This window comes from Amycolatopsis kentuckyensis (assembly GCF_041679295.1).
Taxonomy (GTDB): domain Bacteria; phylum Actinomycetota; class Actinomycetes; order Mycobacteriales; family Pseudonocardiaceae; genus Amycolatopsis; species Amycolatopsis kentuckyensis_A.
Map to the genome: position 1 here is coordinate 1 of NZ_JBGDMD010000016.1, position 111,906 is coordinate 111,906.

Annotated in this window: 110 protein-coding genes, 1 other RNA gene and 1 pseudogene (1 of these 112 only partly in view); 39 read left to right on the forward strand and 73 right to left on the reverse strand. The window is 71.3% G+C overall.

The features are described from left to right. From ACERZO_RS45150 to ACERZO_RS45190, 9 genes are all read right to left on the reverse strand, one after another. A partial coding sequence (locus ACERZO_RS45150; protein WP_372672153.1) for a hypothetical protein occupies positions 1-235 on the reverse strand: 235 nt, incomplete at its 3' end. Positions 236-238: 3 nt separating this feature from the next. After that, positions 239-721: a hypothetical protein gene (locus ACERZO_RS45155; protein WP_372672154.1), complete on the reverse strand. Its 483-nt coding sequence runs from the start codon at positions 719-721 to the stop codon at positions 239-241. A gap of 9 nt (positions 722-730) precedes the next feature. After that, positions 731-1,000 carry a hypothetical protein gene (locus ACERZO_RS45160; RefSeq protein ID WP_364463711.1) on the reverse strand — a complete coding sequence of 90 codons (270 nt, stop codon included), beginning with the start codon at positions 998-1,000 and terminating at the stop codon, positions 731-733. 450 nt (positions 1,001-1,450) lie between these two features. After that, positions 1,451-2,308: an SCO6745 family protein gene (locus ACERZO_RS45165; protein WP_372672155.1), complete on the reverse strand. Its 858-nt coding sequence runs from the start codon at positions 2,306-2,308 to the stop codon at positions 1,451-1,453. Positions 2,309-2,380: 72 nt separating this feature from the next. Next, positions 2,381-2,778, reverse strand: an RNA gene (rnpB, locus tag ACERZO_RS45170) — RNase P RNA component class A. 96 nt (positions 2,779-2,874) lie between these two features. Further along, positions 2,875-3,003 carry a hypothetical protein gene (locus tag ACERZO_RS45175; RefSeq protein WP_372672156.1) on the reverse strand — a complete coding sequence of 43 codons (129 nt, stop codon included), beginning with the start codon at positions 3,001-3,003 and terminating at the stop codon, positions 2,875-2,877. A gap of 6 nt (positions 3,004-3,009) precedes the next feature. After that, positions 3,010-4,260, reverse strand: a complete 1,251-nt coding sequence (locus tag ACERZO_RS45180; protein ID WP_372672157.1) for an NAD(P)/FAD-dependent oxidoreductase — start codon at positions 4,258-4,260, stop codon at positions 3,010-3,012. Continuing rightward, positions 4,257-5,051 (reverse strand): ferredoxin, encoded by a 795-nt coding sequence (locus tag ACERZO_RS45185; protein WP_372672158.1) that lies wholly within the window; start codon positions 5,049-5,051, stop codon positions 4,257-4,259. The genes ACERZO_RS45180 and ACERZO_RS45185 overlap by 4 nt, the downstream gene beginning before the upstream one ends. Before the next feature lie 8 nt (positions 5,052-5,059). Beyond that, positions 5,060-5,737 carry a DUF4142 domain-containing protein gene (locus ACERZO_RS45190; protein WP_372672159.1) on the reverse strand — a complete coding sequence of 226 codons (678 nt, stop codon included), beginning with the start codon at positions 5,735-5,737 and terminating at the stop codon, positions 5,060-5,062. A 234-nt stretch (positions 5,738-5,971) separates the two neighbouring features. Here ACERZO_RS45190 and ACERZO_RS45195 point away from each other — a divergent pair, with 234 nt between their 5' ends. The 5 genes from ACERZO_RS45195 (at position 5,972) to ACERZO_RS45215 (ending at position 12,513) form a co-directional block, all read left to right on the forward strand. Then, positions 5,972-6,550 (forward strand): sigma-70 family RNA polymerase sigma factor, encoded by a 579-nt coding sequence (locus ACERZO_RS45195; RefSeq protein ID WP_372672160.1) that lies wholly within the window; start codon positions 5,972-5,974, stop codon positions 6,548-6,550. After that, positions 6,547-7,209, forward strand: coding sequence for an anti-sigma factor family protein (locus ACERZO_RS45200; protein ID WP_372672161.1), 663 nt, complete (start codon positions 6,547-6,549; stop codon positions 7,207-7,209). The genes ACERZO_RS45195 and ACERZO_RS45200 overlap by 4 nt, the downstream gene beginning before the upstream one ends. Positions 7,210-7,240: 31 nt before the next feature. Then, positions 7,241-10,012, forward strand: coding sequence for an AAA family ATPase (locus ACERZO_RS45205; protein ID WP_372672162.1), 2,772 nt, complete (start codon positions 7,241-7,243; stop codon positions 10,010-10,012). A gap of 57 nt (positions 10,013-10,069) precedes the next feature. Then, positions 10,070-11,182, forward strand: coding sequence for a dimethylsulfone monooxygenase SfnG (sfnG, locus tag ACERZO_RS45210; protein WP_372672163.1), 1,113 nt, complete (start codon positions 10,070-10,072; stop codon positions 11,180-11,182). 89 nt (positions 11,183-11,271) lie between these two features. Then, the gene (locus tag ACERZO_RS45215) at positions 11,272-12,513 is read left to right on the forward strand and encodes an SLC13 family permease (RefSeq protein ID WP_372672164.1); all 1,242 of its coding nucleotides are present in this window, start codon (positions 11,272-11,274) and stop codon (positions 12,511-12,513) included. Positions 12,514-12,516: 3 nt separating this feature from the next. Here the strand turns inward: ACERZO_RS45215 and ACERZO_RS45220 are convergent, their stop codons facing one another. The 4 genes from ACERZO_RS45220 to ACERZO_RS45235 form a co-directional block, all read right to left on the reverse strand. Beyond that, positions 12,517-14,259 carry a hypothetical protein gene (locus tag ACERZO_RS45220; RefSeq protein ID WP_372672165.1) on the reverse strand — a complete coding sequence of 581 codons (1,743 nt, stop codon included), beginning with the start codon at positions 14,257-14,259 and terminating at the stop codon, positions 12,517-12,519. 184 nt (positions 14,260-14,443) lie between these two features. Next, on the reverse strand, positions 14,444-15,553 hold the full coding sequence (locus ACERZO_RS45225) for a bifunctional RNase H/acid phosphatase (RefSeq protein WP_372672166.1): 1,110 nt from the start codon (positions 15,551-15,553) through the stop codon (positions 14,444-14,446). Further along, entirely contained in the window at positions 15,550-16,287 is a 738-nt protein-coding gene (locus ACERZO_RS45230; RefSeq protein WP_372672167.1) for a zinc ribbon domain-containing protein, read from the reverse strand. The genes ACERZO_RS45225 and ACERZO_RS45230 overlap by 4 nt, the downstream gene beginning before the upstream one ends. Positions 16,288-16,296: 9 nt before the next feature. Further along, entirely contained in the window at positions 16,297-17,118 is an 822-nt protein-coding gene (locus tag ACERZO_RS45235) for a Nif3-like dinuclear metal center hexameric protein (protein WP_372672168.1), read from the reverse strand. A 288-nt stretch (positions 17,119-17,406) separates the two neighbouring features. On the opposite strand from ACERZO_RS45235, the gene ACERZO_RS45240 reads away from it, so the two are divergent. From ACERZO_RS45240 to ACERZO_RS45250, 3 genes are read left to right on the forward strand one after another with little or no spacing between them, the layout of a single operon-like run. Continuing rightward, the gene (locus ACERZO_RS45240) at positions 17,407-17,868 is read left to right on the forward strand and encodes a low molecular weight protein-tyrosine-phosphatase (protein ID WP_372672169.1); all 462 of its coding nucleotides are present in this window, start codon (positions 17,407-17,409) and stop codon (positions 17,866-17,868) included. 60 nt (positions 17,869-17,928) lie between these two features. Further along, the gene (locus ACERZO_RS45245) at positions 17,929-18,756 is read left to right on the forward strand and encodes an SURF1 family cytochrome oxidase biogenesis protein (protein WP_372672170.1); all 828 of its coding nucleotides are present in this window, start codon (positions 17,929-17,931) and stop codon (positions 18,754-18,756) included. Between the two features lie 50 nt (positions 18,757-18,806). Next, complete coding sequence (locus ACERZO_RS45250; RefSeq protein WP_372672171.1) at positions 18,807-19,424, forward strand: FMN-binding negative transcriptional regulator; 618 nt, start codon at positions 18,807-18,809, stop codon at positions 19,422-19,424. Position 19,425: 1 nt separating this feature from the next. On the opposite strand, the gene ACERZO_RS45255 is transcribed toward ACERZO_RS45250, so the two are convergent. Both ACERZO_RS45255 and ACERZO_RS45260 read right to left on the reverse strand, forming a co-directional pair. Continuing rightward, positions 19,426-20,316 carry a cobalamin biosynthesis protein CobD/CbiB gene (locus tag ACERZO_RS45255; RefSeq protein ID WP_372672172.1) on the reverse strand — a complete coding sequence of 297 codons (891 nt, stop codon included), beginning with the start codon at positions 20,314-20,316 and terminating at the stop codon, positions 19,426-19,428. Between the two features lie 73 nt (positions 20,317-20,389). After that, on the reverse strand, positions 20,390-21,073 hold the full coding sequence (locus tag ACERZO_RS45260) for a FadR/GntR family transcriptional regulator (protein ID WP_372672173.1): 684 nt from the start codon (positions 21,071-21,073) through the stop codon (positions 20,390-20,392). Between the two features lie 103 nt (positions 21,074-21,176). Between ACERZO_RS45260 and ACERZO_RS45265 the strand changes: the two genes are divergently transcribed. The 4 genes from ACERZO_RS45265 (at position 21,177) to ACERZO_RS45280 (ending at position 23,953) form a co-directional block, all read left to right on the forward strand. After that, entirely contained in the window at positions 21,177-21,671 is a 495-nt protein-coding gene (locus ACERZO_RS45265) for a gluconokinase (protein WP_372672174.1), read from the forward strand. Next, positions 21,668-23,035: a GntT/GntP/DsdX family permease gene (locus tag ACERZO_RS45270; RefSeq protein ID WP_372672175.1), complete on the forward strand. Its 1,368-nt coding sequence runs from the start codon at positions 21,668-21,670 to the stop codon at positions 23,033-23,035. The genes ACERZO_RS45265 and ACERZO_RS45270 overlap by 4 nt, the downstream gene beginning before the upstream one ends. 91 nt (positions 23,036-23,126) lie before the next feature. Beyond that, positions 23,127-23,450, forward strand: a complete 324-nt coding sequence (locus ACERZO_RS45275; RefSeq protein WP_372672176.1) for an ArsR/SmtB family transcription factor — start codon at positions 23,127-23,129, stop codon at positions 23,448-23,450. Continuing rightward, positions 23,447-23,953 carry an SRPBCC domain-containing protein gene (locus ACERZO_RS45280; protein ID WP_372672177.1) on the forward strand — a complete coding sequence of 169 codons (507 nt, stop codon included), beginning with the start codon at positions 23,447-23,449 and terminating at the stop codon, positions 23,951-23,953. The genes ACERZO_RS45275 and ACERZO_RS45280 overlap by 4 nt, the downstream gene beginning before the upstream one ends. 55 nt (positions 23,954-24,008) lie before the next feature. Here the strand turns inward: ACERZO_RS45280 and ACERZO_RS45285 are convergent, their stop codons facing one another. The 6 genes from ACERZO_RS45285 to ACERZO_RS45310 are packed head-to-tail and all read right to left on the reverse strand — an operon-like array spanning position 24,009 to position 30,681. Beyond that, positions 24,009-24,977 (reverse strand): N-acetylglucosamine kinase, encoded by a 969-nt coding sequence (locus ACERZO_RS45285; protein WP_372672178.1) that lies wholly within the window; start codon positions 24,975-24,977, stop codon positions 24,009-24,011. After that, positions 24,974-26,239 carry a 6-phospho-beta-glucosidase gene (locus ACERZO_RS45290; protein ID WP_372672179.1) on the reverse strand — a complete coding sequence of 422 codons (1,266 nt, stop codon included), beginning with the start codon at positions 26,237-26,239 and terminating at the stop codon, positions 24,974-24,976. The genes ACERZO_RS45285 and ACERZO_RS45290 overlap by 4 nt, the downstream gene beginning before the upstream one ends. Beyond that, positions 26,236-27,126: a carbohydrate ABC transporter permease gene (locus tag ACERZO_RS45295; RefSeq protein WP_372672180.1), complete on the reverse strand. Its 891-nt coding sequence runs from the start codon at positions 27,124-27,126 to the stop codon at positions 26,236-26,238. The genes ACERZO_RS45290 and ACERZO_RS45295 overlap by 4 nt, the downstream gene beginning before the upstream one ends. Beyond that, a complete protein-coding gene (locus tag ACERZO_RS45300) occupies positions 27,123-28,109 on the reverse strand; it encodes a carbohydrate ABC transporter permease (RefSeq protein ID WP_372672181.1) in 987 nt (328 codons plus the stop codon). Before ACERZO_RS45300 ends, ACERZO_RS45295 begins: the two co-directional genes overlap by 4 nt. After that, positions 28,106-29,464: an extracellular solute-binding protein gene (locus ACERZO_RS45305; RefSeq protein WP_372672182.1), complete on the reverse strand. Its 1,359-nt coding sequence runs from the start codon at positions 29,462-29,464 to the stop codon at positions 28,106-28,108. Before ACERZO_RS45305 ends, ACERZO_RS45300 begins: the two co-directional genes overlap by 4 nt. A 23-nt stretch (positions 29,465-29,487) precedes the next feature. Then, positions 29,488-30,681 carry an ROK family transcriptional regulator gene (locus ACERZO_RS45310; protein WP_372672288.1) on the reverse strand — a complete coding sequence of 398 codons (1,194 nt, stop codon included), beginning with the start codon at positions 30,679-30,681 and terminating at the stop codon, positions 29,488-29,490. A 224-nt stretch (positions 30,682-30,905) separates the two neighbouring features. Here ACERZO_RS45310 and ACERZO_RS45315 point away from each other — a divergent pair, with 224 nt between their 5' ends. After that, positions 30,906-31,388 carry a hypothetical protein gene (locus tag ACERZO_RS45315; protein WP_372672183.1) on the forward strand — a complete coding sequence of 161 codons (483 nt, stop codon included), beginning with the start codon at positions 30,906-30,908 and terminating at the stop codon, positions 31,386-31,388. On the opposite strand, the gene nudC is transcribed toward ACERZO_RS45315, so the two are convergent. From nudC to ACERZO_RS45340, 5 genes are read right to left on the reverse strand one after another with little or no spacing between them, the layout of a single operon-like run. Then, on the reverse strand, positions 31,360-32,379 hold the full coding sequence (nudC, locus tag ACERZO_RS45320) for an NAD(+) diphosphatase (RefSeq protein WP_372672184.1): 1,020 nt from the start codon (positions 32,377-32,379) through the stop codon (positions 31,360-31,362). The genes ACERZO_RS45315 and nudC overlap by 29 nt on opposite strands. After that, positions 32,379-33,758 (reverse strand): M16 family metallopeptidase, encoded by a 1,380-nt coding sequence (locus ACERZO_RS45325; RefSeq protein WP_372672185.1) that lies wholly within the window; start codon positions 33,756-33,758, stop codon positions 32,379-32,381. The genes nudC and ACERZO_RS45325 overlap by 1 nt, the downstream gene beginning before the upstream one ends. Continuing rightward, complete coding sequence (locus ACERZO_RS45330) at positions 33,755-35,047, reverse strand: M16 family metallopeptidase (RefSeq protein ID WP_372672186.1); 1,293 nt, start codon at positions 35,045-35,047, stop codon at positions 33,755-33,757. The genes ACERZO_RS45325 and ACERZO_RS45330 overlap by 4 nt, the downstream gene beginning before the upstream one ends. Before the next feature lie 9 nt (positions 35,048-35,056). Then, positions 35,057-36,634 (reverse strand): DUF2207 family protein, encoded by a 1,578-nt coding sequence (locus ACERZO_RS45335; protein WP_372672187.1) that lies wholly within the window; start codon positions 36,632-36,634, stop codon positions 35,057-35,059. 2 nt (positions 36,635-36,636) lie between these two features. Further along, a complete protein-coding gene (locus ACERZO_RS45340; RefSeq protein ID WP_372672188.1) occupies positions 36,637-38,349 on the reverse strand; it encodes a DUF2207 domain-containing protein in 1,713 nt (570 codons plus the stop codon). A 774-nt stretch (positions 38,350-39,123) separates the two neighbouring features. On the opposite strand from ACERZO_RS45340, the gene ACERZO_RS45345 reads away from it, so the two are divergent. Further along, positions 39,124-40,089 (forward strand): neutral zinc metallopeptidase, encoded by a 966-nt coding sequence (locus tag ACERZO_RS45345; protein WP_372672189.1) that lies wholly within the window; start codon positions 39,124-39,126, stop codon positions 40,087-40,089. On the opposite strand, the gene ACERZO_RS45350 is transcribed toward ACERZO_RS45345, so the two are convergent. Next, complete coding sequence (locus ACERZO_RS45350) at positions 40,086-41,132, reverse strand: RDD family protein (protein ID WP_372672190.1); 1,047 nt, start codon at positions 41,130-41,132, stop codon at positions 40,086-40,088. The genes ACERZO_RS45345 and ACERZO_RS45350 overlap by 4 nt on opposite strands. Positions 41,133-41,166: 34 nt before the next feature. On the opposite strand from ACERZO_RS45350, the gene ACERZO_RS45355 reads away from it, so the two are divergent. Then, positions 41,167-42,174: a stage II sporulation protein M gene (locus ACERZO_RS45355; RefSeq protein ID WP_372672191.1), complete on the forward strand. Its 1,008-nt coding sequence runs from the start codon at positions 41,167-41,169 to the stop codon at positions 42,172-42,174. Here the strand turns inward: ACERZO_RS45355 and ACERZO_RS45360 are convergent. From ACERZO_RS45360 to ACERZO_RS45380, 5 genes are read right to left on the reverse strand one after another with little or no spacing between them, the layout of a single operon-like run. Beyond that, the gene (locus ACERZO_RS45360; RefSeq protein ID WP_372672192.1) at positions 42,171-43,463 is read right to left on the reverse strand and encodes a DUF58 domain-containing protein; all 1,293 of its coding nucleotides are present in this window, start codon (positions 43,461-43,463) and stop codon (positions 42,171-42,173) included. The two genes, ACERZO_RS45355 and ACERZO_RS45360, sit on opposite strands and share 4 nt — an antisense overlap. A 1-nt stretch (position 43,464) precedes the next feature. Further along, positions 43,465-44,430, reverse strand: coding sequence for an AAA family ATPase (locus ACERZO_RS45365; protein WP_372672193.1), 966 nt, complete (start codon positions 44,428-44,430; stop codon positions 43,465-43,467). Further along, positions 44,427-45,566, reverse strand: a complete 1,140-nt coding sequence (locus tag ACERZO_RS45370) for a DUF4350 domain-containing protein (RefSeq protein ID WP_372672194.1) — start codon at positions 45,564-45,566, stop codon at positions 44,427-44,429. Before ACERZO_RS45370 ends, ACERZO_RS45365 begins: the two co-directional genes overlap by 4 nt. After that, positions 45,563-46,204 carry a DUF4129 domain-containing protein gene (locus ACERZO_RS45375; protein WP_372672195.1) on the reverse strand — a complete coding sequence of 214 codons (642 nt, stop codon included), beginning with the start codon at positions 46,202-46,204 and terminating at the stop codon, positions 45,563-45,565. Before ACERZO_RS45375 ends, ACERZO_RS45370 begins: the two co-directional genes overlap by 4 nt. Then, positions 46,198-47,406 carry a hypothetical protein gene (locus ACERZO_RS45380; RefSeq protein WP_372672196.1) on the reverse strand — a complete coding sequence of 403 codons (1,209 nt, stop codon included), beginning with the start codon at positions 47,404-47,406 and terminating at the stop codon, positions 46,198-46,200. The genes ACERZO_RS45375 and ACERZO_RS45380 overlap by 7 nt, the downstream gene beginning before the upstream one ends. 250 nt (positions 47,407-47,656) lie before the next feature. Between ACERZO_RS45380 and ACERZO_RS45385 the strand changes: the two genes are divergently transcribed. Continuing rightward, positions 47,657-48,673, forward strand: a complete 1,017-nt coding sequence (locus ACERZO_RS45385; RefSeq protein ID WP_372672197.1) for a neutral zinc metallopeptidase — start codon at positions 47,657-47,659, stop codon at positions 48,671-48,673. Here the strand turns inward: ACERZO_RS45385 and ACERZO_RS45390 are convergent. Together ACERZO_RS45390 and ACERZO_RS45395 are read right to left on the reverse strand one after the other, a co-directional pair. Continuing rightward, complete coding sequence (locus tag ACERZO_RS45390) at positions 48,666-49,085, reverse strand: hypothetical protein (RefSeq protein WP_372672289.1); 420 nt, start codon at positions 49,083-49,085, stop codon at positions 48,666-48,668. The two genes, ACERZO_RS45385 and ACERZO_RS45390, sit on opposite strands and share 8 nt — an antisense overlap. Positions 49,086-49,163: 78 nt before the next feature. Further along, complete coding sequence (locus ACERZO_RS45395) at positions 49,164-50,246, reverse strand: potassium channel family protein (RefSeq protein ID WP_372672198.1); 1,083 nt, start codon at positions 50,244-50,246, stop codon at positions 49,164-49,166. A gap of 91 nt (positions 50,247-50,337) precedes the next feature. Here ACERZO_RS45395 and ACERZO_RS45400 point away from each other — a divergent pair, with 91 nt between their 5' ends. Further along, entirely contained in the window at positions 50,338-50,706 is a 369-nt protein-coding gene (locus tag ACERZO_RS45400) for a DoxX family protein (RefSeq protein WP_372672199.1), read from the forward strand. A gap of 114 nt (positions 50,707-50,820) precedes the next feature. On the opposite strand, the gene ACERZO_RS45405 is transcribed toward ACERZO_RS45400, so the two are convergent. Both ACERZO_RS45405 and ACERZO_RS45410 read right to left on the reverse strand, forming a co-directional pair. Beyond that, positions 50,821-54,060, reverse strand: a complete 3,240-nt coding sequence (locus ACERZO_RS45405) for an ATP-dependent helicase (RefSeq protein WP_372672200.1) — start codon at positions 54,058-54,060, stop codon at positions 50,821-50,823. Positions 54,061-54,190: 130 nt separating this feature from the next. After that, a complete protein-coding gene (locus ACERZO_RS45410; RefSeq protein WP_372672290.1) occupies positions 54,191-57,364 on the reverse strand; it encodes an ATP-dependent helicase in 3,174 nt (1,057 codons plus the stop codon). 171 nt (positions 57,365-57,535) lie between these two features. On the opposite strand from ACERZO_RS45410, the gene ACERZO_RS45415 reads away from it, so the two are divergent. Both ACERZO_RS45415 and ACERZO_RS45420 read left to right on the forward strand, forming a co-directional pair. Then, positions 57,536-57,859, forward strand: coding sequence for an MGMT family protein (locus ACERZO_RS45415; RefSeq protein ID WP_257923117.1), 324 nt, complete (start codon positions 57,536-57,538; stop codon positions 57,857-57,859). Positions 57,860-57,887: 28 nt separating this feature from the next. Continuing rightward, positions 57,888-58,745: a siderophore-interacting protein gene (locus tag ACERZO_RS45420; protein WP_372672201.1), complete on the forward strand. Its 858-nt coding sequence runs from the start codon at positions 57,888-57,890 to the stop codon at positions 58,743-58,745. A 90-nt stretch (positions 58,746-58,835) separates the two neighbouring features. Here the strand turns inward: ACERZO_RS45420 and ACERZO_RS45425 are convergent, their stop codons facing one another. Then, positions 58,836-59,648: a uroporphyrinogen-III synthase gene (locus ACERZO_RS45425; protein WP_372672202.1), complete on the reverse strand. Its 813-nt coding sequence runs from the start codon at positions 59,646-59,648 to the stop codon at positions 58,836-58,838. Further along, positions 59,641-60,609: a helix-turn-helix transcriptional regulator gene (locus tag ACERZO_RS45430; protein WP_372672203.1), complete on the reverse strand. Its 969-nt coding sequence runs from the start codon at positions 60,607-60,609 to the stop codon at positions 59,641-59,643. The genes ACERZO_RS45425 and ACERZO_RS45430 overlap by 8 nt, the downstream gene beginning before the upstream one ends. Before the next feature lie 63 nt (positions 60,610-60,672). Between ACERZO_RS45430 and ACERZO_RS45435 the strand changes: the two genes are divergently transcribed. Together ACERZO_RS45435 and ACERZO_RS45440 are read left to right on the forward strand one after the other, a co-directional pair. Then, the gene (locus ACERZO_RS45435) at positions 60,673-61,068 is read left to right on the forward strand and encodes a DUF3224 domain-containing protein (protein WP_372672204.1); all 396 of its coding nucleotides are present in this window, start codon (positions 60,673-60,675) and stop codon (positions 61,066-61,068) included. 9 nt (positions 61,069-61,077) lie between these two features. Continuing rightward, a complete protein-coding gene (locus ACERZO_RS45440) occupies positions 61,078-62,181 on the forward strand; it encodes a DNA glycosylase AlkZ-like family protein (protein WP_372672205.1) in 1,104 nt (367 codons plus the stop codon). A gap of 4 nt (positions 62,182-62,185) precedes the next feature. Here ACERZO_RS45440 and ACERZO_RS45445 read toward each other — a convergent pair whose 3' ends face one another. The 11 genes from ACERZO_RS45445 to ACERZO_RS45495 form a co-directional block, all read right to left on the reverse strand. Beyond that, positions 62,186-62,851 (reverse strand): DUF4097 family beta strand repeat-containing protein, encoded by a 666-nt coding sequence (locus ACERZO_RS45445; RefSeq protein ID WP_372672206.1) that lies wholly within the window; start codon positions 62,849-62,851, stop codon positions 62,186-62,188. A gap of 99 nt (positions 62,852-62,950) precedes the next feature. Next, entirely contained in the window at positions 62,951-64,054 is a 1,104-nt protein-coding gene (locus tag ACERZO_RS45450) for a uroporphyrinogen-III synthase (RefSeq protein WP_372672207.1), read from the reverse strand. Further along, positions 64,051-64,392: a nitrite reductase small subunit NirD gene (nirD, locus tag ACERZO_RS45455; RefSeq protein ID WP_372672208.1), complete on the reverse strand. Its 342-nt coding sequence runs from the start codon at positions 64,390-64,392 to the stop codon at positions 64,051-64,053. The genes ACERZO_RS45450 and nirD overlap by 4 nt, the downstream gene beginning before the upstream one ends. Beyond that, positions 64,389-66,896: a nitrite reductase large subunit NirB gene (gene nirB / locus ACERZO_RS45460; protein ID WP_372672209.1), complete on the reverse strand. Its 2,508-nt coding sequence runs from the start codon at positions 66,894-66,896 to the stop codon at positions 64,389-64,391. The genes nirD and nirB overlap by 4 nt, the downstream gene beginning before the upstream one ends. Before the next feature lies 1 nt (position 66,897). Beyond that, positions 66,898-68,289: a nitrate/nitrite transporter gene (locus ACERZO_RS45465; RefSeq protein WP_372672210.1), complete on the reverse strand. Its 1,392-nt coding sequence runs from the start codon at positions 68,287-68,289 to the stop codon at positions 66,898-66,900. Then, complete coding sequence (locus ACERZO_RS45470) at positions 68,286-69,713, reverse strand: FAD-dependent oxidoreductase (protein WP_372672211.1); 1,428 nt, start codon at positions 69,711-69,713, stop codon at positions 68,286-68,288. The genes ACERZO_RS45465 and ACERZO_RS45470 overlap by 4 nt, the downstream gene beginning before the upstream one ends. Next, positions 69,710-71,812 carry a molybdopterin oxidoreductase family protein gene (locus ACERZO_RS45475; RefSeq protein ID WP_372672212.1) on the reverse strand — a complete coding sequence of 701 codons (2,103 nt, stop codon included), beginning with the start codon at positions 71,810-71,812 and terminating at the stop codon, positions 69,710-69,712. Before ACERZO_RS45475 ends, ACERZO_RS45470 begins: the two co-directional genes overlap by 4 nt. 131 nt (positions 71,813-71,943) lie before the next feature. Next, entirely contained in the window at positions 71,944-72,741 is a 798-nt protein-coding gene (locus ACERZO_RS45480) for a TIGR02569 family protein (protein ID WP_372672213.1), read from the reverse strand. 144 nt (positions 72,742-72,885) lie between these two features. After that, complete coding sequence (moeZ, locus tag ACERZO_RS45485) at positions 72,886-74,061, reverse strand: adenylyltransferase/sulfurtransferase MoeZ (protein WP_372672214.1); 1,176 nt, start codon at positions 74,059-74,061, stop codon at positions 72,886-72,888. 93 nt (positions 74,062-74,154) lie between these two features. After that, the gene (locus ACERZO_RS45490; protein WP_372672215.1) at positions 74,155-75,318 is read right to left on the reverse strand and encodes a DUF3152 domain-containing protein; all 1,164 of its coding nucleotides are present in this window, start codon (positions 75,316-75,318) and stop codon (positions 74,155-74,157) included. Between the two features lie 80 nt (positions 75,319-75,398). After that, complete coding sequence (locus tag ACERZO_RS45495; protein WP_372672216.1) at positions 75,399-76,412, reverse strand: alpha/beta hydrolase; 1,014 nt, start codon at positions 76,410-76,412, stop codon at positions 75,399-75,401. A 77-nt stretch (positions 76,413-76,489) separates the two neighbouring features. Between ACERZO_RS45495 and ACERZO_RS45500 the strand changes: the two genes are divergently transcribed. Beyond that, entirely contained in the window at positions 76,490-77,116 is a 627-nt protein-coding gene (locus ACERZO_RS45500) for a TetR/AcrR family transcriptional regulator (protein ID WP_160701635.1), read from the forward strand. A gap of 58 nt (positions 77,117-77,174) precedes the next feature. Here ACERZO_RS45500 and ACERZO_RS45505 read toward each other — a convergent pair whose 3' ends face one another. Both ACERZO_RS45505 and ACERZO_RS45510 read right to left on the reverse strand, forming a co-directional pair. Next, positions 77,175-78,086, reverse strand: coding sequence for an alpha/beta fold hydrolase (locus ACERZO_RS45505; RefSeq protein WP_372672217.1), 912 nt, complete (start codon positions 78,084-78,086; stop codon positions 77,175-77,177). After that, positions 78,083-78,991, reverse strand: coding sequence for an AurF N-oxygenase family protein (locus ACERZO_RS45510; RefSeq protein ID WP_372672218.1), 909 nt, complete (start codon positions 78,989-78,991; stop codon positions 78,083-78,085). Before ACERZO_RS45510 ends, ACERZO_RS45505 begins: the two co-directional genes overlap by 4 nt. Positions 78,992-79,046: 55 nt before the next feature. Between ACERZO_RS45510 and ACERZO_RS45515 the strand changes: the two genes are divergently transcribed. Both ACERZO_RS45515 and ACERZO_RS45520 read left to right on the forward strand, forming a co-directional pair. Continuing rightward, positions 79,047-79,817, forward strand: a complete 771-nt coding sequence (locus ACERZO_RS45515; protein WP_372672219.1) for a TetR/AcrR family transcriptional regulator — start codon at positions 79,047-79,049, stop codon at positions 79,815-79,817. Beyond that, a complete protein-coding gene (locus ACERZO_RS45520) occupies positions 79,814-80,131 on the forward strand; it encodes a DUF4873 domain-containing protein (protein WP_372672220.1) in 318 nt (105 codons plus the stop codon). Before ACERZO_RS45515 ends, ACERZO_RS45520 begins: the two co-directional genes overlap by 4 nt. On the opposite strand, the gene ACERZO_RS45525 is transcribed toward ACERZO_RS45520, so the two are convergent. From ACERZO_RS45525 to ACERZO_RS45535, 3 genes are all read right to left on the reverse strand, one after another. Further along, positions 80,128-80,577: a pyridoxamine 5'-phosphate oxidase family protein gene (locus tag ACERZO_RS45525; protein ID WP_372672221.1), complete on the reverse strand. Its 450-nt coding sequence runs from the start codon at positions 80,575-80,577 to the stop codon at positions 80,128-80,130. The two genes, ACERZO_RS45520 and ACERZO_RS45525, sit on opposite strands and share 4 nt — an antisense overlap. 118 nt (positions 80,578-80,695) lie before the next feature. Then, positions 80,696-80,926, reverse strand: coding sequence for a DUF3107 domain-containing protein (locus tag ACERZO_RS45530; protein WP_013223016.1), 231 nt, complete (start codon positions 80,924-80,926; stop codon positions 80,696-80,698). A 119-nt stretch (positions 80,927-81,045) separates the two neighbouring features. After that, positions 81,046-81,699: a ferritin-like fold-containing protein gene (locus ACERZO_RS45535; RefSeq protein WP_372672222.1), complete on the reverse strand. Its 654-nt coding sequence runs from the start codon at positions 81,697-81,699 to the stop codon at positions 81,046-81,048. 554 nt (positions 81,700-82,253) lie between these two features. Between ACERZO_RS45535 and ACERZO_RS45540 the strand changes: the two genes are divergently transcribed. Beyond that, positions 82,254-83,720 carry a DEAD/DEAH box helicase gene (locus tag ACERZO_RS45540; protein ID WP_372672223.1) on the forward strand — a complete coding sequence of 489 codons (1,467 nt, stop codon included), beginning with the start codon at positions 82,254-82,256 and terminating at the stop codon, positions 83,718-83,720. A gap of 24 nt (positions 83,721-83,744) precedes the next feature. Next, positions 83,745-85,082, forward strand: coding sequence for an Rv3212 family protein (locus tag ACERZO_RS45545; RefSeq protein WP_372672224.1), 1,338 nt, complete (start codon positions 83,745-83,747; stop codon positions 85,080-85,082). On the opposite strand, the gene ACERZO_RS45550 is transcribed toward ACERZO_RS45545, so the two are convergent. The 7 genes from ACERZO_RS45550 to ACERZO_RS45580 form a co-directional block, all read right to left on the reverse strand. Next, positions 85,075-85,719 (reverse strand): hypothetical protein, encoded by a 645-nt coding sequence (locus tag ACERZO_RS45550; RefSeq protein ID WP_372672225.1) that lies wholly within the window; start codon positions 85,717-85,719, stop codon positions 85,075-85,077. The genes ACERZO_RS45545 and ACERZO_RS45550 overlap by 8 nt on opposite strands. Before the next feature lie 17 nt (positions 85,720-85,736). Continuing rightward, positions 85,737-86,588 carry a RecB family exonuclease gene (locus ACERZO_RS45555; RefSeq protein WP_372672291.1) on the reverse strand — a complete coding sequence of 284 codons (852 nt, stop codon included), beginning with the start codon at positions 86,586-86,588 and terminating at the stop codon, positions 85,737-85,739. Between the two features lie 67 nt (positions 86,589-86,655). Continuing rightward, positions 86,656-89,118, reverse strand: coding sequence for an alpha-L-rhamnosidase-related protein (locus tag ACERZO_RS45560; protein ID WP_372672226.1), 2,463 nt, complete (start codon positions 89,116-89,118; stop codon positions 86,656-86,658). A gap of 125 nt (positions 89,119-89,243) precedes the next feature. Continuing rightward, complete coding sequence (locus ACERZO_RS45565) at positions 89,244-89,873, reverse strand: MarC family protein (RefSeq protein ID WP_372672227.1); 630 nt, start codon at positions 89,871-89,873, stop codon at positions 89,244-89,246. A 1-nt stretch (position 89,874) separates the two neighbouring features. Then, positions 89,875-90,738, reverse strand: a complete 864-nt coding sequence (locus ACERZO_RS45570; protein ID WP_372672228.1) for a PHP domain-containing protein — start codon at positions 90,736-90,738, stop codon at positions 89,875-89,877. Positions 90,739-90,791: 53 nt separating this feature from the next. Next, positions 90,792-91,352, reverse strand: a complete 561-nt coding sequence (locus ACERZO_RS45575) for a PH domain-containing protein (protein WP_072481681.1) — start codon at positions 91,350-91,352, stop codon at positions 90,792-90,794. A gap of 20 nt (positions 91,353-91,372) precedes the next feature. Then, positions 91,373-91,537, reverse strand: a complete 165-nt coding sequence (locus ACERZO_RS45580) for a hypothetical protein (RefSeq protein WP_167379843.1) — start codon at positions 91,535-91,537, stop codon at positions 91,373-91,375. 195 nt (positions 91,538-91,732) lie between these two features. On the opposite strand from ACERZO_RS45580, the gene ACERZO_RS45585 reads away from it, so the two are divergent. After that, a complete protein-coding gene (locus ACERZO_RS45585) occupies positions 91,733-92,146 on the forward strand; it encodes an NUDIX domain-containing protein (RefSeq protein WP_372672229.1) in 414 nt (137 codons plus the stop codon). On the opposite strand, the gene ACERZO_RS45590 is transcribed toward ACERZO_RS45585, so the two are convergent. Together ACERZO_RS45590 and ACERZO_RS45595 are read right to left on the reverse strand one after the other, a co-directional pair. Continuing rightward, positions 92,147-93,241, reverse strand: a complete 1,095-nt coding sequence (locus ACERZO_RS45590; RefSeq protein ID WP_372672230.1) for a DUF2332 domain-containing protein — start codon at positions 93,239-93,241, stop codon at positions 92,147-92,149. A gap of 7 nt (positions 93,242-93,248) precedes the next feature. Continuing rightward, positions 93,249-93,752 carry a MaoC family dehydratase gene (locus tag ACERZO_RS45595; protein ID WP_372672231.1) on the reverse strand — a complete coding sequence of 168 codons (504 nt, stop codon included), beginning with the start codon at positions 93,750-93,752 and terminating at the stop codon, positions 93,249-93,251. Positions 93,753-94,061: 309 nt separating this feature from the next. Between ACERZO_RS45595 and corA the strand changes: the two genes are divergently transcribed. From corA to ACERZO_RS45610, 3 genes are all read left to right on the forward strand, one after another. Further along, positions 94,062-95,144: a magnesium/cobalt transporter CorA gene (gene corA, locus ACERZO_RS45600; protein ID WP_372672232.1), complete on the forward strand. Its 1,083-nt coding sequence runs from the start codon at positions 94,062-94,064 to the stop codon at positions 95,142-95,144. 172 nt (positions 95,145-95,316) lie between these two features. Next, complete coding sequence (locus ACERZO_RS45605) at positions 95,317-95,967, forward strand: metallophosphoesterase family protein (protein ID WP_372672233.1); 651 nt, start codon at positions 95,317-95,319, stop codon at positions 95,965-95,967. Continuing rightward, positions 95,964-96,803 (forward strand): chromosome partitioning protein ParB, encoded by an 840-nt coding sequence (locus tag ACERZO_RS45610; protein WP_372672234.1) that lies wholly within the window; start codon positions 95,964-95,966, stop codon positions 96,801-96,803. Before ACERZO_RS45605 ends, ACERZO_RS45610 begins: the two co-directional genes overlap by 4 nt. On the opposite strand, the gene ACERZO_RS45615 is transcribed toward ACERZO_RS45610, so the two are convergent. Together ACERZO_RS45615 and ACERZO_RS45620 are read right to left on the reverse strand one after the other, a co-directional pair. Continuing rightward, complete coding sequence (locus tag ACERZO_RS45615; RefSeq protein WP_372672235.1) at positions 96,800-97,597, reverse strand: hypothetical protein; 798 nt, start codon at positions 97,595-97,597, stop codon at positions 96,800-96,802. The two genes, ACERZO_RS45610 and ACERZO_RS45615, sit on opposite strands and share 4 nt — an antisense overlap. A gap of 69 nt (positions 97,598-97,666) precedes the next feature. After that, complete coding sequence (locus ACERZO_RS45620; RefSeq protein WP_372672236.1) at positions 97,667-99,166, reverse strand: MFS transporter; 1,500 nt, start codon at positions 99,164-99,166, stop codon at positions 97,667-97,669. A 119-nt stretch (positions 99,167-99,285) separates the two neighbouring features. Here ACERZO_RS45620 and ACERZO_RS45625 point away from each other — a divergent pair, with 119 nt between their 5' ends. The 4 genes and pseudogenes from ACERZO_RS45625 to ACERZO_RS45640 all read left to right on the forward strand — a co-directional run bounded on the left by ACERZO_RS45625 (position 99,286) and on the right by ACERZO_RS45640 (position 101,068). Further along, positions 99,286-99,951: a TetR/AcrR family transcriptional regulator gene (locus ACERZO_RS45625; protein WP_372672237.1), complete on the forward strand. Its 666-nt coding sequence runs from the start codon at positions 99,286-99,288 to the stop codon at positions 99,949-99,951. 82 nt (positions 99,952-100,033) lie between these two features. After that, positions 100,034-100,612, forward strand: a pseudogene (locus tag ACERZO_RS45630) (Scr1 family TA system antitoxin-like transcriptional regulator); the annotation flags it as partial. Position 100,613: 1 nt separating this feature from the next. Continuing rightward, positions 100,614-100,871: a Scr1 family TA system antitoxin-like transcriptional regulator gene (locus tag ACERZO_RS45635; protein WP_372672238.1), complete on the forward strand. Its 258-nt coding sequence runs from the start codon at positions 100,614-100,616 to the stop codon at positions 100,869-100,871. 8 nt (positions 100,872-100,879) lie between these two features. Next, entirely contained in the window at positions 100,880-101,068 is a 189-nt protein-coding gene (locus tag ACERZO_RS45640) for a DUF397 domain-containing protein (protein ID WP_372672239.1), read from the forward strand. Here ACERZO_RS45640 and ACERZO_RS45645 read toward each other — a convergent pair. Further along, entirely contained in the window at positions 101,052-101,246 is a 195-nt protein-coding gene (locus ACERZO_RS45645) for a PspC domain-containing protein (protein ID WP_372672240.1), read from the reverse strand. The two genes, ACERZO_RS45640 and ACERZO_RS45645, sit on opposite strands and share 17 nt — an antisense overlap. A gap of 285 nt (positions 101,247-101,531) precedes the next feature. Between ACERZO_RS45645 and ACERZO_RS45650 the strand changes: the two genes are divergently transcribed. Next, a complete protein-coding gene (locus ACERZO_RS45650; protein ID WP_372672292.1) occupies positions 101,532-102,383 on the forward strand; it encodes a hypothetical protein in 852 nt (283 codons plus the stop codon). An 82-nt stretch (positions 102,384-102,465) separates the two neighbouring features. Then, positions 102,466-103,035 (forward strand): dihydrofolate reductase family protein, encoded by a 570-nt coding sequence (locus ACERZO_RS45655; protein WP_372672241.1) that lies wholly within the window; start codon positions 102,466-102,468, stop codon positions 103,033-103,035. A gap of 61 nt (positions 103,036-103,096) precedes the next feature. Here the strand turns inward: ACERZO_RS45655 and ACERZO_RS45660 are convergent, their stop codons facing one another. The 6 genes from ACERZO_RS45660 to ACERZO_RS45685 all read right to left on the reverse strand — a co-directional run bounded on the left by ACERZO_RS45660 (position 103,097) and on the right by ACERZO_RS45685 (position 109,579). Continuing rightward, positions 103,097-104,278, reverse strand: a complete 1,182-nt coding sequence (locus ACERZO_RS45660) for an ABC transporter ATP-binding protein (protein WP_372672242.1) — start codon at positions 104,276-104,278, stop codon at positions 103,097-103,099. Between the two features lie 2 nt (positions 104,279-104,280). Continuing rightward, complete coding sequence (locus ACERZO_RS45665) at positions 104,281-105,120, reverse strand: carbohydrate ABC transporter permease (protein WP_372672243.1); 840 nt, start codon at positions 105,118-105,120, stop codon at positions 104,281-104,283. Next, positions 105,120-106,085: a carbohydrate ABC transporter permease gene (locus ACERZO_RS45670; RefSeq protein ID WP_372672244.1), complete on the reverse strand. Its 966-nt coding sequence runs from the start codon at positions 106,083-106,085 to the stop codon at positions 105,120-105,122. The genes ACERZO_RS45665 and ACERZO_RS45670 overlap by 1 nt, the downstream gene beginning before the upstream one ends. Then, positions 106,082-107,404 (reverse strand): ABC transporter substrate-binding protein, encoded by a 1,323-nt coding sequence (locus ACERZO_RS45675; protein WP_372672245.1) that lies wholly within the window; start codon positions 107,402-107,404, stop codon positions 106,082-106,084. Before ACERZO_RS45675 ends, ACERZO_RS45670 begins: the two co-directional genes overlap by 4 nt. 243 nt (positions 107,405-107,647) lie before the next feature. After that, positions 107,648-108,172 (reverse strand): general stress protein, encoded by a 525-nt coding sequence (locus ACERZO_RS45680; RefSeq protein ID WP_372672246.1) that lies wholly within the window; start codon positions 108,170-108,172, stop codon positions 107,648-107,650. Positions 108,173-108,382: 210 nt separating this feature from the next. Continuing rightward, on the reverse strand, positions 108,383-109,579 hold the full coding sequence (locus ACERZO_RS45685) for an acyl-CoA dehydrogenase family protein (protein WP_372672247.1): 1,197 nt from the start codon (positions 109,577-109,579) through the stop codon (positions 108,383-108,385). Positions 109,580-109,711: 132 nt separating this feature from the next. On the opposite strand from ACERZO_RS45685, the gene ACERZO_RS45690 reads away from it, so the two are divergent. After that, a complete protein-coding gene (locus tag ACERZO_RS45690) occupies positions 109,712-110,035 on the forward strand; it encodes a DUF4190 domain-containing protein (protein WP_372672248.1) in 324 nt (107 codons plus the stop codon). Between the two features lie 41 nt (positions 110,036-110,076). Next, positions 110,077-110,631 carry a DUF4190 domain-containing protein gene (locus ACERZO_RS45695; protein WP_372672249.1) on the forward strand — a complete coding sequence of 185 codons (555 nt, stop codon included), beginning with the start codon at positions 110,077-110,079 and terminating at the stop codon, positions 110,629-110,631. Here the strand turns inward: ACERZO_RS45695 and ACERZO_RS45700 are convergent. Continuing rightward, positions 110,628-111,509, reverse strand: a complete 882-nt coding sequence (locus ACERZO_RS45700; protein ID WP_372672250.1) for a slipin family protein — start codon at positions 111,507-111,509, stop codon at positions 110,628-110,630. The two genes, ACERZO_RS45695 and ACERZO_RS45700, sit on opposite strands and share 4 nt — an antisense overlap. A gap of 92 nt (positions 111,510-111,601) precedes the next feature. On the opposite strand from ACERZO_RS45700, the gene ACERZO_RS45705 reads away from it, so the two are divergent. Next, positions 111,602-111,906: the 5' end (the start) of an aminoglycoside phosphotransferase family protein gene (locus ACERZO_RS45705; RefSeq protein ID WP_372672251.1), read on the forward strand. The gene runs 607 nt beyond the window's last position; 305 of the gene's 912 nt are visible here — the first part of the coding sequence; the start codon lies at positions 111,602-111,604; the stop codon falls past the right edge of the window.

Below are 111,906 nucleotides of genomic sequence, written 5' to 3' on the forward strand. Positions count from 1 at the left end.
GCGGCGCCAGCCGGTACCAGGCGTAGACCTCGTACCCCGTGCGGACGAGGTGCCCGTCGATGCTTCGCACCGCGATCGACGGGGTATACGCGGGGATCGCCTGCTCGCCGGTCAGGCGACGGCCCTTGCCGGCCGCCGAACCGTTCCGCGGCGCGCGGACCTGCTCGGGCGGTTGCCATGCGCCCGAGTGCGTCTCCCGACCCCGTTTTCCTCGGCTACCGCCGCGACCGAACAACGACTACCTCCCGGCCCGAGCCGCGTTGCCGCGGCTCCGGCGCGCTCGTGGTGTTCCCTGGGTGAAGGCAGCACCCGGCGGCCCGCCGTGGTGCTGGTACTGCCGCCTCCGTTTGTGCTTCGGCAGCGGGCGCTCGGCCCGTACCCGGACGCGGCTGGCGCTGACCGCGCCACCCGTGCCCGTGGTCACCTCTCTGGGGGTGTTCAGCTCGCGCCCGGCCATCGCGACCACGGTGCCCAGCGGGCGCTCGTGGCTGATCTTGGCGGTGAGCAGCCGCGTGATCACGATGGTGGCGACGAACGCCCAAGCCGTCGAGAAGAACCCGAAGCTCCACCCCGCCCAGCGTTCGATGCCGAGGACGACGAAGAACGCCGGGATGCCGATGAGCCACGCGACGTAGCGGGCTCTCCAGGGAAAAGTCGCTTTCGGCGGGCCGAGCCACACGGCGTCGACCCGGTAGACCTCGTCATCAGTCCTGATCCGCACGCCGCCGCCTCAGCCGGTGAACAGGCCGGCGATCCACTGGCCCACGTTCACGCCCGCGCCGCTGACCGCGAGACCGATGATGGCGAGCGCGATGACCACGCCGGCGAGTCGCCGCATGACACCGGCGTTGTCGCCCTTGCCGCCGCCCAGCCAGAGGAGCAGGAGGGCCACGGCCAGCAGCACCAGGGGGATGATGTTGTCGAGCAGCCACTGGCGCACGTTGCCCGTGCCCAGTTCGCCGCCGGCGGCCAGCGTGTCGAGGGTGGTCAAGGTCATCATCGCGATACTCCCGGTGCGCGGTGGGGCCCGCGCGGCTGTGGCTCAGGCGGTGCTTCGAACATAATGGGGGCTACGAGGGGTAGTGGTCAAAGCGCGCTGCGTAGATGACGGCTGGCTTGTCAACCGGTGTGGCGGGCAGGGCACACGAAAACTCCACGCCCACCATCATCGCGGCAAGGGCCCTCGGGTTAAAGAGAGGGCACCCATCATTCTCAGTGTGCTGACGAACTCACCCCATTGCCCGGGATTTGCTCACTGTGGGTACTGGCACCGTGGCCGTTGTGCGGCCTGAGACAGTGTGACATGACCCGAACGGCCCCGTCGCCCGAGTCCGCTCTGTGACCGTCCTCCGGCCGGTCGGCGGCCATGTCGATCTTGGTGCCCCGAGTTGTCCGTCACACGGCGCTCAAAACCTCACACGCTTTTCACTACATAGCGTGATCTTCGCACTCAGGAGCGGCGCTGGGCGAAAACGCCCTTCGGGAACGCACCGGCCGCGACCACGCGGCGGGTGAGGTCGCGGCCCAGCTCCTCCAGCCGGGCCAGCTTCTCCGCCCCCAGGTGGTCCCACGGCGCCTTCGCGGCGGCCTCGGTGGCTTCTTCGACGCGGTCGCGGAGAGCGACGCCTTCGTCGGTCAGCGCGCCTTCGTCGTCGAGGACCCCGCGGTCGCGCAGGCGCTGCTGGGCGGCCGTCCACTGCTCGTCGCTCCAGCCGCGCGTCAGCTTGGCGGAGTCGACGGTGAACCCGGCGCCGGTGGCCACGTGCGTGACGAGCGCTTCGACGCCGCTCAGGCCGTTGAGGAGGAGGGCGGCGATGTGGCCGTCGCCGCGGTGCTCGCGCAGCAGCGTGATCGCGTGCCAGAGCGCGAGGTGCGGCGGCTCGGGCCAGTCCAGCCCGGCGTGGGCCGCGTAGAGGGGACGGCCTTCGACGGCGCACCCGGCGGTCGCCTCGCGGGCCAGCTCGGCGGCCTCGACGACCTGGTCGCCCTTGATCTCGTCTTCGCCGATGAGCCGGGTCAGGGCCTGGTCGACGCCCTCGAGCCGGGCGGCGAGGACCTGCTCCGGCGTAGCGAGGGTCCAGGCGCGCGGGATCACGCGCGCGACGACCTCGGGGTTGAAGTTGTAGAAGGTGGCGGCGACGACCTCGGGCCCGACGGTGCCCATCGCCGCGGAGCGGCTCGCGAAGTACGGCATCCGGCCGGGCCGCAGCCCGATGCCGGTGAGGGCCTGGTCCACCTCGGGCGCGAAGTACGCCAGAGCGTGAAGTGAGTCGAACGCCGACTTGAACCGCTTCTCGTCACCCGCCATGGGCGCACCCTACTACCGGGTAACCACGCGTGGACAGGCCGAAGGGGACGTTGCGTCCCCTTCGGCCCGGGGCGGACGAGCCGGCATGTAAGCCGGATCCTGTTCCCCGGTCGCTTCACGGCTCGCGGGGCGGCGGCCATCCATCTCGGCCTGCCGTCGCCGGCAGGCTCCAGCGGCCTACCCGCAGGCTCGGACGGGCCGTCCTCGAACGCCTGCGCAGAAGCCCGGGGGCTTCCTCTTGGCCTTGCTCCGGGTGGGGTTTACCCAGCCGTCCCGGTCACCCGGGACGCTGGTGGTCTCTTACACCACCGTTTCACCCTTACCCCGGCCCTCGCGGGCCGCGGCGGTCTGTTTTCTGTGGCACTTTCCCGCGGGTCACCCCGGGTTGCCGTTAGCAACCACCCTGCCCTGCGGAGTCCGGACTTTCCTCGGGCCGGGTGTCCCCGGCCCGCGACCGCCCTGCCTGCTCGTCCGCGGAGAGGATGGTAGCCCAGCGCCGGGATCCGGCTCGGCCGCGGACGCCTTGAATGACTCATTCAGGTCTTGGGAGGTCTTGAATGAGTCGTTCAAGGCGGGCGGGCGCGGCTCGGCGGGGGCGGGTAGGCGCGGGTCGGGGGCGGGGGCGGGTCCGGCTCGGCCGCGGACGTCATGAACGACTCGTTCATCGCGTCCGGCGCACTGAACGAGTCGTTCATGTCGGTTCAGTACCCGGCCGCGGCCCGGCTGTGGTGACTCGGCCGGTCGAGTTCCGGGGGCCGCTGCGGCGGCACCACCGCCGGCGCCGGGTGCTGGCGGGCCAGCTCCGCAGTCCAGTGCAGCACCGCCGCCGGGCTGTCGAGCCCGATCAGCCCGATCAACCGCCCGTCCCGCACGAACCCCGTGATCGGCCGCGTCCCCGGCACCGGGGACTCCAGAAGCACCGTGTCCGTGCCGAGCATCGGCCGGCCGGCGACCTGGATGCGGACGCCGTGCTGCTCCGACCAGTACCGCGGCACCGGTGTGTACGCCGGCGACCCCGTCGGCCCGGCCAGCAGGTTCTCCGCCGCCGCGCGGCTCATCTCCACGGCGTTCAGCCAGTGCTCGTCGCGCCGGGGCGTCGCGTCGTAGCGGAAGTTCGGCCAGCGGGCGACGTCCCCCGCCGCGACGATCGTGTCCGAGCCCAGTACGTGGCACGTCGGCCCGCAGACGACGCCGTCGTCGAGCGGCAGCTTCGCCCCGCGCAGCCACGACACCGCCGGCACGCTCCCGACCGCGACCACCACGCACGCGACGTCGATCGCCCGCCCGTCGGCGAACTCCAGGCCGACCGACGTCGTGCCCGGGCGCCAGCGGCGGATCGTCGTCCCGAGCTCCAGCCGGACGCCGCGGGCGGTGTGCAGCGCGGTGAGCCACTCGCCGATGTCGGGGCCGAGGACGTCGGCCATCAGCGCCCGCGCCCGGCCGATCAGGACCACCTCGCGGTTCATCTCGCGCAGGCTCGACGCGACCTCGCAGCCGATGAAGCCGTCCCCGACGACCGCCACCGGGCCGCCGCTGGTGGCCAGCGCCCGCTGCAGCGCCGTCGTGTCGGACAGGGTCCGGACGACGACGACCCGCGGGTGGCCGTGCGGCGCGCCGGGCATCCGGCGGGGCTCGACGCCGGTGGCGATGATCAGGCCGTCGTAGCGGACCTCCTCGTCGCGCAGGTGCACGACCTGCCGGTTGGGCGACAGCGCGGTGACCGGGCTGTCGAAGTACCACTCCGCGTCGACTTCGAGGGGGTCGGCGAGCAGTGTCTGCGCGCGGCTGACCGCGCCGGTCAGCAGGCTCTTCGACAGCGCCGGGCGGTGGTAGGCGATGTCGGGCTCGGCCCCGAGGACGACGACTTCGCCGTCGAACCCGAGTTCGCGCAGCCGTTCGGCGGCGCGCAGGCCGGCGAGGCCGGCTCCGGCGATGACGATGCGTTCGCTCATCGGGTGGCTCCCAACACGTGGATGGCTCTCGTGGGACAGGCGCGCGCGGCCGCGCGGACGTTCGGTGTTTCCCCGGCACCGGGCCGTTTCTCGTACTCGAGCCGGCCGTCGTGGCCGAGCTGGAAGACCCCCGGCGCCTCGGACTGGCAGACGCCGTAGGAGTGGCAGCGGTCGTCGTCGACGTCGACGCGCAGCGCGGCGACCTCGGGTTCGGGCTCGATGAGCCCGGCCCGGACGAGCACGGCCTCGGGCAGCACCCGCAGGGCCGACAGCAGCACCGGCGGCACGAGCAGGGTGATCCCGGCGAGCCAGACGGCCGCCAGGTGCCCGCTGGAGACGGCGCCGAGCCACGCGTGCACCGCGAGCAGCCCGATGGCGAGGTAGCCGGCCTGGTGGAAGCGCAGCCACCGGCCTTCCCGCGCCCGGCGCAGGCCCGCGGTGACCGACACGGCGACGACCAGCTCGAGGCCCGCGATGCCGAGGGCGTGCCGCGGCGAGCCGTCGTAGAAGGGCAGCAGGAGGTCGGCGACGCCGAAGGGGTCGTCCTCGAGGAAGAGGAACGTCAGCCCGTGCACCGTGCCGGTGGCGAGGGTGAACGCGGCGAGCAGGCCGTGGCCGGTGCGCAGCGCGTCCCGGCCGCTGAACCGGCGGACCCAGCCGGTCGCGGCGAGGACGCCCCAGCACAGCGTGAGGCACATGCAGAGGTAGGTGAGGCGGCCGGACAGCGCGGCGGCCTCGGCGATCCCGGTGTCGTGCGGCGACACCGGGAACAGCGCGGCGGTCGGGGACATGGACGGGCTTACCTCCGGGTGCGCGGCGGGGTCCTGCCGGGGGTTCCGAGCAGGCGGAGCAGGCCGAACGTGGCGACGGCGGCGACGGCCACGAAGCCGGCCCCGAGTGCGATGTCCCCGGCACCGAGGGTGTCGCCGGTGTCGTCTCCGGTGGCGGAGACGAGCAGGGACGTGGTTTCCGCGAGCCCGGTGCTTTCGAGCAGCGTCAGGTGGCCGAGCGCGGTGTCGACGGCGGTCTGGGCGAACGCGCGGACGTCGTCGTCGCGGGTGCCGGCGCGGACCGCGGAGGCGAGGGAGAAGAGGGTGCCGTACTCGGCGCGGAGGCGGTTGACGTAGGCGTGGTCGAACGCGTCGCCGGAGTCCGCGGCCAGTTCGCCCGCCCAGGCGCGTTCCTGCTCGGTCGGCTCGGACGGGAGGGTGAAGGCGAGCCGGTCGGCGACCGCGCGCAGGGCGACGCCGAGGCGGGCCTGGTCGTCGGCGATGCGGACGGCGACCGCGCGGACGCGCCGGTTGGTGGCGCGCTCGGCGGCCTGCCTGCTCGCCGGCGTCGCCCACAGCGCGTGCTGCTTCAGGCGCGTCAGCAGGGTGCGGTCGGTCTGCTGCAGCTCTCCGGCGGAAGCGGGGAGAACGCAGCCGAGCACGAGCGCGGTCGTGGCGGCGAACAAGGCCACGAATCGGAACGGCATCCGTTGTCCCTTCGCGAAGTAGTCCTCACTGGGGGTTACGGAGAAAAGGTGTGACGCGGTTCTCGCCGTCACCTTTTAGTGACTGTGACGTGCGTCACAGGACAGAATTTGAACCAGTCCGGTTATGGCCACCGCTAATGGGGCACGAAAACTAATGCATATGGCCTATTAAGTGTTTGTGCGCTACGCTCCGAAGGCCCCACGGTCCGCCAGTCAGGTGAGGTTGCGAGCTTTATGGAAGCACCGGGCAGAGAAAGTCACGGCCACGTCGGCCTCGCCCCGTCCGCGACCGCGGTCGCAGCGCGCCCCGACGCGGGAGACGACCTCGTCCCGCTGCTCTACAAGGACTTCCGCGCGACCCTGTTCGCGCAGGTACTGGCCCTGACCAACCATGACCGGCAGTGGACCGAGGATGTGGTGCAGGAGACCATGATCCGCGCGTGGCAGCACTCCGGCACGCTCGAACGCGAGCCCGGAATGCTGCGCGGCTGGCTGCTCACGGTGGCGCGCCGGATCGTCATCGACGGCTGGCGAAATCGCCGGGTCCGCCCGCAGGAGGTCGCTCTGGAGATCCCGGAAAACGCCGAACCCACCGACCGTACGGACAGTTCGTTAGCCGCACTAACGATTGGCCGGGCATTGTCGGAACTGGATGAGAAATATCAGGCCGTCATCGTCGAGACGTACCTCGCCGGAAACACGGTTCGGCAGGCGGCGACAATTCTGGGAATTCCCGAGGGAACCGTCAAATCGCGGTTGTACACGGCGATGCGGCAATTGCGGAAAGCGCTCGGGGAAGTGGCGGTCGGATGAGGGCGGAACACCGGACGGCGGCGGCCTACGAACTGGGTGTCCTCGACGACGCGGAAGAGTTCGAAACCCACCTGCGCGGGTGCCCCCGCTGCCGCGAACTCCTGGCGGAGCTCCACCCGGTGACCGAGGCCCTCGATGCGGCGGTCCGGCTCGGGTACCTGCCGAACAGCGGCGGGCCGGCCGGTGGGTTCCCGGCCCCCGGCGAGGTTCCGGCCTCCGGTGCCGGTCTCCCGGCCAGCGGTGGCTCCTCCGCCGGCGAGGTTCCGGCCTCCGGTCCCGGTCTCCCGGCCAGCGGTGGCTCCTCCGCCGGCGAGGTTCCGACCTCCGGTCCCGGTCTCCCGGCCAGCGGTGGCTCCTCCGCCGACAGCGACCCGGCGTCCGGTGGCGCCGTCCCGCAGCCTGACACCGGCTACCCGGCGCCGAGCGGCGGCGCGGCCCGGGGCCGGAAACCGGGTGTGTTCTCGCGCCGGCGGGGGATGGCCGCCGGCGCGCTCCTGCTACTCGCGCTCGGGGCGACCTCGACGGTCGCCCGCGCTGCCCGGCCGGCCACCGCGAGAGCCTGGTTCGCAACCGCTGCGTCCATCGTCTCCCCTGCTCAGGTCGTGGCCGGAACCGGCCGTGACCTGCGGGATCCCCCGTGGCGGGCCGGTTTCCAGTAGTCTGCCCCAACCCAACATGAAAGTCCTTACGGTGGATACCGAAGTAAATCCCGAGCACCCCGTCAGCGGGGCTTCGGTACCGAAGCGCCCCGCCCCGCGGCTCCCCGGCCGCGAGCCCGAGCTCAGCCGTCTGACCAGCCTGTTCCCCGTCGCGCTCGGCGGCACGGCCGCGAGCGCGGTGCTGGTCGGCGAGTTCGGCATGGGCAAGAGCGCCACCCTGCACGCCACCGCCGCGCTGGCCGCGGACGCCGGCTTCACCGTCGCGATCGCCACCGGGTCGCGGCTGGAGAGCCACCTGCCCGGCGGGCTCGCCCGCCAGCTGGCCGACGCGCTGGACCCCGGCTCGGCGCGGCTCCCCGCCGAGTGCGGCCCGGCCGGCGAGAGCGAAGCGCTGGACCGCTTCTTCCGGATCGTCCGCGACGCGACCGAGCGGGGTCCGCTGTTCCTCGGCATCGACAACGTGCACCTCGCCGACGCCTGGTCGATGCGCTGCCTCGCCTACATCCGGCACCGCGTGCTCGACCTGCCGGTGTTGATCATACTCACGTCCTTGATCGGCCACCCGCCGCACCGCGAGGTCGCGCTGCTGGAGATGGCGGGCTGCACGCCGGCGACGATCACCCTCAACGGCCTCGGCGACGCGGGCGCGGCGGAGATCCTCGGCCTCGCCCAGGGCGAGCTCGCGACCGCGTGCCGCGAGGCGACCGGCGGCAACCCGTACCTGCTGCAGGCGCTGCGCCCGCGGCTGCTGCCCGGCGCGGACCCGCAGGACCTCGGGTCGTCGCTGATCGGCCAGGTGCTCCACACGCGGATGGCGGAGTTCCCGCACGCGCCGGCGATCCTGCACGCCGCCGCGATCCTCGGCGAGGACGCCGGCTTCGACCTGCTGGCCCAGCTCGCCGGCGTCGACGAATTCGAAGCGCTGCAGGCGATCGACACCATGGTCCGGCTGCACGTGCTGAACAACAGCAACCGGCCCACGCTGACCTACCCGTTCGTCCGCAACTCCGTCCTCAAGGACATGCCGAAGACCACGCGCGCGGTCAACCACGCGCGGGCGGCGAAGCTGCTGTCGGAAGCCGGCGCGCCGGCCGAGCGCGTGGCCGCGCACCTGCTCGACGCGACGTCGATCCGGATCCCGTGGGGAGTCGACGTGCTGCGGCTGAGCGCGCGCAACGCCGTGTTCTCCGGCCGGTCCGAGCTCGGCGCGCGGTACCTGCGGCGGGCACTCGAAGAGCGGCTGACGTCGGGGCGCCGGGTGGCCGTGCTGCTGCAGCTGGCGCACGCGGAGTTCCAGGTCGACCCGCCCGCCGCGGCGCAGCGCGTGCGGGAGGCCGTCGACACGATCGGCAACCGCGACACGGCCGCGTTCATCGCGTCGGCCATGCTGCTGTCGCTGTGCGGCGGCCAGGACGCGCGGCTCGCGATCAGCGCGGCGGGCCAGATCGCGGCGCGGCTCGACGCGGGCGGGCCGGACGCCGTCTGGCCGCTGCTGTGCATGACCTACCTCGCCGAGGCCGGCAGCCGGCTCGGGCCGCCGCCGGAGTTCCGCGACTTCGAGGAGCAGTGGGCGCCGCTGACCGACCCGGCGGCGCAGCGCAGCCGCTCGGCGCTGCTGGCGCTCGACGCCGTCCGCAGCGGCGAGTCCGCGCAGGACGCCGTCGCGCACTTCGCGGACGCGATGACCGGCGACGACGGCGAACTCTTCGAGCAGCACTACTTCTTCACGCTGGCGACGTCGGTGCTCGCCGACGAGCCCACGCACGTCGACCGGCTGTGCCGCGTCCTCGACGTCGAGCGCGAGCCGTGGGACGTCCATGTCCCGCACGGCGCGCTCCCCACCCTGGCCCGCGGGATCGCGCTGCAGGCCAGCGGCGACCTGCAGCGGGCGAGCGTCCACTTCGAGTCGCTGCTGCGCCGCTTCGACGAGCGCGGCGGGACGACGACGTGCCCGGTCGGCGTGCTGTGCGCGGCGAAGCTCGTCGAATGCTGGGTGGACCTGGGCCGGTTCGAGGCGGCGACGTCGCTGCTGGACCGGATGGACTTCGTCGCGAGCCAGGGCCTGTTCACCCACACCTACCTCCTGTACGCGCGCGGCCGCCTGCGCGTCGCGACCGGGTACACGCGGTTCGGGTTCGAGGACCTGCTCAGCTGCGGGCGCCGGCTCGCGCACCACGGCATGCGGTTCCCGGGGTTCGTGCCGTGGCGCGCGCACGCGGCGCGGGCGGCGTTGGCGCTGGGCCAGGCCGACGACGCGGCCCGGCTGGCCGAAGAGGACATCAACGCCTCGGCGCGTTGGGGCGCGGCGCGTCCACTGGGCACGGCGTTGACGACGATGGGGCTCGTCCGCGAGGACGACGAAGCCGAGCGCGCGCTGACGAAGGCGATCACGACGCTTCGCTCGTCACCCGCCCGGCTGCAGCTGGCGACGGCGCTGACCGAGCTCGGCACGCTGCAGGCGCGGCACGGCCAGTCCGAGAAGGCCATCGAAACCTTGCGGCAGGCCGTCGAGCTGAGCGAACACTGCGGCGCGCGTCCGCTCGCCCGGCGCGCGGCGGAGGAACTGCGGTCGGCCCGGCGGGCGCTGACCCCGGCGAAGGACAACGAGCACGGCCTGACGCGGCAGGAGAACCGCATCGCCGTCATGGCCGCGCAGGGGCTGACCAACCGCGAGATCGCGACGGCGCTGCACCTCACGCGGCGGACGGTGGAGCTGCACCTGTCCGGCGCGTACCGCAAGCTCGGCATCCCCGGGCGCGCGGAACTCGGTGGCGCACTGGCGAAGTCGCAGCGCGGCGGGTGAGTTCCCACCGCGTGGACGCGCGTTGACCGTCTCCGGCGCCGTTGCTCTACTCGGGCCATGTCCCTCGAAGAGCCGTTGAAATTCGCCTACTGGGTCCCGAACGTGAGCGGTGGCCTCGTCACGTCCGACATCGAACAGCGGACGGACTGGGGTTACGAGTACAACAGAGATCTGGCTGTGCTGGCCGAGAACAGCGGGTTCGAGTACGCGCTCTCGCAAGTGCGCTACACGGCCAGCTACGGTGCCGCGTACCAGCACGAGTCGACCGGCTTCAGCCTGGCGCTGCTGCTGGCGACGCAGCGGCTCAAGGTGATCGCGGCCGTCCACCCGGGACTGTGGCACCCCGGGGTACTGGCGAAGTTCATCGCGAGCGCCGACGTGATCTCGGGCGGCCGCGCGGCGGTCAACGTGGTGAGCGGCTGGTTCAAGGGCGAGTTCACCGGCCTGGGCGAACCGTGGCTGGAGCACGACGAGCGTTACCGGCGGTCCGAGGAGTTCATCCGCGTCCTGCGGGAGCTGTGGACGAACGACCACGCCGAGTTCCGCGGCGACTTCTACCGCATCCACGACTTCGACATCAAGCCGAAGCCGGTGGCGGCCCCGCACCCGGAGATCTTCCAGGGCGGCAATTCCACGGCGGCGCGGAAGCTGGCGGGGAGCGTGTCGGACTGGTACTTCAGCAACGGCAAGGACTTCGACGGGTTCAGCGAGCAGGTCTCCGAGGTGCGGGGTTACGCCTCGGAGAATGCGCGAACCGTCCGATTCGGACTGAACGGGTTCGTGATCGCGCGTGAGTCGGAGAGCGAAGCTCGCGCGGTCCTGAAGGAGATCGTCGCGAAGGCGAACGTCGAGGCGGTCGAGGGGTTCCGGTCGGCGGTGGCGCAGGCCGGGAAGTCCACTTCGGACTCGAAGGGCATGTGGGCGGACTCGGAGTTCGAGGACCTCGTGCAGTACAACGACGGGTTCCGGACCAAGCTGATCGGGACGCCGGAGCAGATCGCGGACCGGGCGATCGAGTACAAGAAGCGCGGGGCGAACCTGCTGCTGCTCGGGTTCCTGCACTACCTGGAGGACGTCGAGCACTTCGGGAAAGAGGTGCTGCCGGTGATCCGGGCGAAGGAACAGGACCTCGCCCGCGGCGCGGCCACCCCGGAGCCGCTGGGGGTCTGAACCCTCGCCCGCGGGGGCGCCCCCCGTTTTCCACGCTACCCGAGGGCACCGACAAAACCGGCGGGCTCGGCGTCGATTAGCGTGGGTGCGTGAACTTCTGGGCCGGGGCGGGAAGCCTGGCGCTCCTCGCCGCCGTGCTGGTCTTCGCCATCGTGCGCCCGCGCGGCTGGCCCGAAGCCGTCGCCGCGGTGCCGGCCGCCGGGCTCGCGCTCCTGCTCGGCCTCGTGCGGCCGGAGGCGGCCGGGGACCGCGCCGTCGAGATCCTCCCGACCCTGGGCTTCCTGGCCGCGATCCTGCTTTTGTCCTTTTTGGCCAGTGTGGACGGCGTCTTCACCTGGCTCGGCAACCGCCTGGCGGAGGCGTGCCACGGCAAGCCCCGCCGCCTGCTCGTCCTCACCTTCGCCGCGGCGGCCGGGGTCACCGCGATCCTCAGCCTGGACGCGACCGTCGTCCTGCTGACCCCGGTCGTCCTCGCGACGGCCACGAGCCTCAAGCTGCCGCCCCGCCCGCACGTCTACGCGTGCGCGCACCTGGCCAACTCGGCGTCGACGCTGCTGCCGGTGTCCAACCTGACGAACCTCCTGGCCTTCGCCGCGTCGGGGCTGACGTTCGCCGGCTTCACCGCGGCGATGGCGTTGCCGTGGCTGGTCACGATCGCCATCGAGCTGCTGGTGTTCCTTCGCTTCTTCGCCACCGACCTGCGCCCGCGCGAGACGGCCGACCCGAAGCAGCACCTGGAGACGCCGACGTTCGCGCTGGTCATCCTGGGCCTGACCCTGGTCGGCTTCGGCGTCGGCCAGCTGGGGCACGTGGAGCCGGTCTGGATCGCGACGCTGGCGTCGCTGATCCTCGGCGTCCGGGCGCTGGCGATGGGCAAGATCAAGCCGTGGCAGCTGGTCACCGAGGCGTCGCCGCAGCTGATCTTGTTCGTGCTCGGGTTGGCGGTGGTGGTGGAGGCGGTGTCGGAGCACGTCCTCGGCGGGCTGCTGCGCGACGTCCTGCCGACGTCGACGGGCCTGCTCGACCTCCTGGTGGCGGCGGGGGTGGCGGCCCTGCTGGCCAACCTGGTCAACAACCTCCCGGCGACGCTGATCCTGCTGTCGGTCCTGGGCCCGCACCCGGCGCCGGGCGTGCTGCTGGCGGTCCTGCTGGGGGTGAACATCGGGCCTAACGCGAGCTACTTGGGCTCGTTGGCGACGCTGCTGTGGCGCCGGACGCTGCCGGAGCACCCATCGGCGAAGACGTTCCACGCGTTGGGGGCGATCACAACGCCCCTGTGCCTGGTAGCGGCGACCGGGGCGTTGTGGCTCAGTCTGGGTCTGGTGACGTGACGGTCAGCCGGGCATCGTGATGGTCTGGCCCGGCTTCATCGTCGCGCCGCAGTCGTCCAGGGGGCCGCCGAAGCGGTCCGCCGCCACCGCCGGGATCGTCTTCGCCGCGTACTCCTGGGCCGCCTTCAGCTTCGCCGGGTCGGTCACGGCGTCCTTACGCACCCAGTCGCCGTTGCGCAGGCCCTCGATCGGCGACGAATAGATCAGCACGTAGTCGCGGTCCAGCCGCGGGTCCAGCGCGATGCCGTTGCCGGCCGCCCACGGGCCCCACGAGTGGATGAACGTCGGCTTCACCGTGTCGAACACGTAGTTGCGCAGGCCGGCCAGGTCGTTGTCGTGGACGAGGTCCGCGATCGGCTTGTTGACCAGGCCCGCCATGTCCACCAGCTCGAGCCGGCTCGTCATCGACGACCCGCCCAGGTCCGGCAGCAGCAGCGACGCTTTCTGGATGCCCAGGATGTCCGCGTACGTGTTGAACCCGCGGCCGAAGCGGTCCGCCACCAGGCACGCCGTGATGTTCGGGTTCTTCGCGAACTTGTCCGCCGCGGCCGCGAACCCGACCGCCGTCGGCACGAACGCCCCCACCAGCACGACCACGATCCCGATCCGCAGCAACGCCCGCCGGTGCTTCAGCAGTTCGCCTGCCGAGAGCGTGCCCGCGATGATGGCCAGCGGCCAGATCGGGCTGGCGAACCGGTGCTGGTACATCCAGTCGGCGACCATCACGCCGTACGCGACGATCCCCAGGCCCAGCGGCACCAGCAGCGCGATCAACGACCGCCGCCACGGCGCCTTGACCAGCGCGAACACGATCACCAACGCCAGCAGGACGACGCCCGCCCAGCCCGCGTAGCCCGCCAGCTCGAACGGCCGCTTCAGCGCGTCGATGCCGGGCAGGCCCTGCTGCTTGGCCACCGACGGGTTGGCCAGCAGCCGGCCGAACTCCGCGTGCCGCCAGACGACGTACGCGCCGAACGGCACGGCGAACGCCGCCACCGACAGCAGCGCCAGGCGGAAGCTCTTCCAGAACAGGCCGCCGCGCAGCAGGAACAGCGCCGCCAGCGGGTACGCGCCCGCGTAGATCAGGCCCTCGGGCCGGGTCAGGGCCGCGAACGCGACCATCACGCCCGCCCACAAAGCGACCTTCGGGGTCAGCAACACATCACGCTTCACGGAAACGAACAGCGTCACCGCCAGCGTGACGACGGCGAACGCGAACAGCGAGTTCTCCAGGCCGGACACGACCCAGATGACGAACGACGGGACCGTCGCCAGCGTCAGGCCGGCGATCAGCGTCGCCAGCCACGCGAAGCGCGTGAAGATCTGCTTCGCCGCGATGTAGCAGGCGGTCAGGATGCCGCCGGTGAACAGCAGGCCCAGCGCCTTCGGGAACAGCACGTAGTCGGGGATGCCGAAGATCGCGCCGTGGTCGAAGAGGCCGACGAGCTTGCCGAGGCCGAGCAGCACCATCCACGTCGGGTCGGAGAAGCCCTCGACCGGCGGGGCGCCCGGCTGCAGCACCGGGCCGAGGCCGTCGGCGAAGCTGCGGGCGTAGGAGAAGGTGATGGCGGCGTCGTCGACGATCCAGTGGCCGTAGCGGGTGGCGTGGGCGGCGACCGCCGCGACGCCGGCGAGCACGGCCAGCACCGGCGCCAGCCGCGCGCCCCAGCCGCGCGTGGTCGTCGCGGGTGCCGGGTCCTCGGGGACGTCGCTCGGGGAGGTCTCGGTGAGTGCGCTAGCCGTCATGTCCTCGTCACTGTTCCGCCCGCAGGCTTCTGCCGGTGGGATACGCGCGAGCTGGCGCCCCCTGAAGTGGACCCAGCTGTGGATCCGCCACCGCGGCGACGCGGTCGAGACACTGTAGCCAATACCCCATCCGGGGTCGGCCACGCGTCGGCATTGACCGTGATCCACCCCACATTTCAGCCGGTCAGGCCAGGTGCGAGGTGTCGTTGACCAACCGGACCGAAGCGTTCCCGTCCGGGTAGAACTCGACGATCGACAGCGACGCCAGATCCAGGTGCAGCCGGAACAGCAGCTGCGGCCCCGCGTCGAGGCCCATCCGGAGCAGCGTCTTGATCGGCGTCACGTGGCTGACCAGCACCAACGTCCGGCCGCCGTGCTGGGCGATCAGCTCGTCGCGGGCCTTGCGGACGCGCCGGTGGACAACGTCGAAGCTCTCCCCGCCGGGCGGCGGCACCGAGCTGTCGCCCAGCCACGAGGAGTGCAGTTCGGGGTCGCGGTCGGCGGCTTCGGCGAACGTCAGGCCCTCCCAGTCGCCGAAGTCGGTCTCGATGAGGCCGGGGTGGGTCTCGACGCGGCCGCCGAGCGCGTCGGCGACGGCCTGCGCGGTCTGCTTGGTCCGGGTCAGCGGCGAGGAGACGATCGGGACGGCCTCGCCGTCGACGACCAGGCCGTCCATCGCGGCCAGCCGCTTCGCCGCCGCGGCGGCCTGGGAGCGGCCCAGCTCGGTCAGCGGGACGTCGCCGCGGCCGGAGTAGCGGCGCAGCGCCGACATCTCCGTCTGGCCGTGGCGCAGCAGGAGCAGCCGGGTCGGGGTGCCCTTCGCGCCGGTCCACGCGGTCGTCGCGCGGTCGGGCTTGCGGGTGGGCAGCTTCGGCAGCGTGGGCTTCCCGGCCGCCGCGTCCATGGCCTCGTTGGCGAGCCGGTCGGCGTGGGAGTTCTGGGCCCGCGGGATCCACTCGTACTTGACGCGCGAGAAGCCGGCGGCCAGCTGCTTGGCGCGCTCGGCCAGCGGCTGCATGTCCGGGTGCTTGATCTTCCAGCGTCCGGACATCTGCTCCACCACGAGCTTCGAGTCCATCCGGACGTCCACAGTGGACGCCCCGAGTTCGGCCGCGGCGGTCAGGCCGGCGATGAGCCCGTTGTACTCGGCGACGTTGTTGGTGACGACGCCCAGGCTTTCCTTGCGCTCGGCGAGTACCTCGCCGTCGGTGTCCTTGACGACCGCGCCGTAGCCGGCCGGGCCCGGGTTGCCCCGGGAACCGCCGTCGGCCTCGACGATGACATGCGACGTCACAGACCCGACTCCATGGTCCGGACCAGGATCGCGCCGCAGTTCTCGCACTGGATGACGTCGTCCTCCGGCGCGGCCTTGATCTCGGCGATGGTGTTGCGGTCCAGCTCCAGCTGGCAGGCGCCGCACCGGCGGGCCCGCAGCAGCGCGGCGCCGATGCCCTTGTGCTCGCGGACGCGCTCGTACAGCTTGAGCAGCGGCTCCGGGAAGCGCGGCAGCAGCTTCGCGCGGTCTTCGTCGCGACGCGCGCGGGTGGTGTCCAGGTCCTTGAACGCCTCGTCGCGGCGGGCGACCGCGGCGGCGACCGCGGCCTCGGCCTTGTCGACCTCGGCGCCGGTGCGCTGCGCGTCCAGGCCGAGGGCCTCGCGCTGCTCCATCAGCTCCAGCAGGTCGTCCTCGAGCGCGCTCTGGCGGCGCTGCAGGGTCTGCAGCTCGTGCTCGATGTCGGTCATCTGCTTCGAGTTGACCGACCCGGACGCCAGGAGCTTGCGGTCGCGGTCCTCGCGGGCGCGCACCGACTCGATCTCCTTCTCCTGCCGGGCGATCTCGCGGTCGAGGTCGGAGGCGGCGGTCTCCACGGACACGAGCGCGTCGCGGCGTTCGCGGGCGGTCTTCTCCCCCGCGTCGATCTCGGCCAGCTCGGGCAGGGTGCGGCGGCGGTGCGCGGTGCGCGAGAGCTCGGCGTCCACCTTGGCGAGCTCGAGCAACTGGCGTTGCACGGCGGGTTCGGCCTTCACGGTGCTCCTCTAAATCGATGTGCGCTCGGCGCGGACGTTCCACGGGTCGGTGTTCCGCGTGGAGACGTAGCTGTCGACGTTACCCGCAAACGCTCGCGCCACGACCGCCGAGGCTTGCCCGCACCAGGGCCATTCGCTGGCCCAGTGGGTCAGCCCGACCAGCGCGGGCACGGCGCCGGGGTTCGCCAGGTGCTCGCCGGCGGGGTGATGCCGCAGGTCGGCGGTGACGTAGGCGTCGACACCGGCCGCGGTGGCCTGCTTCAGGTAGGAGTCTCCGGCGCCGCCGGAGACGGCGACGGTGCGGATCGCGCGGTCGGCGTCGCCGGCACCGAGGACGCCGGGCACGGTCGCCGGCAGGGCGTCGGCGACGCGCTGGACGAACCGCGCGAACGGCTCGGCCTCGGGCAGTTCGCCGACGCGGCCGATGCCGGAGACGCCGTCCTGGTTGGGTTCGAGCGGGCCGGTGACGCGCAACCCGATCGCTTCGGCGAGGGCGTCGGACACGCCGGGGTCGGCCGAGTCGGCGTTGGTGTGCGCGCAGTAGAGGGCGATGCCGTCGCGGATCATCCGGTGGACGAGCGCGCCCTTGGCGGTGTCGGCCGGGACGCCGTGCACCCCGCGCAGCAGCAGCGGGTGGTGGGCGACGATCAGCTGCGCACCGAGCGCGGCGGCCTCGTCGACGGTTTCGGCGACGGGGTCGACGCAGAAGAGCACGCGAGTGACGGGCTCGGCGGGATCGCCGCAGACGAGACCGACGGCATCCCACGACTCGGCGAGCGCGGGCGGGTAGGCCTGCTCCAGGACGGTGATGATTTCGGAAAGCGCGGGCACCGAGGGATCTTCGCACGTACGGTCGCGGGCCACGCGGGTACTGGGCGTGGCTCTTGGGGGGCGCCCCGGCGGCGGGTCCACGCCGCCGCCGCGAGCGCCGCGCGCAGCGTCAGTTGCAGTTGCCGCAGCAGCCGCATCCCTGTCCGGTGCACTTCGAGCAGCATCCGTGCATGATCGCTCTCCTTCCGGTTCGCGTCCTCGCTTGATCGACGCTAAGTGACCCCTCGGGGCGGCGGGTACCGCCGAGCGAGCGGGTGACCGGGTGAACCGCCCGGTTACGCTCGCGACGTGACGCACCTCGTCTTCGTCTGCTCCGGCAACATCTGCCGCTCCCCCATGGCCGAGCTCGTCTTCCGGGCGAAGCTCGACGACGCCGGCCTCGCCGAAGCCGTCCGAGTGACCAGCGCGGGCGTCGGCCCCTGGCACGCCGGCGAGCCCGCCGACAAGCGCGCCCGGGCGACGCTCGAAGCCCATGGCTACCCCACCGCGCACGTCGCCTCCGAGGTGTCGGACGAAGACCTCCGAGCCGACCTCCTGCTCGCCGCCGACGAGGGGCACGCCGAGTTCCTCCGGGCCCGCGTCGACGATCCGGCGAAAGTGCGGCTGCTGCGGTCCTTCGACCCGTCGGCCCCCGAAGGCGCCGAGGTCCCGGACCCCTACTACGGCGGTGACGACGGCTTCGAGGACGTCCTCGGCATGATCGAACGCGCGGTGCCCGGTTTGCTGGATTGGGTCCGTTCGCGCGGGTAGCGGTCACAACCGGCGGAGGTCGGCGGGCGGGCGCACCGGGGCACGGCCTACCGTGGTGGGGTGCGGTTGCGGTTCCTGCTCAAGCCCGGGTGGCTGGCTCTGACGGTGGTGGTGTTCGCCTTCGCCATCTGCTGCTTCACGCTGCTCTCGCCGTGGCAGTTCAGCCGCAACGCCGAACGCGAGCAGCAGAACTCCGCGCTCGAGGCGTCGTTCACCGCCGCGCCCCTGCCGCTGGCGCAGCTGCTGCCGCCCGGCAGCGTGCCCGACCAGCGCACCGAGTGGCACCTCGTCTCGATCAGCGGCCAGTACCTGGCGGACAAGGAAGTCGTCGCGCGGCTGCGGACGGTCCAGGGCGAGGGCGCCTTCGAGGTGCTGACGCCGCTGCGGACCACCGATGGCACGGTCGTCCTGATCGACCGCGGGTACGTCCGGCTCGACAGCAAGTCCGGCGTGCTGCCGTACGCGCCGCCGCCGCCCGGGATCGTGCAGGTCACCGCGCGGGTGCGGGCCGACGAGACCGACCCGAAGAACCGGGACGCCTTCGCCGACGCGTCGACCGGCGGGCAGCTCCAGAGCTACGTCGTCGACTCGCGGGTGGTCGCGCGGGCCGGGAAGCTCGACATCCGGCCGGGGTACTTCCAGCTCGACACCGGCCAGCCCGGCGTGCTGGGCGCGTTGCCGCTGCCGCAGACGGACTCCGGGCCGTTCTTCTCTTATGCGCTGCAGTGGATCGCGTTCGGCGCGATGGCGCTGCTCGGCTGGCTGTACTTCACCGTCCGTGAGCTGAAGCCGGGCGGGGCGCTGGATGCGACCCCCACGCAGCGCCGGAAGTCCGTCGCGGAGATCCTGGCCGAAGACGAGCTCGCCGAAAGTGGCCATCAGAAGTAGCTCCGAAATGGCCCTTCTTCCGGGCCACTTGCGGCGGTGACACTGGGGTCATGCTGATCCACCCCTGGGACGCCGCCGCGGACGCGGAGTGGCGCGAGTGGCTGTCCACGCACGACTTCGGCCAGCTGATCGCCGGCGGCGCGGGCCGCGACCTGCCGGTGGTGACCCCGGCGCACTTCGCGTTCGACGGCGCCGACACGATCATCACGCACCTGGCGCGCCCCAACCCGATCTGGCCGCTGCTGGCGGAGCACCCGCGGGCGCTGCTGACGGTCGTCGACGACTACACCTACATCCGCGCGGACTGGAACACGGCCGGCGACCCGGCGGTCGGCGTGCCGACGTCGTACTACGCGACGGTGCAGCTGGAGGGTGACGTCCGGCTGGTCGACGACCCGGAGGCGAAGGCGGCGCTGCTGGACAAGCAGCTGCGCCACTTCGAGCCGGACGGCGCGCGGGCGCCGGTGAGCGCCGCGCCGGAGTCTTCGGACCGGCGGTTGCTGCCGGGGATCCGCGGGATCGAGTTCACGATCACGGGGGTGCGGGCGAAGTTCAAGTTCGGCGGCAACAAGACGGCCGAGGACCGGGAGCGGATCGCCGGCAAGCTGACCGGACGCGACGCGCGGCTCGACGCGGAGGCGTTGGCCCAGTTGCGCCGCCGCGGCTGAGTCAGCGCGACCGGCGCCAGAGCCCCGCGACCACCGCGAGCACCACCGAGGTGACCCCCGCCAGCCAGCCGACGACCCGGGACAGCTCCACCGCCCGCGTCACGTGTCCGGCGTCCGGATTCCGCCCGACCCCCAGCACCGGCAGCTCCGCCACCCCGTGCGGGTAAACCGTCCGCCCGCCGACGCGGACCTCCAGCGCCCCCGCGAACGCCGCCTCGACGCGGCCCGCGTTCGGGCTCGGGTGCGCGATCGTGTCGCGGCGCCACGCCCGCCACGCGCCGCCCGCCGAGCCGCCGACCACCGGGGCCGCCAGCACGGTCAGCCCCGCCGCCACGCGGGTCGGGACCAGGTGGACCAGCTCGTCGAGCCGGTCGATTGCCCAATGCCCCTGCCGGCCCATGCGCGCGCGGCGCAGCAGGCTCACCGTGCGCGCTCCGAGCAGGCCGGGGACGCCCGCCACCGCGCCCCAGACCAGCGGCGCCACCACCGCGTCCGAGGTGTTCTCCGCGACCGTCTCCACCGATGCGCGGGACAGCCCCACCAGGTCCAGGCCGTCGGCCACGCGGGGGTCCAGTTCGGACAGTGTCGCGCGGGCCGGGTCGAAGCGGGACTCCTCGAGGTCGCGGGCCAGCTCGGTGCCCTGCAGGGCCAGGCCGGCCGCGCCGAGGACCGCCCACGTCGTCACCGCCGTCGCCGAGGCCTGCACCAGCGGGCGGCCGCGGCCGGCGCGTTCGAGCAGGAGGCCGCCGGCCACCGCGACGCCCGCGACCACCGCGCCCGCGCGCTGCGGAAGGCGGCGGAACGCCGTCACCGGGAGCCGCCGGCGAGGGTCGCCCAGGGCGCCGTCGGCCGCCACGCCCAACACCAGTCCGATCGCGCGCGCCGCGCTCACCCGTGCCCCCCGGCAGAAGAAAACTCCAGTACCCGAGGAGGCTACTCGCCCCGGCAACGCCGTCCGGAAAGCCCTACTCGACCAGCGCCGCGATCTCGTCACGCGCCTGGACGACGATGTCCCGCATCGCCCGCTCCGCGCGGTCCGCCTCCCCCGCCGCCACCGCCGCCGCCACCTCGAGGTGCCACGCGATGGCCTCGGGCTGCGGTTCCGGCGGCATCAGCCCGTGGCCGGTCCGGCCGGTCAGCACCTCCGCGACGACCTCGGACAGCTGCGCGAACATCGGGTTCCCGGACGCAGTGAGCAGCAGGTCGTGGAACGCGATGTCGAACTCCAGGAACGTCGTGAGGTCCCCGGCCCGGCCGGTGCGCGCCAGCCGCTCCCCCAGCGCGCCGAGCCGGCCGCGCTCCTCGGGGGTCGCGCGCAGGGCCGCGTACCGCGCCGCGCACGGCTCGATCGCCGAGCGCAGCTCGTTCAGCGTCGCGAGGGCCGCCGGGCGCGCGGGGCCGTCGAGCTGCCAGCGGATCAGCCGCGGGTCGTAGTGGTTCCACTCCGTCTGGTCCCGCACGATCACGCCGACCCGGCGCTTGCTGCTGGTCAGCCGCATCGTCTCGAGCACCCGGACGACTTCGCGCGCCACCGTCCGCGAAGCACCGAAGCGCTCCTGAAGCTCTTCGGAGCGCAACACGGTGCCCGGCGCCAGGGACCCGTTCGCAATCGCCGCGCCCAGCGCGTCCAGTACCTGCTCGTGCCTCACCAGGCCCAACCTAGCCGTCTGACTCGATTAAGTAGTACTTCATCTTGAATAAGTAGTACTTTTGAGTTTCACTCACCTGGGCACAACGAAGTGGGAGGTGCGGATGACCGTCATCGTGGTGATGGGGGTGTCAGGCTCCGGCAAGACGACGATCGGCACGGCGCTCGCGAACGCGCTGGACGTCGAGTACGCCGAGGCCGACACGTTCCATCCGCAGGCCAACATCGACAAGATGACCGCGGGCCACCCACTGACCGACGAGGATCGCGCCCCCTGGCTCGAGGCCATCGCCGGCTGGATCCGCGACCACCAGGACTCCGGCGGCGTCGTGACGTCGTCCGCTCTCAAGCGCCGGTACCGCGACGTACTGCGGACCGGCGGCGACGTCTGGTTCGCCCACCTGCACGGCGACCGCGAGATCCTCGCCGAACGCATGAAGTCGCGTTCGGGCCACTTCATGCCGGTGTCCCTCCTGGACTCCCAGCTCGCCGACCTGGAACCCCTCGAAGCGGACGAGCCCGGCGCGATCTTCGACATCCGGGAAACGCCGGCCGAGATCACCGAAGCCGCACTGACCGCCTTCCGGGAGCACGCGTGAACACCGTCCTCGCCGCCGGCTGGACCGGCCACGACACCCGCCTGATCGTCGCGACCGTCGTCGCGATCGCCGTCATCGTCGTGCTGATCACGAAGGTGAAGCTGCACCCGTTCCTGTCGCTGGTGCTCGGCTCGCTCGTGCTCGGCCTGACCGCCGGGATGCCGGTCGACAAGCTGCTGAAGAGTTTCACGACGGGCGTCGGCAGTACGGTCGCGTCGGTCGGCATCCTGATCGCCCTCGGCGCGATGCTCGGCAAGCTGCTGGCCGACTCCGGCGGTGCCGACCAGATCGTCGACACCGTCCTCGGCAAGGCCCGCGGCGGCGCGCTGCCCTGGGCGATGGCGCTGGTGGCGGCGCTGATCGGGCTGCCGATGTTCTTCGAGATCGGGCTCGTCATGCTGATCCCGGTCGTGCTGCTCGCAGCCAAGCGCACCGGGAAACCGCTGATGCTGCTGGGAATTCCGGCGGTCGCCGGGCTTTCCGTGCTGCACGGACTGGTGCCGCCGCACCCGGGCCCGCTCGCCGCCGCGGGCGCACTGAACGCGAACGTCGGCGTGACGCTGGCGTTCGGCCTGCTGGTCGGCATCCCGACGCTCGTCGTCGCGGGACCGTTGTTCGGCAAGGTCGCCGCCCGGCTCGTCCCGGACGCGACGCCGCCGGAGCGCCTGATCCCGGAGCACGCCGACACGGACAAGCCGCGCCCGAGTTTCGCCGCGACGCTCACGACGGTGCTCCTGCCGGTCGTGCTCATGCTGGCGAAAGCGCTCTCGGACATCTTGCTCGGCAAGGAAAACCAGGCGCGCCGCATTCTGGACTTCGTCGGTGACCCGCTGATCGCGCTGCTGGCGGCGGTGCTGGTCGGCATGGTGCTGCTCGGCCGCCCGGCCGGCCTCGACCGCGCGCGGCTGTCCACTGTGGTCGGTGAGTCGCTGGGCCCGATCGCGGGGATCATCCTGATCGTCGGCGCGGGCGGCGGCTTCAAGCAGACGCTGGTGGACGCGGGCGTCGGCGACGTCATCACGGGCTTGGCGAAGGACGCGCACCTGTCACCGCTGCTGCTCGGCTGGCTGGTCGCGGTGGCGATCCGCCTGGCAACGGGCTCGGCCACGGTGGCAACGGTCTCGGCGGCGGGCATCGTCGCCCCGCTGGCGGCGGGGATGGACCCGTCGCACAGCGCACTGCTGGTGCTCGCGATCGGCGCGGGGTCGCTGTTCTTCTCGCACGTCAACGACGCCGGGTTCTGGCTGGTGAAGGAGTACTTCGGGCTGTCGGTCGGGCAGACGCTGAAGAGCTGGTCGGTGATGGAGACGCTGATTTCGGTGGTGGCGATCGCGCTGATCCTGCCGCTGTCCCTGGTCGTTTAGGACCCGCGCGAACGAAGGCCGTCACCCACCGCGGGTGGCGGCCTTCTTCACCCGTTGACATGTGACCTTTTGGTCACCTATCCTCGCTGACGTGCCCGACGACGACCTGGTGTTCAAGGCGCTGGCGGATCCGACCCGCCGGTTCCTGCTCGACCTGCTCTTCGAGCGCGACGGCCGCACGCTCACCGAGCTGGAAACCCAGGTCGACATGACCCGCTTCGGCGTCATGAAGCACCTGAAGCTCCTCGAAGAGGCCGGGCTCGTCGTCGCGCGGAAGGAAGGCCGGGAAAAGCTGCACTTCCTCAACCCCGTGCCCATCCGGCAGATCCACGACCGGTGGATCGACAAGTACACCGAACGCCACGTCACCGCGCTGCTCGACCTCAAGAACGAACTGGAAGGCGAAGAACCATGACGACCACCGTGCAGGTCCACCGCGTCTACATCAAGGCCACCCCGGAGCGCATCTGGGAAGCCATCACCAAGCCCGAGTGGACGCGGAAGTACGGCTACACCGGCCTCGCCGACTTCGACCTCAAGGTCGGCGGCAAGCACCGGACCCGCCCGACGCAGGAGTTCATCGACGCCGGGTTCACCGGGGACCTCGTCGACGGCGAAGTCCTCGAAGTCGATCCGCCGCGCAAGCTCGTCATCACCTGGAAACTGCTGATGGGCCCCGAAGAGATGGGCGCCGAGCCCTACACCACGCTCACCTACGACATCGAAGAAACCAAGACCGCCGGCACCAGACTGACCGTCACCCACGACGTCACCGGCGCGCCGCTCACCGCCGACATGGTCGCCGGGGTGCACGAGGACATCAACGCCGGGCCGGGCGAGAACGCCGGGGGCGGCTGGGCCTGGGTGCTCTCCGACCTCAAGTCCCTGCTGGAGACCGGCGAGATCCTCGTTCCTTGAGGGGGTCTGGCGGGGCCTGTCTCGCGCCGCTTCGAGGCAGGCCCCGCCAGGGTCTTCAGACGCGCTGGGTCGCCGCCTTCAAGGCCGCCTTCGCAGCCTCCGACGCGCCCAGCGTGTCGAGTCCGAACAACGCCGCCCCCACCACGGGGTTCACGTCGACGACGCGGACCACCGCGCGCGGCGCCACCTTCAGGCACCGCTTCTCGATCTCCGCGATCACCGGTGCGCCGATGCCGGTCAGGACGCCGCCGCCGAGGACGATCTCGGGCGCGTCCTCGGTCAGGTCCAGCTCGCGCAGGATCACCGCCGCGAACACGCTGACCTCCTCGACGAACCGCGTCACGATCTCCTGCGCGACCTCGTCGCCCGCCGCGGCCACCTCGAACAGGAGCGGGCACAGGCCGTGGATCGACGCCGGGTCGATCTCCTCGAAGTGCAGGCCCTGCACCACGTCCAGCAGCGTCGGCTTGCCGAAGTACGCCGCCACGGCCGGCATCAGCGCGGTCCGCGGACCGCGGCCGTCCTCGGCGCGCACGGCCCACCACAGGGCCTCCTCGCCGAGCCGGTAGCCGCCGCCCCAGTCGCCGGAAATCTTGCCCAGCGCGGGAAAGCGGTGGACACGGCCGTCCGGGCCGACGCCGGCGCCGTTGATCCCGGCGCCGCACACGACCGCGACACCCACCCCCGCGCTGCCCGCCCGGAGCAGCGCGAGGGTGTCGTTGCCGACCGTAAGGGTGTCGCTCCACCCGCGCGCGGACAGCGCCGCGTGCAGCGCCTCCTCTTCACGCGGGAAGTCCAGACCGGCCAGGTACGCCGAAGTGTGCACGGCGAACGGCTTCTCCCCGAAGTCCGGGTACGCCTCCAGCACCAGGCCCTCCAGCGCCGTGACGCAGGCCGCTACGCCGATGTTCTGCGGCGACGCGCCGGGGCCGCGGGACTTCCCCAGCACCACGCCGTCTTCCGAGATCACCAGGACCTCGGTCTTGCTGTTGCCGCCGTCGATCGCGATAATCGCAGGCCTCATCCGCGTGCCCAGGGCAGGTACTCGCGGTTGATCTGCACCAGCGAATCGGCGAGCGTGTCGGCCTTCGAATACTGGCCGACCAGCGGGTGCGCCAGCAGCGCGTCGGCCACGCGGTCACGGCCACCCTTGACCGCCGCCTCCAAAGCCAGGAATTCATACGCCGTGGTCGCCGAGATCAGGCCCGAGAACTGCGGTTCCACCGGCGGCTGCGGGATCGCCACCGCACCCTTCGAGTCCACAATGGATCGCGCCTCGATGACGGCGTCGTCCGGCAGGAACGGGAAAGTCCCGTCGTTGCGGACGTTCACCACGTGCTCCTCAGCTGGCCCGCCCGCGGTCAGCGCGTGCACCAGCTGCACGGCGGCCTCGGAGTAGTACGCGCCGCCACGCTTCTCCAGCGACTCCGGCTTCGTGTTCTGCTCCGGGTCGAGGTAGATCTTCAGCAGTTCTTCCTCGACGTCGGACACGACGTCCGCGCGCGGCCGCTCGGTGCGCTGCTTGGTGACCTGCTCGTCGTGCGCGTAGAAGTACTTCAGGTAGTACGACGGCACGACGTTCATGCGCCGCAACCACTTCTCCGGCACACTGACCTCATTGGACAGGTAGTCCAGGTGCTCCTCGAGCAGCTCCGGCAGCCGGTCGACGCCGTCGACGAGCGCGCCGCGCTCCCAGCTCAGGTGGTTCAGTCCGGTGTGGACGAGCTTGACGTCGTCCGCGCCGACGCCGAGCAGCTTGCCGAACTGGCGCTGCAGGTTGATCGCGACGTTGCACAGCCCCACCGCGCGGTGGCCCTCGTTGAGCAACGCGCGGGTGACGATGCCGACCGGGTTGGTGAAGTTGACGATCCACGTGTCGTCGCCGGCGATCTTGCGGACGCGGTCGGCGATGTCGAGCACCACCGGGACCGTGCGCAACGCCTTCGCCAGGCCGCCCGCGCCGGTCGTCTCCTGCCCGACGCAGCCGCAGGCGTGCGGGAACGTCTCGTCCGAGCGCCGCGCCCGCTGGCCGCCGACGCGCAGCTGGATCAGCACGGCGGAAGCGCCGTCGACGCCCTCCTCCAGCGACTGCGTGGTCCGCACCCGCGCCGGGTGCCCGGCGTGCGACAGCAGGCGTTGGCTGAACCCGCCGACGGCCTCGACGCGGTAGGCGTCCGGGTCGACCAGCACGATCTCGTCGACGTCCAAAGTGGACCGGCGCCCGGCGATCCCGTCGATCAGCTCCGGCGTGTAGGTGGACCCGCCACCGACGACTGCCAGCTTCATCCCTTGACTCCCGTGAATGTGATGCCCTTGACGAACGACTTCTGCGCGAACACGAACAGCACGATCACCGGCGCCATGATCAGCGCGGTCGCCGCCATCGTCATGTTCCACTCGACGTGGTGCATGCCGCGGAAGGACGCGATCGCCAGCGAAAGCGGCCAGTGGTCCTGGTTCTCGCCGGTGTAGAGCAGCGGCCCGAAGTAGTCGTTCCAGGTGAACAGGAAGCAGAACATCGCGGTGGCCGCGATTCCCGGCTTGGCCATCGGGATCAGCACCCGGACCATCGCCTGGAACTCGTTGCAGCCGTCGATCTTCGCCGCTTCGATGTAGTCCTTCGGAATGGTGAGGAAGAACTGGCGGAGCAGGAAGATCGAGAACGCGTCGAAGAAGAAGTACGGCACGATCAGCGGAACCAGCGTGCCGGTGAGCCCCATCCGGACCCAGAGGTCGTACAGCGGCACGACGGTGACCTGCGGCGGCAGCAGCATCGCGGCCACGGTCAGCATGAAGAACAGGTTCTGCCCGCGCCACCGCAGTTTGGCCAAACCGTAGGCGGCCGGGATCGCCGAGAGCAACGCACCCGCCGTCGCCAATGCCGAGTACAGCAGGCTGTTGCCGAAGTACTCCAGCAACGGCGCCTTCTTGAACACCGTCACGAAGTTCTCGAAGTGCCATTCGGACGGCCACAGGCTCGCCGTCATCGCCTGGTCGCTCTTCATCACCGCGGTGAGGAACACGAACAGCAGCGGCAGCATGAAGATCACGCCGAGGGCGATCCCGATCGCGTGCGTCGCGATGTAGGACAGCCGCTTGTCCCAGCTGCGCTTGAACCGCACCTTCGGCGGTACCCCCGCGTCGCGCTGCGGCGCTTCGGCCACGGCGGTCATGCGCCCTCCTCCTGGTGCTGGGACTTCCGCAGCTGCCGCACGAGAATCCACGTGAAACCAGCGGAAACGATGAACAGCAGGACGGCCATCGCCGCCGCGTAGCCCATGTTGAAGTAGCGGAAACCCTGGACGTACAGCCAGATCGGGTACGTCAGCGTCGAGTTCTGCGGTGCCCCGATGAGCTTCGAGTTGCCGGCGACGTCCGCGGTGCCCGCCGACGCGGACGCGGCGACGATGGCCTGGGTGAAGAACTGCAGCGCGTAGATGATCGAGTTGACCACGCCGAACAGCAGCACCGGCGAGATCGACGGGAGCGTGACGTGCCAGAACCGGCGGACCGGGCCGGCACCGTCGAGCTCGGCGGCCTCGTACTGCTCGGTCGGGACGTCCAGCAGCGCGGCCAGGATGATGATCATCAGCTCGCCGGAGCCCCAGAGCGCCAGCAGCGTCAGCGCGGGCTTCGACATCGCCGGGCTGTTGAACCAGAGCCCGCCGTCGATGCCGACGAGCCGCAGGAACCGGTTGACCGGGCCGAACTCCGGGTTGAACACGAAGACGAACGCCAGCGTCGCGGCCGCGGGCGGGGCGAGCGTCGGCAGGTAGCACAGGGTCCGGACGAGGCCGACCCCCGACTTGAGCCGGGAGATCACCGACGCGATGCCGAGGGAGAACACCACGCGGCAGACCGTCAGGACGACCACCAGCCACAGCGTGTTGTACGCGGCCGTGCCGACCAGCGGCTCGGTGGTGAACATCCGGACGTAGTTGTCGAAGCCGATGAACACCGGCGGGTTGATCAGGTCGTACCGCGTGAAGGAGTAGTAGACCGTCGCGATCAGCGGGTAACCGAAGAAGATCAGGAACCCGAGGAACGCCGGGGCCATGAAGAGGAAGACGGTCCGGCGGCGCTTGGCCCGGCGGGCCCCCGCCCGCACCTTGGCAGGTGCGGGCGGGGAAGCCTTTTCCGCAAGGGTGGACGTCATCCGCCCGCGCCCTTCTGCTTCAGCTCGTCGTTGATCTGCGCGTCGACCTTCTGCAGGCCCGCGGTCAGGTCCGGCACGGCGCCGGCCTGCCACTTCTCGGCGAAGTCGTTGACCGCCTTGAGGTGCGCGTCACCGATCGGCGTGGTCTGGTTCGACACGAGCTTGCCGCTGTCGTACATGTCGAGGAACGTCTTGAACTGCGGCTGCAGGTCGAGGCGCGGCGACGTCAGCGAGGCCTTCGTGCTGGGCACGTTCTTCAGGCCGTTGGCCATGTCCACCAGGGTGTCGGTGTCCAGGGTGACCTGCTTGATCAGCTCCCACGCGGCGCCGGGGTTCTTGGCGCCCTTGGGGATGGCGATGATCGTGCCGGTGGTGAAGGCACTTCCGTACTTGTCCGCCATGGTGGTGAGCACCGGGGCGGGCGCGGTGGCGTAGTTCAGGGTCGGCGCCTGGTCCTTGATGAACGCGGTGCGGAACTCACCGTCGTAGATCATGGCCAGCTTGCCCTTCTGGAAGCCGTTGTCGGCGGAGTACTCGTCACCGAGACCGGCCTTGAACTTCTCGACCTTGTCGTGGCCGCCGAGCGCGTCGATCAGCTTCTTCTGGAACTCGAACATCGCCTTCCAGCCGGGGTTGGTGGCGAGGTCCGACTTGCCGTCCGGGCCCAGGAACGGCGCGCCGAAGTTCGGCGCCCAGTACTGGGCCTGGTTGGCGTAGAACGGCATCGACGGCAGGAAGCCGGCGACCTTGATCGAGCCGTCCGCGTTGTACTCGGTCAGCTTCTTGGCGTCCTCGAGCAGCTCGTCCGTGGTCTTCGGCGGCGAGGTGACGCCCTTCGCCGCGAACATGTCCTTGTTGTAGTAGAAGCCGTAGACGTCGGCGAGCATCGGCATGGCGCACCGCTTGCCCTGGTACTCGGTGTAGTTGCGGACCGCGTCCGGGATCTGCGTGAGGTCGATCTTGTCGCGGTCGATGTAGGGCTTCAGGTCCTGGAAGCTGCCGGTGGAGCACCAGGCACCGAGGTTGTCGGTGTAGAAGGAGATCGCGACGTCGGGTGGGTTGCCGCCGCGGATCGACTGGGTGAGCTTGTCGTCGTCCTGGTTGCCCTCGTGCTTGATCTCGATGTTCGGGAACTTCGCCTTGAGCTTGTTGAGGCCCGCGGTGACCACGCCGTACTCGCGGTCGGTGAACTTGGAGTACACGGTGATCGTGATCTTGTCGTCCTTGCCGGGCGCGGCCGCCGCGTCACCCCCGCTCGGGGCGGCGGCGCCGGAACAGGCGCTGGTCAGCAGGACGGACGCCGCGGCGGCGGCCACCAGCAGGGCGCCGCGGCGGGTCCGGGTGGTAGGGGGCATGGCCCTCCTCCTCATCGGTCGGTCTACTCGGTCGGGGACGGGTGCTTCCGGCCTCGGGCCTGCGACCCGAGGAGCGTGGGGGTGACGACGCCGAAGACGTCCTCACGGGCGGTGGCCAGCGCGGACTGCAGCGCGCCGGCGCGAACGGCGTTGCCCTGCACGGAAGCGCAGCCGACGGGCGTGCGCGGCAGGACCAGTTCGTGCAGCTTTTCCTGCACCAGCGCGGCGAACTGCTCGCCGCCGGCGCGGCTGGTGTCCCCGCAGAGGAGCACGAGCTGCGGGTCGGCGACGGCGACGAGGTTGGCGACGCCGCCGGCGACCCTTCTCGCCAGATCGTCGAGGAACGGGCTTTTCCCGGCCTTTTCGACCGCTTCCCAGGCGGTGTCGGCCTGGATTCCGTGGGCGGCGGCGAGCCGGCAGATGGCGGGCGAGTCGACCAGGTTGCCGAACCGGGCGCCGGCTTCGGGCCAGACGTCCCCGGTGTCCACAGTGGCCGGATCAGGCACGCGCATCCAGTCGATCTCGCCGCCCCCGCCGGTGGCCCCGCGCAGCAGCCGCCGTCCGATGACGACGGCGCCGCCGACGCCTTCGGACAGCCAGACCATGACGAAGTCGTCGACGTCCTGGGCCTGCCCGACGCTCATCTCCTCGACGGCGACGAGGTTGACGTCGTTCTCGATGAGGACGTCGACGCCGAGCTCGTCGGAGAGCTTCTGCGGGACGTCGAAGCCGAGCCAGCCGGGGATGTGCGGGGCGGAGGAGAGCAGGCCGGTCCGCGGATCGAACGCCCCCTGCGCGCCGATCACGACGTGGGCCAGGTCCTCCCGTTGGATCCCGGCCTGTTCGGCGACTTTCTGGAGGGCTTCGCCGAAGGTCCCGACGACATCGGCCCCGGCGTGCACGGGCAGCGGCGTCCGGTATTCGGCGAGCACGACCCCGGCGACATCGGCGACGACGAAGTCCGCGACGTGCGGCGTGAGATCGACGGCGGCGACGAAGGCGAGGCTGCCGTTGGCGGCCCAGAGCTGGGCCCGGGGCCCCCGGCCACCGCCCCGGACGCCGGCTTTGACGACGAGGTTGTCCAGCTCGAGCCGGGTGATGAGCTGCGCGGTGGCGGGTTTGGACAGCCCGATGGCGAGTTCGAGTTCGGCGCGGGTCAGCGGGCCTTCCCGAAGGAGGACCTCGATGGCGGCGCGATCGTTGATCTCGCGCAGCATCCGCGGGCTACCGGCTCGCACTCGTTGCTCCCGACTTAATTAGGATACTTTACAGACGGTTTCGCAGGACTGTAGTGAGCCGGAGCACAGCCGTCAACGGTCTGGTGAAACGAGCAGGTAACGCCTCGAGGGGCGTTGGGCCACGTGGCGGAAACACCGGTGAACGAGTGGCGCCGGTTCCCCGGAGCCCGGTATCTGGTTGCGCACCCTGGGATGCTGAAGGCGTGGAGACGACCGGGCCGCCCGAGGACGTGCTCGGCTGCCCGGTGCCGATCGCGCGGTTCGTCGCGCGGACCGGCCTCGCCGTGGTCGCGCTGCAGCACGTCGTCGCCTACCCCGGCGGTTGCAGCTTCGTCGTCCACCTGACCGTGCGGCGGGGCTCGCTCGACGCCGTGACCTGGGGAAACATCGCCGACAGCCACGCGGGCGGCTACCCGGGCCCGACGGACGAGGGCTTGCAGTTCCGGGTGAGCGAGGGGTCAGTGGTGGAGATCGGCGGCGGCGCGAGCTACGACGACCACCGCTACCGCGGCGACCGGCAACTGTGGCTGAGCGCGCTGCCGGCCGAGCCGGTCGAGTTCAGCGTCGAGTGGCGCAAGGTCGGCCTCGCCCGCACCGCCACCACCATCGACGGCCGAGCCATCGCGGCGGCCGCGGCGCGGGCCGAGCCGTACTGGCCTACTCCTCCGCGTCCGCCCAGGCCTTGAGCATCACGCGGGCGATGGACGAATTCCCCGGCAGGATGATCTCCGCCGCCCCATCGGCGATCGGCGTCGGCTTGGAACCCTCGCCTCGCACCGAACTGTTCGCGAACGCCTCGCGCACCTCGGCCCGCGAGACCCACAGCGCCTCTTCGATCTCCCCATCAGCCGGCACCAACGGCAACGAGCGATCCGCCCGCGCCGTGAAGCCCAGCATGATCGACCGCGGGAACGGCCACGGCTGGCTCCCGAGGTACCGGACGTCGGACACCGACGCCCCCACCTCTTCGCGGATCTCCCGGACCACGCACGCCTCGAGCGACTCCCCCGCCTCGACGAATCCCGCCAAGACCGAATACCGCCCCGCCGGCCAGATCGGCTGACGCGCGAGCAGCACGTGCGAGCCGTTCACACCCTCCGAAGAATGGACCAGGCAGATCACCGCCGGGTCCGTGCGCGGGTACTCCTCACGTCCATCATGAGTGCACTTGCTCGCCCAGCCGAACTGGATCAGCTCCGTGGGATGGCCGCAGCGCGTGCAGAACTTCGCCTGGCGACGCCAAAAGCGCAACGCCTGCGCTGTCGTGAACAGCCCCGCCGACGTGTCGTCCAGCAGGTCTCCGTACCCGCGCAGCTCGACCCAGACCTCGCCGTCCGCGCGCGGGACCTCCTCGACGAAACCCCAGCTGCCCGCCATCTTCACGGTGTCGGCCGAGCCCGACGGGCCGCCCGGCAGCGACCAGTAGTCGACGTCCTGCCACTCGCCGAGGAACACCGCGTCCGCCGGGGGCGACGCGCCGAAGTCGATCGCCTTGCGGAACGCCAGCACCGACGATCCCTCGACGACCGGGGTGCGCCCGGTGTCGTCCAGCAGGACGACCCGGGCGTCGGCCCAGCGCGACAGCAGCCGCGATGGGTTGGTGCGCAAGCCTTCCTGCCGGTCCACAGTGGACCGGGACAGGGTGGGCAGATCCCCCAGCGAGAACGGGACGGACATCAGGCCGGCTCGCCCACGACGACGTCGCCCAGGGACAGCAGCTTCCGCTCCAACACGCCCGCGTCGCCGACCACCACGCCCGTGAACCGCTTGGGGGCGAAGTACTTCAGCGCCGCTTCGGCCACCTCGTCGGCCGTCACCGCCGCCACCCGCGCCGGGTGCTCGTTCAGCCACTCCAGGCCCAGCCCGGTCGACGCCAGCGCCAGGACCTGGCCGGCCAGTCCGGACTGCGACGACGTCGACGTCAGCAGCGAGCCGATCGCGTACTGCCGCACCGATTCCAGCTCGTCGCCCGACGGTGGGACCTGGCCGAGGCGGCCCAGCTCGTAGCGGGTCTCCAGCAGCGCCGGCGCGGTCGCCTCGGTGGCCGTGTCCGCGTCGACGTTGACCACCGCGGTGCCGTCGGTGAACTCGAACCCGGAGTGCGCCGAGTACGTGTACCCCTTGTTCTCGCGGATGTTCTCCACCAGCCGCGACGAGAAGTACCCGCCGTAGGCCAGGTTCGCCAGCTGCAGCGCCGCGTAGCCCGGGTCGGTGCGCGGCACGGTCTGCGCCGACAGCCGGATCTGCGACTGCACGGCCCCGGCGCGCGGCACCAGCAGCACGTTCGGCCCGGTCAGCTCCGGCAGCGGCGGCAGCCGGACGGCGGAGCGGTCGGACGCCCAGCCGCCGAGCACCTTCTCCAGCTCGCCGACGACGGCCTGCGGGTCGATGTCGCCGACCAGCACCAAGACCGCGCCGCGCGGCAGCACGGACGCCTGGTGCAGCGCCCGGACCTGCTCCGGCGTCACGACCGCGACGTCCTCCGCACGGGGAACCTCGCGGGTGGCCGGGTGGTCGCCGTAGCGGTGCTTCTGCAGCGCTTCGCGGGCGATCGTGCGCGGCTGGGTCCGCGAGACGGCGATCCGCTCGACGAGCCGCTCCTTCTCGCGCGCGATCTCCTCGTCCGCGTACGTCGCCGCGGTGAGGACGTCGCCGAGGACGTCGAGGAACGTCGGCAGCTTGTCGGCGAGCGCGGATCCGGTCAGCACCAGGCGTTCCGGGTCCACGCCGGCGCCGATGTCGCCGCCGATCAGCGCCAGCTCGGCGTCGATCTCGATGCGGTTGCGGCGCGCGGTACCGGTCAGGATCGTCTCGGCGAGCACCTCGGCCGTGGCCGGGTGCAGCGCGTCGTCACCCGCGAACGGGATCCACAGCCGGGCCTCGACCAGCGGCACGGTCGCCTTGCGCACGGCCAGCACGCGCAGGCCGTTGGAAAGCTCGGTGTCCACATGGGACAGATCGGCGGCGGCGCGCTGCTCGCCCAGCGGCGGCAGCGGACGCGGGCCCCGCGTGGTGCGGCCGATCTCGTCCGCACTGCGGTGCGTTGCTGAAGTCACTGCTCGTTGGTCCCTTCCGAAGCGGGCTTGACCACCAGGACGGCGCGCGCGTCGGGGCGCAGCGCCTTGGCCGCCGCCGAAACGGCTTCCGAGGTGACGGCGGACATCCGGTCCGCGAGCTTGTACACCAGCGACGCGTCGCCGTAGAGCAGCTCGAACGAACCGAGGGCCAGCGTCCGGGACACCAGCCGGTCGTGCTCGGAGTGCAGGCTCGCCGTCCAGCGGGCGGTGACCTTGCGCAGCTCCTCCTCGCTCGGCGGGGTCTCGGCGAGCTTCTCCAGCTCGTCGTCCAGCGCGGCGAGCACGCGCTCGCGCGGCACCTCGTGCGGGTGGATCAGGGTGATGGTGAACGTGTCGGGATCGCGCGCCTCGAACGGGCCGAACAGCCCGGCACCGGCGCCGATGTCGACCACCAGGGGCTCGCGGTGCACCAGCCGCTGCTGCAGGCGGGAGCCGTCGCCGTCGGTGAGGACGCCGGCGAGCACCAGGTAGGCGAGGTAGCCGTCGACGTCGTTGATCGGGTCCGGCATCCGGTAGCCGATGCCGAGCGCGGGCAGCGGGGCGTGCGGGTCTTCGACCTCGCCGCGCAGCTCGGTGGTCGGCAGCGGCTCGGCGAACGACGGCCGCTGCGGCGCGGGCCGGTGCGGGACGTCGCCGAAGTGCGTCTCGATCAGCTTCTTGGCGTTGTCGACCTCGAAGTCACCGGCCACGGTGAGCACGGCGTTCGCAGGCGCGTAGTAGGTGTCGAAGAACGCCGCGCAGTCGTCGACCGTCGCGCTCTCGAGGTCTTCGAAACCGCCGTAACCGTTGTGCGCGTTGGGGAACGTCGAGTACAGCACCGGCGGCAGGGTGATCCAGGGGAACCCGCCGTAGGGCCGGTTCAGCACGTTGAGCCGGATCTCCTCCTTGACGACGTCGATCTGGTTCGCCAGGTTCTCGGCGGTCAGCTTCGGCGCGCGCATCCGGTCGGCCTCGAGGAACAGCGCGCGCTCGAGCGCGGCGCTCGGCAGCACCTCGAAGTAGTCCGTGTAGTCCGGGTGGGTCGACCCGTTGAAGGTGCCGCCGCTGGACTGGACGTGCCGGAAGTGGGCGAGCTTCTCGAGGCTCTCCGAGCCCTGGAACATCAAGTGCTCGAAGAGGTGCGCGAAACCGGTGCGCCCCTCGGGCTCGGAACGGAAGCCCACGTCGTAGTGGACACTGACGCCGACCACCGGCGCGGTCGCGTCGGGTGCGAGGACCACGCGCAGACCGTTGTCGAGGGTGTATCGGACGAGCTCGGGATCGGCCATGGCCCCACCCTACGACGACCCACCGGTTCCCCGCGTGCCACCTCGTGAGTGAGAAACGGTGTTCTGACCCTGTTTCCCGCTCACGAGGTCCTGGAGGCGGCCGCGGTGGGCGCCCGCGAAGGTGCCCGCGAGCGCGACGGCGAAGGATCCGGCCTGGTCAGGGGCGATGTCACCGTCGTGCCAGTACACCGGCGGCGCGTGCTCGAGACCGGCGAACGCGGCCACCCACGGGCTTAGTTCGCCCAGAGCGAGCGCGTACGGGAGCCCGCGCGAGAACACCAGCTCGCGTTGGGATTTGTCGAAGTCCTTCGCCCGGGTGGTGGCCAGTTCTTCGGCGACGCCGCGGAGCCGCCGCGCGACCTCGGCGCCCGCGTGCCGTCGTGCGGGCAGCGCCGCCGAGACGGCGACGGCGGCGACCCCGGCCAGGGCGAGGATGACGCCGAGCTGGGCGTACCCGACGGTCAGGGCCAGCAGGACGGTGAGGAACACGCCGTAGAACACGACCCGGATCCCCGCGCGCCGGAGCCGTCCGGTCGCGAGCCACCCGCGGGCGGCGAGGTCCGCAGTCAGTTCCGCGCGGGGAATCTCGACGTGCTGCTGGCGCAGTTCGGCGAGGGTCACCGACTCCTCCGGCAGGACCGCTTCGAACACGGCACGTTCGAAGGTCGTGAGGTGGGCGTCGGGTGGGTTGCGGCGAGTCAGCCGGGAGCCGTCGCTCACCCAGAGGTAGTTGCGGACGGCGAGGTCGAGCACGGTCGCGGCGAGGTCGACGGGCCCGGCGCGGCCGTGCAGGAGGACGCCGGCGTGCCCGGGCAGCACTCCTTCCGGGGACGCGAACTCGCCGTTCTTCGCGATCAGGCCGGCCTTCGGCGGGGCGCCGGTGTCCCGGCGGCGGGCGAACAGGACCCAGGCGGCCGCGGCCAGCAGGAGCGCGCCGAAGCCCGCCCAGGTCCACGCGACCGGGGCGGTGAGCACGAACGCGCCGGCGATCGTCTTGGCGGGGACGAGGACTTCGTTCCCGGGGACCGTGCCCGGGGGCAGCTGGACCGTCGCCGTCATGCGGTCGCCCGCCGCGAGGTTCTGCTGGCTGAACCGGGTCAGCCCGGCGTGGTCGATCTGCGCCGCGGCGCACGGGACGGCACCGACCTGGCAGTCGACGGCGGTGGGGATCCGGGGCGCCGCGAAGGAGGCCCGGATGAACTTCAGCTCGGCGCTCCAGCCACCGGCCAGTTCCCAGGTGACCCGGTCGCCGGCGACGGCACCGTCCACTGTGTACCGGACGATCGACGTGCCGGACGTCAGGTGGACGGTCAGCGCGTCACCGTCCACCCGCGCGTTCCCGCTGCCTTCGAGGACGACGTCGCGGACGCCGTAGACGCGGTCGCGGTGGTGCGGAGCGGCGACCCGCAGCGGGACCCGGCGGTCCATCGTGACGCCGTCGGGCACCGAGATCGCCTCGGCGACCGAGAGCGAGCCGTCCCGCTCGACCTTGAGCTGGATTTCGGCGCTCTGCGGCACCGTCGGCAAGGGCGGCTGGTCCACCGGCGCCGCCGCCAGGACCAGCGCCAGCACCGCCCCGGCGAGCACGGTCAGCGGGCGGTGCGGCCGGCCGCGGTGAGCAGCCCGTCGAGCGCGGTCAGGAAGGACGGGAAGTGCGCGCCGAACCGGCGCAGGTCGTGGTCGGCCTCCATGCCGCCGTACCAGTAGAGACCGGCCGAGCCGTCCGACGCGGGGTTCAGCGCGGCGAAGGCGCCGAGCCAGCGTTCGGTGTCGCCCAGCACGACCGCGTACGGCAGCGAGCGCGAGAACACCATTTCGCGGTCGGCGGGCGGGATGTCCTCGGCCTTGGCGGTGTGCAGGTAGTCGAGCAGGCCGCGGACCTGGCCGACGAGCGCCCGGCCGCGGGCGGTGCGCGACGGCAGCAGCGCGGCCGCCGCGGCGACGGCGAGACCCGCGAAGGCGACCGCGACGCCGAGCAGCGCTTCACCGACCGTGAAGGTGAGGACGGCGGTGGCGGCCGCGCCGAGCGCGAAGATGCCGGCGCCGAGCCAGGTGAGCCGGCCGCGGGCGGTGTCGGGGCGGCGGGAGAACCAGCGCTTGGTGACGACGTCGGCGTACATCGCGTCGCTGATCTTGCGCAGGTCGAGCGTGCCGCGGGCGCGCAGTTGCGAGACGAGCACGGCGTCGGTGCCCGCCGGCAGCAGCGTCTCGTAGACGGCGCGCTCGAAGTCGTGGAGGTGCTCGTCGGGTGGGTTGCGGCGGGCGAGCTGCCAGTCCTCCCCGGGTACTTCGGCCAGCCACAGGTAGTTGCGGACGGCGAGGTCGACGACGGTGGCGCTGATGTCGACGACGTCGACGGTCTCGTCGACGACCGTGCCGACCTGGCCGGGCAGCACGCCGTCCGGGCTGGCGAAGAAGACGCGGTCGCCGTCGCGCAGGAGGACCTCGACCGGACCGGTGGCGGCGGTGAGGGCGCCCGCGTCCTCCTTGCGGCGGCGGAGGACGTGGATGCCGCCGGCGACCAGGAAAACGAGCAGGAGCGCGAAGGCGATACCGGTCAGCGGCGTGAAGGCGAAGGCGGTGGCGAAGAGGCCGACGTCGGCGAACTTCGCGGTGGCCGGCACGGTGTTCGCGGGCAGGCCGACGAGGAGGTCGACGCGGTCGCCGGGGGCGACGTCGTTCTGTTCGAGGCGGACGACGCCGGTGTGGTCGAGCTCGGCGAGGGTGCAGCGCTGACTCGAGCCGATGGGGCCGGCGAAGCAGTCCACAGGGGACAGTCGCGGCGACGGCGCGAGGAAGGAGGCGGTGAGCTTGGCGAGCGGGGTGTCGAAGCCGCTGGCGACCTGCCAGCGGGCCTGCTGGCGGCCGCTCTGGTCGGCGACGGCGCCGTCGACGGAGTAGGTGACGGTCGACGTCCCGCCGGTGAAGGTGAGGACGAGCTGGTCGCCGGTCAGCCGGCTGGTGGCGGCGCCTTCGGTCTTGATGTTCTTGACGGCGAAGACGCGGTCCTGGTCGTCGCTCGCGGAGACCTTGAGGGGGACGCGCGAGGTGAGCTGCCTGCCGCCGGGGACGGTGACGTGCTCGGTGACTTCGAGGGAGCCGTCGCGCAGGACTTTGAGGGCGACGTCGGCGGTGGCGCCTTCGGGCGGCTGGACGTCCTGGCCGCTCAGCTGCTGGGGTTTCTTGACCTGGTCGGAGGGTGCGTTCGGCAGCACGGGCCCGGCGGACGGCCCCTGCGCGGCGGCGGGCCCGGCGGTGACCAGGACCATGACGGCGGCGGTGACCGCCACCCCCCATTTCATCGACACAGCACCACACCCTAGAGCACCCGATCTATGCTGACGCCCGGAACGGCGAGATCACCGCAGGTACGCCGGTTCCGACGGGGAAATCGCACGGGGGGTTCCGCTTTCATGACGCACGGCCCGCAGGGTCCAGGTTTCGGCGCTGGTCCACACGACCCGCGACGGCCGGTCCCGCCACCGGGGGCGCGGCCGTTGCCGCCGCCCGGGGTGCGGCCGCTACCGCCGGGGCGGCCGGGCGGGCAACCTGGGCCGCCTGCGCAAGGCCCCGGTGAGCAGCAAGGACAAGGGCCCGGCGCGTATCCCGGGCAGACACCCGGCGGTACTTCCCCGCAAGGCCCCGGCGGGCGGCCGGCCCAACCCGGCCAAGCGCCCGGCGGCGCTCCGCAGCAAGGCCCCGGCGGCCCGGGGCAAGCACCGCACACTCAGCCCTACCGAGCGCCGGGCGGCGCTCCGCAGCAAGGCCATGGTCCCGGCGGCACGCCGGGACCATGGCAGGGCGGCGCCCCGGGTCAAGGTCCGCAGGGTCCCGCCGGCGCCCCCGGCCAGCCGCCGTTCCCGGGTCAGCCGCCGCAGGGCTTCCCCGCGTCCGGCCCCTACCCGCGCCCCGGCTTCCCCGCCCGCGCACCGCTCCCCCCACCGGCCGCGGCCGCGCCGCCCGTCTTCACCCCCGCCTACGCCGGCCCACCCCCGGGCTCTCCGTTCGGCCCGCGGTTCGCGCCCGGCTACCGGCCTTACGTCGCCAAGAAGTCGAACACCGGGGTCATCGTCGCCGTGGCGATCATCGGGATCGTCGCCGTGGTCGGGGGGCTCGTCGCGGCCGTCGCGCTCATCGGCGGCAACACCCGGCACGTCGCCGATGCCGGGTACTCGAGCACCTACCCGTCGGACACCTACGAAACCACCTCCGCCGACGAAACCACCGAAACCACGTCGTCCACCGAAGAGACGACCACCAGCCGGACCACCGAGCGCACGACCCGCACGTCCGAACAACCGAGTGGCCCGCGTTCGGTCGTCGCGACCGGGAACAACCCGATGTTCGGCAGTCCCGACTACGGCTTGCAGAACGTCCCCTGCTCGCTGAGCCGCTGGGCGACCGACCAGGGCAGCGCCACCCGCTTCTTCCAGTCCGGGATCGCCTGCCTGGACGCGATGTGGTCGCGCATGCTCGGCGCCGTGGACCTGCCGTTCCGGTCGCCGAAGCTGTCGGTGCCGCGATCGCTGTCGGAATCGTCGACGCCGTGCGGCAGCGGCGGCACGACGACCGGTGTCACGCCGTTCTACTGCCCGTCGAACGACACGATCTACATGCCGATGGACCGCATCGAGATCGACGTGTGGGGCAACCACCCCGGCCCGTACCTGTCGATCCTGGCCCACGAATACGGCCACCACGTGCAGAACCTGGCCGGCATCTCCGAGGCGTACGGCAACCAGCGCTACGACGCGGGCGCCGACTCGGCGATCGGCCTGGAGCTGTCGCGCCGGATGGAGCTCGAGGCGCAGTGCTTCTCGGGCATGTTCCTCGGCTCGGCGTCGGTGTCCGGCGGCTCGGTCGACAAGAACATCTACAACGAGGCGTGGAACGCCCAGGACCGCGGCGACGACTACGCCCGCAACGGCAAGCGCGACCACGGCAGCGCCAAGCACAACATCGCCTGGTGGCAACACGGCGCGACGAAGAACCGCAACCAGCAGTGCAACACGTGGCTCTCGGCCTCGGGAGACGTGTCCTAACTCGGTGGCGCGAACGGGTTTTCGGCGGCCGGCGCCGGAGTGCCGGACGGCGGAGTAGGCGGCTCCGCCTCGGCTGCAACGGCGGACGCCGACGGTCCGGCGGGATCCGGCGCGGCCCCGGCGGCCGACCACGGTGAGGGCGCGGCCGGCTGCCCGCCCGTCACCACCGCTCCGAGCTGGGCGTTCGCCGCGTAGCCCGCCTGCATGAATCCCGGCGCCGGTCCACCGCCGTTCCCGGTCGGAACGTGCCCCCGCGCCGCCTCCACCTGCGCCGCGTACGCCTGCATCGCGCGCGCGTGGTCGCGGTTGCGCCGCTCCGCCAGCACCGCCGCCAAGAACGCCCACGGCGGCACCCCCGGCGGCACCGGCGTCCCCAGCGCGTTGCCCACCTGCTGCGCCAAACTCCACCCCAGCGCGTGCGCCGCGTCCGCCGCCAGCTGGCTGAACCGCGCCAGGAACTGGCGGCTCGCCAGCGCGAGGTCGTCCGGCAGCCGGGTCAGGTCGAGCTGGGCCGCCCAGCCCTCCAAGCCCGGGGGCATGCCGATCGCCGGGTAGCCCGCGCTCTCCGGGACGCGGTCGCGGATCACCAGCGTGCCCGCCAGGAAGTCGCCCACCCGGCGGCCGTCGGACGAGCACAGCGACACGATCACCGCCACCGCCCCGAAGATCCCGAGCGCCCAGAAGTCGATGACGAACCCCGCCAGCCCGCGGGTCAGCGCGTGCCGGAAGCGGATCGGGCCGCCGTCGACGCGCACCACGCGCAGCCCGACCGCCATCTTGCCCAGCGACCGGCCGCGCGAGAGCGTCTCGAACAGGACCGGGTAGCCGACCAGGATCAGCACCAGGAACACCAGGATCAGGGTCAGCGCGAGCGATTCGTCCTCGCCCGGCACCGTGAGCGTCAGGACGAAGAACGTGCCGAGCAGCAGCGCGAACTGCACGAGGACGTCCAGCAGCATCGCCAGCGCGCGGCTGGCGAGCTTCGCGACGCGCAGGTCCAGGACGACGGCTTCGCCGGTGACCAGCTCGGATTCCTCGTGCACCGGCCCAGCCTAGCGACCGGATAGGGTGACCGGTGTGGATGTGGACGTCTTCGTCGCGACGCACACGGCGGAGTGGAACCGGCTCGGCGAGCTGACCCACCGCGGCGGCAAGCTGACCGGTGCCGAGGCCGACGAACTGGTGACGCTCTACCAGCGGACCGCGACGCACCTGTCGATCGTCCGCTCGGTCGCGCCCGATCCGGCGCTCGTCAGCCGGCTGTCCGGGCTGGTCGCCCGCGGCCGGAGCGCCATTTCCGGGTCGCACAACTCCGCGTGGCGCGAAGTCGCGTTGTTCTTCACGCGCCGCTTCCCCGCCGCCGTCTACCTCTCGCGACGCTGGTGGATCCCGGCCGCGCTGGTGTCGATCGCGGTGATGGCGGTGATCGCCGTCTGGGTCGCCGGCGACCCGCACGTCCGCGCGTCGCTCGGGAGCGCCGACGAGCTGAACCAGCTGACGAAGCCCGGCGGCGACGCCGAGGCCTACTACTCGACCGGCCCGGCGACGTCGTTCGCCGCGCGCGTGTGGACGAACAACGCCTGGGTGGCGGCGACGTGCTTGTTCCTCGGCGTCGCGCTGGGCCTGCCGGTGATCGGCGCGCTGTGGATGAACGCGCTGAACGCGGGCGTGATCATCGGTGCGATGAGCGCGGCCGGCCGCGGCGACGTGATGATCGGCCTCCTGCTCCCCCACGGCCTGCTGGAGCTGACGGCGGTGTTCGTCGCGGCGGGCACCGGGCTGAAGCTCGGCTGGACGGTCGTCGACCCCGGCCGCCGGTCCCGCACGACGGCACTGGCCGAGCAGGGCCGCTCGGTCGTCGTGATGGCGCTCGGGCTGGCGTGCGTGCTGTTCGTGACGGGGATCATCGAAGCGTTCGTGACGCCGTCGGGCTGGCCGACGTGGCTCCGTGTGGGCATCGGCGTGCTGGTCGAGGTGCTGTTCCTGGTCTACGTGTTCACGTTGGGCAGGCGCGCGGCGAAGGAAGGCGAGGTCGGCGACCTCGACGCGCGCGACGCCGGGGACGCCCTACCCGAAGCGGCCTAGAGCCGCCCCGCGGCCTTCAGCGCCAGGTACCGGTCCGCCAACGCCGGCGGCAGTTCCTCCGGCACCGCGTCCACCACGCTGACCCCGTGCCGCCCCAGGCGTTCCGTCACGCGCTGCCGTTCCGCCACCGTCCGCGATGCCGCCGCCGCGTCGTACACCGCTTCCGCGTCGTCGCGCCCGGCCAGCATCTCCGCCACCCGCGGGTCCGCCACCGACGCCACGATCAGCTCGTGCCGCGCGGTCAGCGAACTCAGCACCGGGAACAGCCCTTCCTCCAACGGCGCCGCGTCGAGCCCGGTCAGCAGGACGACCAGCGCCCGGCGCCGCGTGCGCTGGAGCACCTCGGCGACCATCCCCCGCGAGTCCGTCTCCACCAGAGAAGGTTCCAGAGGCGCCATCGCGTTCACCAGCGACGTCAGCAGCGAAGCCCCCGACGAACCCTGCACCGCCGCGCGCAGCCGACGGTCGTACGCCAGCAGGTCGACGCGGTCGCCGGCCCGGGAAGCCAACGCTGCCAACAGCAACGCCGCGTCCATCGCCGCGTCCAGGCGCGGGGCGTCGCCGACCCGGCCCGCCGACACGCGGCCCGTGTCGAGCACCAGCACCACGTGCCGGTCGCGCTCGGGACGCCACGTGCGGACCATGACGTCCGCCGCCCGCGCCGTCGCGCGCCAGTCGATCGAACGGACGTCGTCGCCGATCACGTACTCGCGCAGCGAGTCGAATTCCGTGCCCTGACCCCGGATCAGCACCGCGTTGCGGCCGTCGAGCTGCTGCAGCCGCGCCAGCCGCGACGGCAGGTGCTTGCGGCTGTGGAACGGCGGCAGCACGCGCACGGTCCACGGCACCTCGTGCGAACCCTGCCGCGCGGCCACCCCCAACGGCCCCACCGACCGGACCGTCACGCGCGCCGCCATCCGGTCGCCGCGCCGCGACGGCCGCAACGCGGTCACCAACGCCCGGCGCTCCCCCGGCGGAACGCGCAGCGCGTGCCGGTCGTCAGCACCGGCGCTGGGCGGCCACGCGTCCCGCAGCAAACCCCGCACCGCACGCCGGCCGGGGTTGGCGACGACCAGCGTCACCTCGCACGGCTCGCCGAGCCGCACCGACGTGTCGCCCGACCGCCGGAACACCAGCGGCCGCACGCTTCCCGCCAGCACGAGGTCGACGACCACGAGCAGCAGGAGCACCCCGCCGACCGCCAGGATCCCGAGATCCGACGGCGCGAGCAGCCCGACCACCAGCGCGCCGAACAGCGCGAGCAGCCCGAGCCTTCCGGTGACGGCCATGTCAGCGCGGCACGGGCACGGACGCGAGCACGCGGTCGAGGACGCCGTCCGCGGTGACGCCTTCCAGCTCGGCCTCCGGCCGGACGTCCAAGCGATGCCGCAGCGCGGGCCTGGCCAGCGCCTTGACGTCGTCGGGCGTCGCGTAGTCGCGCCCGGCGAGCCACGCCCAGGCGCGGGTCACCGCGAGCAACGCCGTGGCTCCACGGGGAGAAACGCCGATCCGCACCGACGGCAGCTGCCGCGTCGCCCGGCACAGGTCGACGACGTACCCGATCACCTCGGGCCCGATCGTCACGCGCGCCACGGCTTCGCGCGCCGCCGCGAGTTCGGTGGCCCCGGCGACCGCCTTGAGCCCCGCCGCGGCGAGGTTGCGCGGGTCGAAACCCTGCGCGTGCCGCCAAAGAATGCCGATCTCGTCCTCGCGCGACGGCGCCGGCATCGTCAGCTTCAGCAGGAACCGGTCCAGCTGCGCCTCCGGCAGCGGGTAGGTGCCCTCGTACTCCACCGGGTTCTGCGTGGCGATCACGATGAACGGGTCGGGCAGCGGCCGCGACTTGCCGTCGAGCGAGACCTGCCGCTCCTCCATCGCCTCCAGCAGCGACGACTGCGTCTTCGGCGGCGTCCGGTTGATCTCGTCGGCGAGCAGCAGGTTCGTGAACACCGGCCCCTCGCGGAAGGAGAACTCGCCGCTGTGGGCGTCGTAGACGATGGAGCCGGTGACGTCGCCGGGCATCAGGTCCGGCGTGAACTGCACGCGCGTGGTCTCCAGGTCCAGCGCCGCGGCCAGTGCCCGCACCAGCAGCGTCTTCGCCACCCCCGGGACGCCTTCGAGCAGCACGTGCCCGCGGCACAGCAGCGCCAGGATCAGCCCGGTGACGGCGGCGTCGTTGCCGACGACGGCCTTGCCGACCTCGGCGCGCAGCGCGATCAGCGCGTCCCGGGCCCCCGTCGCGTTCTCGCTGGTCAAGTTCGCCCCACCTCTCGTTCCACCCCGTCCAGTTCGCCGGCCAGCCGAACCAGCGCCGGGTCGTCCGGCACCGGCGGGCCGTAGAGCACCGCGCCGATCTCGTTCGCCGGCCGGCCGGTCCGTTCGCTCACCGACTGCACCAGCGCGGCCGCGTCGGCGTCGCGCGGCAGGCCGAGCACGGTCCGCAGCCGGGTCCGCGACGCCTCCCGCAGCGTCTCGCCCGCGTGGTCCGCGGCCTTCGCCCGCCGGTACAGCCGGGCGCGGCCTTCCGCCGTCTCGGCCGCGCGGACGACGATCGGCAGCGGCTCGGTGACCACCGGGCCGAGCCGGCGCGCCCGCCACAGCGCCAGCAGCGCGACGGCGATGATGGCCTGCCCGGCACCGTAGTACCAGCCGTCCGGGATCAGGTCGAAGATCGACTTGCGGGTGTCGTCGAGCCCGGGGTCGGCCGTCGACGGCAGGTACCAGACCAGCGTCGGGTGCTGCCCGAGCAGGCGCAGGCTCAGCGCCGCGTTGCCGTCGTCGGCGAGCCGGGCGTTCGTCAAGGGCGCCGACGAGCCGAGCAGCGTCGTCGTGCCGCCGGAGTCGGCGAGCTGCAGCAGCGTGCCGCCGCCGTCTTCGCCGGGGTAGCACGACCGCGCGCCGGGCGAGGCGTAGCCGATCCCGCCGAGGGTGACGTCGCCGGCCGCGACCGCCGCGGCGACCGTGCACTCCGGGCGCAGCGTGCCGACGTCGCTCTGGCCGACCGGCTGCACCAGCGGCAGCGAATCCTGCAGCGTCGGCGCTCCCGGCGTCACGAGGACGACGTCGGCGGCGTGCTGCCGCAGCGCGTCGAGCCGCTTGGCCGGGACCAGGTCCGGCTGGGTGACCAGCAGCGTCGCGTCTTCGCGGACGGCCGCGTCCGCTTCGGCCATCGAGTGCGCTACGCGGACGTCGACGCCTTGATCGTCCAGGAGTTTCGCGAGCGCGTGCGCGCCGCCGGGTTCGTAGGAGCCGGGCTCGAGCGCGCCGTGGGTCTGCTCGCCGCGGCCGAGCAGCAGCAGGGCACCGGCGGCGAACACGAGCAGCACCAAGCCCAGGGGGATCCGCGCGCCGCGCCAGATCCGGCGCACGTCCGGCGATATAGAGGTGCTCACGAGGCCGCCATGGCGATCGGACGTTCACGGCGGCAACGCTCGTCCAGCTCGGTCAGCGTGCGGTAGGCGGTTTCGGTGCCTGCGCGGCCGCCGTAGTGGACGTCGTCGAAGAGCCGCGCGCCCTGCCGCAGGTCCGCGGCTACGTTCGGCAGCAGCACCCCGGCCTCGGCAGCGGCTTCGTCGGCCGTCCGGCCGGAACGGGCGTCGAGCAGCGCGCGTTCCTCCAGGGCCCGCACGACGGCGCGGAAACGGTCGCGGACGGCGTCGTCGTATCGGCCGGCCGCCGCGGCTTCGGCGGCCGCGCGACGGTAGTCGTCCGCGCTCTGCCGCTTCCCGCCGAAGACGACCCGGTCGGCCCGGGACGAGCGGGCGATCTTGCCGGTGCGCAGCCGGACCACCACGACGAGCACGATCAGCACGACGAGGACCAGCAATACCCCGAAGATCCCGCCCGGGACGACGTTCGACACGCCGTTCAGCAGCTTCTGGACCTGCTCGCCGAGCCACTGCCCGAACTCCTGCAACGGACCCGGCCGGGCGGCCTGGTACTTCGGGTCGGACAGCTCCTCCGCGGCGGCGCGGCGGGCTGAGTCCCGGTCGATGTCGACCGGGACGTCGGTGAGCAGCAGCGTCACCATGCCTGCGGCGGCTGGACGCCGGCCGCCCGCGCCAGCTCGATGTCCATGCCCTCGCGGCGCATCCGCTGGTCCAGGTAGACGATCACGGTCACCAGCGCGACGAACGGCGTGGCGATGGTGCCGGAGATGATCTGGCCCACCGACTGCAGCAGCAGGTCGCCGGTGCCGGGCACGACCACCTGCGCCGACGGGTTGAAGAGCCCGCTGAACAGGCCGCTGCCGAGGCTGAACGGCAGCTGGATGATGTTGTTGACCAGGTACTCGATCACCCCGGCCAGCAGCAGGATGCCGAACACCCGCCAGAACGAGCCGCTGACCAGCCTCACCGACCGCGAGAACGCCTGCCGGAACGTGCCGCGCTCCAGGACGAGCGCCGGGCTGGCGAGCGCCCAGAACACGTAGGCGACGACGCCGGGGACGATGCACAGCATCACGCCGATCGTGGTGGCGATCGAGTAGACGAACCCGACGCCCAGCAACGGCAGCAGCCGCGGCTGCACCTCGCGCCACGCGACGCCGAAGGTGACTTCCCGGCCCAGCGCCGCGCGGCCCATCACCGCGGCCAGCAAGCCGTTCGCCACCGTCGTCAGCAACGTCGTGAGCAGTGCCGTCGGCAGCACGGCGATCAGCACGTCCCCGAACGCGCCGAACACGGCGTTGCGCAGCTCCTCCTCCGTCGCACCCGGGCCGAGCTCGGCGGTCGTGGCCAGGTTCTGCAGGTCGGCGAAGACGAATTTCTGCACGACGAAGCTGAGAGCGGCGGTGATCACCGCGACCACCGCGCCGATGCCGAGGACCACCAGCGGGTAGCGGCGGATCGTGGTGATCGCGCCGTCGAGGATGTCGCCGATGTTGAGCGGCCGCAGCGCGATCACGCCGGGCTTGCCGAGCCCGTGCGGGCTCCAGGGCCGTTGCTGCTGGTACGGCGGGACCTGCTGGTACTGCGGCTGGGGACCCCACTGCGGTTGGCCGCCGTGCGGGGGCGGCGGAGCCGGGCGTTCCCAGCCCGGCGGCGTCGCCGGTCCGGGGCTCGCCGGGGCGTCCGGCGGCTGCCACCCGCGCGGCGGCGTCGCCGGTGACGCGGAGTGGTCTTCGGCGGGCTTCGGATCACCCGTTCCGGGGGCGGGAATCTGGGGGACGCCCTGGCTGGGTGTCGGCGTGTCGTCGCCCTGGCCGCCGGGCGCGCCACCGGTGTCTGTCATCGAAGCCCCTCGCCTGCAGTGCCTGCTTGCCCACACTCTTTCAGAGCCCGTTGCACCCGGCCAGACCTGGGGTGACGTCCGCGCGCGGTGACACCGTGCGCACGGACGGGTGCGAGAGGCCCCGTTCCCCCGATATGCTGAATGGCGGGATCGGGTACCCCCGGTCCGTACCGAGACCCTTCGGGACTGCCTAGTGACGCAACCGCCCCACGGCCGGGTACCGCCTCGCGGGACCGTCCAGCCGCCGCCGGTGCCGGATGCGCAACCGGATCTTCCCTGGCTGGGCCGTCCTCACACCGTCTCCGCGCCGCGACGCCGCTCCCCGGCGGCCGTGATCGGCGTGTGCCTCGGGGCCGTGGCCGTGCTGGTGCTCGGGCTGGTCGCGATCGTGGCCCTCAACCGCGGCGAGACGCCGCCGGCCAACGCGAACTTCCGCGACACGCCGACGTCCCAGGACCTCCCCTCGCAGCTGCCCGGGGGCGCGGGCGCGCCCGCGTCGGCGTCGCCTCCGACGTCCGAGCTGTCGACGCCCAGCCCGACCGGCCCGCAGAAGATTCTCAAGCTGGCCGACCACCCGATCCTGCAGGACCCGAACGCCGGCCTGCAGAACCGCGTCTGCAACCTCCCCGCCTGGCAGAGCACGCAGGACGGCGCGGAAGCGTTCTTCACCGCCGCGAGCAAGTGCCTCGACGCGGCGTGGGGCCCGTTCCTCGAGGCCTACCACCTGCCGTTCACCCCGCCGGCGCTGCACTTCCCGACGGGCGCGAGCTTCGAGACCGAGTGCGGCACCATCCAGGTCGGCATCGCGACCGCCGCGTACTACTGCGAAAACAACCTGTACGTCCCGTTCCGCGGGCTGCAGACCGACCAGTACGGCAACAACCCCGGCGTCTACCTGGCCCTGTTCGCCCACGAGTACGGCCACCACGTCCAGGAGGTCGCCGGGCTGATGGACGCGGCCTGGCAGAAGATCTACGAGGCCGGCCAGAACAGCCCGGCCGGGCTGGAGATGTCGCGGCGCAAGGAGCTGCAGGCCCAGTGCTTCTCGGGCATGTTCCTCGGCGCGCACGTCGACCAGGGCGGCACGATCAGCCGCGACATGTACAACAAGGCCTGGAACGACCAGGAGACCCGCGGCGACAACACCTCCCGCAGCCACGACCACGGGACGAACGCGCACTACGCGTCCTGGTGGCGGGCAGGGGCGACGAGCAACCGGATCGCCGACTGCAACACCTTCGCGGCGCCGTCGTCCGAGGTCAGCTAGCGGTTTTGGGCCGCAGCGGGATGCTCAGCCAGAGGTAGGCGAACATCCCGCCGGAGAAGCAGGCGAACACCAGCAGGAACAGGCCGACCGGGCGCCGCGCGTCCGACGCCCCGGCGGAGGTGTCCGCGGCCCGGACGGTGACCGTGCCCTGGTCCGGCAGCACGTCCGGCACGCCGACCTCGACGCGCTCGTTCTGGCCGTGCCCGCAGCCGTTCAGCGTGCCCTCGTGCGTCTTGCCCGCGACGGTGAACTTCACGGTCTCGACGGCGTCCGGCCGGTCACACGGCGCGGGCTTGGTGACCTCTGCCTGTACCGGCGCGCCCAGGTCGTCGTTGGAGATGCCCAGCAACCCGGGCCCGGCCAGCCAGGCCAGCAGCACGACGAGCACGCCCGCCGCGGCGGGGATCGCCACCGTGGGCCACTTCAGGGCGAGGGATCGCGGGGGCACCTCGCCATGGTTCCAGATCCCCGGGCCGAATCCCAGGCCGCCTCAGCGCTGCTCGATCTTCTCCGCCTGGGTCACCTTCTTGACGTAGAGCAGCTTGTCTCCGGGCTCGATGGCGTCGGCCTGAGGGGAGTCCACGCGGTACAGGACGCCGTCGCGGACCAGGCCGAGGACCAGGTCGGACAGGTGCCGCGGCGAACCGCCCTCTTCGGACGGCTCGACCGGCCGCTCGGCGATCGCCAGGCCCGACTCGGGCGTGAGCAGGTCCTCCATGATGTCGACGACCAGCGGCGTCGACGTCGCCATGCCGAGCAGCCGCCCGGCCGTCTCACTGGAGACGACGACCTGGTTGGCACCCGACTGCTTGAGCAGGTGGACGTTCTCCGCCTCCCGCACCGACGCGACGATGTGTGCCTTGGGCGCCAGCTCGCGGGCGGTGAGCGTGACGAGGACCGCCGTGTCGTCGCGGTTCGGGGCGACGACGACCGCGCGGGCGTGCTGCACCGCGGCGACGCGCAGGACGTCGGACCGGGTGGCCGAGCCGTGCACGGCGACGAGGCCGAGCGCGCTCGCCGCGTCGAGGGCCTGCTGGTCGGTGTCGACGACGACGATCTGACCGGGGGCGACGTTCTCGTCGCCGAGCAGCGCGTTGACGGCGGACCGGCCCTTGGTGCCGAACCCGACGACGACCGTGTGGTCGCGCACCTTCGTCCTCCACTTCTGGATCTTGAACGCCTGCCGGGAGCGCTCGGTGAGCACCTCCAGGGTGGTCCCGACCAGGACGATGAGGAAGAGCACCCGCAGCGGGGTGATCACCAGCACGTTCACCAGGCGGGCGGACGACGTGGCGGGCGCGATGTCGCCGTAGCCGGTCGTCGACAGCGAGACGGTCGCGTAGTACAGGCTGTCCAGGAAGGACAGGCCGTCACCGTTGGCGTCGCGGTAGCCGTCGCGGTCGACGTACACGATGACCACCGTGGCCAGCAGCGCGAGCAGGGCGCCGATGATCCGCTTCAAGATCGAGCGGAGCGGGCTGACGGTCAGCTCGGGCATGCGCAGCACGCCGACGAGCTCGTGGTCCGGCCGATCGGTGAGACTGCCCAGCGGCAACCGCTTCAGGGCCTTCATGCACCCGCTCCCAGCGGCGGGTGTCGAGCGTCACTCACGCCCGGAGGATAGCCGAACGGAGTACCCGGCCGCCGCGTGGAACGATCAGATCATGGCCAACTCACAACGACCGGCCCACGTACTGGCCGGCGTGCTGGGCACGATGGGCGTCCTGCACTTCGCCGTCCCGAAGCCGTTCGACGGGCTGATCCCGGCCTCGCTGCCGGGGTCGCGGCGGGCGTGGACGTACGGGTCGGGCGCGGCCGAGCTGGCGATCGGGGCCGCGGTGGCGGTCCCGCGGACGCGCCGGCTGGGCGGGCTGGCGGCGGCGCTGCTGTTCCTGGGGGTGTTCCCGGGGAACGTGAAGATGGCGCTGGACGCGTCTTCCGCCCCGGCCCCGCGCCGCGCGCTCGCGTGGGCCCGGTTGCCGCTGCAGTGGCCGCTGATCACCTGGGCGCTCAAGGTCCGCGACCGCGCCTGACGCAGCCGGAGCGTCTTGAATGAGTCATTCAGGACCTCCCAAGACCTGAATGAGTCATTCAGGACGTCGGCGGAGCCGCCGACCACGCCACCGCGACTTCGACCCGCCCTCCCGTCACGCTTCCGGGATGTCCCGCAGCAGCCGCCGGAGGCCCTCGGGGTCCAGGAGGTCGGCCGGGCGGATCGTGCGGTTCGCGCGGACGTAGTGGAACGCCGCGCCGACCCGCTCCACCGGGACGTTCTTCAGCGCGGCCCACGCCATCCGGTAGGCCGCCAGCTGGACCGCCAGCGCCGGCTGCCTCGACTCCGGCGGCACCGAGCCCGTCTTCCAGTCGACGACCTCCCACGTGCCGTCCGGGTTCTGGAACACCGCGTCCATCCGGCCGCGCAGGGTGATGCCCTCGACGTCGGCCGTGAACGACACCTCCACCGCGTGCGGCACCCGCGTGGCCCACTCGCTCTTCTCGAACTCCGCCTGCAGCTCTTCGAAGTCCGCGTCCGGGGCTTCACCGAAGTCGGCCGCGCCCGGGAGGTCGTCGATCTCGATCAGCTGGTCGCCCGAGAAGCGGCGCTCCAGCCAGCCGTGGAACTCCGTGCCGCGGCGGGCGAAGCTGTTGGGCTCCACCGGGAGCGGGCGGCGCAGGTCCGCCGCCAGCTTGCCCGCGTCGTCGGCCAGCTTGACCAGCTGGCTCACCGAAAGCCGCGACGGCAGCGGGACCCGGTGGACGTGGTCGTCCTTGCGCGCCCACTCCTCGAGCAGGACGTCGGTGTCGGTCAGCCAGCCGTCCGGGTCGTCCTCTTCGGACTCTTCTTCGTCCACAGTGGCCATCGCTTCGGAGACCAGTTCCACGCCGGTCTGCACGCCGGTACGGCGGTCGGCGAGCGGATCGACGGGCCAGCGCCCCTTCCTCGAGTCGGAGACCAGCGGGTTCTCGTCTTCTTTTTCGGGCTCCGGCGCCCACTCCGCGAGCTGCCCGGCGCCGGTCTCGCGGAGGACGTCGCCGATCTCGGTCAGGAACTCCGACGGCCCCTTGTACCGGCTGCTGCTTTCGTTCCACCAGTGCCCGGAAACGATCAGCGCGTGCTCGGACCGCGTCAGCGCGACGTAGCAGAGCCGCCGCTCCTCCGCCTGTTCCCGTTCGACGAACCCGGCTTCGTGCAGCTCCAGTCCTTCTTGGACTTCCTTGCGGTCGTAGCCTTCCGCGATCCGCAGCTCCGGCAGGTCCTGCGAGTCACCGCGCAACGCGGCGGGCAGCGACGTCGCGGTCCGCAGCCACGACGACGACCGCCGCCGGCCCGGGAAGACGTCCTGCACCAGGTGCGGGACGGCGACCACCTCCCATTCGAGGCCCTTCGCCGAGTGTACGGTCAGCACCTGCACGCGGTCCGGCACGACCTCGACCTCGCCCGGCGTCAGCCCGTCTTCGGCGTGCGCGGCGGTGTTCAGGTAGTCCACAAAGGACAACAGCGTCGCGGTCGGTGCCGTTTCGGCGTAGTCGGTGACGACTTCGGCGAACGCGTCCAGGTGCGCGCGCCCGGCGGATCCCGGGCGCGCCAGCGATTCGACGTCGAGGAGCATCGTGCGTTCGACGTCGGCGACGAGCTCCGGCAGCGACTGGTCGAGCCGCCGCCGCAGCGCCGCGAGCTCCCAGCCGATCCGCCGGATGCGCTTGTACCCCTCTTCGGAGTACCGCTCCGGCGCCCCCGGCTCGTCGATCGCGTCGATCAGCCCGGCCTGCTCGACGCGCTCCACGACCAGTTCCGGCTCGTCCGTTGCCTTCTCCGGACTGGAAAGTTCGCCGGCCCGCCGCCACAGCGCGGCGACGTCGGCGGCCGCGAGCCGCCAGCGCGCACCGGTCAGCAGCCGGGCCGCCGCGCTGCCCGACAACGGGTCGGCGAGCACCTTGAGCGTCGACACGAGGTCGGCGACCTCGGGCTCGTCGAGCAGCCCGCCGAGCCCGACGACCTCCACCGGCAATCCGCGGGCCCGCAGTTCGGCGGCGATGGGCGCCATGTCGGCCCGGCGCCGCACGAGCACGGCGGCCGTCGGCGGCTTCCCGGTCTCCTCTTGCCGGGTGTGCCACCGCCGCGCCATCGCATCGGCCACCCACTCGCGCTCGGCGCGGATGTCCGGCAGCAGCGCGGCCGCGATGTCCGCCGGACCGGCGCCGTCACGCGCCCGCAGCCGTTCGACGCCGAGGCCGCGCGCCCGCAGGGGTTCGGCGATCGCGTTGGCGAGGTCGAGGATCTCCGGCGGGTTGCGGAAGCTCGTCAGCAGGCCGAAGTCGTGCGCGGGGACCAGGCTTTCTCCGTCGTGGCGCGGGAAGTCCGTGGTGAAGCGGGGCAGGTTGGCCGCGCTGGCCCCGCGCCAGCCGTAGATGGCCTGCGCGGGGTCGCCGACCGCGGTCACGGGCATCGGCTGGTTCTCGACGCCGCCGAACAGCGCCCGCAGCAGGACGCGCTGGGCGTGCCCGGTGTCCTGGTACTCGTCGAGCAGGACGGCGCCGAAGCGTTCCCGTTCGCCACGCACGACCGACGGGTAGCCGCTGGCCAGCTGGGCGGCCAGCGACATCTGGTCGGCGAAGTCGAGGGCGCCTTCGTTGCGCTTGCGGCGGTGGTAGTCCTCGACGAGCGGCAGCAGCGCGAGCCGGAAGTGCTGCGCGGCCATGATTTCGGTGAGCTTCTGCGGGAGCGCGGCCCGTTGCCCTTTGGCGCGCGGGGCGTTCTCGATGACGCGGCACATCCACGTCGTGTACTCGGCGAGCTGGTCGACCGAGACGAGGTGCTCGCCGAGTTCGCCGGCCAGCTGCAGGAGGTCCGCGGTGACGGTCGGCGGCACGCGGTCGGTGTCGAGCTCGTTGTCCCAAGTGGACACGACCCGGTGCGCGATCTGCCACGATGACGTTTCGGACAGCAACCGCACGCCGGGTTGGACAGGAAGCCGGAGGCCGTGTTCGGAGAGGAGGCGGCCGGCGTAGGCGTGGTAGGTGAGGACGGTCGGCTCGCCGGCGACCACAGTGGACCGCAGGCCGCCGGAGGGATCGAGCCGGTCGAGCAGCCCGGAGCCGGCGAGCCGTCTCAGCCGCGCGCGGACGCGTTCGCCGAGCTGGCGCGCGGCTTTCCGGGTGAAGGTCAGGCCGAGGACGCGATCGGGGCTGACGATCCCGTTGGCCACGAGCCAGACGACGCGCGCGGCCATGGTTTCGGTCTTCCCGGCGCCCGCCCCGGCGACGACGAGGGACGGTTCGACGGGCGCGGCGATGACGGTGGCTTGTTCGGGGGTCGGCCGGTGCAGCCCGAGGGCATCGGCGAGTTCGGCGGGCTCGACGGGATTGGCGATGACGAGCGGGCTCACGCGCCCACCCCACAGCGCCCCGGCAACGTCTTGAATGAGTCATTCAGGACCTCCGGGGTCCTGAATGACTCATTCAAGACACCGGGGCGGGAGTTCGGCGCGCCTGCCGCGGGCATCGTGCTCGGCTGGGTCACGGGCCCGGCACCTGCCTGCCCTCCGGCCGCAGCGGGCAGCACCCACGCGCCGGGCACCGATCGCAGTCCGGGTTCTCCTGCGCCTGGTAATCCGGCCCCGCCGCCGAAGCCGCCGCGTCGCGGACCAGCTCCAGCCACTGCTTGCCGCCCACCTCGTCCAACGGTGGCTGGGACCGCTCGGTCGACCCCGTCTTGTTGTTCGCCTTCGCGACGTAAACCAGCCGCGCGCCGCCGGGCTCGTTGCTGCCCTTGATCGCCCCCAGCAGCACCGCGAGCTGGTACGCCGCCAGCTGCGGGTGCGCCTCGGCGTCCGCGCCCGACACCGGGACCTTGCCCGTCTTGATGTCGACGATCACCGGCCGCCCGTCGGCGTCCAGCTCCACCCGGTCGACCCGGCCGCGCAGCAGCACGCGGACCTCGTCCTCGCCGCCGGCCGGCAGCTCGACCTCGATGTCCTGCTCGACCCCCGCCGCCTTCAGCTCCGCGCGGCTGCGCTCCAGCCACGTCACGAAGTTCTGCAGCATCTGCTCGACCCGCCGCCGCTCCCGGCGGGAAAACCACGGCGCCCCGGCGTCGACGCGCACCCACGCCTCGTCCAGCGCCGCCTGCAGCTCGGCGTCCGTGCGCCCGGACGCCACCGCCTGCGCCAGCCCGTGCACCAGCGTCCCGGTGACCGCGGCCAGCTGCGCCGGGTCGGAGCCGCCGTGACGCTCGATCATCCAGCGCAGCGGGCACTTCGTCAGGATTTCCACTGTGGACGGTGAGATCCGGACCAGGTCGCCGGGCCGGTGCACCGGCTCGTCGGTCGACGCCGGCAGCAGGCCGTACCAAGTGGACGGATGCGCGCCGGGCACCTTCGCGTCCGCCAGCCTCGCCAGCTGCTTGGCCGCGCGACGCCGGCGTACCGGGTCGGCCTTGTCGTCGCAGACGACCTCACGCAGCTCCCCCACCAGCTCGGCCAGCACCAGCGACCGCCCGGGCGGCTTCATCCGCGAGTCGAGGCCGCCGTCGTCGGCGCCGTTCTCCTCGAGGTCGTCGAGGAACCGCGACGGCTGTTCGTCCTCGCCGGACACCGCCGTGACGAGCAGCGTCTGCTTCGCCCGGCTCATCGCCAGGTAGAACAACCGCCGCTCTTCGGCCAGGATCGGCGCGGTCTGGGAGACGGCGTCGTCGTCCACACCGGACATCAGGTCCTTGAGCCGTTCCACGCCCAGCACGGATCCCCGCAGCCGCAGGTCCGGCCACGCTCCTTCTTGGACACCGGCGACGGCGACGACCGTCCACTCGCGACCCGCGGCCGCGTGCGCGGTGAGCAGCGAGACGCCGTCCGAAGGCACGGCCGCCGGCGCGAGCGTGTCACCGGCGATCTGTTGCGCTCCAAGGTAATCCGCGAAGGACGCGACGCTCGCCCGCGGCAGCCGGTCGACGTACCGGCCGGCGGCGTCGAACAGCGCCACGACGGCGTCGAGGTCGCGGTCGGCCTGCGCCCCCAGCGATCCCCCGCGTTCGACCTGCTTCAGCAGCTTGTCCTGAAGCCGGCTTTCGGTCCAGAGCTGCCACAGCACCTGCTCGACGCCGTCACCGCGCGCCACGGCCTGGTGCGTGACGCGCAGCAGCCCGCCGACCCGCCGCACCGGCTCGGCCTCGGCGTCCGCGAGCCCGGCGAGGATGTCCCCGCCGCGCAAGGCTTCGACGAGCAGCTCGTCGCTCGACCGCTGGCCGCCGCCGGCCAGTTCGAGCCGCCGCAGACCACGACGCAACCGGCGCAACGCCAAGGGATCCGCGCCGCCGAGCGCCGACGACAGCAGCATCTCGGCGAGGTCGACGTCGAGGAGTTCGGGCGCGGGCGCGAGCTTCAGCACGGCCAGCAGTGGCCGCACCGCGGGCTGGCGCGCCAGCGGCAGCTCCTCGGTCGCCGAGCCGATCGGGACGCCGGCGGCACGCAATGCCCGTTGCAGCACCAGGAAAGTCCGGGCCGGCGACCGGACGAGCACCGCGATCTCCGACCATGGCACGCCGTCGACGAGGTGCGCGCGGCGCAGCTGGTCGGCGATCCAGCTGGCCTCGGCCGCCGGGGTCGGCATCACGCGGACCCGCACGTTCCCGCCGGAAGCCCCCGCGGGCGGGAGGATCTTGCGGTGCTGCGACGCGCCCGGCAGCGTCGCGCCGATCTTCGCCACGGCCAGGCGGACAGCCGGGGCGAGCCGGTGCGACGTCGTGAGCGTGACGGTCCGGCTGCCGTCCGGGTCGGCGTCGGCGAACAGGCTCGCGTCCGCGCCGCGGAAGGAGAACACGTTCTGGTCCGGGTCGCCGGCGACGACGAACTCCGCCGCGGTGTGCCCGATCACCCGGACCAGGCTGGTCTGCAGCGGGTCGAGGTGGTGGGCGTCGTCGACGAACAGGTGCCGCACGCGGGTGCGCTCGCGCATCCGGAGCTCGTCGTCGTCCTCGAGGGCGAGCAGCGCGGAGGTGACCAGCTCGGCGGCGTCCAGCGCGGGCGCGCTCGCCACGCCGAGGGCGTTGCCGCCCGCGCCCTGCAGCTGCGTGACCTCCTCGTACTGCGCCCAGAACTGCCCGGCGGCGATCCACTCCTCGCGCCCGCGGCGCCGGCCCAGCTCGGCGAGGTCCTCCGGGCCCAGCCCGCGCTCGGCGGCGCGCATCAGCAGGTCGCGCAGCTCCTCGGCGAACCCGGGGACCAGCAGCGCCGGCCGCAGCTGCTCGGGCCAGTACCCGGCCTCCTCGTCGAGGTCGCCGGCCAGCAGCTCGCGGACGACGACGTCCTGCTCGGCGCCGGCGAGCAGCCGCGGCGGCGGGAGCTCCTCGGCCATCGCTTCCAGCCGCAGCAGCGAGTACGCGTACGAGTGGACCGTGCGGACGAGCGGTTCGCGGACGGTGCGGGGCAGCGGCCGCGCCTGCTCGGGGTCGAAGGTGAGCCGCCGGGTGATGTCGGCGCGCAGCGCGTCCGCCGCCTTGCGGGACGTGGTGAGCACCAGCACGCTCTCCGGGTCGGCTCCCTCGGCGATGCGGCGGGTGGCGGCCGACGCGAGCAGCGACGTCTTGCCGGTGCCGGGACCGCCGAGCACGCGGCGGAATCCCCCGGGTGCGGAGAGCACGCGCCGGGCACCGTCGTCCCAGGTGAACGTGGGTGCGTCGGTGATCGGCGGGCGCACCAGCCGCGCGTCCGCCCGCCCCGTTCGCCTCGCGTTCACCCAGCGATGGAACCACGCCCGCTCACCCGGGTGGCGCACCGGCACGCCTTAACGCGCGCACGTTCGGCGAAGGTGCCGCAGCGTGCGGCGGGCGGCACGAAAAGTGTCGGTGGTGTGCGGCACAGTAGGGGCATGGACGACGTTCTGCACGAGCGCGTGCGGGAGATCATCGAGTCGGTGCCGGCCGGCACGGTGGCCACGTACGGCGACATCGCAGCGCTCGCCGGCGCGCCCTCGCCGCGGATGGTCGGCGCCATCCTGGCCGAGGACGGGCACGACCTGCCGTGGCACCGGATCCTGCGCGCGAACGGGACTCCGGCGCCGCACCTGGTGCACGACCAGCTCGAACGGCTGCGCGCGGAGGGCGTGCTGGCCGACGGCCAGCGCGTCGACCTGAGGAAGTACCGCTGGAAGCCCGACGGTGACGAAGATCCCGGTGAGGAGGGACTGTTCTGATCGCTGATTTTTAGGTTAGCCTCGCCTAATGACGACACAGGTGGAGCGGCCGGCTTTGACGTACCACCGGGCCCGGGTGACCGCGGTCCGGCCGATCACGCCGCAGATGGTGCGCGTGACGTTCGAGTCGGCGAGCTTCCGCGAAGTGCCGCCCGGGGCGCCGGACCAGTACGTCAAGGTCTTCTTCCCGCAGCCCGGCCAGGAGGAGCCGAGGCTGCCGGAGACCGGCTCCGACGTCATGTCGTGGTACCGCATGTACCTGGCGATGCCGGACGACGTCCGGCCGCCGATGCGCACGTACACGGTCCGGGCGCACCGGCCCGCGTCGATGGAGATCGACGTCGATTTCGCGCTGCACGGCGACACCGGGCCGGCCTCGGCGTGGGCGACGCGCGCGACACCGGGCGACCGCGTGGCGTTCACCGGGCCGTACGGGCTGTACGACGTGCCCGGCAGCACGGACTGGCAGCTGCTGGTCGGCGACGAAACGGCGCTGCCCGCGATCGGCGCGATCATCGAGCGGCTCCCGGCCGGCACGCGCGCTTCGGCGTACATCGAGGTGTCGGAGCGCGAAGAGCGTCAGACGTTCGAGACGCGCGGAGCGGTCGAAGTCCACTGGCTGGTCCGCGGGGCGCGCCCGATGGGCGAGGCGCTGCTCGACGCGGTGCGCGCGGCGAGCTTCCCCGGCGGAGCGCCGTACGCGTGGGTGTCGGGCGAAGCGGGTGTCGTGAAGCTGGTGCGTCGCCATTTGGTGCGCGAGCGAGAAGTCGACAAGCGGCGGATCTGCTTCACCGGCTACTGGCGGCAAGGGATCAGCGAAGAAGCGGCGAGCCGGGAAGCGGTCCGAGCGGCCGAAGCAGGCGATGCACCGGCCGACGAGGACTGAGCCCAAGCGCCCCAATGTGGCCTTCGGTGCGTCTGACGCACCCAAGGCGGCCTTCGGTGCGTCTGACGCAACCAAGGCCGCATTGGGGCGCTAGCCCGGCCGCGAAAGGGTCGTGACCAGCAGCTTCACCAGGGCGCCGAGACGCTGACGGTCCGGCTGCAGCGTCTCGACGCCCGCTTCCTCCAGCGGCGCCGCCGTCACCGGGCCCACGCACGCGACCACCAACGGCCCCCGCAAAGCGGCAAGCAACTCGTCGTACCGCCCGTACTCCCGGGCCAAAGTCAGAAAGTTCGCCGCCGCCGGAGCGCTCGTGAAAGCCAGCGCCCCCAGCGAACCGGCCACCGCCGCGTCGATCAGCTCGTGCACCGGCGTCACGTCCGGCGGGGAATACCACCGGTACGGCTGCAGCTCGACCAGCGAAGCCCCGGCCGCGACCAGCGGCGCCGTGTGCTCCGGCAGCGGCGTCCCGTGCAGCTGGACCGCGATCCGCGCCCCCGAAACACCCGCGCAAGCGAGCGAACCGAACAGTTCCGCATTGGACTCCGACTCGGCCGAAAAGGACTCGCGCAGCCCCGCACCACGAACCGCACCGACCGCCTTCGGCCCGCGCGCGTAGATCCGCGACTCCCCCAACCGCTCCAACAGCGGCGAGCGCAGCCCCCAGTCCGAAGCCGCGGCGAGCCAGCCGCGGAAGCCCGCTCCCGTCGTCACCACCGTGAAGTCGATCGGCGCCGCGACGAGCGTCGAGGTGGCCGCGCGCAGCTCCGGGTCGGTGTCCAGGGGCACGATCGTGATCGTCGGCGCGTGGCGGACGTCGGCGCCGTGGCGTTCGAGGGCCTCGATGAAGTCCTCCGCCCGGCGTTCGGCCGTCACCCCGATCGCGATCCCGCTCAGCTCACCCATAGAACGCGCCCATCTCCTCGATCGCTTCCGCCAGCTCCGCACGCAGGTCCGCCGGTTCGAGAACCTCCAGGTGCGGCCCGAACCGCAGCAGTTCGCCGATGGCCGGTTCGCCCGGCTCCACCGGCAGCTCCACGGTGAGCCAGCCGTCCGCGTCGGGCTCCCCGGTCGCCTCGCGCAGCGCGCGGGCGCCGACCGAACCCGCGTAGAACGGTACGAGAGCCTGCGCCCGAGGCGACAGCCGCACCACCGCGACCCGCGGGAACATCCGGCGTTCGAACTGCTCGGACCACTCCTGCCAATAGGCGGCGAGGTCGAACCCGACGGGGCGCTCGAACTCCTCGCCCAGGTCGGTCAGCTCCAGCACGCGCGAGATCCGGTAGGTCCGGTCGGTGCCTTCACAGCGGGCCGCGAGGTACCAGTTGCCCGCTTTCAGGATCAGGCCCAGCGGGTCGACGTCCCGCTCGACCACGCGCTGTCCCCAGCGTTCGTAGCGGATGCGGATCCGGTGCGACGACCAGACGGCGTCGGCGATCGCCGACAGCGCCGGCAGGCTTTCGATGCCCCGGTGCCAGCCGGGGACGTCCAGGTAGAACCGCTCGGCGACGCGGCCGGCTCGGTCGCGCAGCTCCTGCGGCAGCGCGGCGTACAGCTTGAGCTGCGCCGCGGCCAGGACGGTGCCCAGCCCGAGCTCGGCCGCCGCGACGGGCAGCCCCGCCAGCGACAGCGACTGCGCCTCCTCCTCGGTCATCCCGGTCAGCCGGGTGCGGTAGCCGTCGACCAGGCGGTACCCACCGGTCCGGCCGCGGTCGGCGTACACCGGGACGCCGGACGCCGACAGCGCGTCGATGTCCCGGTAGACCGTGCGCACCGAGACCTCGAGCTCCTCGGCCAGCTCTTCGGCCGTCATCCGGCCGCGGTTCTGCAGCAGCAGGAGGACGGACAGGAGCCGGCTGGCGCGCATGGATCCCAGTTTGGCAGAAATACCTGACACAAGCTGACAGGTATGCCCGGCAGGGTGGTCCCCATGAACGAATTCATGACGAAGAACTGGGACGAGAAGATCGTCAGCGGCGTCGAGGGCGGCCCGCGGGTGGCCTACGCGCACGTCACGTTCGCATACGAGGGCGTCATCGAGGGTGAGTCGATCTGCGACCTTCTGCTGTACTACGCGGGCGAGGGCTACGACAGCGGGCAGACGACGTCGCCGAGCTTCGAGCGCTTCGAAGGCAAGGTCGACGGTCGCGAAGGGACGTTCATCGTGCGCCACGAGTACACGTTCGACGCCAAGGGCTTCGCCTCGACGTTCAAGGTCGTCCCCGGCTCGGCCACCGGCGGGCTGGCCGGCCTGACCGGCGGCGGGACCGCCGGCGGCGCGACCGGCGTGGACAAGGTGGGCTACACGTTCGAGTACGCGTTCTAGGAGTCGCAAGTGGACCGTCGTCAGGTACTCGCCTACCGCATCGCCGAGCACGGGCTGCACCGCACCGCGCGGGACGTGGCCGACCTCGCGGTCGTCCGGGCCGGGCTGCAGGACAGCATGCGCGACACGGCGTTGCTGGCCCTCGCCGCCCGGCTCGACGGCGACGTGTCCCTTGTGGACGACGAGCGGCTGGTGCTCGCGTGGACGCTGCGCGGCGCGCCGCACTACCACCTCCGCACGGACCTGCCCGAGGTGATCCGGGCGCTGGTCCCGCTGGACGACGCGGACGCGCTGGCCCGGATGCTCTGGCAGCGCAAGGAACTGGCGGCGACCGGCCTCGCGGCGTCCGAAGTGGTCTTCACGGCGGCGGCCGCCCTCCGCGCGGTGGTCAAGGAACCGATGACGAAGGGCGCAGTGTCGACGGCAGTGACGAAGAAGCTGCCGCCGGAGTTCGCCCGCTGGTGCCGCGGCTGCAACGCGACGCACATCCACGAGCAGCTGATGCGCATCGCGACACCCCACGCGGGGGTCCGGCTGGTGGCCGGCGCGTCCCCGGCGACGTTGGCGCCGCTGGAGGGCCGGGGCCGGATGCGCAAGACACCCGATGTCGCCGCGGCGACGGCGGTGGTCGAGTCGTACCTGCGCCTGAACGGTCCCGCCTCGCCGGGCGAAGCCGCCGAGTTCGCGGGGACGGCCCGCGCGGTGGTCGGCAAGACGTGGCCGGCGGACCTGGCGTCGGTGCAGGTCGACGGCAAGACCCGCTACCTGCCGGCGGACCGCGTGGCGGCGCTGGAGAACCCGCCGGAGCCGGAGGTGGTGCGGCTGCTGCCGCCGCTGGACCCGTTCATCCAGGCCCGAGACAAGGCGTTGCTGGTCCCGGACCCGGCGCGCCGCAAGGAGGTCTGGAAGATGCTGGGCAACCCGGGCGTGCTCATCGCGGACGGCGACATCGCGGGCACGTGGCGCACGAAGGGCAGCGGCGCGAAGCTGACGTTCACGGTGACGGCGTTCGACCCGCTCCGCCCGGCGGTCCGCGAGGAAGCGGAAGCCGAGGCGGAGCGGGTGGCGGCGGCCCGGGGGTTCGAGAAGCACGCCGTCTCCTGGGTGGGCTGAAGGCTTACCGGCCGGCGGCGTCGATGTCGCCGTACGCGGTGGTCGCGCGGATGGTCAGGTCCGCGGCGCCCTCGGTGTTCTTGAGGGAGTTGCGGATCCGGCCGTAGGTGGTGCCGGCGTCGAGGGACGCGGAGACACCGGCGGCCGCGCCGACGGTGATGTCGCCGGCCTGGGTGCTCAGCACGAGGGCACCGCGCACGGCTTCGGCGATCCGGATGTCGCCCTTGCCGGTGCTGACCTCCGCCGGGCCGGTGAGGCGCCCGACCGAGACGTCGCCGGCGTGGGCGGTGAGGCGGAGGCTCGCGACCTCGTCGAAGACGGCCTCACCGTGCGCGCCTTCGACGGTGACGTCCCCGAGCCGCCCGACACCCCGCAGCGCGACGCTGGCGGCCTTGGCGCGGACGTCCGAGCCGGCGGGCAGGTGGACGGTCACGTCCAGCGAGCCGGACGGGCCGAAGTACTGGTTCTTCACCGCGCCTTCGATCCGCAGGACACCGCCCTGGAACTCGACCTTGACCTGCTCGGCGGCCTTGACGTCCCGGCTCTTGGCGGGATCGGCGGGCAGGATGTCGACGGTGGTCTCGGCCAGGTCGCCGGCGACGAGCCGGACGCGGCCCGCGGGGATGTCGAGGACGGCGGTGATCGGGGCGGTGGTGGCGAAGTTCTGCATCGTGTTCTCCTGGTGGCTCGTGTTCGGTGTTGAAGCCACCATCACGGGTGCGGCTGACAGCGAAGAGCCACCGCCCTGACACGGCCGCTGACACGCGGCTCAGGCGTCCACGGCCAGCCGGTACCCCCGCTTGACCACCGTCTGCACGACCTTCCCGCCCCCCAGGGAAGTCCGCAGCCGCCCGATCGCGGTCTCCACCGCGTGCTCCTCCCCGCCCCCGGGCAACGCCGAAATCAGCTCTCGCCGCGACACCACGCGCCCCGGGGAAGCCGCCAACGCACGCAGCAACGCCATCGGTGCCGGGGCCACCTCGCGCCACTCGCCGTCCACCACCGCGGCCTGTCCTCGCAGCTCGATCGACAGCCCACCCGCCGAAAACCTGGGCGACCGCGCCAGCAACGTCTCCGATACCGTCCGCGCCAACGCGCCGATCCGCGCCCGGTGCGGCTGGACCGTCGGCACCCCCAGCGCCGCCAGCGGGCCTGCCGTGATCGGGCCGACGCACGCCGCCACCACCGGGCCCGACAGCGCCGAAACCAACCCCGGCAGGCGGCCCGTGCGGCGGGCCAACGCCAGCAGCGAGGCCACCGCCGGCGCGCTCGTGAACGGCAGCGCGTGGATCGTCCCGTCCAGCACCCCGTCCAGCAACCGGTCCACCGGGCCCGGGTCCACCGGGCCGACCCAGCGGTACACCGACACCTCGATGACCTCCGCCCCCGCCGCGCGCAGGGCGTCCACGAAATACGGCAGCGGCTCGCCGTGCAGCTGCACCGCGATCCGCTTGCCCGCCACGTCCGAAGACAGCAAGTGCTGCAACAGTTCCGCGTTGCTCTCCGACGCCGGCGAGTACGCCTCCGACAGCCCCGCCGCGCGGATCGCCCCGGTCACCTTCGGCCCGCGCGCCAGCAGCGAAGCGGACGAAAGACACGTCAGCAGAGCGTCGCCGAGGCCCCAGCCCTCGGCCGCCTCCAGCCAGCCGCGGAAGCCGATGCCCGTCGTCGCCACCACCGCGTCCACCTGCGACTCCAGCAGCATCGACGTCGCCGTGTGCAGCTCGGTGTCGTCCGTCAGCGGCACGATCCGGATCGCCGGCCCGTAGCGGACGCTCGCCCCCTTGCGCACCAGCAGCGCGCCGAGCTCGTCCGCTCGGCGCGCCGCGGTGATGCCGACCACGAAGCCGGTCAGCGGGAGAACAGCGGTCACGGGCTCTCCACTTCGACCACGCCCTCTCGCACGCGCACCTCGTACACCGGAATCGAGACGTCGTCGGCGTCCAGGCACTGTCCGCTTTCGAGCGCGAACCGTTCCTTGTAGACCGGCGAGGCGACCACCGGGACCCCGGCCGCGTCCCCGACGATGCCGCGCGAGAGCACCGCCGCGCCGCTGCACGGGTCCCAGTTGGACAGTGCGTACCAGCGGTCCCCCGGCAGGTGGAAGATCGCCACCTGCACGCCGTCGAGCAAGGCGGCGACCCCCGCGTACTCCGGCACGGCTTCGGCGGCGCAGACCGCCGTCCAGGTCCGTTCGATCGACGTCGTCATCGGCGCACCTCCGGAACGCCCAGCATCACGGGCACTTTCTGCTGCCGCTCCTCGCGGAACGAGATCGCCGGGTCGGGTGTGCCCGGCGCGTTGACGAACGAGGTGAACCGGGCCAGCTTCTCCGGGTCCTCCAGGACGCCCTTCCACTCGTCGGCGTAGTTGTCGACGTGCTTGGCCATCGCCGCGTCGAGGTCCTCGCAGATGCCGAGCGAGTCGTCGACGATCACCGCGCGCAGGTGGTCGAGGCCGCCCTCCAGCTCCTCGATCCACGGCGCCGTCCGCTGCAGCCGGTCGGCGGTGCGCACGTAGAACATCAGGAACCGGTCGATGGTCCGGATCAGCGTCTCGGTGTCCACATCGGACACGAGCAGTTCGGCGTGGCGTGGGGTCGTGCCACCGTTGCCGCCGACGTAGAGGTTCCAGCCGTTCTCCGTGGCGATGATGCCGAAGTCCTTGCTCCGCGCCTCCGCGCACTCCCGCGCGCACCCGGAGACCGCCGACTTGAGCTTGTGCGGCGACCGCAGGCCGCGGTAACGCAGCTCCAGCTCGATCGCCAGCCCGACGCTGTCCTGGACGCCGTAGCGGCACCACGTCGACCCGACGCACGACTTGACCGTCCGCAGCGCCTTCCCGTACGCGTGCCCGGATTCGAAGCCCGCGTCGACCAGCCGACGCCAGATCAGCGGCAGTTGGTCCACAGTGGCCCCGAACAGGTCGATGCGCTGACCGCCGGTGATCTTGGTGTACAGCCCGAAGTCGCGGGCCACCTCGCCGATCACGATCAGCTTGTCCGGCGTGATCTCGCCGCCCGGGATCCGCGGGACGACGGAGTACGTGCCGTTGCGCTGCAGGTTCGCCAGGAACCGGTCGTTGGTGTCCTGCAACGTCATCTGCTCGCCGCCGAGCACGTGCCCGTTGCCCAAGGTGGCCAGGATGGACGCCACCGCCGGCTTGCAGATCGCGCAGCCGCTGCCCGAGCCGTACCGGCCGATCAGCTCGCTGAACGTCGTGATCCGCGTGGCCTGGACGATCTCGAACAGTTCCGCGCGCGACTGCGTGAAGTGTTCGCACAAGGCCTTCGACTGCTCGACGCCGGCCGCGCTCAGCAGCTTGCCGAGCAGCGGGACGCACGAGCCGCACGCGGTGCCGGCGCGGGTGCACGCCTTCAGCTTGGGGACGGTGTCGCAGCCGTCCTCGTGGATCGCACGGGTGATCGCGCCCTTGGAAACCGCATTGCACGAACAAATCTGCGCCGCATCGGGCAGCGCGTCGACGCCGACCGCGGCGCCGCCGCCGGCCGGGGCGAGGATCGCGCCCGGCTCGGCCGGCAGCGGACGGCCGACCAGCGCGCGCAACGTGTTGTACTCGGTCGCGTCGCCGACCAGCACGCCACCGAGCAGCGTCTTGCCGTCGTCGGTGACGACGAGCTTCTTGTACGTCCCGGCGACCGCGTCGTTGACGGCGACTTCCAGCGCGCCTTCCGTCTTCGCGTGCGCGTCCCCGAAGGACGCCACGTCGACACCCATCAGCTTCAGCTTCGTCGACGTGTCCGGCTCCGGGAACTCGCCGGCCCCGCCGGTGAGCTGGGCGGCGACGATCTCCGCCATCGCGTACCCGGGCGCCACGATGCCGTACACGCGCCCCTCGACGGCGGCGCATTCACCGATCGCGTACACCGCGGGATCACTGGTCCGGCAGGAAGCGTCGGTCAGCACACCGCCGCGCGGGCCGACTTCGAGGCCCGACTGGCGGGCCAGGTCGTCCCGCGGCCGGACACCGGCCGAGAAGACGACCAGGTCGACGTCCAGTTCGGTGCCGTTCCCGAGACGAGCCAGCAGCCGCGAGCCGTCCGCCTCGATGGCGTCGGTCGACGTTCCCGTGTGGACGGTCACGTCGAGGTTCGTGATGAGCCGCCGCAGCAGCGACCCACCGCCCTCGTCGACCTGCAACGGCATCAGCCGCGGCGCCATCTCGACGACGTGCGGGGAAAGACCCATGTCCCGCAACGCCTTCGCCGCTTCCAGGCCGAGCAGGCCACCGCCGATGACGACGGCCGAGCGCCGGCCGCGGCCCGGCTTTTCGACGGCCGCCGCGCGGATCGCGTCGAGGTCCTCGATGGTCCGGTAGACGAAGCACCCGGGCAGGTCGTGGCCGGGCACCGGCGGCACGAACGGCCGCGAGCCGGTCGCCAGCACCAACGCGTCGTAGGAAACGACGTCGCCGGAGGCCGTGGTGACCGTCTTCGCGTTCCGGTCGACCGAAACCGCCAGTTCGCCCAGCCGGAGATCCACCAGGGAATCACCCGCGTAGTCCGACCCGGGCAGCGCCAGCGAAGCCGGGTCCCAGGTGTCCACGTAGGACGTGAGCGCCACCCGGTCGTACGCCGGGCGCGGCTCCTCGGACAGGACGACGACGCGCCAGTTGCCGGAGGGGTCTTCCGCGCGCACCGCCTCCACGAGCCGGTGGGCGACCATGCCGTGTCCGGCGACGACCAGGGTGGGCATCTCAGACCTCCGCTCCCGCGAGCGCCAGACCGCGCTCACTCGTGGGCTGTTCGGCGGGCTTGCGCAGGTAGACCGCCCAGGTGACGGCGAAGCACAGCCCGTAGAAGACGAGGAATCCGATGAAGGCGGGGACGCCGCTCTTGGTGTCGGCGAACGACTGCCGGAAGGCGAGGTTGATGAACAGCCCGCCTTCGGCGCCGATCGCGCCGGCCAGGCCGATCAGCGCGCCCGACAGGCGCCGCGCCTTGAGCAGTTCGGCCGCCTCTTCGGCGCCGTTCGAAATCGCCACCTTCGCCTTGGCCCGGAAGATCGCCGGGATCATCTTGTACGTCGAGCCGTTGCCGATGCCGGTGAGCACGAACAGCACGATGAAGGCGATCGTGAACAGCGCGAGGGACTTCGACGTCGACGCGAGGATCAGCACGACCGTGGCCAGCGCCATCCCGACGAACGTGAAGAAGGTGATCTTGCCGCCGCCGATCCGGTCGGCCAGCCAGCCGCCCGCCGGCCGCGAGAGCGAGCCGAGCAGCGGACCGAGGAACGTCACCGCGGCCGCCTGCAGCGGGGTGCGGCCGAACTGATTCTGCAGCACCAGGCCGAAGGCGAAGCTGTAGCCGATGAACGAGCCGAACGTGCCGACGTAGAGGAACGACATCACCCAGGTGTGCGGGTCCTTGACGACCTCGCGCATCGCCTTGGTGTCACCCTTCACGGTGGCGAGGTTGTCCATGTAGAAGTACGCGCACACCGCGGCGACGACGATCAGCGGGATGTAGACGTAGAGCACGATCCGCGGCGCGGTCGCGCCCGCCGTGCCGATCACCAGCAGCCCGACCAGCTGGATGGCCGCGACGCCGAGGTTGCCGCCACCGGCGTTGAGGCCGAGTGCCCAGCCCTTGTGCTTCTCGGGGTAGAACGTGTTGATGTTCGTCATCGACGATGCGAAGTTGCCGCCGCCGACCCCGCCGAGGGCGGCGACCAGCAGGAACGTGCCGAGCGACGTGCCGGGGTGCAGGACGACCGCGGCCAGGGTCGTCGGGATCAGCAGCAGGACGGCCGACACGACCGTCCAGTTGCGACCGCCGAACTTCGCCACGGCGAAGGTGTAGGGCAGCCGCATCAGGCCGCCGATCAGCGTCGGCGTCGAGACGAGCAGGAACTTGTCGGCGGCGGAGAAGCCGTAGTCCTTGCCCATGAACAGGACGATGACCGACCACAGTGTCCAGATGGAGAAGCCGATGTGCTCGGCGAACACGGAGAACCAGAGGTTGCGGCGCGCGACCTTCTTGCCCGTGGACTCCCAGAACTCCTCGTTCTCCGGTTCCCAGTGCTCGATCCAGTGCTTTCCTTGGTGTGCCACGGTGTTCTCCTTGCGACGGGTCGGGTTGGTCATTGCGCCGCGAGCCAGTTCGCGATACCGCCGACGGCGTCCGCGCAGCCGCCGCAGCCGGTCGTGGCCCGGGTGGCCCGCGCCAGTGCGGGAGTGTCGGTGGCCCCGGCCTTCCAGGCCTCGACCAGCCGGCCCTTGGTGACGTTGTTGCAGCGGCAGATCACCGCCGCCGCGGGCAGGTCGGCCGGGCTGGCCGCCGGGGCGCTGCCGCTGGGCAGCGCCCGGCCCAGCAGGACCGCCAGGCGGTCGTCGGGCAGCAGCGTGCCGCGGTCGTGGAACTGGGTGATCGAGGCGGCCGCGTCGGGCAGGCCGAGCAGGATCGCCCCGGTGACGCGGTTTTCGCGGACGACGAGCTTGCCGTAGCGCCCGCCGGTGGGGTCGTTGAAGGTGAGCACCTCGACGTCCGGGGTACCGGCGTCGAGCTGCGTCTCGCCGAGTGCGGCGAGGTCGATGCCGCGGGCCTTCAGCCGGGTGACGGCTGTGGTGCCGCGGTAGCGGGCGGCGGCGTTGGTGCCGGTCAGGACGTCGGCGAGGACTTCGGCCTGCTCCCACGCGGGCTGGATCAGCCCGGCCGGCGCCCCGGGGTGACGGGCGCAGTCGCCGAGCGCGTGGATGCGGCCGTCGCTGGTGCGCAGGACGTCGTCGACGAGGATGCCCCGGTCGACGTCGAGGCCGGCGTCGGCGGCCAGGGCCGTCTCGGCGCGGACGCCGGCGGCGACCACGACCAGGTCGGCCGGGACGAGGGTGCCGTCGTCGAGCTTGAGGCCGTCGCCCGGCAGGTAGCGGGCGGCGGTGGCGCCGAACTTGAACGTGACGCCCAGGTCGGTGAGCCGGCGGGCCAGCACGTGCCCGGCGGCCGGGTCGAGCTGGCGTTCCATGACGTGCCCGAGCGGGTGCACGACGGTCACCTGGTTGCCGCGCCCGGCCAGCCCGCGGGCGGCTTCGAGGCCGAGCAGGCCACCCCCGAGGACGGCGACCGGGGCACCGAAGCGGGCGGCGTCGAGGATCTTGGCGCAGTCGTCGAGGCTGCGGAAGGCGACCACGCCCGGCCCGGCTTCGAGTCCTTCGACGGGCGGGATCCACGGGTTCGCGCCGGTCGCGAGCACGAGCGCGTCGTAATCCACTGTGGACCCGTCGCCGAGCTCGACGCAGCGCTTCTCGCGGTCGATGCGGGTGACGTCGACCCCGAGCCGCAGGTCGATGTTGTGGCGCGCGGCCCATTCGTCGTCGTGCAGGCGGACGCTTTCGGCGCTCATCCCGCCGGCGACGACGGCCGAGAGGAGGACGCGGTTGTAGGCGGCGTGCTTTTCGGCGCCGAGGACGGTCAGGCGGACGCGTTCGGCGATCGGGTCGCGGCGGCGGATCTCGTCGGCCAGCCGGGCACCGGCCATGCCGTAGCCGACTATGACAACTTCACGGGGACTCACGCGGCACCATCCACTCCATCCATGCCCCCGCCACCACCCTCAACGGAGGCGCTTCGCACCACTGTTTTTGACTCGAGGGAAACGGCACACACCTTGAACTCCGGCATCCGGCTCACCGGATCGAGCGCAGGATTGGTGAACAGGTTGGCGCGCTGCTCACCCGGGAAGTGGAACGGCAGGAACACGAGATCGGGCCGCAGCGACTGGACGAACCGGACTTTGGCTGTCGTCTCCCCACGCCGGGAGCGGATTCGTGCGGAGTCGCCTTCTTCGAGCCCGGCGCGCTTGGCCGTGTCGGGGTGGACCTCGACGAACGCTTCCGGGACGACATCGTTCAGTTCCTTGATCAGCCGCGTCTGCGCGCCGGACTGGTAGTGCTGCAGGACGCGGCCGGTGGTGGCCTGCAACGGGAACTCGTCGTCCGGCAGCTCGGCCGGTCCGGTGTGCTCGACCGGCACGAACCGCGCGCGGCCGTCCGGGTGGGCGAACGACTCGAGGAACATCCGCGGAGTACCGGGGTGGTCGCCCGCGGGCACCGGCCAGTGCAGGGCTTCACCGGCGCGCAGGCGGTCGTAGCTGACCCCGGAGTAGTCGGCGATCCCGCCTTTGGACGCGATCCGCAGCTCCTCGAACACCGTCTCGGCGTCGGCCGGGAACCGGTTTTCCGGCTGACCCAGTCGTTTCGCCAGTCCGTTGAGGACGTCCAGATCGGACCGGACACCGGGCGGCGCGTCGATCGCCTTGCGGCGCAGCAGGACGCGGCCTTCGAGGTTGGTGAGCGTGCCGGCTTCCTCGGCCCACTGGGTGACCGGCAGGACGACGTCGGCCAGCGCGGCCGTCTCCGACAACACGAAGTCTGCGACGACCAGGAAGTCCAGTTCGGACAGTCGATCTTGGACGCGCTGCGACCTCGGCGCCGAGACGACGACGTTGCTGCCGAACACCATCAGGGCCTTCGGGCCGTCGTCCTGGCCGAGCGCTTCGAGCAGTTCGCTGGCCGACCGGCCGGGGCCGGGCAGGCTGTCCGGGTCGACGCCCCAGACGCCGGCGACGTACTCGCGCGCGGCGGGGTCGTCGAGCTTGCGGTAGCCGGGCAGCTGGTCGGCCTTCTGGCCGTGCTCGCGGCCGCCCTGGCCGTTGCCCTGGCCGGTGAGGCAGCCGTAGCCGGCACCCTCGCGGCCGGGCAGGCCCAGGGAGAGGGCCAGGTTGATCCAGCCGCCCACGGTCGCGGTGCCGGTGGCGTGCTGCTCGGTGCCGCGCGCGGTCAGGATGTAGGCGTTGCGGGCGTTCGCGAGTTTCGCGGCGGCGAGGCGCATGTCGGCGGCCGAGACCCCGGTGACGCGCTCGGCCCGTTCCGGCCACCAGCTCGCGGCGATCCGCCAGGCGTCCTCGAAGCCGTTAGTCCGAGCGTCCACATAGGACCGGTCGAGGTGCCCGCCTTCGACGACGGCGTGCAGGATGCCCAGCGCCAGCGCGAGGTCCGTGCCGGGCGCGGGGGCGAGGTGCAGGCTCGCCAGCTCGGCGGTGGGGGTGCGCCGCGGGTCGACGACGATCAGGTCGGCCCCGCGCAGGTGCTGGGTGAACGGCGGCATGGTCTCGGCCGGGTTGGCTCCGGCGAGCAGCACGACGTCGGCGTTCTTGAGATCGGTGACGGGGAAGGGCATCCCGCGGTCGGCGCCGAAGGCCTTGGTCCCGGCCGCGGCGGCCGAGGACATGCAGAAGCGGCCGTTGTAGTCGATCTGCGAGGTGCCGAGCGCGACGCGGGCGAACTTGCCGAGCAGGTAGGCCTTTTCGTTGGTGAGGCCCCCGCCGCCGAAGATCGCGACGCCGTCGGGGCCGTGCTTCTCCTGCGTTTCCCGCAGCTTGCGGGCGACGAAGTCGAGGGCGAAGTCCCAGCTGACGGGCTCGAGGGCGCCGTCGACACGGATCATCGGGGTGGTGAGGCGCTTCGGGCTCGTGAGGAGACTGCCGGAGGTCCAGCCCTTCTGGCAGAGACCGCCGGCGTTCACGGGGAAGTCCCGCGGCGCGACGCGGGAGCCGTCGAGGGTCATGCCGCACTGCAGCGCGCAGTACGGGCAGTGGGTGTCGACCTGCGGCACGGGCACCTCCTCGGCGGTTCGGATGCCCTGACGCTAAGGAGGCCGTGTTACTCGAAATCGACGGAATGTTTCAGGCAGTTGACATTGCTGCGGGAATCACGCGCCCTCGGCGGTGAGGTGCGTGACCTGGGTTACAGAACGCCGGAGACCTCCCGGGCCGCCACGCGCAGGCCGTCCAACGACGCCTGTGTCGAACGAGGGTTCAGCGCGTTCGACGCCAACCGGAACAGCACCGCGCGCAGCAGCAGCTGCGGCCACTCCGGCAAGTGCGCCCACCGCTCCAGCAACTCCCGGGTGGCCCCGCCCCACGCCAGCGCGTCCACCGCCACGATCGCCGCGCCGTACTCGCCCGGGCGGTAGTACGGGACGAAGTCGACCACCCCCGGGGCCGCGTCGCCGTCGAACAGCAATCCCGCCAGCAGCTCTCCGTGCGCCACCTGGGCCGGCAGCTTGATCGGGCGGCGCGCCCCCGCCAGGACCTCGAACCAGCGGCCGCCCTTCGTTTCCTCCAGGGGGACCTCGAGTTCCTCCCACGCCACCCGGTCGGCGATCGCGTCGACGTCGCGGCGGCCCGCGAGGAACTCCGGCCGGGGCAGGCCGATCGTCGCGCGGTGCAGCTTCACCGCCGCCAGCACCGATGCGTCGCCGCGGTGCTCCGGCGTTCCCGGGACGAACCTGGACGCCGTCCAGCCGCCGACGATCCAGCGGCCGTCGCTGGATCGGACCGGCTTCGCCACCCGCAGGCCCGGCTCGTGGACGTAGTCCAGCGCGCGGGCCGTCCACAGTGTCTTGGCCTTGTCCGTGACCGGCTTGAACACGAGGTCGCCGCTGCGCCACGCCGTCGAGTCCGGCAGCGGCTCACCGACGTCGCCGGGGCCGCCGAAGGCCGAGCAGACGTGCGCCGGAGGGCGTTCGAGGGTTGACCGCACAACTGGTGACGGTACCCGGCCGGGTGTTCCACGAACGAGAAGACGCGCTGGTCACAGAGTGTTTTAGAACTCCCGGCACGACTCGGACGAAACGCCGCGAAGGCCGCCTCCGAAGCTGGAGGCGGCCTTCACGGAGGACCACTGTCAGTAGGTCGGCAGGCTCGGGTCGATCTGCTTGGCCCACGCCAGCACGCCGCCACCGAGGTGCGTCGCGTCCTTGAAGCCGGCCGCGTGCAGGGCCGCGAGGGCCTCCGCCGAGCGCGCGCCCGACTTGCAGTGCAGGACGATCGGCTTGTCCTGCGGCAGCTCGGCCAGCGCCTCGCCCGAGAGGATGCGGTCCTTCGGGATCAGCGTCGCGCCCTTGATGTTGACGATCTCGTACTCGTGCGGCTCGCGGACGTCGATCAGGGCGAAGTTCTCGCCGCTGTCGAACTTGGCCTTGAGCTCGGCCGGGGTGATGGTGCTGCCCGACGCCGCCTGGGCCGCCTCGTCCGAAACCACGCCGCAGAACGCCTCGTAGTCGATCAGCTCGGTGATCTTCGGGGTCTCCGGGTCCTTGCGGATCTTGACCTCGCGGTACTTCATCTCCAGCGCGTCGTAGCTGATCAGGCGGCCGAGCAGCGGCTCGCCGATGCCGGTGATGAGCTTGATCGCCTCGGTCACCATGATCGAGCCGATGGACGCGCACAGCACGCCCAGCACGCCACCCTCGGCGCAGGAGGGGACCATGCCCGGGGGCGGCGGCTCCGGGTAGAGGTCGCGGTAGTTGAGGCCCTTGCCGTTCGGCGCGTCCTCCCAGAAGACGCTGACCTGGCCCTCGAACCGGAAGATCGAGCCCCAGACGTAGGGCTTGCCGAGGATCACGGCGGCGTCGTTGACCAGGTAGCGCGTGGCGAAGTTGTCGGTGCCGTCGACGATCAGGTCGTACTGCTCGAAGATCTCCAGCGCGTTCGACGAGTCCAGCCGGTCGGTGTGCAGGTGCACCTTCACGAACGGGTTGACGTCGGCGATCGACTCCTGCGCCGAAGCGGCCTTGAGCTTGCCGACGTCGGACTGGCCGTGAATGACCTGGCGCTGCAGGTTCGACTCGTCCACGACGTCGAAGTCGACGATGCCGAGCGTGCCGACCCCGGCCGCGGCCAGGTACAGCAGCGCGGGGCTGCCGAGGCCGCCGGCCCCGATCACCAGGACCTTCGCGTTCTTCAGCCGCTTCTGCCCGTTCACCCCGACGTCGGGGATGATCAGGTGACGGCTGTACCGGGCCACCTCTTCCTTGGTGAGCTCGGCAGCCGGCTCGACGAGCGGCGGCAGTGCTGACATGGGTCCTCCATCTCGCGCGCGTATCGCGTCCATCCCACTATGCACAACGCCCGCAGGCAAACATGCCTTCCCGCGTCCACGCAGTGAGACGCGCTACTGCTTTTTCGGCGTCGGGTTCGGCCAGGCGTTGGGGACGCAGACGCGGCCGTCCTTGGCCACCTTGCCCTTGTCGCCGCCGGGGATGTCGTTGAGCATCGACACGTAGTCGTCGGACACCCCGAAGGACTGCTGCATCATCACCGGCGCGGGCTGGCCGTTGCCGCCGCAGCCGACGTGCTGGTTGCCCAGTGCGTGCCCGACCTCGTGGTTGATGGCGTACTGCCGGTACCCGGTCATGTCGGCGCCGAACGCCTTCGCGCCGCGCACCCAGCGGGCCAGGTTGATCAGCACGCGGCCGAGGCTCTTGCGGTAGCAGGACGCCTCGAAGGTGATCTGGAACCCGCAGGCGTCGGCGCGGTGCGTCGTCTCGGGCGTGGTGAGGCTCACCCTGAACGACGGGTTCGGGAAGTTGGCGTCGACGCGCTGCAGCGCGATCTTGCCGTCCCACGTCCAGCTCTTGGGATCGGACAGCGTGCCCTGGACGGCGGTCGCGAAGGCGTCGTCACCCGCGTAGCTCGCCGGGTCGATCCCGTCCTCCACCTCGACGGTGTAGGTGTAGAGCTTTCCGGTGCCGACCTTCGGGCCGTTGCCGGGCACGACGTGCCACTTTCCCGCGCCGGCCTGGGTGAACGGGGTGCCCTCGGGCAGGTCGGCGGTCGGCACCTTGAGGTCGACCGGCGTGGCCGGGTTCTCCGGGATGGCCTGCTCCCCGTTGCCGTCGATCGCGCCACCCGCGGCGTCCCCACCCGCCGACTCGATACCGGCGGGAGCGCCCTGCTCGGCGATCGGCTCGGCCGGGCTGTTCGCGGTGTTGACCACGACGAGCACGGTCAGCACCACCAGGATCGGCAGGGCGTAGACGCGCCAGCCGTAGGTCTTGGTGAGCTTCGCGATCCCCGTCTTCTGCGGCGGCGCGGCCTTCTCGCGCGAGGCCTCGACCCGCGGCTTCCACGACGCGCTCAGCGGCTCGGCGGTGGTGCGCCGGCCGCCGGGGCGGTAGCGGTCCTCGCCGACGCGCTGGGCGGCCGGCTTGGCCGGCCGGTACTGCCCGGTCCGCGGGGCGTCCTCGGGCTCGGAGCCGCCGGTCGCGCGGCGGGCCGACGCGCGGTGGGGAGCCCGCCGATCGTCGCCTCGCGCGTCCTGCTTCACCCGATCCACCGCACCAGGGTGCCACAGCGCCACCGAACCGTTATCGGCGACTGGCGGACCGCCCGGGGATTTGTTGTCACCCGATCGGACTACCAAGTACCGGCTTCGACGTGCTCCCACATGCCGAGGACGGCCTTCGCTACGACGATCGGGCGTTCCATCTGGGCCACGTGGCCGGTCCGCGGCAGCACGAGCAGCCGCGCCTTCGGGATCACCTTGGCCGTCCGCATGGCGCGTCTCACGGAAATCACCCGGTCCTCGCGCCCCCAGACCACCAGCGTCGGGGCTTGGACCCGCGGCGCCGCCGACCAGAGCGACGCCTTCCCGAGCGTCGACCACGCGCGGAAGATCGCGAACGTGCTGCGCGCCATCGCCGGCGCGGCCCAGGCGAACCCGGCGCGGGCGCCGTGCTCCTCGGCCAGCTCGTCCAGCCGTTCGGCCGGGAACCGCGACGGGTCGGCGAAGCACAGCTTGATCACCTGCGCGGCGCGCTCGCGCGGGCCGAGGGCGGCCAGCTGGGCGCGCACCCGGGCGCCGACCAGCGGGAGGTACGCCAGCGCCATCCGCGGGTCGGACAACCGCCGCGGGTCGAGCCGGCGGTCGGGCATCGCGGGCGAGATGAGCGTCAGCGTCTTCACCAGCTCCGGGCGCCGCTCGGCGATGAGCAGCGCGATGGCGCCGCCCATCGAGTTGCCGAGCAGGTGGACCGGCGCGCCGACGTCCTCGATGTGCCGCGCGACGACTTCCGCGTGCGCCTGGAGGCTGAAGTCGAAGCCTTCTTCCGGCTCGGACCAGCCGAAGCCGGGCAGGTCGGGCGCGGTGCCGCCGGCGACCGGCGCGAGCAGCGCGGCCAGGTCCGTCCAGTTCGTCGACGAGCCGCCGAGGCCGTGCACGTAGACCGCGGGCACGCCGTCCGGGCCCGGGGTGCGGCGGACGTGGAGGCGGGCGGTGCCGACCTCTTCGAAGGCCGCGGGCCACGGCGGTTTCAACGGCTCGAGGGACGGCAATTCCCTGGTCGAGAGGGGCACGTGCGTCAGCGGCGCCCGCGTGGTCGCGGCGGTGTTCACGGATTCAGGATGCCCGACCCGTGGCAAGGCATACATACCGGCGAGTAATCTTCAGGTCGACTTCACGCGGTGGCGACCCCGCCCGTCGAAGAAGCGATGACGGGAGGACGAGCATGACGGAGATGACGCGGCTGCAGCAACGTGGGGTGCGCCTGCCCCGGACGGAACGGCGGGCCCAGCTCCTCGCGGCGGCGCAGCGGGTCTTCGCCGAGAACGGCTACCACGCCGCCGCGATGGACGAGATCGCCGAAGTGGCCGGTGTCAGCAAGCCGGTGCTCTACCAGCACTTCCCCGGCAAGCTCGACCTGTACATCGCGCTGCTGGAGAGCCACGTCGACGAGCTCGTGAAGCGCGTGCAGAACGCGCTGGACTCGACGACGGAGAACAAGCAGCGCGTCCCGGCCACGGTCGGCGCGTTCTTCGACTTCGTCAGCGAGGACGCGGGCGCGTTCCGGATGGTGTTCGAGTCCGACCTGCGCGGCGAGCCGGCGGTCCAGGAAGCGGTCGACCGAGCGACGTCGGCGAGCGTGGACGCGATCACCGAGACGATCACGGCGGACGCGGGCCTCGACGAGGACAAGGCACGGCTGCTGGCGGTCGGCCTGGTCGGGATGAGCCAGGTCAGCGCGAGGTTCTGGCTGCAGCACCACCAGTCGATGAGCCGCGAAGAGGCCGTCGCCTTGACGGCCAACCTGGCGTGGCGCGGCATCGGCGGCGGCTTCCCGCTCAAGGACGCCTGACCCGGATGACGTGAATGACTCATTCATGTCGTCAGGCGACATGAATGAGTCATTCACGTCACTTCAGCGCGGCCGTCCGAACCAGCGCGGAGATCCGCCGAGCCACCTCAAAGGGCCGTTCCTGCGGCAACATGTGCCCAGCGCCCGGAAACCGCACGAACTCCGCGTGCGGCAGCTCATCGGCGATCACCTTGGCGTGCGCCAGCGGACACAACCGGTCCCGCTCCCCCGCCAGCACCACCGAAGGCACGTCACACAGCGCCCCCAACCCACCGACTCCCCGATGGGCCGCGATCGCGTCCAAGAACATCCCCGCACTCGCCGGATGCGCCGCCAGCAGCTGCTCGACGACGCTGTCCACCTGCGCACGCCCCGGGCGCACCCCGAACACCAGCCGCCGGGCACCCGAGCGGACCATCCCCGGCCGCAGCCGCAGGGTCTCGCTCCGAAGGCCCGCCAAAAGCCGGGCCACCCGCGGCTCGAAGCGCGTCACGCCCCGGCCGACCAGGCCCGGGAAGCCGAGCGTCAGCTTGTCCATGTCGCCGGACGACGTCGCCACGAACGCCGCCCCGGCCAGCCGCTCCCGGACGAGCGAGGGGTGCCGTTCGGCGAGCACCATCAGCGTCATGCCGCCCATCGAGTGCCCGGCCAGGACGAGAGGCCCGGAAGGGACCCGCGAAGCGATCAGCTCGGCGAGGTCGTCGGCCAGCCGCGCGATCGTGGCGCCGCCGGGGCGGGCGTGTGCCGAACCGCCGTGGCCCCGCAGGTCGTAGCGCAGCACGCGCACGCCGGGGTCGAGGTGCGGCAGGACGAAGTCCCACGTCCGGTGGTCCTGCGTCCAGCCGTGCACGAGCACCAGCGTCACCGCCGAGTCGGCCGGCCCGGACTGCGAGACGTGCAGGGCGGCGCCGTCGCTCGTGACGAACCGGTGCTCGATCGAGGGGTCGCGCAGCCGCGACGCGGTGGTCACCGGCCCGCCGGGAGCAGGAACGACTTGCGCCAGAAGTACCTCCCGGGCAGCCCGACCAGGCCGGACTCCTGCAGGAACGGCATGATCTTCTCCCCGGCCCACGCGATCGTGCCCTGCCAGTGCGGGTTGTTCAGCGCAGCTTCGACGCCGTCGCGCGGCCGGATGCCGACCGCCTTGTAGACGTTCGGGTTGATGAACGCCCGCGTCACGAAGTACGAGATCAGCGCGATGATGAACTGCTGGTAGGCGATCTCGGCCTTCGACAGCTTCGCCATGCCGCGCGTGACCTCTTCGCGGGCGAAGGTGACGTGCCGGGCCTCTTCGAGCACGTGGATCCGGTTGACCATCCGGACCAGCGGCTGGACGCCCTCGTCGTTCATCTGCTCGCGCTGCAGCCGGTCCAGGACCTCTTCGGCGACCAGGATGGCGCCGTAGCGGGCCGGCCCGTAGGAGATCGACGGCATCAGCTTCGCCAGCTTCCGCAGCCACGGCACCGGGCCGTACGCGGGGCAGCCGATCCGCGACGCCATCCGCGCGAACATCGTCGAGTGCCGGCACTCGTCGGCGATCTCGGTGAGCGCGAACTGGGCGTGCGCGGACGTCGGGTCCTCTTCGTAGACCTCCTTGAGCAGCATCTGCATCAGCAGGATCTCGAACCACAGCCCGGTCGTCGCGACGCTCGCGACCTCGTGCTTGCCCAGCTCGATGCGCTGCTCCGGGGTCAGCTTGTCCCAGAGTTCGGTGCCGTACAGCGAGGAGCGCTCGTCCAGGATGAAGCGCTTGCCCTCGACCAGCGGCGCCGTCCAGTCGATGTCGACGTCGGGGTCGTAGAACTTGTTCGCCGACGACTTCAGCAGGCGGTCCGCGGTCTTCTCGCGATCCGGTTCCTTCAGCGTCCGCGTCATTGCCGACACCCCTTCCGCAATGTGTAACTTGAGGTAACAGTTACCTGTGCGTAGCATGAGCCCCGTGATCGAACGTGTCAAGCGCTCCGGCAAGCAGCCCAGGTCCTCGTCGCGCGACGAGGAGACGACCGGCGACGCCCGCCGCGACCGCTGGCGCAAGCACCGGATCGCGCGGCGCAAGGAGTTCGTCGAGGCCGCGCTGCGGGCGCTCGACACGCACGGCCCCGACCTCGGCATGGAGGACGTCGCCGCGGAGGCCGGCGTCACGAAACCGGTGCTGTACCGGCACTTCGACGACAAGGCCGACCTCTACGTGGCGCTGGGCCAGCGCGGCACGGAGATCCTGTTCGAGCGCCTGATCCCGGCGATCAACGCCGAGCTCGCGCCGGTCCCGCGGATCCGGATGGCGCTCGACGCGTTCTTCACGGTGATCGAGGAGCACCCGAACCTGTACCGGCTGCTGGCGCACGGACGGCCGGAGAAGCCGGTCTCGTCGGACGTCGTGGCCGAGGACAAGGAACTGATCGCGACGGCGCTGACGGCGCTGCTCGGCGACTACATGCGGATGTTCAACATGGACTCCGGCGCGGCCGAGCCGTGGGCGCACGGCATCGTCGGCATGGTCCAGAACACCGGCGAATGGTGGCTGGACCGCCGGTCGATGGGCCGCGACGCGGTCGTCGAGTACCTGACGCAGATCATCTGGGCGGCGATCGACGGGCTGACCCGCCAGAACGGCGTGGTCATCGACCCGAACCTGCCCTTGGAAGCCAACAAGGTGGTCCAGCTGGGCCGCGCTTCGGAGCCGGTGGAGGAAACGTCATGAGCGAGCACGACGAAGACGGCTACAGCGGCGAGGCGACCCTCGTGGTCGACGGCGTTTCGCTGCCGGTGGCGGTGGAGCTGCGCGGCTACTTCCAGCCGATCGACGGGTTCTACCGCTGGTACGGCCGGGTGGCGGTGAACGAGGAGCTGACCGAGCTGGCCGGCGGCAAGAAGAAGCCGGTGACGATCCAGGCGGGTTCGTACACGGCGGAGGGCGAGCTGTCGGACCCGGACCCGTGGGGCCGGTACCGGATCATGGGCACGAGCACGCCTCCGTTCCACGTGCCCACGACCCTGGAAGAGCTGAACGCCTAGGGCAAGCGGGGTCCCGGCAGCTCGACGCCGGGCAGCAGGCCGTTCGCGATGTCCGTCGCGCGCCACTTCCGCACGGTCAGCCGGACCGCCGTGACCGGCGCGGCCAGGAACGGCGCCGCCTCCGGGACCTTCGCCACGAGCAGCTCGCGCACCCGCGCGTCCTCGTCGGTGCCGACGACCTCGGCCAGGGCCTGGGCCTGCAGGAACGGCTGCATCGGGGAGCCCGTCGAGACGACCACCGACACCACCGGGTTCTCGCGGATCGCGGCCAGCGTCCGGCCCCGGTCCTCGAGGACCAGGTTCAGCGTGAACTCGCCGGTCTCGGCGAAGTAGACCCCGCCGACCCACGGCCCGGTGCTGCCCGAGGTGGCGAGGAACAACGACTTGTGCGCGGAAAGGGTGTTCCGCACGAGGTCCGCGACGGCGGCCTGTTCGAGAGTGGTCACCCGGCGAAGCTAGGCGCCAAAAAAGCGACACTCCAAGCAAAACAGCACAATCCGGTGATTCCCGGGCATGCGAAAGGCCACCCCGGGAACGTCCCGGAGTGGCCTTGGCCGCGATGGGTCAGTCGCCGACGCCGAAGCCGACCTTGCGAACGTCGGACGGGGCGATCTCGACGTACGCGATGCGGTCGGACGGGACGATGTACTTGCGCCCCTTCTCGTCGTTGATGCGGAAGAGCCCGTCACCGGCCGTCAGGGCCTCGGCGACCAGCTTCTCCACCTCTTCGGGAGACTGGCCACTGGACACCACCAGCTCGCGCGGCGTGTCCTTGATGCCGATCTTGACCTCCACGTGGGACCTCCGCTGGAAATTCGTAAGGGATGTGCCGGCCAAGGCTAACCGAACCGGCTCGTTCCGGTGGCGCATGTCCGCGCCCGACCGCGTCGTCACTTCCGGGTACTCCATCGGGTTCAGCCCAGGCCGAGCGCCTGCATGCGCTTCGTGTGCCCCTGTTGCAACCGCCGGAACAGCGCCGCAATTCCGGAGAGGTCACCCGAACCGCCGATGATCAGCTCGGCCAGCCCGTCGCGCTCGGCGACGACGTACTGGGCCTGCGTGAGCGCCTCGCCGAGCAGGCGGCGCCCCCACAGGGCGAGCTTGTCACGGGTCTTGGGATCGGCTTCGATACCGGCCGCGACTTCGCGCTCGGCGAACGCGGAGTGGCCGGTGTCCGCGAGCACGGTGAGCACCAGGTCCTTGGTCTCCGGGTCGAGCCAGCTGGCGATCTCGCGGTAGAGGTCGGCGGCCAGCCCGTCGCCGACGTAGGCCTTGACCAGCGACTCGAGCCACGACTTCGGCGGCGTCGACGCGTGCCAGGCGTCGACCTGCGCCACGAACGGCGTCATCGCGTCTTCGATCTTGACGTCGTGGGCGGCCAGGTGGTCGGCCAGCAGGCCGTAGTGACCGATCTCCGCGGCCGCCATCCGCGCCAGCGCCGCCCGCCCGGCCAGGGTCGGGGCGCTGCGCGCGTCTTCGGCCATCCGGTCGAACGCGGAAAGTTCGAGGTAGGCGATCACACCCAGAAGGTCGACTACGCCTTCTGAGATCTCTTTCGGCTCGGTCACCCGGGCAGGGTATCGCCGAAGCGCCCGGGCGTGCCGCGACGAGACCGATCACACTGGTTCCGGCGCGCCGGGTACTGTCGAAAAACTGCTGACCAGGTACACTGCAGAAGATTGAGAAGCTTCCGTACGCCATACCGGCGTCGGGAAACAGGCAGGTCACGTGGCTTGCCGACGTACTGCAATGTGCGTGCACGCCTCTTCCGGCATTCCCGGGACGGACCGGTTCCGCGCTCCAGATCAGCGCCAGGGACCAGGGTTTACTCCCGGTCGAGTGTCGAGCGGACCCACGGCTGTGCGCGCTGGTCACGAGAGAGGCGATCACCCTGACCGCAGAAATTCCCACAACCGAACAGACCCCCGCCGTCGCGCTGGAACACAGCGAGACCGGCCCGGCCGCGCTCGACACGTCGCACCCGCTGCAGGCGGGCGTCGAGGTCGAGCCCGAAGCCCCGACCTTCGCGTCCTTCGGCGTCAAGCCGGAGATCGTCAAGGCCCTCGGCGAGGCCGGCATCGAGCGGACCTTCGCGATCCAGGCGCTCACGCTGCCGCTCGCGATGGCCGGCGACGACCTCATCGGCCAGGCCCGCACCGGCATGGGCAAGACGCTGGGCTTCGGCGTCCCGCTGCTGCACCGCGTGCAGGTCCCCGGCGACGGCACCCCGCAGGTGCTCGTCGTGGTCCCGACCCGCGAGCTGTGCATCCAGGTCGCGAACGACCTCAAGGGCGCCGGCAAGCACCTCGGCATCCGCACCCTGGCCATCTACGGCGGCCGCCCGTACGAGCCGCAGATCGAGGCGCTCCGCAAGGGCGTCGACGTCGTGATCGGCACCCCGGGCCGGCTCCTCGACCTGGCCGAGCAGCAGCACCTGGTGCTGGGCAAGGTCCGCGGGCTCGTGCTGGACGAGGCCGACGAGATGCTCGACCTGGGCTTCCTGCCCGACATCGAGCGCATCCTGCGGATGGTGCCGGACGAGCGGCAGACGATGCTGTTCTCGGCCACCATGCCCGGCCCGATCATCACGCTGGCCCGCACCTTCCTGCGCCAGCCGACGCACATCCGCGCCGAAGAGAACGACGCGAGCGCGATCCACGAGCGCACCACCCAGTTCGTCTACCGGGCGCACTCGATGGACAAGCCCGAGGTCATCGCCCGGATCCTGCAGGCGGCCGACCGCGGTCTCACCATGATCTTCAGCCGCACCAAGCGCACCGCGCAGAAGGTGGCCGACGACCTGGTCGAGCGCGGTTTCGCGGCCGCCGCCGTGCACGGCGACCTGGGCCAGGGCGCCCGCGAGCAGGCGCTGCGCGCGTTCCGCTCCGGCAAGGTCGACGTGCTGGTCGCGACCGACGTCGCGGCCCGCGGCATCGACATCGACGACGTCACGCACGTGATCAACTACCAGTGCCCGGACGACGAGAAGACCTACGTCCACCGCATCGGCCGCACCGGCCGCGCGGGCCGGACCGGCGTCGCCGTCACCCTCGTCGACTGGGACGAAGAGCCGCGCTGGAAGCTGATTTCGGACACCCTGGGCCTCGACAAGCCGGAGCCGGTGGAGACGTACTCGTCGTCGCCGCACCTGTACGCCGACCTGGGCATCCCCGAGGGCACGACCGGCCGCCTGCCGCTGGGCAAGCGCACCCGCGCCGGCCTGGGCGCCGAGGTGGAAGAAGACCTGGGCGGCAAGCGCCGCGGCCCGCGTGGCCGGGGCAAGGCCGCCGACGACGCTGCGGAAGAGGCGCCGCGCAAGCGCGCCCGGAGCCCGCGCAAGCGGACCCGCGGTGGTTCGCGCGCCGCCGAGGCGATCGAGGCCGCGGACAACGCCGCCGCTTCTTCGGACGACGCTCCTGCCCCGTCGGAGGGCCGCACCCGGACGCGTCGCCGCACCCGCGGCACCGCGCCGGAGACGACCGGTCCCGCGGTCGAGAAGGAAGCCGGCGAGAACGCCGAGCGGCCGGCTCGGCGGCGCCGCCGTCGCCGTCCCGCCGCGACGTCTGATACACCTGCGTCGGCAGACTGAGGCCTACGCACGGGGGTCGGGTAAGTGAGCGAAGACGAGAAGGCGCCCGAAAGCGCGCCCGAAGCGGTCGCTGAAGCACCGGCCCCCGAGTACGGCGCCGAGGACGTCCTGGAGGACGTTCCGGCCGCCGAGCCCGCCCCGCGGGTCAAGGCACGGCGATCGCCGTGGAACCGCGGGCGGGACCGGGTGATCGCGGCGCTGATCGCGGTCGCCGTGGTCGCCGTCGCGCTGGTCATCGGCGTGACGAGCGACAGCGCGGCCACCGACCGGACCGAGGCGGCGCCGCCCCCGCCGTTGCCCGCGGCACCGGACAAGGTGCCCGGCTCGCTGACCGAGATCTGGAGCGCCCGCAGCGGCGCGACGCCGGTCCCGGTGGTGGCGGGCGACACGGTGGCGACGGCCGACGGCGGCGAGGTCGACGCGCGCGACCCGCTGACCGGCCAGATCCGCTGGCACTACACACGCGACCTCCCGCTGTGCACGGTGAACGAGACGTGGGGGCGGCTGAACACCGTCTTCTCGAAGTCTTCGGGCTGCAGCGAGGTCACGCAGCTGGACCCGGGCACGGGCCGGATCACGGCGCAGCGCAACGGCAACGCCGAGCTGGGCACGCAGCTGGTCAGCGACGGCTCGCACGTGACCGCGACGGGCAAGAAGCTCCTGACGACGTGGCGCGACGACTTGGTGCAGAGCGCCGAGTACGGCCAGGTCCCGGCGCTGGTCAACGCGGGCAAGCAGCCGCGCACGGGCTGCACGTACGGCACGGTCGCGGCGGCGTCGGGCAAGGTCGGCGTGATCGAGCGCTGCCCGGGCGACCCGGCGGACCGGTTGACGGTCTACAAGGCGGCCCCGGAGAAGGACGACGAGCCGCAGGTGGCGTTCAGCAGCGTGCTGGCGGGCAAGCGCGCGCGGGTGATCGCGATGTCGGGCGACCTGGCGGCGGTGGTGTTGCCGGACCAGAAGCTCCTGGTGGTCTACAACGGCGACGGTTCCCAGCGTGCGGCGTACCCGCTGGACGTGCCGGCTTCGGACCTGGCGCAGGACCCACCGGCGGGGGTCGAGGCGACGACCCAGACCACGCAGAACGTGTACTGGTTCAGCGGGTCGAAGGTGGTGGCGCTGTCCCGTGACGATTTGTCGCCGCGGTGGACGTTGAGCAGCGCTTCCGGGCCGGGGATCGTGTTCGCGTCGCAGCTGGTGGTGCCGATCAAGGGCGGGCTGGCGGTGCTGAACGAGAACGACGGGTCGACGATCCGGACGGTCGGGGTGGACCGGCGGGGTTACGCCGGAGTGGTCCGGCTCGGTGCGGCGGGTCCGGTGCTCCTGGAGGAGCGCGGCGGAACGCTGACGGCGCTCAAGTAAGCCAGAAGAGGGTCAGCGCCGAGACGGCGAAGAGCACGACGGCGAGACCCGCGCCCGCGGCTGTGGCGCCGTTGCGGCGATCGGCGACCCGCTGGGCGAACAGGGCGAGCGCGGCGGCGATGGGGTGGCCGATGAGAAGCGCGGGTCCCGGGCCGGGAGCGCCGGTGTAGAGATCGATGCCGGCGACGGCGAAGACCCCGATGGCCAGGACGGTGAGGCCGGCGGCGAGGGAGCCGGTGAACCCGCGCCACCAGCGGCCCCGCGCTTTGGCGGGCGGGGCGGGTTCTTCGGCGGCATCGGCATCGGCGGGCTCGATCCGCTCGGGGTCGACGCGTTCTTGAGGAACGGTCTGCGCCTCGGCGGCGGAGGGTTCCGTGGCGAGCGGCTCGGTCTCCTGCGCCTCGGCAGCAGCCGGCTCGGCCCGCTCCCGCGCCCCGGCAGCGGCAGGCTGAGCGGCGAGCGGCTCGGTCGGCTGCGCCCCGGCGGCATCGACTCCGGCGGCTGCAGGTCCAGGCCGCCTCGGTGCCTCGGCGCCGGTGGCCAGCGGCTCGGTCTGCTGCTCCCCAGCCGCACCTTGCCCCCGGTCCGGCCTGCCAGCCGCCCCGGTCTGCAACTCGTCCGTGTCCGGTGAAGCCAACCTCTTCCTCTCCCCTGTCAAGGCGCGAGCAGGTCCCACGGCTGCGCCTGCGGGGCGGCTTCCTGCCCCGCCGCGCAGCTCGGCCTGAAGTCGCACCAGGCGCAACGGCGGTCCGGGCGGGGCGGGAACAGCACGTCCGCGTCGCCGCCCGCGTCCAGGGTATCCGTGGCCAGCCTCAGGTCCGCGGCGGTCTCGCCCGCGCGTTGCAGGTGCCTCTGCAGGCTCTCCGGCGTGTGCTCGGCCGCCGCGATCGTGCCCGTCGGGAGGTGGTGCAGCTCGACCGTCGTGCACGGCATCCGCAGCGTCCGCGCCCCCGCCACCGCGTACAACGCCAGCGCCTGCGACGCGCGCGCCTCGTACTCGTCCGGTGGCCGCCGGCCCGTCTTGTAGTCGACGATCACCAACGACCCGTCCCGCGCGTCGATCCGGTCCGCGCGGCCCTCGATGATCATCGACGGCTTCTCCCCCGGCGACGGGCTCACCGGCGCCGACACCCATCGCTCCAGCCCGACCGGGTCGTGCGTGACGTCGTTGTCCTCGACGTACTCCGCCACCCAACCCTTCGCGCGCGCCCGGTAGCGGGCCGCCTGCTCTTCGGTCTCGAAGCCCGCGTCCTTCCAGAACTCCGCCACCAGCGCCACCGCCCGCTGCGGCACCCGCTTGAGCACCGGCAGGTCGAACAGCGCCCGCAGCGCGTTGTGCACCACCGCGCCCAGCGTGCTGTGCGCCCACGGCCCGGTGCGCTGCGGGGTCGGCCGTTCGAGGTACGCGAGCCGGTACCGGCGCGGGCAGTCGTCGAAGGTGGCCAGCCGCGCCGGCGACACCTTCGTGAGCCGCACCGGTTGCGCGACGCCGAAGTCGAACCCCATCTGCTCCTTCACGGGTGCCACGCTACGCACCACCACCGACACTTTCCGCGCGGCACCCGGAAGGCAGCTACCGCACGACCAAGACCGTGTGCGTACCACCGGAAACAGCCAGGGAACCACCGGCACGCAGTGGACGGCCGTCCAGCAGAACCAGCCGGCCCGACGGGACCACCAGCGAACCCGAAGTCCCGCGAGGAGCCGTGACGGTCAACGAGAACACCGAACCCTGCTGAGACCACGAAGCCGACAGCGCACCCCGAGGCGTCGGCACCGCTCCGCGCGCCCACGAAACCGAACCCGGATGCGGCGCAACCGTCCACGTCGCGAAGCCCGGCGAAGCCGGCGACACGCCCAGCAGCTCGTTCGTCAACGCCGGCACGACACCGGTCGACCAGCCGTGCGCTGCCGACGTGTACCCCTGCTCGTAGTGCGAACCGCCCTCACCGATGCCTTCCCACGCCGTGATGCCCGGGTCGTGCGAAGCCATCCAGCCGTACATCCGCTTGATCTGGTCGATCGCCGAGTCCGGCTGCCCGCTCCGGAACCGCGCCTGCAGCTCGGGGAACGACGTGAACGCGTACACGCGCTTCGTGCCGTCGGAGACGAGAGTGTCGTTGTCCATGAACGGGTTCCCGTACGGCAACGCACCCGCCGCGAGCCGCGCCAACGCCGAAGTGGCCTGCGAAGGCGAAGCGATACCAGCCAAAATGGCCTGGCTGTTGCCGTCCTGGCCGTGCCGCACCGCGCCCGTCCCGGAGTCGAGGTACGCGCCCGCCGCGGGGTCCCACAAGTAGGTGTTCACGGCCGAAGCGACACCGGCAGCGCGCGCGAGCCACCGATCGGCGTCGCCAGGATGCCCGGTCGCCCGCGCCAGACCCGCCGCGCCCTGAAGCGCTCGGACGTACAACGCGTTGTAGTACGTCACTTCGCCTGTACGCGGCAGGAAAGCGTAGTCGCCGTAGCCGCCGGTGCCGTTGAGCCCCTTCGCGAGCAACCCGCGCGAATCGGTGACCGACGGGTACCACGAGTCGAGCGTCTTCACGAGGTGCGAGTAGTACGAAGCCGCGTACGCGGTGTCGCCCGTGTAGAGCACGTAGTCCCAGCTCGACGTCACCCACCAGAGCGGATAGTCGAACAACGGCAGCGTGTAGTTGTTGATCGACGCGGGCGGGATCCAGCCGTCCGCCCGCTGGTGGTCGGCGAGGTCGGCGAGCACATTGCGCGCCGCCGTGCCGTCCTGGTGCGTCAGGTACTCGGTCAGCCCGGACATCGCGACGTCGCCGACGTACGGGTCCCGGTCGCGCTTCGCGCCGTCGTGCAGCACCAGTTTCCCGTCCAGCGACGGCGAGAACGCGCCGCGCGGGTCCACATCGGACTCGCGGAACGTGTCCATGCCCAGCTCATTGGTGTACGAAGCCGCGTACCAGTAGCGGTTCAACGCGTCATCGGACGACTCGAACCAGCCGCGGTAGGTGTCCGGCGTGCCGAGGAACGGCGTGAAGTCGAGCGAGACGCCGTTGATCCGCACCTCGCCGGACGGCTGGGCGAGCGGCGCGTCCGAGGCCAGCGCGTCGAGGCTGATCCGCAGGTAGCGGAAGCCGTGCAGGCCGTCCGCACAGATTTGCGTCCCGCTCAGGCAACCCTTCGTGTCCTTCCAGACGGTCGGCCCGGCGGGCACGGCGTACTGGTCGCTGCCCGGCCCGCCGGAGAAGTCCGAACGCGTGAAGTCGGAGCGTTCGCCCAGGTACTGCTGGGTTTCCGAGAACGACAACCGGACGCCGGGGTGGTTCGCCGACGCTCCCGCGAAGGAGATCTTCGGGTAGCCGGCGACGACCTTGCCGAAGTCCACCACCGCGACCGGCACCGGCGGGTCGGCGACCAGGCCGGGCCAGACCTCGGTGACGCGGCTGAACTCGCCGGACGGCGTGTTCTGGTCCTTCGTGACGGTGATCCGGACCTGCGTGGTCGTCACCGGCCGGTCGAACTGCACCGCCCGCTGGAGCGCGGTGTTGCCGGTGACCGTGGCCGCGGTCCGCCACGCGCCCGCGTCCAGCACCTCGACGGTGTAGTCCTGCGGCACACCGTCCACACTGGACAGCAGGGTGACGCCGGGCAGCGTGACCGGCGCGGCCGAGGTGATGGTCAGGACGTCCGGGTAGGCGCCGATCGTGTCGTCGTTCCAGAACGTCTCGTTGTTGCCGTCGACGGCGTTGCCGGGGCCGTAGGTCCGCGGCTGGCCGTTCCCGCCGTTGTTCGGCGCGTGGAACGACGACGCGGCCGCGGTCGTCCCCGCTGCCCAGGCCGGCTTGGGCGGCGGCGCCTGCCGCTTGAACGTCGTGACCCCCTTTCCGAGCAGGCCGTCCGGGTTCGTGACGTCGCCGGTCGTGGACAGCACCTTCACCGGCCGGACGTCGCGCGATGCCGGCGCGACGACGTACTTCTGCCAGCTCGGCGCGGCGTCGGCGGGCGCGGCGACCACGCCGCTCGCCACCAGCACCGTCACCGGCAGGACTGCTCTGAGCCACTTCATCGAGGCCTCCGCAAGGCGTTTGAATCGTTTCAACCGCTGAGCTGAGGTTCAGGCTGCGCGAGTGGTGCCAACGATGTCAACGAACGCGGGCGTTCCTGTCCGGCAGGACAACCCGAAAGGCGGGGTCAGCTGCCGCCGGCGATGAAGCCGCGCACGGAGTTCGCGACCAGCTCGACGGCGATGGCCGCGAGCAGCAGGCCGGCCACCTTGGCCAGCAGCGTGATGCCGCTTTCCTTGATCAGCCGGATGACGACGCCGGAGTAGCGCATGCAGATGTAGATCACGAAGTGCGTCATGACGATGGCCAGCGCCAGCGCGATGTACGCGCCGATGTGGCCGTCGGCCTGGCGGACGAACACGATGGTCGCGGCGATCGCGCCCGGGCCGGCCAGCAGCGGCGTGCCGAGCGGGACGAGCGCGACGTTGACGTCCTCCGCGGCCGCCTCGGGTTCGTGGCCGCTGCCGGTGAGCAGCTGCAGTGCGATGAGCAGGAGCAGCAGGCCGCCGGCGCCCTGCAGCGCCGGGATGCCGATGCCGAGGTAGGCGAGGATCGCCTGGCCGGCGACCGCGAACAGGCTGATGACCAGCAGCGACACGAGGACCGCCTGCCGCGCGGCGCGGGCGCGGACGGCCATCGGCTTGCGGCCGACCAGGCTCAGGAACACCGGCACCGTGCCGGGCGGGTCCATGATGACGATCAGGGTGATCGTCGCGCTCATGAAGAGCTTCGCGTCGAAGACGTCGGCGATCGCCATGTCAGCCCTTCACGACCTGGAACCCCGTCGCCCGCGAAACGAGTTCTTCGAGCTGCCCGGGGTCGGTGGTGCACTCGCCGAGCGCGATCGTCTTGTTGGTGCCGTGGTAGTCGCTCGACCCGGTGACGAGCAGGCCCAGCTCGCCGGCCAGCGCGCGGGTGCGGGCCCGCGTCGGCGTGTCGTGGTTCGGGTGGTCGGCTTCGACGCCGGTGAGGCCGTGCTCGGCCAGGCCGGCGAGGGTGTCCTCGCTGATCGTGGCGCCGCGGCTGAAGGCGAAGGGGTGCGCGATGACCGTGACGCCGCCGGCCGCGGCGATCATGTCGATGGCTTCCTCGACCGGGGTGTCCCGGCGGGCGACGTAGTAGCCGCGGCGCGGGCTGAGGTAGTCGGCGAAGGCCTCGTCGACGGACTTGACCAGCCCGGCGCGGACCAGCGCCTGGGCCAGGTGCGGGCGCCCGGGCGGGGAGTCCTCGGGCAGCAGGCCGAAGATCTCGTCGGCGTCGACCGGCAGGCCGTCGGCAGCCATCCGCTCGGCCATCCGGCGCAGCCGCGTGCGGCGCTCGACGCGCAGCCGGGTCTGCTCGGTGACGACCGGCTCCGACGTCGGGTCGAAGAGGTAGGCGAGCAGGTGGACGCTGATCTGGCGCCCGGTTTCGGGATCGATCGACACCGTGGAGAGCTCGGCGCCGGGGACGAGGGTCAGCCCCGGCGGAATGGCCTCGGTGGCGGGCGCCCAGCCCGCGGTGGTGTCGTGGTCGGTGATGGCGACGACGTCGAGCCCGGCTCTCGCCGCGGCGGCGACGAGACCGGCCGGCGTGTCGGTGCCGTCGGAAGCGGTGGAGTGGGCGTGCAGGTCGATGCGCATCGGGTCCATTGTCGACGATGCGCTGGGTCACACGCCCGGCGGGATGAGGCTTGTCAGCCGACCGGCTTCTTTCCCCGGGCCGCCCGCTGGGCCTTGATCATGGAGAAGCGCTCGGCCTGCTTCTGCTTGTCGCCGAAGACCAGCTCCGAGATCGTGTCGTAGAACTCTTCGGGCCGCGGCAGGTAGTCGATCCGGTTCAGCGCCTGGATCTGACCGGCGGACTCGACGACCATCGTGCCGTAGCCCATCATGCGGCCGGTGGCGGTGCGCACGTAGCTGAGGTCGGTGACCTTGCTGATCGGCATCATCAGCACCTTGGTGGTGAACACCCCGGTGGTCATGACGAACCGCTTGTCGGTGACCACCAGCCGTTCGACCCACCACTCCATCACCTGGTAGGCGAACCGCAGCACGACGAGCAGCGCCACGTACCAGAGGATGTTCTGGCCGATGTAAAGCGCCGGTGGCAGCAGGTAGGACACCAGGACGCAGACGGCCAGCAGCGCGGCCGCCTCGAAGGTGTCCCACAGCAGCACCGCCCAGTGGCGGCGGATCCGGATGACCCGCCGCTCGGTGTCGAGGAGGTACTCGTCGGGGTCGCGTGGCGCGAACATGGTTCGAGGGTAGCCCCCGATCAGCCCTTGAACACGTTGCTGACGAAGGTGATCACCGATTCGGCCGAGCTGCGCAGGAAGTCGACGATGTTGCCGACAAGGCCCGCGGCCTGACCCGGCTGGGCAATGACGAAGAACAGCACCAACGCGATACCGGCGAGGCCCGCAATCTTCTTCACGTTCACCGCGATCAAATCCCGTCTCTTACGGTGACACCGGACAACAGCAAAAATCCTGACTTTTTACGTTGTACCGCACTGAACAGGCGCTGGGGAGGTAAGTCCCGCGCTTGGGTCAGCACGCGGTCCGAAGTGTACCGTACGGCTACTCTCCGTGTACAGGACATCCGTTTTCAGTTCGGTCACGTCTACCCTTCGGGCATGGACAGCCCCACCGGCACCACAATCCGCTGCGTAGGCGGCATCGCGTACGACGCACGCGGCCGTTTGCTGCTCATCCGCCGCCGGAACGACCCCGGTTCGGGGCAGTGGTCGCTGCCGGGTGGCCGAGTGAAACCGGGCGAAACAGACAAAAAGGCAGTCATTCGGGAGCTCTTCGAGGAGACCGGGCTCGACGTGATTCCCGGCACACTGGTGGGGTCGGTGACCAGGGGCCCCTACGAAATCTTCGACTACGGGTGCGAGGTCGCCGGCGGGACGCTCACGGCGGGTGACGACGCGACGGACGTCCGTTGGTCCGATGCGGCAGACCTGAAAGCCCTCGAGGCGGCGGGGGAGCTGGTGGATCTCCTGTACGTGACGCTCCGCGACTGGAAAGCGCTCCCCCGCGCCTGACTACAGCGGCAACCAGGTCATCCGCTGCCCGTGGGGCGCGGTCCGGGCCAAGGCGTGCGCTTCCGCCTTCCCGTCTTCCCACCGCACGACGCCCAAAGTCGCGAGGCCGTCGGCCCCGGAGAGGTCCGAACGCCCCGGCAGCACCGTCTCGAGCCCGGCGCCGTAGAACTCCTCCGAAACCCACCACAACGGCCGCGAAGCCGCCAGCGAAGCGAGCCCGTCGACGAACGCCGCCCGGCGGTCCTCCGGGAAGTACGCCAGCGCGTGGCTAGTCACCACCACCAGCGGCCCCTCCAGCGTCGCGGCCGCCGAGGCCAGGTCGTCCACGCCGTCGCCCTCGATCAGCCGGGGGCGGTGCTTCGCCTGCTCCGCCGCCGCCGTGCGCAGGAGCCGGATGCGGTCCGGCTGGTCGGCCCAGACGCACGCCTCCAGCCACGCCAGCTCGTCCTCGTCCGAGAGGTCCACCGGCGCCCGGTCCAGGCCCGCCCGGTCCAGCAGAGCGAGCTTCTTCGGCAGCTTGGGCGCCACTGCGCCCGGCGCCAGGTCCAACGCGCAGTGCAGGCCGACCGCGGACTTCGCCGGGCCCGCCGTCAGCTGCTCGCCGCCGTCGCACTGGTAGCGGTAGCCGAAGCGGTCCAGACCCAGCAGCAACCCCGCGCTGCAGCCGACCTCCAGCAAGGACACCTTGCCGCCCGCTTCGCGAGCCGCCCGCGCCACGCCCGGGTACAGCAGAGCCGCGCGGCGGACCTCGTTCGTCTGCGTGTACCGCGACGAAATCAGCGCGCGCGCCTTCTCGGCCCGCTCCAGCAGGAACGACCGGAACAGCGGCCAGGTCTCCGAATCGACGCCGTCGAAGCCGCCCAGCGACGGGTAGTACCGCGACAGCGGGTGGATCGGGTCGGCCTGCACCAGCCGGTGCGCGGTCGCCATCAGCAGCGTCGCCCGCACCTCGCCGTCCCGCGCCGACGTCAGCAGGCCCGCCACGTCGTCGTCGGAAGCCGCCTGCAGCGCCAGGTGCTCGTACAGCGGCGACACCCCGCGCGCTTCGACTTCCGCGAACGTGCGCAGTACGCCCTTGATCCCGTCCAAGTCCATCAGAACCTCATTCGTGCGGCACCGGCCGGCCCGGCTGCTCGCCGCCCCGGGTCTCGCCGTAGGAGCGCTTGGGCACCATCACCTTCCGGCGGAAGGTGCACACGATCAGGCCGTCCTGCTTGTAACCGCGCGTCTCGACGTACACGACACCGCGGTCGTCCTTGGACTTCGACGGCGTCTTGTCCAGCACCTCGGTCTCGCCGTAGATGGTGTCGCCGTGGAACGTCGGCTTGACGTGCTTCAGCGACTCGACCTCGAGGTTCGCGATGGCCTTGCCGGAGACGTCGGGCACGGACATGCCCAGCAGCAGCGAGTAGATGTAGTTCCCGACCACGACGTTCTTGCCGAAGTCGGTCGTCTCCTCCGCGTAGTGCGCGTCGAGGTGCAGCGGGTGGTGGTTCATGGTGAGCAGGCAGAACATGTGGTCGTCGTATTCGGTGACCGTTTTGCCCGGCCAGTGCTTGTAGACCGCACCGACCTCGAACTCCTCGTAGTACCGACCGAACTGCACTCGTCTTCTCCTGTCGCGTAACACCGCGTGAGGCTGGTACGACACGCATCCGTAGTGAGGAGTACCCTCAACCATTGGTTCTCGCGCGTCAACGCGAGCCCCACCACTCTGCACCCGGCCCGAAGGAGGTGAGGAACCCCGATGAGTAGTGGCGATAGTCCGCTCCCTAGTAGTCCCAGCGTTCCCACCTCACGGGTCGTCTCCAGGTAGGCCTTCTCTCTTCCCGGGAACGCTGGTGTCGCCGGGCGGACGCGTTCCGCCCCTGGTCAGTCGTCTCGCACGACCAACGCACGACGCCCAGGAGATCCCATGCCTGCCATTCCCTCGCTCGGCGGCCTGCGCGGCCGCGGCAACAAGGGCGCCGTTCCCGTCCGCCCGATCCCGGTGCCGCTGTCCGCGTACGTCGTGGACTGCGCGGTGTACGTCGCGGGCGAGCGCCTGCCCGGCCGCTGGACGCACATCGAAGCGATCAAAGAGGTCCGGAAGCGGCACGAGGGGTTCGTCTGGATCGGGCTGCACGAGCCGGACGCCGACCAGATCCAGGGCATCGCGGAGACGTTCGGGCTGCACGAGCTGGCCGTCGAGGACGCGCTCGAAGCGCACCAGCGGCCGAAGCTGGAGCGCTACGACGACACGCTGTTCCTCGTGGTGAAGACCGTCCGGTACGTCGAACACGAATCACCCACTACGGCGAACGAGATCGTCGAGACCGGCGAGCTCATGGTGTTCCTCGGCCGGGACTTCGTGATCACCGTCCGCCACGGGAACCACTCGGGCCTGGCCCGCCTGCGCCGCGAGCTGGACGACGACCCCGAGCGCCTGCAGCTGGGGCCGGCCGCGGTCGTGCACGCGATCGCCGACCACGTCGTCGACCACTACCTCGACGTCACGGGCCGGATCGAAAACGACATCGACGTCATGGAAGCGCAGGTCTTCGCGCCGCGCTCGCAGATCAGCGCCGAGCAGATCTACCTGATGAAGCGGGAGGTCCTCGAGCTGCGCCGCGCGGTGATGCCGCTCGCGACGCCGGTCCAGCGCCTGGCCGAGGGCTACACGCGGCTGGTGCCGGACGAGGTCCGCTCGTACTTCCGTGACGTCGCCGACCACCTCACGACCGTGTCCGAGCGGGTGGCGGCGTTCGACGAGCTGCTGTCCACCCTGGTCGACGCGACCGTCGCGAAGATCTCGCTGCAGCAGAACACCGACATGCGCAAGATCACGTCGTGGGCGGCGATCATCACCGTGCCGACGATGATCGCGGGCATCTACGGGATGAACTTCGACTACCTGCCCGAGCTGCACTGGAAGTTCGGGTACCCGCTGGTGATCACCGTGATCCTCGGGATCTGCCTGTTGCTGTACCGAATATTCCGGAAGAACGGCTGGCTCTAGGTCCCCTTCTTCCCCACTGGAGTGTTCGTGATGCCTCGCATGCTGTCCAACCTCAAGTTCTGGGCCCTCGCGCTCAGCCTCGTCTGGATCTTCGTCATCACTTTCGTCATCGTCGCCGACCCCGGGTTCGCGCACGGCATGAAGTGACGGCCCCGGGTCGTACCCTGGACCCATGCCGAAAGCGCTGGTCGTCTCCGACGAGGTCGACGAGCGGTTGTGGACCGACGCGGTCCGCGCCGTCTCCGTCGACCTCGTCATCGGCGCCGGCGACCTGCCGTACGACTACCTCGCGTTCCTGGCCGGCGCGCTCGACGTGCCGTGCGTGTTCGTGCCCGGCAACCACGACCCGGACCTGAGCGGCTACACGCGCTACGGCGGGCTGTCCATGAAGGACGGTTTCCCGACGCCCTGGCCAGGCCCGGCGGGCGGCATCAACGCCGACGGCCGCGTCGTCGACGTCGCCGGCCTGCGGTTCGCCGGGCTCGGCGGTTCGATCCGCTACAACGACGGCCCGAACCAGTGGACCCAGCGCCAGCAAGCCCGCCGGGCCCGGCGCCTGGTGCGGCGCGCGAAGTGGCGGCGGCGTCGCGACGGCCGTGACGTCGACGTCCTGCTGACGCATTCGCCGCCGCTGGACCTCGGTGACCGGGCGGACCCGCCGCACCGCGGGTTCGCGTGCCTGCACCGGACGATCGACGCGCTGCGGCCGAAGTGGCTGCTGCACGGGCACATCCACCCCCACGGCGAGCCGGTGCCGGACCGGGTCGTCGGCGAAACCCGGATCCGCAACGTGGTGGGCCACCGGATCATGGAGTTCTCATGAAAGAGACGGGGTTTCCCCGCGCGGACGCGGAGAACGACTTCCTCCGCGCGCGCCGGGGCCAAGTGCTCTCGCGGCTTTCGACGTGGCTGCGTCGCGAGCCCGACGACGTCAACATCATGCTGCCGTTCCACGAGGTGGTGGAGGCGCTCGGGTACGCGGGCGAGCACCGGATCGGGTTGCGGGTGATCAAACTGGACTCGATCGTCGGTACGGTCGACCGCAGCCGCGACTTCGACCGCCACTTCCGCCCGACGTCGGCCCGGGTGCGCGAGCGCTGGGAGCGCTTGGCCCTGGCGGCCCGGCGCGGCGAGGAGATCCCGCCGATCGAGGTGTACCGGGTGGGCGAGCTGCACTTCATCATCGACGGCCACCACCGCGTTTCGGTCGCGATCGCGCAGGGACTGTCCACAATAGAGGCATTCGTGACGGTGGTCCGGACCAAACTGGACCCGAGCGGCATCCGCCACCGCGGCGACTTGATCGTGAAGGACTACCGGCGGCTGTTCCTGGAGCGAGTGCCGTTGACGGGGCACGCGCGGGCGTCGGTGATCGTGTCGGACCCGTGGGACTACGCGAAGCTGGGCGAGCACGTGGAGGCGTGGGGGTTCCGGCTGATGCAGGACGAGGGCAAGTTCTGCGACCGCGCGAGTGTGGCGCAGCGGTGGTTCGACGAGGAGTTCGTGCCGGTGGTCGCCATGCTGAGGCAGGCGGACCTGATCGGGGACCGGACAGACGCCGAGGCGTACATGTGGGTGGCCGCGGAGCGGTACCGGTTGATCCGCACCCATCGGTGGGACGACGAGGTCATCGAGACGCTGCGGTCTCGCAGCCGCTAGAGCCCGAGGACGTACCAGGTGTCGCCGAACTGCAGCCACATCCGGTCGCCTCGGCACACCCACCGCTGCAGGGTGCCGCCGTCCGGGACGTCGAGCGAGACCGGCGGCTCCGGCACGACCTCGTCAGCGGTCAGCCGGGCGGGCACGAGGTGGTGGAAGTAGCCGCCGGGTTGGCCCGCCAAGGCCAGGAAGATCGCCTCCGCGCCAGAGAGGGCGACCCCTCGCACTCGTGAGATCGGGCACCGCCGCACCGACCGGATGCCGTCGCCGCCGACTTCCACCAGCGGGACTTCGGTGTACGGGACCGCCCACGTCCGCCGTTCGCCGACGTTGAGCGCATAGCAGTCCATCCAGGACAAGCGGATCGGGTCGTCGACCGCCCACCAGGCCGGTTCGCCCGCGGCGGTCCAGCGAATCAGGCCGGGGTGGTGACGGTCGCCGATCACGGCCTCGTCGAAGTAGCTGATCCAGATTTCGCCGGCCGGACCGGTGACCAGGTCTTCGATGCCGTCCCCGGCGTGGAAAGCGGCCACGACCCGTCCGGCACCGTCGAGGACGCGGCCGTTGCGCGGTGGCTCGAACCCGGGCCGGATCCGGCACCGGCTGTCGACCAGGACGAACCCTTCGCCGGCCGCGTCGATCTTGTGGAACCGCCCCGGCTCGGCCACCCGGCCGCACGAGGTCCCGTCCACCAGTAGGTCACCGTCGGCGGACAACGCGATGATCCGGCCGAAAGCGTCCACAGTGGACGTGACGACCGGGCGGTCCGGCACGGTCCCCCATCGCTCGAGCACGCTCAAAACCTAACAGCCGTCCCTTCCCGGCCCGCCTGAAACGGAGGGCCGGGAAGGTTCAAGCGAATCTCACATGTGCACAGCGCCGGGAGCGGCTTCGCCCTTCGGGACGCCCGGGCGCAGCAGCAACCCGCTGAGCAGCGCGCCGGCCGCGAAGATCACCGCTGCCCACGTGAACGCCGTCGTGTAGCTCTCGATCGCCGCCTCGGCCGCCAGTTGCGGGGTCGGGACCTTGCCCTCGAGGTACGACGTCGCCGCGTTGCCGGCCAGCGTCGACAGCAGCGCCGTGCCGATCGAGCCGCCCACCTGCTGCATCGTGTTGACCGCCGCCGACGCGACGCCCGCGTCGTGCGCCTCGACGCCGAACGTCGCGACGCTCATCGCCGGTGCCATCGCCAGGCCGATGCCGAAGCCCATCACCAGCAGCGGGCCGAGCACGCCGGACGCGTACGTGCTCTCCAGGCCGATGCCGCTCAGCCAGAACAGGCCCACCGCGGCGATCGCCATGCCGGTCGGGACCAGCGGACGCGGGCCGAAGCGCGGCAGCAGCACGGCCGTCGCCGTCGTCGCCGACAGCATCAGCGTCGCCACCATCGGCAGGAACCCGACGCCGCTCTGGATCGGCGTGAACTGCAGGTTCTGCTGCACGTAGAACGTGAGGAACAGGAAGATCGCGAACATGCCGATGGCCAGCAGGAACATCGCCAGGTACGAGCCGCCGCGGTTGCGGTCCAGCAGGACGCGCAGCGGGAGCAGCGGGTGCGAGACGCGCTGCTGCAGCCACACGAACACGCCCAGCAGCACGACGCCGCCGGCCAGGAAGCCCCACACCGACGCCGACGACCACGAGTCCGACTCGGCGTTCGCGAAGCCGTAGACCAGCGCGAACAGACCCGCCGACGCGGTGATCGTGCCCGGCAGGTCGAGCTTCGGGCGCGGGCCGGCGTCCCGCTGGTTGCGCAGCAGGACCGAGCTGCCGACGAACGCGACGACCGCGAAGATGATGTTCACGAACATGCACCAGCGCCAGTCGAGGTACTCGGTGAGCACGCCGCCGAGCAGCAGCCCGACCGCCGCGCCGCCACCGCCGATGGCGCCGAACACGCCGAACGCGCGGCCGCGTTCCTTCGGGTCGGTGAACGTCGTGGTGAGCAGCGAAAGCGTGGCGGGCGCGAGCAGCGCGCCGAAGACACCCTGGGCCGCGCGCGCGATCAGCAGCATCTCGATGTTGGTCGCGAAGCCGCCGAGCGCGGACACCGCGGCGAAGCCGGCCAGGCCGACGAGCAGCGCGTTCTTGCGACCGAAGAGGTCGGCGAGACGACCGCCGAGCAGCAGCAGGCTGCCGAACGCCAGCGCGTACGCCGTGACGACCCACTGCCGGGCGTCGTTGGAAAAGCCCAGGTCGACCTGCGCGGACGGCAGCGCGATGTTCACGACGGTCGCGTCCAGCACGACCATCAGCTGCGCGATGCCGATCATCACCAGGATCAGCCATCTACGGCTGTGGTGGGGGTTCTCGGCGGCGCGCGCGTCCCCCGGCGGCGCGACCTCGAGAGTGGATTCGGACATGGGTGTCCCCTCACTGGGAGTGATCAGGAAGGTATGTGGAGTAGGTATCTCCCCTTACGCGACCCAAGGTACACACAAACCGGAGATGGTGCCTCTACTTTGTGAGCTAGACTGGGGAGATGACACGGGACGCAGGTCCCGCCGCACCGGCGCGGCCGCTGCGGCGCGACGCCGAACTCAACCGCCGCCGCATCCTGGCATCGGCCCGCGAAGTGTTCGGCCAGCGCGGGCTCGAAGCCACGCTGGACGACATCGCCCACCACGCCGGCCTCGGCGTCGGCACGGTCTACCGCCGGTTCCCCAGCAAGGAACACCTGGTCGAGGCCATGTTCGCCGAGCGGATGGAAGAGATCGGCAACCTCGCCGTGGAAGCGCTGAAGGCGGCCGACGCCTGGCAGGCGTTCGTCGACTTCACCTGGAAAGCGGCCGAGATGCACTCCGCCGACCGCGGTCTGCGCGAGATCATGCTGTCCAACAAGTTCGGCCACGAGCACGTCGCCGAAGAGAAAGCCCGCATGGTGCCGTTGATCACACAGCTCGTCGAACGGGCGCAGGACGCCGGTGGGCTGCGGGCGGATTTCGCGCCGTCGGACATGGCGCTCGTGCACATGATGGTCGGCTCGGTGGTCGAGTTCACGTGCGCGGTCGACCCGGACCTGTGGCGCCGCAGCCTCGGCATGCTGCTCGACGGGCTCCGCGCCGAGCCCGGCAAGCCGTCGGAGCTGCCCCGCCCGCCGCTCGACGAGCAGGAGATCGACCGCGCGATGTCCTGCTGGCGCCCCTGATGGGGTGATCGGCGCGGGATCCCGGCGCCGACCTCCCGCCCGGACACTGCACCCCGCGCGATCATGGCGACGGGGAGGTGCGGTGGCGTACTACAGCGTTCCGGCGATCAGGCGGTTGCAGCTCGGACGCGAGCTGAAGGCCTGGCGGGAGAAGGCCGGACTGACGCTGGAACAGGCGGGCGGCGACTTGGACATCTCCAAGAGCACGCTCTCGCGGATGGAGAAGGGGCAGGGCGCGATCCATCCGCTGCACGCCCGGGCGATGGCGGAGTTGTACCGGTTGCCCGAGGACGATCTGGTGCGGGTGGTCGACATCGCGCGCGAGGCGAAGCGGCCCAACCAGAACCGGATCGAAGGGGTTTCGGTCAACAGCTACCCGGCGCTCGAGGCGGAGGCGGTCTCGGTCCGCAACTTCGAGGTCGCGACGGTGCCTGGCCTGTTGCAGACGGAGGACTACGCAGCCGCCTTCTTCGCCGAGAGTGGCACTCGCGAGCGCAACCGGAACCTCAACGTGCGCATGCACCGCGCGAAGCGGCTTCACAGCGAAGAGCCGCTTCAGCTCCACGCGATCATCGATGAGGTGGCTCTCCGCCGCCGCATTGCGAAGCCCAGCGCCCTCGTGGCGCAGATGCTGCACATTGTCGAGCTCTCCGAGCTCGACAATGTGCAGGTACAGGTGGTTTTCGGCGGCGGCAGGAGTGCACCCGGGCCTGCGCGGTGCCTTCTCGGTGCTGCGGTTCCCGGAGGACACCATCACCGACCTCGGCTACGTGGATCACGCGGGCGGCCACCTGCAGTTGGTGAAGCAGACTCAGGTCGCCGAGCTCATCCGCCAGTTCCGCAAGCTGAGTAGGATGGCTCTCGGCGAAAGCGAGTCGAGAGATCTCGTTTTCGCGCTGGCCAACGAGATGAGCGCTTAGGTGGGGCTGTGGTCTTGAAGCGGGGAGTCTGGTCCAAGAGCAGCTACAGCCAAGGCGAAAACACCGCCTGTGTCGAAGTCGCCTTCGCCTCCCCTGCCGTGGCGGTGCGGGACTCGAAGGACCCCTCCGGCCCGCACCTCACCATCGCCCCCTCTTCCTGGCGCGGCTTCCTCACCTCCGTCACTCGGACGGAATGATCGCCCACATGATCAGGTAAGCCACGAACTGCGGCCCGGGCAGCAGGCACGACAGCACGGCCAGCAGCCGCACGGTGCTCGTCTTCATGCCCCACCGCTGGGCGAGACCCGCGCACACCCCGCCGATCATGCGGCCGTAGCGGGGACGGGACAGCCGTCGGGTGACCGGTGCGCTCATCGTTTTTCCCTTTCCTCGAAGTTCCGATATCTCCACTTCACCACCGGAGTACCCGCTTCCGCATCGCCCGCGCGAAGGATCGCTCCCTTAGGGGACGGTAAAAGCGAAAAACGTTCGGACGGCCTCGGGAAACCGCGGAAACCAGGCCGTCCTCCGATGACCTGCGCTTTCGCCGTCCGAGGCTGGGAAAATACTGAGAGATGTCCCCGTCAGGGCTGGTTTTTCCGCCCGATGCGGCGATACTGGCTCACCGTGTACCCGCGCCCGAAACACTTGGTCGTCGCGATGGTCTGCGCCCTGCTCGCCGCCGGGTGCGCGCAGACCCGGGCCGCGCCGGAACAGACTTCCGGACCGACTCCGCTGACCGCGTCCGCCGCGCTCGGGGACTACGCGACCGTCGACTACTGCAGCCTGCTCGACGTGCCCGGCGCCGTCGAGACGCCGACGTTCGAGACCTGCCGGGCCGACGCCGGCGGGCGCACGATCCTCGTCGGGCCGCTGGCCTTCGACTCCGACCCGAACATCCGGCCCTACGAATATCCCGGACCGGTGCCGGACGGCGTCGCGGTGCAGCAGTCGATGTTCAACGACCGCAGCGCGTGCACCCGCGCGATCACCTTCGCCGACGGCAACCGGCTCGACCTGTCGGTCACCGACGCCGGCGACGACCAGGCCGCGCGCTGCGGCGTCGCGGACGCGGCGGTCGGCTCGGCGCTGGCCGCGATCACGTCGAACAAGGTCGGGCGGCTGACGTTCCCCGACCGCTCGTGGGGCCTGGTGGCGCCCTGCGTGATGCTGGACAAACCCGACCTCGAACCGGTCGCGGGCGCGGGCAGCCGCCCGGCGACGGGCCTGTCCGGGCACAGCTGCATCCGCGGCAAGGTGAGCTTCAAGCTGACGGTCCAGACGGACGAGCCGTCGGCACCACCCGAAACGCTCGGCGGGCGACCGGCCGTCGTCCGGCTGTCGGGCGCGTTCTGCCTGGTCGACACGACACAGCCGGCGCCGGGCCTGCCGGGCCGGCGCGAACTGGCGGAGATCAGCGTGGTGGAAACGGCGGGCACGGCGGGCGACGGCACGTGCGCCCAGGCCCGCACCGCGGCGAACACGATCCTGCCGCTGCTCCCGAAGGCGTAAAACCCGTCCGCGGCGGTTGTCGGATCGGGCCGGCCCGGTTCGTAGCCCAGGTGACAGACCGGCACCCGGGAAAGGAACCGCCATGACCGCGACCTACACGTTCGACGTCTTCACCAGCCTCGACGGCTTCGGCAGCCACCACGGCGACTGGGGCGGCTACTGGGGCAAGCAGGGCCCCGAGCTGCTCGCGCACCGCCTCGAGCAGTACCGCGACAACCCGGGGATGGTCTTCGGTGCCGCCACCTTCCGGTCGAACGCCGAGCTGCTCGCCGGCGACGACGAGGCGTTCGACCCGTGGGTCCGCAAGATGCGGACGCTGCCGGCCACGGTCATCTCGAGCACGCTCCACGGCCCGCTGGACTGGCCGGACGCGACCGTCGTGCGCGGCGACGCCGTGGACGTCGTGGCCCGCCTCAAGGAGGAGTCCGACGTGCCGTTGCGCTCGCACGGCAGCCTGTCGCTGAACCGCGCGCTGCTCGCCGCCGGGCTCGTCGACCGCGTCCAGGTGACGGTCTTCCCGGTCCTCACCGGCAAAACCGGAGACGACCCGGTCTTCGCGGGAGTCGAGGACTTCGACCTCGAACTCCTGGAGTTCCGGACGCTCGACGGCCGCACCCAGGAACTCGTCTACCACCCCACCCGCCACCCCTGAAACGCCGTGAAGGCCTCCTCACCAGCCAAAAGCCGGTGAGGAGGCCTTCACGCTACTGCGCTCAGTCCTCGTAGGTGAGGTTCTTGCCGTTCGCGGGGTCGAACAGCTTGATCTTGTCCGAGTCGTACCAGACTTCGAGGTCCGCGTTCTCCGTCGCGGACGACTCCGCCGACAGGCGGGCCACGATCTGGGACTCCGCGCCCGGGACGTCGGACGAACCGCTGTCCGCGGCCAGCTCCGCCAGCTCCTCGGACGTCGCCACGTCGCCCTCCAGCGTGAAGTGGGCGAACTTCTCCGAACCCATCGACTCCAGCACGTCGATGTGCGCGGTGAACGTGGCCCCGCCGGACTTCTGGCCGGCCTCGACCAGGCCTGCGTCCTCGAAGTGCTCCGGCCGGATGCCGACGATCAGCTCACGCGGGGCGTTCGCCTTCTCCACCAGCTGGCGGACGCGGTCGGTCAGCGGCGTCGTGCCCAGCGCACTGCGCAGCTCGTTGTTCTCCAGCGTCGCCGGGACGAAGTTCATCGACGGCGAGCCGATGAACCCGGCCACGAACAGGTTCGCCGGGTTGTCGTAGAGGAACTGCGGCGCGCCGATCTGCTGCACGTACCCGCCGCGCAGCACCACGACCCGGTCGCCCAGCGTCATGGCCTCGGTCTGGTCGTGCGTGACGTACAGCGTCGTCGTGCCGAGCTGCTTCTGGATCTTCGACACCGACGTGCGCATCTGGCCGCGCAGCTTGGCGTCCAGGTTGGACAGTGGTTCGTCCATCAGGAACGCCTTGGGGCTGCGGACGATCGCCCGGCCCATCGCGACGCGCTGCCGCTGGCCACCGGAGAGGTTGGCCGGCTTGCGGTCCAGGTGCTGGGTCAGGTCGAGGATCTGCGCCGCCTCTTCGACCTTCGCCCGGACGGTCTTGTCGTCGACCTTCGCCAGCCGCAGCGGGAACGCCATGTTCTCCCGGACGCTCATGTGCGGGTAGAGCGCGTAGGACTGGAACACCATCGCGATGTCCCGGTCCTTCGGGGCCTTCTCGTTGACGCGCTTGCCGTCGATGCGCAGCTCGCCGGAGGAGATGTCCTCCAGGCCCGCCACCATGTTCAGCGTCGTCGACTTACCGCAGCCGGACGGGCCGACCAGGATGATGAACTCGCCGTCGGCGATGGTGATGTCCACTTCGGACACCGCGAGCGCGCCGTCGGGGTACTTCTTCGACACCTTGTCGAGGACGATTTCAGCCATGACTACCCCTTCACCGCACCGGACGTCAGCCCCGCCACGATGCGACGCTGGAAGAACAACACGAACACAATGATCGGGATGGTGATCACGACCGCGGCCGCGCTCACCTGCCCGGTCGGGTCTTCGAACTGCGAGGACCCGGTGAAGAACGACAGCGCCGCCGGCACCGTGCGCGACGCCGTGGTGGACGTCAGCGAGATGGCGAACAGGAAGTCGTTCCAGCAGAAGATGAACACCAGGATCGCGGTGGTGAACACGCCCGGCGCGGCCAGCGGCGCGATCACCCGCCGGAACGCCTGGGCCGGCGTCGCGCCGTCCATCTTCGCCGCCTTTTCCAGCTCCCACGGGATTTCGCGGAAGAACGCCGACAGCGTGTAGATCGACAACGGCAGGGCGAACGTGATGTACGGCAGGATCAGGCCCGGCCAGGTGTCGAACAGGCCCAGGTTCCGCTCGATGTTGAACAGCGGCGTCACCAACGACACCTGCGGGAACATCGCGATCAGCAGCGAGAGGCCGACGAGCAGCTGCTTGCCGGGGAACTCCAGCCGCGCGATCGCGTACGCGGCCATCGTGCCCAGCACCACCGCGATCAGCGTCGAGATGATCGCGATGCCGATCGAGTTCACCAGCGCCAGCAGGAACTCCGACGTCTGGAAGATGTCCGCGTAGTTCTGCCAGGTCCACGACTGCGGGATGAACGACCCGTCGGTCAGCGTGTCCTTGGTCTTGAACGACAGCGAAACGACCCAGAGCACCGGCACCAGCGCGAACACCAGCACGAGGATGTCGACCAGGCCCCACCTGACTTTGCGGCCCGTCGTGACGGTTCCCATCACCATCAGCGCTTACCCCCGTCGTCCGAACCCGGTGCGGCCGTGCCGAACACCTTGATGAAGATGAAGGCGATGATCGCCACCGTGATGAAGATCAGCACCGCCATCGTCGACCCGATCCCGAGGTTGAGGCCCTTGACCAGGTTGTCGTAGGTCTGCATGGACACCGAGCCGGTGTCCTGCGCGCCACCGGTGAGCACGTAGATGTTGTCGAAGATCCGGAACGCGTCGAGCGTGCGGAACAGCAGCGCCACCAGGATCGCCGGCTTCATCACCGGCAGCATCACCTTCGTGAACCGCTGCCACGCGCTCGCGCCGTCCATCGCCGCGGCCTTGAGCAGGTCGTCCGGCACCAGCGCGAGGCCGGCCATCAGCAGCAGCGCCATGAACGGCGTGGTCTTCCACACCTCGGCGCCGATGATGATGAACATCGACGGCCACTGGTCGGTCAGCGGTGCCGCGTCCGCGGCCAGCCAGTTCGCCAGGTAGCCGGTCTTCGGCGTCCACGCGTAGTACCACGAGAACGCCGCGACGACCGTGACGATGCCGTACGGGATCAGGGCGACCGTGCGGACCAGGCCGCGGCCGACGAGCGTCCGGTGCATGATCAGCGCCAGCGCCATGCCGAGCACGAACTCGATGGCCACCGACACGACGGTCAGGAACATCGTGGTGCCGAACGCCGTCCACCAGTACGAATTGGACAGCACGGCCCCGTAGTTGTCGAAGCCGACGAACTCCTGCTGCGCGGGGAAGCGCAGGTCGTACCGCTGCAGCGACAGCCAGATCGAGTAGACGATCGGGTAGCCGGTGACCGCGATCATCACGACGAACGCGGGCGCGCACAGCCACAGCCCGAGCCGGCGCTCGGCCTTCTTCCCTTCGGAGAGGGCGGGTTTGCCCTTCTTCTTGTGCGACACGGGTTCCGGTGCCGCGGTGGCTCCCGCCGCGGTCGGGTCCTGGACGGTCACGGGATCACTCCCTTCGACTGGAGAGCGTCGTTGAGCTGCTCGCGCAGCTTCGAAGCGGTGGCCTGCGGGTCGATTTCACCCGGCGGGGAAAGGACTTTCGACATCACGGTCGACATGTTCTGGTACGCCGGGGTCAGCGGCCGCACGGCGGAGTCCTTGATGGCGTCGATGATCGAGTCGCGCATCGGGTACTTCAGCGCCATGTTCGGGTTGTCGGCGCTCGCCGGCTTCGACGGGTCGAGCGGTGTGTCGTTGTGGTACACCGATTCGATGGTCGGCGGGACGCCGTCGTTGATCGCCGAGAACTTCTGGTTCTCCGCGTTGCGCAGGCACAGCGCCGCTTCGAACGCCTCCGGCTTGTGCTGCGACAGCGAGCTGACGCCGAGGTCGTAGCCGCCGATCGTGGTCTTCGCGGGCGTGCCCGCCTTCGCCTCGGGGTAGACCGCCCACTTGAAGTGCGAGACGTCCTGCGGCTTTTCCTTGGCGTAGGAGGCGTAGACGAACGGCCAGTTGAGCTCGAACGCGGCGTCACCGCGCTGGAACGTCTGGCGGACGTCGTCCTCCTTCGAGTTGGTCAGCGACGGGTCGGTGATGCCCGACGACGCGATCTGCTTCAGCAGCCCGAGCGCCTGCACCGCGCCGTCGTCCAGGACGACGCTCTTGCCGTCGTCGGACAGGATGTGCCCGCCCATCGACTCCACCAGCGTGTTGTAGAAGACGACGAGGCCTTCGTACTGCGCGCCGGTGAACACGATGCTGTAGGGCTTGCCCTGCGCCTTCAGCTCCTTGGACTTGGCGATCATCTCTTCCCACGTCTTGGGCGGCGTGGGCGTGATCCGGTCGTCGTACCAGAGCAGCTGGACGTTGGTGTTCTTCGTGGCCGCGTAGAGCTTCCCGTTGTAGGTCGCCGTCTCCAGCGGTCCCTGCAGGACGCCTTCGGTGGCGGCCGCCTTGTGCTCGCCCGTCCACTCCTCGACCCAGCCGGCTTCGGCGAACTCCGAAACCCAGGTCACGTCGAGGCCGAGGACGTCCATCGCGGTGTCGCCCGCGGCGAGCCGGCGCGCCATCTGCAGGCGCTGGTCGTCTGCGCCGCGCTGCAGCTTGTTGTAGACGATCTCGTACTTCCCGTTGGCCGCCGCGTTGCAGTTGTCGACGACTTTCTGGAAGCTGTCCTCGGGTGCGTAGTAGACGTTGATCTTGAGCCCGCCGCTCGAACCGCAACCGGCCAGCATGCCGGTCACCAAAGCCCCTGCCCCCAGCAGGACCGCGGTACGGCCGGGCGAGCGTCCCCGTTTGCCCGCGCCGATCCTCTTCCCCATAAGGCCTCCTCACCCGCGTGCACGCCGGATACCGCGGGGCCCGGTGGGCACCGCGACGCGATGAGGCGAACCGCGCCAGCACCCCGACGTGCTAGTGCTCGGGCCGCCGCGCTGGTTGGGCGAGGCCGCCCGACTGGTGTCGGACAACTTATGCCGGGCGATCACACCCCGCAAGCAGTATCGGTAACGATTCAGCCCACTGCAGCTCGAACTGTGATTTTCCCCTGATAATGGCGGCTTTTTTCAGGTCGTCGCCGGGGGTGGTTTGAGGGCGAGCTTGGCGAGCAGCTCCCGGCCCTGTTCGGCCGTGCGCGGCTGGCACAGGACGTCGTAGCGGCCGGCGACGAGCTGGCTCGCCGAGGAGAAGTCCCGCCGCCCGCGCGACATGCTGTACCCGATGGCGGCGAACATCAGCCCGGAGAGGACACCCAGCACGAGCCCGGTCAGCAGCTGCAGCGCGAAGCCCTGGTTGACGAACAGGCCGAGCAGCAACCCGGCGAACAGCCCGAACCAGGCCCCCGAGACGGCGCCGGTGCCGAGCACGCGACCCCAGGACAGCTTCCCGATGACCCGTTCGACGAGCATCAGGTCCACCCCGACGATCGTGACGTCGCTGACGGCGAACTCGCTGTCCGCGAGGAAGTCGACGGCCTGCTGCGCCTCGCCGTAGGTCGCGTACGACCCGATCGGCCAGCCGGTCGGCGGGGTCGGCAGCCGTGGCAGGTTGCCGGGCGCCCGGCTCCCGCCGAAGGGACTACTCACCATCATCACCTGCGCACTCGTGGGTCTGGGCGTCCATCTTGTCAAGAACGCCCGGACCGTGCGAGCCGCTTACCCCGAAAGGCCGGAGCCGATTGTCGCCGGCGGCCGCGGCGGGTCACCAGACGACGTGAATGACTCATTCATGTCGCCTGACGACATGAATGAGTCATTCACTACAGCGCCGACCGGCAGGGTTTGTCGACAGAGCGACAAACCTCAGCTGCGGGACTTGTACTCGCGCAGCAGACCGCGGGAGATGATCGTCTTCTGGATCTCGCTCGTGCCCTCGCCGATCAGCAGGAACGGCGCCTCGCGCATCAGGCGCTCGATCTCGTACTCCTTCGAGTACCCGTAGCCGCCGTGGATGCGGAACGAGTCCTGCGTGACCTCCGCGCAGTACTCCGACGCGATCAGCTTCGCCATCCCCGCTTCGACGTCGTTGCGCTCGCCCGAGTCCTTGAGCCGGGCCGCGTTCACCATCATCAGGTGGGCCGCCTCGACCTTCGTCGCCATCTCGGCCAGCTTGAACGCCACGGCCTGGTGCTCGGCGATCGCCTTGCCGAACGTCTTGCGCTGCTGGGCGTACTCCACCGCCAGCTCGAACGCGCGGATCGCGATGCCGCACGCCCGCGCCGCGACGTTCACGCGGCCGACCTCGACACCGTCCATCATGTACGCGAAGCCCTTGCCCGGCGCCTCACCGAGCACCATGTCGGCGCCGATGCGATAGCCGTCGAAGACCGCTTCGGTCGTGTCGACGCCCTTGTAGCCCATCTTGTCGATCTTGCCCGGGATGGTCAGGCCCGGCGCCACCTCGCCGAAGCCCTCCGGCTTCTCCACGAGGAACGTCGTCAGGTTCTGGTGGGCCTTCTCGGCACCTTCGTCGGTCTTGACGAGCAGCGCGATCAGGTTGGACGAGCCGCCGTTCGTCAGCCACATCTTGGAGCCGTCGATGACGTACCCGTCGTCGGTCTTCTTCGCCTTCGTCTTGATCGCGGCGACGTCCGAACCCAGGTCCGGCTCCGACATCGAGAACGAGCCGCGCACCTCACCGGTCGCCATCCGCGGCAGGAAGTGCTGCTTCTGCGCTTCGGTGCCGTGGCGGGAGATCATGTGCGCCACGATGAAGTGGGTGTTGATCACGCCGGACACGCTCATCCAGCCCCGCGCGATCTCCTCGACGACCAGCGCGTAGGTCAGCAGCGACTCGCCGAGCCCGCCGTACTCCTCCGGGATGGTGATCCCGAACAGGCCCATCTCCTTCATGCCCTCGACGATGTCCGCGGGGTAGGTGTCGGAGTGCTCGAGCTCCTGCGCGTGCGGGATGACCTCCTTGTCCACGAACGAGCGGACGGTCGCGAGGATCTCCGACTGCACGTCGGTCAAGCCGGCGGTCTGGGCGAGACGGGCCATCACGGCTCCCTTTCCGGTTGCGACGCCGGCTCCCGGCGCTGGGTTACCGGTGAGTATGACCCGAATCCCCCAACCCTGCTATGAGGGCGCTCACGCTCCGCGTCGTAGAGTCCCGCGCGGAGGAAGCCGATCTTGAGCCACCCGTACGACCCGGACGACCCCTTCGGCAGGCGGTCCCCGGCCGACGGTGCCCAGCCGGACCCCGGCGGGCCGGGACCGGGGCTCGCGGCCGGAGCGCTGGTCTGCTCGATCGCCGGCGTCGTGGGGTGCCTGCCGGCGGGGTTCGCGGGCATCGTCCTCGGCCACGTCGCCCACCGCCGGGCCGGGCGCGGCGAAGCCACCGGCCGGGGCATCGCGATCGCCGCGTTCGCCGTGGGCTACCTCGGGATCGTGCTGAACGCGGTCGCGCTCGTGCTGCTCTTCCGGCTCGGCGTCGCACACGGGCTCCTCCGCTGACCGGTTAAATTGAGGCTCAGCACGCATCGAGGGGACCCGCCATGACCGACCCGTCCGAGAGCAAGGACCGCGCGTCCTACGACCCGCCGCCCACCGCGGATCCGGCGCCCTACACGCCGGAGAACTACGATCCGCCGGCGAGCGACAGCACGCTCCCCGAGCCGCCGGCTCCGGAGCCGGTCGCCCCCGAGCTGCCGCCCGGGTCGTTCGAGACCCCGGCCGCGCACATCCCCGGCACGCCGTACGCGGCGCCGGGCCAACCGGTCTACCAGCCGCCCCCGCCGGCCTACGGTCAGCCGTACGGCGGCCCGGCGCCCTACGTCCAGCCGCCGTACGTGCCGGGTCCGCCGCAGCGGCAGGACAACGCGCTGGCGACCGGCGCGCTGGTCTGCTCGATCCTCGGCTTCTGCTCCGGCGTCACGGCAATCCCCGGGCTGATCATGGGCCACATCGCGCTGGGCAAGACGAACCGCGGCGAAGGCGGCGGCCGCGGGCTGGCCACGGCCGCCGTGATCATCGGCTACGTCGTGGTCGCGCTGTGGTTCAGCTTCTTCACGACACTGATCGTCCTGGCCGCGAAGGGCCAGCTGGACTAGTCGGCCGGCAGCACCGCGTCGCCGGGGCTGCGCGGCGACGGCGTCGCGTGGCCGTTCGCCTCCGGCTTGGGGTCCGTCAGCTCGAGTTCGGGCTCCGGAGCCGCGGGCGCCGCCGGGGCCGCCGGCTTGGGTGTCTGCGCGTCCAGGAACCGCAGCAGCTCCACCGGGAACGGCAGCACCAGCGTCGAGTTCTTCTCCGACGACACCTGCACCACCGTCTCCAGCAGCCGCAGCTGCAGCGCCGACGGGGTGTCGGCCATCCGCGCCGCCGCCTGCGCGAGCTTGTGCGACGCCTGCAGCTCACCGTCGGCGGAGATGACGCGCGCGCGCCGTTCCCGCTCCGCCTCGGCCTGCCGCGACATCGAGCGCTTCATCGCCTCCGGCAGCGCGACGTCCTTGATCTCGACGCGGTCGATGTGGATGCCCCAGTCCAGCGCCGGGCTGTCGATCATCAGCTCCAGGCCCTCGTTGAGGCGCTCGCGGTTGGAGAGCAGGTCGTCGAGGTCGCTCTTGCCGATGATCGAGCGCAGCGACGTCTGCGCGACCTGGCCGACCGCCGACCGGTAGTCCTGGACGTTGACCGCCGCGACGACCGGGTCGATCACCTTGAAGTAGACGACCGCGTCGACCCGGACCGTGACGTTGTCGCGGGTGATGCCGTCCTGGGCGGGCACAGGCATGGTCACGATCTGCATGTTGACCTTCTGCAGGCGGTCCGCGAACGGCACCAGCACCATCAGCCCGGGTTCCGCGACCCGCGACCGCACCCGGCCGAACCGGTAGACCAAACCGCGCTCGTACTGCTTCACCACGCGCACGCTCGACGCGAGCCACACCCCGCCCGCGAGGACGACGGCGCTGAGGATCTCCACCACCATGGCTGCTCCCGGGGTTGCGTTTTCCCCTGAAAACCCAGCGTACGCCCGCGACGACCATGACGAAATGCGCTGGACCGGCCCGCCAGACTGGGGTGGTGAACGATCTCCGCGTCCCGCCGCTGTTCGCCGCTCGCGCGCCCCGGGTGCTCGGCCCCGGCGCCGTCCCGTGGCTGGCGGCGCTGCCGGACCTCGCCGCCGGGTACGCGCGGAAGTGGGGCCTGACGTTCGACGGCGAGGCGATGCACGGCTACGTCGGCGTCGTCCAGCCCGCGCGGCTGCCCGACGGCACGCCGGTGGTGCTGAAACTGGGCTGGCGCGACGAAGAATCCGCCGACGAGCCGCTCGCACTGTCCACATGGGCCGGCCGGGGCGCGGTGCTGCTGCTGGAGTCCGCGCC

What these genes read in the sequence shown, in the direction of transcription:
- ACERZO_RS45160 (WP_364463711.1), bottom strand. Translation starts at nt 1,000, where the DNA reads ATGATGACCTTGACCACCCTCGACACGCTGGCCGCCGGCGGCGAACTG.
- ACERZO_RS45165 (WP_372672155.1), bottom strand. Translation starts at nt 2,308, where the DNA reads ATGGCGGGTGACGAGAAGCGGTTCAAGTCGGCGTTCGACTCACTTCAC.
- ACERZO_RS45175 (WP_372672156.1), bottom strand. Translation starts at nt 3,003, where the DNA reads ATGAACGACTCGTTCAGTGCGCCGGACGCGATGAACGAGTCGTTCATG.
- ACERZO_RS45180 (WP_372672157.1), bottom strand. Translation starts at nt 4,260, where the DNA reads ATGAGCGAACGCATCGTCATCGCCGGAGCCGGCCTCGCCGGCCTGCGC.
- ACERZO_RS45185 (WP_372672158.1), bottom strand. Translation starts at nt 5,051, where the DNA reads ATGTCCCCGACCGCCGCGCTGTTCCCGGTGTCGCCGCACGACACCGGG.
- ACERZO_RS45190 (WP_372672159.1), bottom strand. Translation starts at nt 5,737, where the DNA reads ATGCCGTTCCGATTCGTGGCCTTGTTCGCCGCCACGACCGCGCTCGTG.
- ACERZO_RS45195 (WP_372672160.1), top strand. Translation starts at nt 5,972, where the DNA reads ATGGAAGCACCGGGCAGAGAAAGTCACGGCCACGTCGGCCTCGCCCCG.
- ACERZO_RS45200 (WP_372672161.1), top strand. Translation starts at nt 6,547, where the DNA reads ATGAGGGCGGAACACCGGACGGCGGCGGCCTACGAACTGGGTGTCCTC.
- sfnG (WP_372672163.1), top strand. Translation starts at nt 10,070, where the DNA reads ATGTCCCTCGAAGAGCCGTTGAAATTCGCCTACTGGGTCCCGAACGTG.
- ACERZO_RS45220 (WP_372672165.1), bottom strand. Translation starts at nt 14,259, where the DNA reads ATGACGGCTAGCGCACTCACCGAGACCTCCCCGAGCGACGTCCCCGAG.
- ACERZO_RS45250 (WP_372672171.1), top strand. Translation starts at nt 18,807, where the DNA reads ATGCTGATCCACCCCTGGGACGCCGCCGCGGACGCGGAGTGGCGCGAG.
- ACERZO_RS45265 (WP_372672174.1), top strand. Translation starts at nt 21,177, where the DNA reads ATGACCGTCATCGTGGTGATGGGGGTGTCAGGCTCCGGCAAGACGACG.
- ACERZO_RS45280 (WP_372672177.1), top strand. Translation starts at nt 23,447, where the DNA reads ATGACGACCACCGTGCAGGTCCACCGCGTCTACATCAAGGCCACCCCG.
- ACERZO_RS45285 (WP_372672178.1), bottom strand. Translation starts at nt 24,977, where the DNA reads ATGAGGCCTGCGATTATCGCGATCGACGGCGGCAACAGCAAGACCGAG.
- ACERZO_RS45290 (WP_372672179.1), bottom strand. Translation starts at nt 26,239, where the DNA reads ATGAAGCTGGCAGTCGTCGGTGGCGGGTCCACCTACACGCCGGAGCTG.
- ACERZO_RS45295 (WP_372672180.1), bottom strand. Translation starts at nt 27,126, where the DNA reads ATGACCGCCGTGGCCGAAGCGCCGCAGCGCGACGCGGGGGTACCGCCG.
- ACERZO_RS45300 (WP_372672181.1), bottom strand. Translation starts at nt 28,109, where the DNA reads ATGACGTCCACCCTTGCGGAAAAGGCTTCCCCGCCCGCACCTGCCAAG.
- ACERZO_RS45305 (WP_372672182.1), bottom strand. Translation starts at nt 29,464, where the DNA reads ATGCCCCCTACCACCCGGACCCGCCGCGGCGCCCTGCTGGTGGCCGCC.
- ACERZO_RS45310 (WP_372672288.1), bottom strand. Translation starts at nt 30,681, where the DNA reads ATGCTGCGCGAGATCAACGATCGCGCCGCCATCGAGGTCCTCCTTCGG.
- nudC (WP_372672184.1), bottom strand. Translation starts at nt 32,379, where the DNA reads ATGTCCGTCCCGTTCTCGCTGGGGGATCTGCCCACCCTGTCCCGGTCC.
- ACERZO_RS45330 (WP_372672186.1), bottom strand. Translation starts at nt 35,047, where the DNA reads ATGGCCGATCCCGAGCTCGTCCGATACACCCTCGACAACGGTCTGCGC.
- ACERZO_RS45340 (WP_372672188.1), bottom strand. Translation starts at nt 38,349, where the DNA reads ATGAAATGGGGGGTGGCGGTCACCGCCGCCGTCATGGTCCTGGTCACC.
- ACERZO_RS45360 (WP_372672192.1), bottom strand. Translation starts at nt 43,463, where the DNA reads ATGGCCGTCACCGGAAGGCTCGGGCTGCTCGCGCTGTTCGGCGCGCTG.
- ACERZO_RS45375 (WP_372672195.1), bottom strand. Translation starts at nt 46,204, where the DNA reads ATGGTGACGCTGCTGCTCACCGACGTCCCGGTCGACATCGACCGGGAC.
- ACERZO_RS45380 (WP_372672196.1), bottom strand. Translation starts at nt 47,406, where the DNA reads ATGACAGACACCGGTGGCGCGCCCGGCGGCCAGGGCGACGACACGCCG.
- ACERZO_RS45395 (WP_372672198.1), bottom strand. Translation starts at nt 50,246, where the DNA reads ATGAAGGCCCTGAAGCGGTTGCCGCTGGGCAGTCTCACCGATCGGCCG.
- ACERZO_RS45400 (WP_372672199.1), top strand. Translation starts at nt 50,338, where the DNA reads ATGGCCAACTCACAACGACCGGCCCACGTACTGGCCGGCGTGCTGGGC.
- ACERZO_RS45415 (WP_257923117.1), top strand. Translation starts at nt 57,536, where the DNA reads ATGGACGACGTTCTGCACGAGCGCGTGCGGGAGATCATCGAGTCGGTG.
- ACERZO_RS45420 (WP_372672201.1), top strand. Translation starts at nt 57,888, where the DNA reads ATGACGACACAGGTGGAGCGGCCGGCTTTGACGTACCACCGGGCCCGG.
- ACERZO_RS45425 (WP_372672202.1), bottom strand. Translation starts at nt 59,648, where the DNA reads ATGGGTGAGCTGAGCGGGATCGCGATCGGGGTGACGGCCGAACGCCGG.
- ACERZO_RS45430 (WP_372672203.1), bottom strand. Translation starts at nt 60,609, where the DNA reads ATGCGCGCCAGCCGGCTCCTGTCCGTCCTCCTGCTGCTGCAGAACCGC.
- ACERZO_RS45435 (WP_372672204.1), top strand. Translation starts at nt 60,673, where the DNA reads ATGAACGAATTCATGACGAAGAACTGGGACGAGAAGATCGTCAGCGGC.
- ACERZO_RS45445 (WP_372672206.1), bottom strand. Translation starts at nt 62,851, where the DNA reads ATGCAGAACTTCGCCACCACCGCCCCGATCACCGCCGTCCTCGACATC.
- nirD (WP_372672208.1), bottom strand. Translation starts at nt 64,392, where the DNA reads ATGACGACGTCGATCGAACGGACCTGGACGGCGGTCTGCGCCGCCGAA.
- nirB (WP_372672209.1), bottom strand. Translation starts at nt 66,896, where the DNA reads ATGCCCACCCTGGTCGTCGCCGGACACGGCATGGTCGCCCACCGGCTC.
- ACERZO_RS45465 (WP_372672210.1), bottom strand. Translation starts at nt 68,289, where the DNA reads ATGACCAACCCGACCCGTCGCAAGGAGAACACCGTGGCACACCAAGGA.
- moeZ (WP_372672214.1), bottom strand. Translation starts at nt 74,061, where the DNA reads ATGTCAGCACTGCCGCCGCTCGTCGAGCCGGCTGCCGAGCTCACCAAG.
- ACERZO_RS45495 (WP_372672216.1), bottom strand. Translation starts at nt 76,412, where the DNA reads ATGTATGCCTTGCCACGGGTCGGGCATCCTGAATCCGTGAACACCGCC.
- ACERZO_RS45500 (WP_160701635.1), top strand. Translation starts at nt 76,490, where the DNA reads ATGACGGAGATGACGCGGCTGCAGCAACGTGGGGTGCGCCTGCCCCGG.
- ACERZO_RS45510 (WP_372672218.1), bottom strand. Translation starts at nt 78,991, where the DNA reads ATGACGCGGACGCTGAAGGAACCGGATCGCGAGAAGACCGCGGACCGC.
- ACERZO_RS45515 (WP_372672219.1), top strand. Translation starts at nt 79,047, where the DNA reads ATGAGCCCCGTGATCGAACGTGTCAAGCGCTCCGGCAAGCAGCCCAGG.
- ACERZO_RS45520 (WP_372672220.1), top strand. Translation starts at nt 79,814, where the DNA reads ATGAGCGAGCACGACGAAGACGGCTACAGCGGCGAGGCGACCCTCGTG.
- ACERZO_RS45540 (WP_372672223.1), top strand. Translation starts at nt 82,254, where the DNA reads ATGGCCGGCGACGACCTCATCGGCCAGGCCCGCACCGGCATGGGCAAG.
- ACERZO_RS45555 (WP_372672291.1), bottom strand. Translation starts at nt 86,588, where the DNA reads ATGGGGTTCGACTTCGGCGTCGCGCAACCGGTGCGGCTCACGAAGGTG.
- ACERZO_RS45560 (WP_372672226.1), bottom strand. Translation starts at nt 89,118, where the DNA reads ATGAAGTGGCTCAGAGCAGTCCTGCCGGTGACGGTGCTGGTGGCGAGC.
- ACERZO_RS45565 (WP_372672227.1), bottom strand. Translation starts at nt 89,873, where the DNA reads ATGGCGATCGCCGACGTCTTCGACGCGAAGCTCTTCATGAGCGCGACG.
- ACERZO_RS45570 (WP_372672228.1), bottom strand. Translation starts at nt 90,738, where the DNA reads ATGCGCATCGACCTGCACGCCCACTCCACCGCTTCCGACGGCACCGAC.
- ACERZO_RS45575 (WP_072481681.1), bottom strand. Translation starts at nt 91,352, where the DNA reads ATGTTCGCGCCACGCGACCCCGACGAGTACCTCCTCGACACCGAGCGG.
- ACERZO_RS45585 (WP_372672229.1), top strand. Translation starts at nt 91,733, where the DNA reads ATGGACAGCCCCACCGGCACCACAATCCGCTGCGTAGGCGGCATCGCG.
- ACERZO_RS45590 (WP_372672230.1), bottom strand. Translation starts at nt 93,241, where the DNA reads ATGGACTTGGACGGGATCAAGGGCGTACTGCGCACGTTCGCGGAAGTC.
- corA (WP_372672232.1), top strand. Translation starts at nt 94,062, where the DNA reads ATGCCTGCCATTCCCTCGCTCGGCGGCCTGCGCGGCCGCGGCAACAAG.
- ACERZO_RS45605 (WP_372672233.1), top strand. Translation starts at nt 95,317, where the DNA reads ATGCCGAAAGCGCTGGTCGTCTCCGACGAGGTCGACGAGCGGTTGTGG.
- ACERZO_RS45610 (WP_372672234.1), top strand. Translation starts at nt 95,964, where the DNA reads ATGAAAGAGACGGGGTTTCCCCGCGCGGACGCGGAGAACGACTTCCTC.
- ACERZO_RS45620 (WP_372672236.1), bottom strand. Translation starts at nt 99,166, where the DNA reads ATGTCCGAATCCACTCTCGAGGTCGCGCCGCCGGGGGACGCGCGCGCC.
- ACERZO_RS45625 (WP_372672237.1), top strand. Translation starts at nt 99,286, where the DNA reads ATGACACGGGACGCAGGTCCCGCCGCACCGGCGCGGCCGCTGCGGCGC.
- ACERZO_RS45635 (WP_372672238.1), top strand. Translation starts at nt 100,614, where the DNA reads ATGTGCAGGTACAGGTGGTTTTCGGCGGCGGCAGGAGTGCACCCGGGC.
- ACERZO_RS45645 (WP_372672240.1), bottom strand. Translation starts at nt 101,246, where the DNA reads ATGAGCGCACCGGTCACCCGACGGCTGTCCCGTCCCCGCTACGGCCGC.
- ACERZO_RS45650 (WP_372672292.1), top strand. Translation starts at nt 101,532, where the DNA reads ATGGTCTGCGCCCTGCTCGCCGCCGGGTGCGCGCAGACCCGGGCCGCG.
- ACERZO_RS45655 (WP_372672241.1), top strand. Translation starts at nt 102,466, where the DNA reads ATGACCGCGACCTACACGTTCGACGTCTTCACCAGCCTCGACGGCTTC.
- ACERZO_RS45660 (WP_372672242.1), bottom strand. Translation starts at nt 104,278, where the DNA reads ATGGCTGAAATCGTCCTCGACAAGGTGTCGAAGAAGTACCCCGACGGC.
- ACERZO_RS45665 (WP_372672243.1), bottom strand. Translation starts at nt 105,120, where the DNA reads ATGGTGATGGGAACCGTCACGACGGGCCGCAAAGTCAGGTGGGGCCTG.
- ACERZO_RS45675 (WP_372672245.1), bottom strand. Translation starts at nt 107,404, where the DNA reads ATGGGGAAGAGGATCGGCGCGGGCAAACGGGGACGCTCGCCCGGCCGT.
- ACERZO_RS45680 (WP_372672246.1), bottom strand. Translation starts at nt 108,172, where the DNA reads ATGATGGTGAGTAGTCCCTTCGGCGGGAGCCGGGCGCCCGGCAACCTG.
- ACERZO_RS45685 (WP_372672247.1), bottom strand. Translation starts at nt 109,579, where the DNA reads ATGGCCCGTCTCGCCCAGACCGCCGGCTTGACCGACGTGCAGTCGGAG.
- ACERZO_RS45695 (WP_372672249.1), top strand. Translation starts at nt 110,077, where the DNA reads ATGACCGACCCGTCCGAGAGCAAGGACCGCGCGTCCTACGACCCGCCG.
- ACERZO_RS45700 (WP_372672250.1), bottom strand. Translation starts at nt 111,509, where the DNA reads ATGGTGGTGGAGATCCTCAGCGCCGTCGTCCTCGCGGGCGGGGTGTGG.